Source organism: Mesorhizobium sp. ESP6-5 (assembly GCF_020164695.1).
Classification (GTDB): Bacteria; Pseudomonadota; Alphaproteobacteria; order Rhizobiales; family Rhizobiaceae; genus Mesorhizobium; species Mesorhizobium australicum.
Genome location: NZ_JAIUGR010000006.1, coordinates 1 through 112,128 on the forward strand (window position 1 = coordinate 1; position 112,128 = coordinate 112,128).

A 112,128-nucleotide genomic window follows, 5' to 3' on the forward strand; every position below is an offset into this window, starting at 1 on the left:
AAGTTTTGAAACTTTGATTGGCTTTATCTGGTCACGCTTCGAATTGACGAGAACATTCACACCTAGACACTCGCGTGTCTTGGTCGACTTATTCTCTCAAAACGTGTCCGCCAAAGTCTCGTTCGAACATCCTATCCCTGGCGGGATAAGGCGTTCAGCAGGACTCTGCCGCCCACGTTTCTCTTTCTTCATTATTCAATTGTCAAAGAACAGACACCGCATACGCAGTGTCGTGGCCCGCTTCGCTTTTGGCTCCGGGGCCGTCCGAGTGTCGCTTACGCGGCTCTCTTGAATTTCGCTGAGGGCAGACCTAGAAGCAAACTTCTTCGTCGCCAGCGGCGCACCGCCCTCGTTCGTGAGGCGTATATAGTCGCCACCAACCAAAACTGTCAACACCGTTCCCAAATGTTTTTGAACTTTTTGCGACAGAAATTTCGGGCGCGCTTTGTCGATAGCCGGCTGCCCCAGGGGAACACGGGACAACAGGAGGAGGAGGCCACGAAGGAGCCCTATTGCCGCCGCATTGCCGTTCGACACCAGGGCCAGCAAAAGAGGGCGCGAGCACAGCCGTGCAATGCCCTCTTCCAAGAGCACCGTAAGGGCGTGCGCGAGAGCCTTGTGGATGAAGGCACGCCGCCCGCTTTTAGAAGTGCTCTATAAGATGAAGTGCACGAGGGGAATTCGACCGGGGCCTGAGGCTTCGTTGACTTAACCTGCCGTGACAGGCAAATGTCATGGCCACAACAAAAGCGACAAGCCGTTCCGCCCGGGGAAGAAGCAGCCTTTCTGGATGCCAGATACGGAAGATGTCATAGCCGAACTCGGCAATGAGCCGCCGCTTATTGCGGACGGCCGCAGCGGCCCGCCCGATCGGCGTGAGGTTTCTGCGCGCTGGCTGTCGGGAACATTCCTCACCGGTGTAACCTCGAGCGTGCTGATGGGCGTCGCGCTGTTCGCCGCTCTCGACGGTCGCCAGCAACTGGCGACCCCACCCGAGATCGCCGAACTGATCGGCCTTGCCAGCAACGGCGATTCCGGCGAAGTGGCAAAGACCACCAGGCTGGTGGCGCCGCGCCAGATCGCCAAGGCAAAGGATCGCCGCCGCATGGAAGTGTCGATGGTCACCAAGGTCGGCGACCGCGATGTCATCCACACCATGCCTTTCGTGCAGATCAAGATGGCACTCGCAGCAGGCCACACCACCAGCCGGGCCTACCCCCCTTTCGACCCGATGCAGGTGTTCGGCGACGACGGCGACGATACATCGGCACAGCCTGCGACGGCGTCGGCCGCCTCCGGCCAGATCTACGGCGCCAAGGTCGAAAGCGAAATGAGCCTGAAGACTGTCGATTTCCCCATCGCGACGGCTTCCTTCGACGAGAAGAGCGACCTGTCGGCCGACGAAGTCGAAAAAGTGGTACGCGAAGCCGGCACCGACCTCAGCGATGGCGCCGTGCAGGTGGCTTCGCTTCATTATGTCGATCCGCAGCGATTCGGCGAAGCCTTTGCCGAGAGCATGGCCGGCTCTTACGATGTGAAGATCGTGCCGGAAAATGTCTCCGTATCGCCACGCGCCAACGCGGACGACCAGGCACCGGCTTTCGCCGAGGAAATCATCCCCTTCACCAAGGACACCGACCTCACGGAGGCTTTCGCCGATTCGGGCTACACGGGCGATGATGCCACCGGCATGGCCGAAGCGATCGCCAAGTTGCTCAACGCGCCGGCGCTCAAGGCAGGTACCGTGCTGCGTGTTGGCCTTGAGGTCCACGGCGATGCCGCCAAGGTCGTGCGCACAAGCGTCTATGACAAGACCACGCATATCGTCACCATCGCGCTCGACGACCGCGGCCAGTACGTGCCGGCCCAGGAGCCCGAGCCCAATCCCGAATTGCTGACCGCATTCGACGATTCGTCGGCGCCGGTAGTGGTGCGCGGCAATCTGCCCAACGTCTATGACGGCATCTACCGCGCCGCCTATTCCTACGGCATGTCCAAGGCGATGACCCAGCGGCTGATCAAGCTCCTGGCATCCGATGTCGATTTCCAGTCCCGCCTCAATCCCTCCGACCGCCTTGAAGTGCTGTTCTCGCAGCCTGATGGCGACGACCAGACCTCGGACAATTCCGAGCTTCTCTATGTCTCGGCGACCTTCGGCGGCACGACGCGCAATTTCTACCGCTTCCAGATGCAGGACGGCAGCACGGACTATTTCGACGAAGACGGCTCGAGCGCCCAGCAGTTCTTGCTGCGCAATCCGCTGCCCGCCGGAAAGTTCCGCTCCGGCTTCGGCGCCCGCAAGCATCCGATCCTCGGCTATGTCCGCATGCACACAGGCGTCGACTGGGCAGCCCCGATCGGCACGCCGATCATTGCCGCCGGCAATGGCGTCATCGAGAAGGTCGGCTGGGCCGGCGGCTATGGCAAGCAGATCATCATTCGCCATGCCAATGGCTACGAGACCTCGTACAATCACCAGAGTGCCTTTGCCAAAGGTATGGAGCCGGGCATGCATGTGCGCCAGGGACAGACTATCGGCTATCTCGGCCAGACCGGCCTCGCCACAGGCCCGCACCTGCACTACGAGTTGATCGTCAATGGCACCAAAGTCGATCCGATGCGCGTCCGTCTACCGGTCGGCAAGGTGCTGAAAGGCGACGATCTCGTCGCCTTCAAGCGCGAGCGCGAGCGCATCGACGATCTGCTGAAACAGGAAGATGGCAATTCGCTGAAGGTCGCCAGCGCCAAGATCGAAGGCTGAGACTCAGCCTTTGTCCTGCCGAGGTTCGGCGCGCCGCGACCACGGCAGCGCTTCGCCCGAAATCGTCGTCCAGGCAATGACAGCGGAAAGCAGGCATAGCAGCGCCGTCACCAAGGAGATGGCGGAAAAGGCTGCGTCGCTGGCGGCGATCCTCGCCGCATCGAGTGCCGGCGAAAGTCCTGCCGGTGGCGGTTCGCCGAAGCCAGGCACGCCGGGCGCGGCATTTACCTCCAGGGCATTGGCGTAGATCCAGGCAGCGAGCGACCCCATCGCCGCCACCGCGATCAAACCGCCGATGCGTGAGACGGCGTTGTTGATGCCGGAAGCCGCGCCGGTGTCCTTGTCTTCCACCGCCGTCATGATCGCGGTGGACAATGGCGATACGACCAACGCCATGCCGAGCCCCATCAGCGCCATCAAGGGGAAGATGCCGGTCCAGAAATGGTGAAAGCCGGCATAGGCGAGCAAGGCCAGCCCGGCGAAGGCAACCGCCACGATCAGGCTGCCGCAGGCAATGGGAAAACGGGGCCCGATCCGGTCCGACAGCTTGCCGACGGGTCCCGACAGAAGCGCGATCGCCGCCGACAGCGGCAGGAAGATGAAGCCGACCTCGGCGGTGCTCAGCCCCCAGCCTGCGATCAGCAGCATCGGCAGATAAAAAAGATTGGCTGACAGTGCGAAATAGAGAAAGAACGTCGCGACGTTGGCGCCGGCGAAAGCACCGATGCGAAACAGGCTGAGATCTATCATCGGCTCGCGCTGCCGCCGCTCGAACAGGATGAAGACGACAAGCAGCACGGCGCCGGCGGCAATGCTTGGACCGGCCATATGGCTCTCGCCGCTGGCGCTCATTGAAGTCAGTCCATAGGCGAGCGCGCCGAAGGCCAGCGTCGCAAGCGCCCCGCCGGCAAGGTCAAGGCTGCGTTTCTCCGTCGGCGCATCGGCCGGAATCTTGGCGAGCAGCAGATAGATCGAGATCAGGCCGAGCGGCAGATTGACGGCAAAGATCGCCCGCCAGATGCCGCCGCCGAAAGCCGAGAGCACCAGGCCGCCGAGCACGGGGCCGAGAGCGGTGGTCAGCGCCGAGGCCGCCGCCCAGATGCCGATCGCCCTGCCGCGTTCCTTCTTCGGATAGGCCTTGGCGATAATGGCGAGACTGCCCGGCACCATGATCGCGGCGCCGATGCCCTGGAGCGCGCGAAATGCGATCAGCACGACAGCGTTCGGCGCCAGCGCACAGGCAAGCGAGGTCACGACGAACAGCGCAATGCCGGCCACGAAAGCATGGCGCAGCCCGAACCGATCGCCTGCGGCACCGCCGGCAAGGATCAGCGCCGAGAGTGTCAGCGCATAGGCATTGGAAATCCACTGCGCCTCGGCAAGGCTGGCGCCGAGGTCGACGCGGATCGCCGGCATGGCGATCGCCAGGATCGATCCGTCGATGAAGCCGAGCGCCGAGGCCAGGATCGCCGCGATCAACACATAACGCCGCTGCGATTGCGGGCAGAACGTGCCATTCGCGACCGGAGCGGTCAGCGGAACGGCGGCGGCTTGATTGGGCGCATGCATGTCACCCTCATTAGACCGTCGGCGCGGCGGCAACAACCGGCCAGCGGCTTGTTGTCCTTGAAACCAGCCATATTGCCAGGGATCGCATCTGCCCCGATGCAAACCGCGGCAGTCATGCTAATGCATGTCGCGCAAAAGTGACCTCGGCTTTTGCGACAACGACATGCATCAGGCAAGATTTAAAGCGCGTCGCAGGAATCCGTTTCGACGAGACGCGCTTTAGGTTTTCCAGGACCCGCAGGCAGGAGAAATCGATGAAGCGTCCGCTCGAAGCATCGGTTGAGGGGCGCGGCCGTATTGTCGGTATCACCGATGGCGTGTTCGCCATCGCGCTCACCCTGATCGTGCTCGAGATCAGGGTGCCGGCGCATGAGGCGATCCACTCCGAACATGATCTGCTCGCCGCCATCGCGGCACTCGCGCCACGCTTCCTCACCTATGCCTTGAGCTTTCTGACCCTGACCATCTTCTGGTTCGGCCAGCAGGCCCAGCATGGCCTGGTTGCCAAATCCGACAGACGGCTGGCCACGCTGAACCTCTGCTTTCTCGCCTTCATCGCGCTCCTGCCGTTCTCGACCGACCTTCTGGCCGATTTTCTGGAATTCAGGACCGCGGTGCTGGTTTACTGGCTCAACCTCTTGATGCTCGGCATCACGCTGTTCGTCAGCTGGTGGTATGCGGAGAAGAGCGGCCTTGTCGCGGAGGACGTCGACGCGGAAACGAAACGCACGGTCTACCTGCGCATCGTCAAGGCGCAGGTCCTGTGGGCCATCGGCGCCGCACTTTGCCTGATCACCCCGTTGGCGAGCGTCGGCTTCATTCTGGTGGTGCAGTTGGTCTACGCGGCAACGCCGAATGTGAAGTGGGTGCGCAGGATCATTGGTTGAGATTTATGTTGAGATAGAGGTCAGGCCGGCATCGCCTGAATATCGACATACCCTACTCGACGAACTCCACCGGCACGCCCGGCGAGACCAGCTTGGCCAGTTCACGCGCGTCCCAATTGGTCAGGCGCACGCAGCCATGGCTCTCGGTCTTGCCTATCTTCGAGGGCTCCGGCGTGCCGTGGATGCCGTAAGTCGGCTTGTCCAGGGCGATCCACACCGATCCGACCGGGCCATTCGGCCCAGGCGGAATGGTCAGGATCTTGTTGTTCTCGCCCTGCTTGAAGTTGATGTTGGGGTTGTAGGTGTAGTTCGGATCGAGCGCGACACGCGAGACGGCATGGATGCCGGTCGGGGACGGCGTGTCCGATGAGCCGATGGTGGCGGGGTAGGCCGCGACCAGCTTGCCCGACCCGTCATAGGCAAAGACTTCCTTCTTGCCCTTGTCGGCGACGATGCGGGCGACAGGGGTAGAAACCAGTTTGCCGAAATTCGCGACCTTGATGATCGTGCCCGGACGATTGAAGTTGGCGTCCGGATTGAGCGCCTTGAGATAGTTCTCGTCCATGTGGAAGCGCTCGGCCAGCGCCTCGGTGACGGAGGTGAAGCCCATGCGGTCGAGTTGCGCCTTCTGGCTGTAGTCTTCCGGGATCGACGCGACGTAGGGGCCGGCCGCATCCTCCGCGGTGATGGTGTAGTTGGCGAACGCGTCGCCACCGGACTGCGACAATGCGGCCTGGATGCCGACCGAATCGGTCGATTTGAGGCTGCTACCGTTGATCTGATTGTAGGCCGCCAGCGCCTTGTCGACATTCGAACCGAAGCGCCCGTCGATGACGCCAGGCGAAGCCCCGCCCCGGTCGAGCAGCACCTGCAGCGCCGCGACATCCTGGCGTGCGCCCAGCGAAAGCGACGGATCGACCGACGTCTTGCCGCCGGCCTTTGGCGGCAATGCCGCCTGGTCCGGGGGCGCTGCCTGGTCCGTCGGGTCTGCCGGCCGGACGGGGTCTATCGACGCCTCGTTCAGCGGTTGGCGCTTGATTGTACCCGGCTGCGGCGCGTCGGGATAATTGCTGTCGTAACTGCCGTCCTCCCGCGGTGCCGGCGGATAAGCATCGACTGAACCACTTCCGTCAGGATCGTATTCGTCGGCGGGCGGTGGAATGACCCGGCCTTCCTCTTCCAGCTGTCTGCGGCGGAAGCGGGCCATGTCCTGGGGATCGTCGAGATAGTAGCGGTCATCGTCGGCGGGTGCGCGGCCAAGTTCACGCATCCGGCTCTCGCGGCGCAACGCCCGCCGGTCGAGCCGTGTCTGCGGCGGCTGGATGGCGATCACCTTGCCGGTATCCGAATCGACGATGACGCGATTGCCCCTGGCATCGTAATAAATGTCGAGATTGCCGTCCTGCGCGAGCAGAATGCCGCCGCTCCCGGACGCACGGACAGGCTGGGCGGCACCGTCATGCGTCGGCGCGGCGAACGCATTGGAAAACACCAGTCCCGCGGCAAGTGCCGAAAGGGTGAAGATAGTGCGCAGCATCGTGCGAAACTCTCCGGTCCGTATGTGCCGCCGCCGGCATTGTTCAGTTCGGCGAACCCTTCGCCAGCAAACCAGTTACCCACCATATGGTTCCAACATGAACCGGGCATGAAGATGGCGGTTTTCCGGCGCCTCAGGGAATATTGGCTAGCTTGCGCCAAGCCCCAATTCCTTGCGCGCCTGCTTCGTCAGCTTAAGGGCAACAAGGCGGTGGCTCTCGCGCAGATAGTCCTCCAGCGCACCATCATCCATGCTCTGGCTTGTCTGACGCTGGATCCACTTCATGCCGCGGGAGGCAAGATAGGGCGCGGGGCGCAGGCCCGGCTGCTCCTTGAGCACGTCATAGGCGATGTCGGAGCATTTGAAGGTGACGAAGAGCTGCCGACCCTGATCCCAGCCACCGATCGCAAACACCTTGGTCCCGACCTTCCAGACATGGGCGCCGCCCCATTGCACCACGTGGTTCGTTGCAGGCAGCGAAGCGCAGAAGCCGTTGTAATCGTCCAGCGTCATCAATCCCCCGCCAATCGCATGAAAAACGCCGCGCGCACGGTGGACGCGCGGCGTCTGAAATCAGGCCGCAACCTCGGCCGCGACGATCGCCGGCTTGGAGCGGAAATTCAGCCGGTCGGAACCGGCCGTGACCTTGACCGTCGAGCCGTCCAGTATCTCGCCGAGAAGGATCTTTTCCGCCAGCGGATCCTGCAGTTCCTTCTGCATCACCCGCTTCAGCGGCCGGGCACCATAAGCGGGGTCGTAACCCTTGGCCGCCAGCCACTCGATCGCCTCGGGATCCAGCGACAGCGTGATCTTGCGATCGGTCAGCAGGCTCTCGAGCCGCTTGAGCTGGATCTCGACGATACGGTCCATGTCCTTGCGGCGCAGCCGGTGGAACAGGATCACCTCGTCGACGCGATTGAGGAACTCAGGCCGGAACGATGCCCTGACCACGCCCATCACTTCGTCTCGTACGGCATCGACATCCTGGTCTTCGCCGAGATTGACGAGATATTCGGCGCCCAAATTAGACGTCATGATGATCAGTGTGTTGCGGAAGTCGACGGTGCGGCCCTGCCCGTCGGTGAGCCGGCCGTCATCGAGCACCTGCAACAGCACGTTGAAGACATCCGGATGCGCCTTTTCGATCTCGTCGAACAGCACGACCTGATAGGGCCGGCGCCGCACCGCTTCGGTCAGCGCACCGCCTTCCTCATAGCCGACATAGCCGGGAGGCGCGCCGATCAGCCGGGCGACGGAGTGCTTCTCCATGTATTCGGACATGTCGATGCGCACCAGCGCCGTCTCATCGTCGAACAGGAAATTGGCCAAAGCCTTGGTCAGTTCCGTCTTGCCGACGCCGGTAGGCCCGAGGAACATGAACGAGCCGATCGGCCGGTTCGGATCCTGAAGGCCCGCACGGGCACGCCGCACCGCCTTGGAAACGGCCTGCACCGCTTCGCCCTGGCCGACGACACGCTTGCCGATCTCGTCTTCCATGCGCAGCAGCTTGTCACGCTCGCCCTGCAGCATCTTGTCGACCGGAATGCCGGTCCAGCGCGACACGATATGGGCGACGTGGTCGGGCGTCACCACTTCCTCGACCATGCCGGCCTTGCCGTCCTGGGCTTCGGCCTCCTTCAGCTTCTTTTCCAGTTCCGGGATCTTGCCATAGGCAAGCTCGCCGGCGCGCTGGAACTCACCCTTGCGCTGGGCAATGGCAAGGTCGTTGCGCGCTTCGTCGAGCTGCTTCTTCAAGTCGGCCGCTAGCCCGAGCTTCTGCTTCTCGGCCTGCCACTTTGCGGTGATCTCTGTCGATTCCTCTTCCAGGCCGACAAGTTCCTTTTCCAGGCGGGCGAGCCGGTCCTTCGAGGCATCGTCCGTCTCGACCTTCAACGCTTCGCGTTCAATCTTGAGCTGCATGATGCGGCGGTCGATCTCGTCCAGCGCTTCGGGCTTGGAATCGACCTGCATCCTGAGCCGCGAGGCGGCTTCGTCGACGAGGTCGATTGCCTTGTCCGGCAGGAAGCGGTCGGCGATGTAGCGGTTGGACAATGTCGCCGCCGCCACCAGTGCCGAATCGGAGATACGCACCTTGTGGTGCTGCTCGTACTTCTCCTTCAGGCCGCGCAGGATCGAGACCGTGTCCTCCACTGTCGGCTCGTCGACGAAGACGGGCTGGAAACGGCGGGCAAGGGCGGGATCCTTCTCGACATGCTTCCTGTATTCATCGAGCGTGGTGGCGCCGACGCAGTGCAGTTCGCCGCGCGCCAGCGCGGGCTTCAGGAGATTCGACGCATCCATGGCGCCATCGGCCTTGCCGGCGCCGACCAGCGTGTGCATCTCATCGATGAACAGGATGATGTTGCCACTGGCCGAAGTGACCTCCGAAAGCACGGCCTTCAGCCGCTCCTCGAATTCGCCGCGATATTTGGCACCGGCAATCAGCGCGCCCATGTCGAGCGCCATCAACTGCTTGTCCTTCAGCGATTCCGGCACGTCGCCATTGACGATGCGCAGCGCCAGCCCTTCGGCGATCGCCGTCTTGCCGACGCCCGGCTCGCCGATCAGCACCGGGTTGTTCTTGGTGCGGCGCGACAGCACCTGGATGGTGCGTCGAATCTCGTCGTCGCGGCCAATCACGGGGTCGAGCTTGCCCGCGCGTGCGTCCGCGGTGAGGTCGCGTGCGTATTTCTTCAGCGCGTCATAACCCTGTTCGGCACTCGCCGAATCGGCGGTACGGCCCTTGCGGACGTCGTTGATGACCTGGTTCAGAGCCTGCGCGGTGACGCCGGCCTTGGCCAGGATTTCGGCGGTCTTGGCCGATTTCTCCATGGCAAGCGCCTGCAGCAGCCGCTCGACGGTGACAAAGCTGTCGCCGGCCTTCTTGGCCAGGTCTTCGGCGGTCGAGAACACCTTGGCCAGCGGCTGTGCCAGATAGAGCTGGCCATTGCCGCCCTCCACCTTGGGCATCGCCTCGAGCGCCGTCTCGACGCCGAGCTTGACATCGCGGACATTGCCGCCGGCGCGCTCGATCAACGACGCGGCCAAGCCTTCGTCATCGTCGACGAGGACTTTCAGAATGTGTTCGGGGGTGAATTGCTGGTGGTTGCGCGAGAGCGCCATGGTCTGCGCGGACTGGATAAAGCCGCGCACGCGCTCTGAGTATTTCTCAAGGTTCATATTTGTCTCCTTCCATCACCGGCCCGCTTTGCGGCACCGGATCAGATTGCGGTGACGGACCCGCCCATTCGAGCCGGATCCTGTTCAGGCCAGATATGGTGCATGGACCCTTGCCCCTCAAGATGTCGCAATATGGCAGGTGCATAATATTCCACGTCAGCCCAAACGAAAACGGCGGAGATTTCTCTCCGCCGCTCAAGGCCTTGAATGCCGTTCGCTCAGTTGTCGATGTCGGAAACCACGGGTTCGGCACCGCCGCTGTCGACCGGAGCCGCCGCTGTCTCGGCCGCATCCCCATTTTCGCTGCCGCTCTCGACCTGATCGGCATTGGTGCGCGGACGGCGCGGACGCCGTGGACGGCGGGCAGCACCGCTTTCGGCGGCCGCCTCATTGAGTTCGGCCTGAGCGGCCAGACCTGCCGGTGAAAAATTCTCGAACCGTGGAGCCGGCTCGGCCGCCGCGACCGTCTCGGGCGGCGAAGCGGCCTCTGCCTGGACTTCCGTCTGCCCCGGGGCCTCGTTGCGCTGTTGCTGTCCGCCCTGTTCGGGTGAAGCGTAGTCGCGCTGGCCGTAGCCGCCATTGGGGCGGCGATCGCGATGGCGCCCGCCACCGTTGTCGCGGCCGCCATTGTTGCGACCGTTATTGTCGCGCCCGCTATTGTCGCGATTGTCGCGACCGTTTTCCCGGTTCAGCGCAACCTCCGCAGGCATGCCCTCGATCACCGGCTGCGGACCTGCGCCATGATTGATTACGGGAAGCTGTGGATCGGAACCGGCATTGCCGCTGCTATTGCCCGCCCCACTGTTGCCGGCTCCACTGCCGGCCCCACTGCCGGCATTGTCGAACTCGTCGCGATCGTCATCGCCGTCCTCGTCGAACTCGTCGCGTGCCTGCTGGACGTTCTGGATCGGCATCTGCGCCTGCGCGGCGGCAATGATGCGATTGTAGTGTTCAGCGTGCTGGAGGTAGTTCTCCGCCATCACCCGGTCGCCGGAGCTGTGCGAGTCACGGGCAAGCGTGGCGTATTTTTCGGCGATCTGCTGAGCCGATCCACGGATTTTCACGTCCGGGCCGTTGCTCTCGTAGTTGCGCGTAAGCGGATTCGGCCCCTTGCGACTGTTGTTATTGTTGTTGTTATTGTTATTGCCACCGCCGCCGCCATTATTGTTGCGACCGCGCATGCGCCTGTTCTGCTGTTGTGGCCTCATTCGACTCTCTTCATCTTGAAATTTTGAAAAACTCTTCACGAACGGAGGCGCTCATGCAGCCAGCCGTTTCGTTTCTTCACCGGCGTTCGCCCGCATCGATTGCGTTGGCGCCACGTGTCATCCTGTTTCCGGTTACATCACTTGCCGGACGATTCCCGCACGAAGCTTGGGCGTCGTTTGCGCAAGAAGGCAGCTATTTCCAAGGAAAACCGAATCGCTAAGAGCACTGCCTGCTTCGTCTCATCCGGTTAGGCGACCCTAGCCGCATTCCCCGGTATTGCCAAGCGCTTTTTTTGCACTGCGTCAAGACGTTGCCCGTTGAAAAACAAGAACCCTGTCGTTTCCGCCGAGATCGCTAAACACCTCGCCAGCCGCGTAACCGGCCGCGCGAAATATATCGTTGACGTCGTTGCTTTGTGTGTGGCCGATCTCGACCGCAATCCTGCCTTCGGCTTCCAGAAACCTTGCCGCCTCGGCGGCGATGACCCTGTAGGGGCTCAGCCCATCCACACCGCCATCAAGGGCAAGGCGCGGGTCGAAATCGCGGACTTCGTCCTGCAGATTTCCAATCTCTTGTGTTGGTATATAGGGAGGGTTTGCGGCAATTACATGGTACCGGCCGGAAACTTTTTCGAACCAGTCCGACTGAACCCCCGTGAACCGGCCGCCGAGCCCGAATTGCCCGGCATTGCGGGCCGCCGTGGCCAGAGCGCCGGCGGAGATGTCGACACCGGTGGCGGTCGCGGCCGGCACGACGCTCAGCAGTGCCAGGGCGATCGCGCCCGTGCCGGTGCCGAGATCGAGGATGCGGCATGTGCCCTCCCGCGCGGCCATTGCCTTGACGAAGGGCAGCACCGCCTCGACCAGCGTTTCGGTGTCAGGTCGCGGCTCCAGCGTCTCCGGCGACAGCGACAAGCGCAAACCGTAGAACTCGCGATAGCCGAGGATGCGATGCACCGGCTCGCCACGGGCTCGCCGTCTCAGGGCGCCGTCGATCGCGGCGATGGCGTCCCCGTCGATCTTGCACGCGGGGTCGGCGATCGCCTGGGTGCGCGTCGTGCCGGAATAGTGTTCGACGATCAGCCGCGCATCGAGCGCGGGATCGTCGATACCGGCTGCGGCAAGCCGGGTCCGCGCTTCCCGCAGCAGCGGCCCCAGCGCCGCAGGCAAAGGATCAGCCATCGATGCGGATATCGGCCAGCAGCTTCGACTGATGATCGGCGATCAGAGCGTCGACGATTTCGTCGAGTTCACCCATCATCACCCGGTCGAGTTTGTAGAGCGTCAGGTTGATGCGATGGTCGGTGACCCGGCCCTGCGGAAAATTGTAGGTGCGGATGCGCTCGGAGCGGTCGCCGGAACCGACCTGCGACTTGCGCGACTCGGAACGCTCCTCATCCGCCTTGCTGCGCTCCATGTCATAGAGCCGGGCGCGCAGGATCTGCATGGCCTTGGCCCGGTTCTGGTGCTGCGACTTCTCCGCCTGCACCACCATGATGCCGGTCGGCAGATGGGTGATGCGGACCGCGGAATCGGTGGTGTTGACGTGCTGGCCGCCGGAGCCGGAGGCACGCATCGTGTCGATGCGGATGTCCTCGGCCCTGATGTCGATGTCGACCTCTTCGGCTTCCGGCAGCACGGCGACTGTGGCGGCTGAAGTGTGGATGCGCCCGCTGGCCTCGGTGGCCGGCACGCGCTGGACGCGATGCACCCCGGATTCGAATTTCAGATGGGCGAACACACCTTTACCGGAGATCGTGGCGATGATTTCCTTGAAGCCGCCGGCATCGCCGTCGCTGGCCGATACCGTTTCGAACCGCCAGCCGCGTTCGGCGGCATAGCGCTCATACATGCGAAACAGGTCGCCGGCGAAGAGTGCCGCCTCATCGCCGCCGGTGCCTGCGCGGATTTCGAGAATGGCGTTCTTGTCGTCGGCGGCATCCCTGGGCAGGAGCAGGATCTGGATGTCTTTCTGCAGCGTCTCGATGCGCTCCTCGACACCGGGCAGATCTGCCTCGGCAAGCGCCCGCATCTCGGCGTCGGTGCCCTTGTCGGCGAGCATCGCTTCGAGGTCGGCCTGCTCGTGCTCGGCAGAGCGCAATTCCCTGACCTTGGCCACCATCTCCTGCAACTCGGCATATTCCGATGCCATCCTCACATAGGCATCCGGTGCCGGCCCGGCCGACATCTGCGCTTCGAGCATCTCGAAACGCTTGACGACTTGATCCATACGATCGCGGGGCAAATTGACCATGATGAGGGTGCTACAACGGGATCGAGCGGTCGTCGGCGAAGGCCTGCAGCAACGCCCGCATCGGCAGCCCTTGCGCCGGCGCCATCAGATTGTCGTCGAAGAAAGCTTTCAGCTCCTCCAGCGGCAGCTCCGTCAGCATGGCCTTGACCGGACCGATCGAGGCCGGCGACATCGAGATCGAGCGGAAACCGAGGCCGATCAGCGCCATCGCCGAGATCGGCTTGCCGGCGAGTTCACCGCACAGGGTGACGGGCGTATGATTGCGGGTCCCGGCGTCGGCGATCTGCTTGAGCACGCGCAGGAACGGCGCCGACAACGTATCGAAGCGGTTGGCCAGTTGCGTGTTGCCGCGGTCGACCGCCATGACGAACTGGAACAGGTCGTTCGATCCGACCGAGACGAAGTCGACCGCCTTCATCAGTTCGTCGAGCTGGAACAGAAGCGACGGCACTTCCAGCATGGCGCCCAGCTTGAGACTGGTCGGCAGATGATGGGCGAAGCGTGAGAGATGCCGCACCTCGCGGTCGATGATTTCGCGCGCCTGGGCGATTTCGCCGAGCTCGGTTACCATCGGCAGCATCAGCTTGAGCTCGCGCCCGCCGCTGGCCTTGAGCAAGGCGCGGATCTGGGTGCGCAGCAAGCCCGGCCGGTCTAGCGTCAGGCGGATTGCCCGCCAGCCGAGCGCCGGATTCTCTTCCTGGATCGCGCCCTTGAAATAGGGCAGCACCTTGTCGCCACCAATGTCGATGGTGCGGAAGGTGACCGGCTTGCCGCGCGCTGCCTCGAGCACGTCGCGGTAGAGTTTTTCCTGGGCTTCGGCGCGTGGAAAGGTCGACGCGACCATGAATTGCAGTTCCGTGCGGAACAGGCCGATGCCGGCGGCGCCCGCCTCCGCCAACTGCGGCAGGTCGACGGCAAGCCCGGCATTCATCAGCAGGTCGACCTGTACCCCGTCCCGGGTCGTCGACGGCTTCTTGCGCAGTTCGCGGTAGACCTCCTGCCGGCGCGCCCGGAACCGCACCTTCTCGGCATAGGCGGCTTCAAGATCGGATTGCGGCCGCAGATGGATCGCGCCTTCCTCGCCGTCGACGATGATGGCATCGCCGTTTTCCGCCATGGAAACGGCGCCTTTCATCTGGCCGGCGACGGGAATGCCCATGGCGCGCGCGACGATGACGACATGGCTGGTCGCCGCGCCATCCTCCAGCACCAGCCCGCGCAGCTTGTCGCGAGGATAGTCGAGCAGTTCGGCAGCGCCCATCGAGCGGGCGACGATGATGGCGTCCTTGGGCAGCGAGGCCGCGACATCCTCGGGTCCACGTCCCATCAGCTGGCGCAACAGCCGGTTGGCGAGATCGTCGAAATCGCTCATCCGCTCGCGCAGATAGGGATCGGTCATGTGCAGCATGCGGGCGCGCATGTCGCTCTGAACTTTTTCGACCGCCGCCTCGGCAGTCAGGCCGTTACGGATCGCCTCTTCCAGGCGCCGTACCCAGCCCCGGTCGTTGGCGAACATGCGGTAGGCTTCCAGCACCTGGCGGTGCTCGCCCTCGAAGGCGACATCGCGGCGCTCCAGCATGTCGTCGATGGAAAGCCGCAGAGAACCAAGCGAGGCTTCGAGCCGCCGGACCTCCTCCTCGCTGTCCTCGTTGAACAAATTGGTGACGACGATACGCGGCTCGTGCAGCACGACATGACCGAGCCCGACGCCATCGTTGAAGGACAGGCCGGTGAAGCTGACCGGCCGGCGCAGGTCGAGTTCGAGGCCAGGCCGGGTCAGCCGCGCCAGATCGCCGGTGGCGATCATCTCGGCGATGACCATGGCCGTGGTTTCCAGCGCCTCGACCTCATCGTCGCGGTAGTGGCGCATGGTCTTGTTCTGGACGACCAGGACGCCCAGCGTGCGCCCTGCCCTGAGCACCGGCACGCCGAGGAAGGAATTGTAGATCTCCTCCCCGGTCTCCGGCAGGTAGGCGAAGGCCGGGTGTTCTTGCGCGTTGGACAGGTTGAGCGGCCTGGCACTCGCGGCAATGGTGCCGACCAGGCCTTGCCCTAGCCGCAGCTGCGCCAGATGGACGGCGTTCGGGTTCAGACCTTCGGTGGCGTAGAGCTCCAGCACCGAATCGGCGCGCAGCACGTAGAGCGAGCAGACTTCCGCGACCATGTTGGAGGCGATGTCGCGCACAATCCGGTCGAGCCGCTCCTGCGGCTCCAGCGGCTCCTGCATGAGCTCGCGGAGCCGTTTCAGCAAAACGCGCGGGCCAACGGCCGTGTCACGCATCGCGGCTTCTTCTCCAATAGACTTCTTGCCGGGGCAGTTTCCGCCGCGCCCGGCAAGTGCGCAACAGCTGATTCAGTCCTGCTACTGCTTATCCAGACCGTAGACGGAATGCAAAGTGCGAACCGCAAGTTCCGTATAGGGACCGTCGATCAGTATCGAAATCTTGATCTCGGAGGTGGTGATGGCGCGGATGTTGATCGCCTTGTCGGCCAGCGCCTTGAAGGCGGTGGCGGCGACGCCGGCATGGCTCCGCATGCCGATGCCGATGACCGAGACCTTCGACATGCCGGCTTCCGACTGTACGACATCGTAGCCAATCTCGGCTTTCAGCCGGTCGAGCACGGCCAGCGCCTTGTCCACATCGCCCGACGGCACGGTGAAGGTCATGTCGGTCAGCTTGCCGTCCTCGGAAATGTTCTGGACGATCATGTCGACATTGATGTTGGCCTCGGCCAGCGGTCCGAAAATGCCGGCGGCGACGCCCGGCCGGTCGCCGACGCGGCGCAGCGAAATCTGGGCCTCGTCCTTGGCATAGGCAATTCCGGTGACGACCTGCTGTTCCACGATCTCTTCCTCGTCGCAAATGAGCGTTCCCGGAGGATTGAGCAAATCCCCCATTCCGGGCGCATCGGGATCGTCGAAGGACGACCGCACGAAGGTACGCACCCTGTGCACCATGGCAAGCTCGACCGAACGCACCTGCAGAACCTTGGCGCCGAGCGAGGCCATTTCAAGCATTTCCTCGAACGATATCTTGGCCAGCCGCCGCGCTTTGGGCTCGATGCGCGGGTCGGTGGTGTAGACCCCATCGACGTCGGTGTAGATGTCGCAGCGGTCGGCCTTGACCGCGGCGGCGATCGCCACGGCGCTGGTATCGGAGCCGCCACGTCCGAGTGTCGCGATGCGGTTGTCCGGCCCGATGCCTTGGAAACCGGCGATTACAGCCACCTGGCCTTCGCCGAAGCGCTTGACCAGGAAGGCGCCGTCGATGTCGAGGATGCGCGCCGCGCCATGCGCGTTGTCGGTCTTGATCGGAATCTGCCAGCCCTGCCAGGAGCGCGCATGCACGCCCATGTTCTGCAAGGTGATGGCGAGAAGGCCAGCCGTGACCTGTTCGCCGGAAGCGACGACCGCGTCATATTCGCGGGCATCGTGCATCGGTGAGGCCTCGCGGGTCCAGCCGACCAGCTCGTTGGTCTTGCCGGCCATCGCCGAAACCACCACAGCCACCTCGTGACCGGCGTCGACCTCGCGTTTGACGTGACGTGCCACGTTGCGGATGCGAGCGATGTCGGCGACGGAGGTCCCGCCGAATTTCATCACGATACGCGCCATGGAAGCGAAATGCCTTTGACTGGAGCCGGCCCGCGGCCGAAAATGGAAGAAAAGCGTCCGGCTGCCGCCGGCCACTGAATGCGCGGCCTCCATAGCCAAATGAGGAAGGTTTCGCAAGGCTGACGGCGGATTGCATAACAGCACGACATATTGCCTTCCGGCCCGGCGCCGCTTACCAAATGCTGCCCGCGGGAAATTGCTTTTGGTTCGGCATAACAGATGATTGCTCGGCTTCGGCGCGCCATGCGATTGCAATCGCTCCCGCTTGTCGCGGGCTTTGCGGTGCTGGCACTGATCGTCGGCACCCGTGCGGTGCTCGTCGAGAGCCAAAGGGCCAATCGTGCCGCCGCACGTGAGACAATCGAGTACCAGGAGCAGCTTTCCGGGCTGCTTTCATTGGCGCAGGAGGCCCAGAGTGGTCAGCGCGGCTACCTGCTGACCGGTGAAAAATCGTATCTGGAGCCTTACCGGAAGGCCGTCGAGGCAATTCCGGGACAATTGGCGCGGGTCGACAGCGCGACCGCTCCCGACGATCAGATCGCCCAGCAGATCGGCCACATCAAGGACGCGCTTTCGCAACAGCAGGCCGACCTGGCCGAAACCATAGCTCTTTACGAGCGAGGCGATGCGGCAAAGGCCCTGCAACTGGTCCGCAGTGGCCAGGGCAAGGCCGCCATGGACGAGATGCGGGCCAGCATGGACACAATCCGACGCATCGGCGCCGCCGCGGTGGCCGCGCGCGACGAGCGTACCGACCGGGTCGAGGCCTGGCTGCGGATCGGCTCATTGGCCGCGTTGCTGGCGATTTTCCTGCTTGCCGCCTACACCATACGTCAATCCCGTCGCCGCTTCCACGAGGTGGTCGTCGCCCAGCAAGAGCTGATGCGCAAGAACATCGAACTCGGCAACGAGATCCAGACGCGTGAAAACGCCGAATCCCAGATACGCCAGATGCAGAAGATGGAGGCTGTCGGACAGCTGACAGGCGGCATCGCCCACGACTTCAACAACATGCTGGCGGTGATCCTCAGCGCCATGAACCTTGCCCAGCGCAAGCTGAAGCGGGGCGAGCATGACATCGAAAAACTCGTCGAGGCCGCGACCGACGCGGCCAGCCGTGCCGCCAACCTGACCTCCCGCCTGCTTGCCTTCTCCCGCCTGCAGCCTCTGGCGCCGCAGGTTGTCGACATCAACGGGCTGTTGACCGGCATGTCCGATCTTCTGCGCCGCACCTTGGGTGAAGGCATCCGCATCGAGACAGTATTAGCGGGCGGCCTGTGGAAAACCCACGCCGATCCCAGCCAGATCGAGAACGCGATCCTCAATCTGGCCGTCAATTCCCGCGACGCCATGGACAATGAGGGCAAGCTGACCATTGAGACTGTCAACAGCCACCTCGACGACGGCTATGCATCGACGCACGCCGAAGTCACGCCTGGCCAATATGTGATGATCGCGGTAACCGACACCGGCGCGGGCATGTCGCCCGAGACCATCGCCAGGGCCTTCGAACCCTTCTTCACGACCAAGCCGGTCAACAAGGGCACTGGACTTGGGCTGAGCCAGGTGTTCGGCTTCGTCAAGCAATCGGGCGGCCACGTCAAGATCTACTCCGAGCCCGGCGAAGGCACGACGATCAAGATCTACCTGCCCCGGTTTTTCGGAGCCGAGGAGCCGGCAGCGCCCGTCGGGCGCGACAAGAGCGCCGCCAAGGTCACCGAGACGATCCTCGTCGTCGAGGATGACCCCCGCGTGCGGGCCTCCACGACGGATGTCATGCGCGAACTCGGCTACATCGTCATCCATGCGGGAAGCGGACCGGAGGCCCTTCAGAAGCTCGCCGCGACACCAGGCATCGCCCTGCTTTTCACCGACATCGTCATGCCGGTGATGAATGGCCGCAAGCTCGCCGAGGAAGCGCTCGCGCGCCAGCCCGGGCTGAAAGTGGTCTTCACCACCGGCTTCACCAGGAATGCCGTGGTCCACAACGGCATGCTCGATCATGACGTGCACTTCCTGGCCAAGCCGTTCACTATCGAGCAGCTGGCGGCCAAGCTGCGTGATGTTCTGGACACGAAATAAGCCGGGCCTTTGATCGCCCAGCCACTTTGTCAGCAGAGGAAAATGTTGCCTTGACATTCGATGCCTCACGCCCGACTTCCTAGCGCATGACCCCGAAATCGACTTCGATTTCGGAAAGGGATCATGCGCAGAATCAAAGTGCTACAGCGTCCTTTGCGCGTCCGAAGGACGCGCGGCGCTGTAGCGTCCGAGGAGACCAACCGATGCCTGAGCCCCGACGATCGACGATTGATGCCGGAGAGGTGGAACGCTTTTCCGCCCTTGCCGCCGAATGGTGGAACCCGAACGGCAAGTTTCGTCCGCTGCACAAATTCAATCCGGTCCGGCTTTCCTATATCCGCGACCAGATCGCGGCGCGCTTCGGCCGCGACCCACGGGCGGCGCGGCCGTTCGAGGGCCTGCGCATCCTCGACATCGGCTGCGGCGGTGGCCTTTTGTGCGAGCCGATGGCGCGGCTCGGTGCCGAGGTGGTCGGAGCGGACGCGTCCGAAACAAACATCGAAGTGGCGAAACTGCATGCCGCCGAGGGCAATGTCAGCGTCGACTATCGTGCCAGGACGGCGGAAGATCTCGCCGAGGCCGGTGAAAAATTCGATGTCATCCTCAACATGGAAGTGGTCGAACATGTCGCCGATATCGACCTGTTCGTCGCCAAATGCGGCGAGATGGTCAAACCCGGCGGCATCATGTTCGTGGCCACTATCAACCGCACGCTCAAGGCGCTCGGCCTCGCCATCATCGGCGCCGAATATGTGTTGCGCTGGCTGCCGCGCGGCACCCACCAATTCGGCAAGCTGGTGCGCCCCGAAGAGCTGGAAAAGGCGCTGCGCGGCGCCGGCCTGACCATCATCGACCGCACCGGCGTCACCTACAATCCGCTTGCCGATCGCTGGGCGCGGTCGAAGGACATGGACGTCAACTACATGGTGCTGGCGGAAAAGGGATCGGTCTGAACAGCCAATCCTCGGCCAGCCGGGGCCGGAGCCCGGCGTTGATGCTGACGGCAGTGCGACGTGAGCCTCGAAGCCTTCAGGCTTTCTGGCTCTGCGCCTTGGTGGTGATGAACACGCCCACGGTGATGATGACGGCGCCGACCCAGGTCAGCAGTTGATAGTGTTCACCAAGGACGATCGTGCCGGCAAACAGTCCGACCGCTGCCGCGACATAGCCGATCTGGCTGAGATAGACCGGACCGCCAACCGCCTGCAGCCGGAAGAAGAAAGCAAACATCGCCGATGCCGAGGCCATCTGCGCCACGACGATGAGCGGCACGGCGCCAAGCTGGACGAAGGCCTTGCCTCCGAGCAAGGTCAGGATACCGACGAGCAGCATCGCCGCGGACGCCAGATGGCTGCCGACCGCGAGTTCGATCGGACCGGTTCCTTCCGGCCAGTCGATGGTGCGGTAGATGTTGCCGGCGGCAAGGCTGACCGGGATCAGCAGCCCCGTCACCACCCAGAACAGATCGGCCGGCTGGCCAGCCTCGCCGCGCGTCACCGCCACCATGACGGCGCCGACAAAGCCGACGGCGATGCCTGATATGCCCAGCATGTTGGGGCGCCGGACGCCGAGCAGGATCGAAAACACCAGTGTGATCACCGGCGACAGCGTGAACATGATGCCGGTGTAGCCGGCGCCCAGATGCGGAATGGCCGAAAACATCAGGAGATTGGGGACGGCATAGGACACTGCCGCGGTGACGAAGAAATAGCGCAGTTTGTGCGGGGTGAGCCGGATGCGCTGACCACGCGCCAGTAGCACGCCCAAAAGCACGCCGCCGGCGCCGAGCGAGATGACAAAGGCCCAGACCATGGCCGGCACGCCGGCCGCCGTGGCGAGCTTGCCGAAGGGCAGCGTCAGGCCCAGCAGGCCGCCGGTGACAACCAGCAGGCCGAGCGCCGAATCCCAGAGATATTTCATGATGGAACCCTATGGGTGCAAGCCTCTTGGCCGGCGTTGAATATTGAGATAAGATAATGGAAAGATTCTTAACGTCAAGATACATTATGGTGAGATAGATGGACCGCGCTGGGAAAGCCATCGAGCAATGGCGGCGGGAACGGCCGGACCTGGATGTGTCGCCGATGGCCGTGATCGGGCGCTTGAATGAGGTCTCCTCGCTGATAGCACGTGATCGCCTCGCTCCGCTGTTTGCCCGTTTTGGACTGCAGGCGGGAGAGTTCGATGTACTGGCGACGCTGCGCCGCTCCGGCTCGCCTTACGCGCTGACGCCGACCGCTCTCTATGAAGCGACGATGGTGACATCAGGCGCCATGACCAACCGGCTCGACCGGTTGGAAAAGGCCGGATTGATCCTGCGTGCACCGCACCCCAACGATCGGCGCGGCATCGTCGTGCGGCTGACCGAAAAGGGGCTCGCCTTGATCGACGAGGCCGTTGCAGCCCATGTGGCGAACGAGCATCAGATCCTGTCCGGTCTGACACAGACCGAACGGGAAACGCTTTCGCACCTGCTGGAAAAATTGATCGGCAGCGTGAGCTGATCGCTCAGTTCCGGTCATCCGGAAACACCGGGATCGGCATGAACTCGACGCCATCCTCGGCCAGGCCCTTGGCCTCCTCCAGCGTCGCCTCGCCATAGATGCCGCGCGCATCGGTTTCGCCGAAATGGATCTTGCGCGCTTCCTCGGCGAACTTGTCGCCGACATAGTCGGCGTTTTCGCGCACCTTCTCGGCCATCGCCTTCAGCTGCGCCAGCGCCTGCTTCTGCGCCTCGCCCATGGCAAGCGCTATGGTTTCCTGCTTGCGGGCCGTGGAAACGGCCGGGGCCATCAGCGCCTTCTCGACCTTGTGCGAGCCGCAGCTGGGGCAATCGACAAAACCGCGCTTCTTCTGCGTGTCGAAATCGTCATTGCTGCGAAACCAACCCTCGAACTCATGCTCGTTTTCGCAGATCAGGGAAAAGCGGATCAAGATGCGGCGCCCCTGAGACGCGGCCCCTCGCCGGCATTGATGGTGAAATCCCGCGCATTCCTGAGATTGGGGATCTTCTTGCGCGCGGCAAGCGACTGCGCCGGGTCGATCTCGGCGACAATCACCGCTGGCTCGTCATGCGCGGCTTCGGCGATGATGCGGCCCCACGGATCGACGATCAGCGAATGCCCATAGGTCTCGCGGCCGTCCTCGTGCAGGCCGCCTTGCGCGGCGGCGACGACATAGGCGCCGTTCTCAATGGCGCGTGCCCTGAGCAGCACATGCCAATGCGCTTCGCCGGTCTGGCGGGTGAAGGCCGCGGGCACGGTCAGCACCTCGGCGCCGGCCATCGCTTCGGCACGGAACAATTGCGGAAAACGCAGGTCGTAGCAGACGGCAAAGCCTAGTTTCGCATCGTTGATCGGTATAACGACGGCTTCGGTCCCCGGCTCATAGGCGGCGGATTCGCGCCAGCTTTCGCCGTTATCGAGGTCGACGTCGAACATGTGGATCTTGTCGTAGGTGGCGAGCGTCGCGCCATCGGGTCCGAACAGGAGCGCGCGGTTGGCGAGCTTGCCGTCGGCGCGCAGTATGGCGGTCGAGCCAACGTGCAGGAAGATGCCAAGCTCACTGGCGAGCTTCCGCGCGGTTGCGACAACGATGTCCTTGTCCTGCGAGGTGAATGAGGCGGCACGCGCTTCCTTGTCGCGGATCAGTGCACCGGTCATCTCCGGCGTCTGGATATAGGTCGCGCCCTGGGCCGCGGCCTCGCGCACCAGCCGCTCCATATCGGCCGCATTGCGCTCGGGGCTCTCGCCTGAACGCATCTGCACTGCCGCCGCCTTGAAAACACCCGCCGTCTTGAAAACACCCATTGTCATACCCCTCAAATCGACGAGCCGTTGGCGAGCAGTTTGTCCAGTCGGCCTTCTGCCTCCAGATCATGGAGGTCGTCGCAGCCACCTACATGTGTGTCACCTATGAAAATCTGCGGAAAGGTCGTGCGCCCGTGAGCCCGCGACATCATCTCCTGGCGCAGTTCCGGGGAGAAGGAAGCGTCGTGCTCGGTATAGGCGACGCCTTTGCGCTCCAGCAACCGCTTGGCCGCCGTGCAGTAGCCGCACATCATGCGCGTATAGATCGTGACATCGACCATGACGAATTCCGCTTCCGTTGCCGACTTATATAGTCACGGACTCGTCCGCCCGGAAGTCCCCCGGCAACACACGGGCAAAGGTGAGCACGTCGACGGCGGCCGCACCTCCCCTTTTCAGCGCCTTGGTGGCGGCACGCACGGTGGCGCCGGTGGTGTAGACATCGTCGATCAGAAGCACCCTGCGGCCGGCAATCTCGATCTCGGCCTCTGCCGGCACGCGAAAGGCGGCGCGTACGTTTTCCTCGCGCTCCTGCCGCTCCAGTCCGACCTGCTGGCGGGTGAGTTTCACGCGCCGCATGGCGGAGGGCGAGAAAGGCAGCCCGCTGAGCTCGCAAACCGCGCGCGCCAGTTCCGCCGACTGGTTGAACCGCCGCCTGAAGAAACGGCGCCAATGCAGCGGCACCGGCACCACCACATCCGCGTCGGCGATGAGCTCGGCGCCCACACGGACCATCCAGCGCGCCATCCAGGGTGCGAGATCCGTGCGGTCCTGGTATTTCAGCCCTTGCACCATCTGGCGGGCAACGCCGGAGTAGACGACCGCGGCCCGTGCCCGTTCGAAGGGAGGCGGATCCGCGATCGCCTCCGCCGACAGAAAACCATCGCCCATGTGATGGGTGAACGGCGTGCCCATCACCGGACACCAGGGCCGCTCCAGCAGCCGCAGCTTCGGCCAGCAGCCGCCGCACAACACACCGGGCTGCGAGACCTGCCGGCGGCAACCGGCGCAGACCGGCGGAAACAGGATGCGCGCCGGCCAGCCCAGAGCCGACCGTGCAGCAGACCCGGCCAGCTTCCTGATCTCGACGGACTTGATCTTGGGCATCGGATCGGCCACGTGATTGGTTCCTCGGCGCCACCAATACCAATCACATCAAGGCGCCGATATACAAGGATCAATCCCTTGCAGCCTATAATGGACACCTCTCTGTGGCTGGCGCACAAGCGGCGCGCGCTCATCCGTCCGGTTGACGGCGCCGACTTCCTCATGCGCCGTGCCGCCGAGGATCTCGCCGACCGGCTGGGCGCCGTCGAGCGAAAGTTCGCCAAGGCGGCGGTGCTGTTTTGCCAGACATTGGCCGCGGCCGATGTCCTTGCGCGGAGCGGCAAGGTGGCGGATCTCGCCCGTGTCGAGACGGCCGCGGCTTTCCTGAACGGTGCCGCCGGCCTGATTGCACCGCCGGAGACCGTCCCGTTCGAGCCGCAAAGTCTTGATCTGGTGGTATCGCTTTTGTCGCTGCAGGCGATGAACGACATCCCGGGCATGTTGATCCAGATCCGTCGCGCGCTGCGGCCGGACGGACTTTTCCTCGGCGCCTTCGCAGGCGCCGGCACGCTTGCGGAACTGCGCGAAAGCCTGCTTGCCGCCGAGACAGAGCTCTACGGCGGCGTCAGCCCTCGCGTCATCCCGTTCACCGACGTACGCGATGCCGGTGCGTTGCTGCAGCGCGCCGGTTTCGCGCTGCCGGTCGCCGACGTCGAGACGGTGACGGTGCGCTATGCCAACCTGTTTGCCCTGATGGCGGATCTGCGTGCCATGGGCGAAACCAGCGCGCTGGCCGATCGCAGCCGGCGGCCGGGCACGCGCCAGCTGTTTGCCCGCGCCGCGGAAATCTACGCCGAACGCTTTTCGGACCCCGACGGTCGTATCAGGGCAAGCTTCTCGACGGTCTGGATGTCCGGCTGGGCGCCCGATGCATCGCAGCAAAAGCCGCTGAAACCCGGTTCAGCCAAGGTTTCGCTGAAGACTATACTGGAGGGACCTGATGGGCATTGACCTGTTCGCAGGCACCAGCCTCATTGCGCAAAGGCGTTGGCAAGCCTGCTGGAGTTGTCGCTGAACAGCCAGGTCAGCGAGTTGAAGACCTGGCCGATACCGCCGATGATCGTCAGCGACAGCACGGCGATAATCAGACCATATTCGACGACCGTGGCGCCGTTTTCGTCCTCCAGAAAACGCAGCAGCACTGTTTTCATGACCTCGATCCCCGTTGCGGAAACTTTACCGCGGACCTGTTAAGAAAGGTTAACGGCAAAGGCTTAACAGGCGGTGAAGTCGCCGACCGTCGGAAATGTCCTGGCCTTGTCAGCAGTCGCCACTGCTTTTGCCATCGGAACGGATAATGCAGACGCCTCCCGGATCGGCCTGCAGCACGCTGCGGCGTACCGTATAGGTGCTGCGATGGCTGATCGAACCGGTAGCCGTCATGTCCAGGCCGGGGAAACCGTCGCGGGCCGTTTGCGAACGCGCCTGGCTGTCGAGGAAAGGGGTCGCGATCAACGCCAGCGCCACGGCGGCCGATCCGAACAGCAGCGTGAGGCGCAGGGCGCCCATGCCCGCATCAGCGACACGAAAGCCGCGCTCGGGCCGGATCGAATCCCAATCCCTGTCCAGGCTCATTCTATCGCTCCCCAGCGAAATGGCGGCGGCCGCACGAAAAACGGCCATGCATCAATTTTTCATGATGAGATAAATCTTCCATTAACGCTGGCTGATATGGACGGTGGTCCAATCAAATCCTCAAAGGAGATCGATCAGGAAGGGGATCAATGGCGCATCGGCCGGCGGCATCGGATAGTCGCGCATCTGTTTGGGCCGCACCCATTTCAGCGTCTGCCCTTCCCTCGGTTGGGCGATGCCGCGGAAGCGGCGGCAGACAAAAAGCGGCATCAGCAAGTGGAAGTCGTCATAGGAATGGCTGGCGAAGGTCAGCGGCGCCAGGCATGGGATCTCGGTCTCGATACCGATCTCCTCCTGCAGTTCACGGATAAGGCATTGTTCCGGCGTCTCGCCGGCCTCGACCTTGCCGCCGGGAAACTCCCACAGGCCGGCGAGTTGCTTGCCTTGCGGCCGCTGCGCCAGCAGCACGCGACCATCGGCATCGACCAGCGCGCAAGCGGCGACCAGGAGCAGGCGCTTGCCGCTGGATTTCACATCATTCATGCCCGACTTCACCCATGAACAGCGGGCCGGCGGTAGTGATAGCGATAGACTTCCTCGAAGCCGAGCGCGCTGTAGAGCGCCAGCGCCGGCGCGTTGCCGGCCTCGACCTGCAGCCAGGCTTCCCGCGCGCCGCGCAGCCTCGCCCATTTCAGCGCCGACAGGATCAGGTTGCGGCCGTGGCCCTTGTTGCGCGCCGCCTTGTCGGTAGCGACCTCGAACAGGCCGGCTAGATCGCCGTCATGCACGCAGATCAGCGTCGCCAGCGGCTCCGTCCCATCCTCGAGTGCGAACAGCCCGGCTTCAGGCTGGATAGCGCCGATGATCTCCGACAGGCCCGGCCGCAGCGACACGTCTGAGCCGCTGACCTTGAGCAATGCGCCGATGAAGCGGCTGATGTCCTTGAGCGGGATCTGGTCCATGGCGGCGTCGAGCTGCGCGTCGGCCAGCGGCAGCCGCATGACCAGCGATTCGTCGAACCGACTCCAGCCCTCCTTGTCGAGATGACTGGCAAGATCGGGACCCGACAATGGCGACATGCGGAACGTCAGCGGCCGGCCGTACGCGTCGAAACGGCGGCTCGCGCGGCCGATGCGGTCGGCGATGTGCTGGATGTCGCCGGGATCGAGCGGATTGACCGAGTTCAGCCGCTTGGCCGGATGACCGGCGGTCAGGCGCACCACCCAGGTGCCGTCATAGTGGACGGCGGCCGCGGGCCAGGCGCGAAAGCCGGCCGCCTCATAGCGGCGCACGGTCGCGAGCATGCTTGCGGGATGACGCGAAACCAAGGCGATCAGCTCCGGTAGTCGCCATTGATGGCGACATATTCCTTGGTGAGATCGCAGGTCCACACTGTCGCCTTGCCGCGGCCGATGCCGATATCGGCGCGGATGCGGATATCGTCGCGCTTCATATAGGCCGAGGTCTTTTCTTCCGAATAGCTGGGGTCGCGCTCACCCTCATGCGCCAGCCTGTTGTCGCCGAACCAGATCGACAGCCGGTCGCGATCCGCGGGCTCGCCGGCCTTGCCGACGGCCATGACGACGCGGCCCCAATTGGCGTCCTCGCCGGCGACCGCCGTCTTGACCAGCGGCGAATTGGCGATCGACAGCGCGATGCGTTTGGCCGAGCGGGCCGACTTGGCCCCGGTGACGGTGACCTCGACCTGCTTGCGGGCGCCCTCGCCGTCGCGCACCACCTGCAACGCCAGCGACTTCAGCACCTTGCCGAGCGCCCGGCGGAACTGGCCAAGGCGGGCGTCCCTGGGATCGGTGATCTCGGGCGCGCCGCGCTTTGCCGCCTTGCCGGTGGCAAACAACAGCAGCGTGTCGCTGGTCGAGGTATCGCTGTCGACGGTGACAGCATTGAACGTCTTGGCCGTGCCGCGCGACAACAGGTCCTGCAGGGCAGGAGCCGCGATCGGCGCGTCGGTGGCGATGAAGGACAGCATCGTCGCCATGTCGGGCGCGATCATGCCGGCGCCCTTGGAAATGCCATTGATGGTCACATCGGCGTCGCCGAGCTTGACCGTCGCCGTCGCCACTTTCGGATACGTATCCGTGGTCATGATGGCCTTTGCCGCCTCTGTCCACAGGTCCGGCTTGCCGTCGCTGACCAGCCCGGCGAGCAGATGGCTGAACTTGGCCGTGTCGAGCGGTTCGCCGATGACGCCGGTCGAGGCCAGGAAAACCTCGCCTGCCGTGCAGCCCGCGGCCTTCGCCGCCGCTTCGCCCGTCAGCGCGGTGGATTCGCGACCCTTCTGCCCGGTGAAGGCGTTGGCGTTGCCGGAATTGACGACCAGCACCCGCGCCTTGCCCGAGCCAAGGTTCTGGCGGCAGAAATCAACCGGCGCCGAGGGACATTTCGACCTGGTGAACACGCCGGCGACCGCGGTGCCTGCATCGAACACCATGGCCAGCAGGTCGGTGCGGCCCTTGTACTTTATCCCTGCTTCGGCGGTGGCGATGCGCACCCCTTCGATTTCTGGCATTTTGGGGTATTTCTTCGGCGCAAGCGGGGAAATCGTCGTGGACATTCAGACCTCGGGCGGGAAAATCGCAAGGGAAGGCCGGTTTGCCCGATACGGCGAGCCGGTGCAAGCGCGTTTTCGTCGCTCCCGCGGAGGGCAAACCCGTTCAGGATCAAGCTTGCATTTCAAATCTGTTGGCGTCGCCGGGGTCCGTGGCGCTATGATCTTCCACATTGGCAGGCGGGATCACTTATCGTTGCCAGCGAATTGAAACGAGGACGAAAGGCATGGCCGAGGAGGCGGATACGGCGCGCAGATCGATCGGTGCGCGGCGCAATCCCGACAGCGCGGACGCCATTCTGGAGGCGGCCGAGGCAGTGCTGGTCGAAGGCGGCTATGCCGGCTTCTCGATCGAGGCCGTGGCGCGCCGCGCGCGCGCCGGCAAGCCGACCATCTATCGCTGGTGGCCAAGCAAGGCGGCATTGCTGCTCGAAGTCTATCAGCGCCAGAAACGCGTCGACATCCCAGACAGCGGAAGCTTGGAAGAAGACCTCGTCGGCTTCCTGAAAAACCTGTTCGCGCATTGGCGCGACACGCCTTCGGGCAGCGTGTACAGGTCGCTGATTGCCGAGGCGCAATCGGACGAGACCGCCGGCGCGGCGCTCGCCGGCTATGCCACGGGGCGCCGGACTCACAACAGCCAGATCGTGGACCGCGCCAAGGCAAGGGGTGAAATTGCCGACGATATCGATTCAGAGGTGGTCGCCGATCTGATCGGGTCCTTCGCCTGGAAGCATCTTTTGACCAACCGCCTCGACGTGGATGAAGCCACGATACGAACCGCTGTTGGCTATGTCACGCGAGGCATCGTCACGCCCAGGCGCTAAAAAACGGCAAAAAAATAGGCGCGGCGAGCAATCACTCGCCGCGCCTTCGCGATTGCGTCCTACTTGGCGCTTTCCAGCGTGTCGACGGCCTTCTTCAGATTGGCGTCGGGGATCTCGACCTTGGCGCCGCCGCGCAACGACTTGACCAGCGCGAAATACTTGTCGCGGATGACCGCCTGCTTGGCCTGGTCCTTGACGTCGTCGAAGGCCGGCGGCTGCTTGGCGCGCTTGTCCTCGAGCTTGATGACATGCCAGCCGAACTGCGTCTGCACCGGCTCCTTGGTGTATTTGCCGACCTCGAGCGCGAAGGCCGCCTTGTCGAACTCCGGCACCATCTGGCCAGGTCCGAACCAGCCAAGATCGCCGCCATTGGACTTGCCCGAGGGATCGCTGGTGTGCTCGTTGGCGAGCTTCTGGAAATCGCCGCCGCCGTCGAGCTGCTTGATGATCGCCTCGGCCTCTTCCTTCGTCTTCACGAGGATGTGACGGGCATGCACCTCGTTGACCGGCGGCGTGTTGGCGATTTCCTGGTCGTAGCGGGCGCGAACCTCGGCGTCGGTGACCTTGTCGACCACACCCTTTTCGACCATCTCGCCATGCAGGGCGCGCTGCTGCAGGAAAGCCATGCGGCGCTGGAAGTCAGGATCCTTGTCGAGACCGTCGGTGACCGCCTTGGCTGCCATGACGCGGATTTCGATGGCCGCCGAAAGTGCCGCGGCGCGGCGCTGCTCGGGCGGCAACTGCGCGAACTGCTGCGACAGCTCGCCTTCGGCAAGCACCAGATCGGCTTCGGTCAAGGGCTGGCCGTTGACGGTGGCGATCACCGTATTCGGGTCGACCGGCGCCGCGGCCGGGGCGGCCGGAGCGGGAGCGGTCTCCTGCGCCGTGACAGGCGACAGGCAAAGAGCCGACAGGCCGAGGGCCAGGCCAAGACTGGCAAGCGACGCACGGCTGAACAACAAGGACATAAGGATGACTCCGGTCAGGGATTGTAGGGAGGGTGGCTTCCAGATCAGCCAGATTGTGGCGGAATTTGGCGCGACCGGCAGGGCCAGCGCGGCGTTGACATCAGTTGAGCCCCCTCTTATCTGTCCATCGACTTGGCGTCCAGAACCGTTTTCCGGGCGCTTTTTGTGTTTGCCCGTATTCAGGCGGTGCGTTCACGTGGATGTGATGGGGCCGGCCGGCGCCTGTCTCAAGATTGAGAATTCTATCGAAAGGACCATTGGATGGTCAGTCTCGGCGGTCTCGCCCGTAAGGTTTTCGGTTCCTCCAACGACCGTCGGGTCAAATCGACCCGCCCCCGTGTCGAGGCGATCAACGCCATGGAAAACGAGATGCGGGCGCTCTCCGATGCCGAGCTTGCCGGCCGCACGGAAAAATTTCGCCAGGATATCGCCAACGGCGCCAGCCTCGACGATCTGCTGATCCCAGCCTTCGCAACCGCCCGCGAGGCCGCGCGCCGCGTGCTTGGCATGCGCCCCTTCGACGTCCAGCTGATCGGCGGCATGGTGCTGCACAATGGCGGCATCGCCGAGATGCGCACCGGCGAGGGCAAGACCCTGGTCGCGACGCTGCCGGTCTATCTCAACGCGCTCGCCGGCAACGGCGTCCATGTCGTTACCGTCAACGACTACCTCGCCACCCGCGACTCCGAATGGATGGGCCGCGTCTACAAATTCCTCGGCCTCTCGGTCGGCGTCATCGTCCATGGCCTGTCGGACGAGGAGCGTCGCGTCGCCTACGCCTCCGATGTCACCTACGCCACCAACAACGAGCTCGGCTTCGACTATCTGCGCGACAACATGAAGTACGAGCGCGCCCAGATGGTGCAGCGCGGTCACAATTACGCGATCGTCGACGAGGTCGATTCCATTCTGGTCGACGAAGCGCGCACGCCGCTGATCATTTCCGGTCCGCTCGAGGACCGTTCGGAAATGTACAACACCATCGACACCTTCATCATCCAGCTGCAGCCGCAGGATTATGAGATCGACGAGAAGCAGAAGACCTCGATCTTCACCGAGGAAGGCACCGAGAAGCTGGAGAACATGCTGCGCGATGCCGACCTGCTCAAGGGCGAGTCGCTCTACGACGTCGAGAACGTCGCCATCGTCCACCACGTCAACAATGCGCTGAAGGCGCACCGGCTGTTCCAGCGCGACAAGGACTACATCGTGCGCAACGGCGAGATCGTCATCATCGACGAGTTCACCGGCCGCATGATGCCCGGCCGCCGCTATTCGGAAGGCCTGCACCAGGCGCTGGAAGCCAAGGAGCACGTGGCGATCCAGCCGGAGAACCAGACGCTCGCTTCCGTCACCTTCCAGAACTACTTCCGCCTCTACAAGAAGCTTTCCGGCATGACCGGCACGGCGCTGACCGAAGCCGAGGAATTCGGCAACATCTACGGTCTCGAAGTCACCGAGATCCCGACCAACCTGCCGGTCATCCGCAAGGACGAGGACGACGAGGTCTACCGGACGGTCGAGGAGAAGTACAAGGCGATCGTCAGGGAGATCCGCGAAGCCAGCGCCAAGGGCCAGCCGACACTGGTCGGCACGACCTCAATCGAAAAGTCCGAGCAGTTGGCCGAGCGCCTGCGCAAGGAAGGCTTCACGGATTTCGAGGTTCTGAACGCCCGCCATCACGAGCGGGAAGCGGCAATCGTCGCCCAGGCAGGCAAGCCCGGCGCCATCACCATCGCCACCAACATGGCCGGCCGCGGTACCGACATCAAGCTTGGCGGCAATGCCGAGATGCGCATTGCCGAGGAGCTGGGCAACATGCCGGAAGGCCCCGAACGCGAAGCGCGCGAAAAGGAAATCAATGCCGACGTCGAGCGCCTGAAGGAAAAGGCGCTGGCCGCCGGCGGCCTCTACGTGCTCGCCACCGAGCGCCACGAGTCACGCCGTATCGACAATCAGCTCAGAGGCCGCTCTGGCCGCCAGGGCGACCCCGGCCGATCGAAATTCTTCCTGTCGCTGCAGGACGATCTGATGCGCATCTTCGGCTCCGAGCGCATGGACGGCATGCTGCAGAAGCTCGGCCTCAAGGAAGACGAGGCCATCATCCATCCCTGGATCAACAAGGCGCTGGAAAAGGCGCAGAAGAAGGTCGAGGCGCGCAACTTCGACATCCGCAAGAACCTGTTGAAATATGACGACGTCTCCAACGACCAGCGCAAGGTGGTGTTCGAGCAGCGCATCGAGCTGATGGACGGCGAGGGCCTTTCGGAGACCATCGGCGAGATGCGCGCGGGCGTCATCGACGAGATCGTCGCCAAGGCCATTCCCGAAAACGCCTATGCCGAACAGTGGGACGTCGCCGGCCTGAAGGCCGAGGTCGCCGAATTCCTCAATCTCGACCTGCCGATCGAGGATTGGGTGAAGGAAGAAGGCATCGCCGAGGACGACATTCGCGAGCGCATCTCTCAAGCCGCCGACGCCGCGGCAAAAGAACGCGCCGACCGTTTCGGTCCCGAGGTGATGAACTATGTCGAGCGCTCCGTGGTGCTGCAGACGCTCGACCATCTGTGGCGCGAGCACATCGTCAATCTCGACCATCTGCGTTCGGTCGTCGGCTTCCGCGGCTACGCCCAGCGCGATCCGCTGCAGGAATACAAGAGCGAGGCGTTCGAGCTGTTCCAGGCGATGCTCGGCAATCTGCGCCAGGCCGTCACCGCGCAGCTGATGCGCGTCGAACTGGTCCGCCAGGCCGCCGAAGCGCCGCCGCCTGAAGCGCCCGACATGTTCGGCACGCATATTGACGGCACCACCGGCGAGAATGATTTCGAAGGCGGCGAAACGGCCCTTCTGGTACGCCAGGAAAGCACCGCCATCGTCGCTCCCGAGGACCGCGACCCGAACAACCCCGCAACCTGGGGCAAGGTGGGCCGCAACGAAGCCTGCCCCTGCGGCTCCGGCAAGAAATACAAGCACTGCCACGGGACTTTCGCGTAAAGACCTGCAGGATCGGTGTTCCCCGGACTTCTGATCCGGGGGCGGCTCCCATATTGTCAGATCAGCCCGGAATCGCGCGCCGCGGCGGTTGCCTCGCCGCGCGAAACGGCGTCCAGCTTGCCCAGCACCGCTGAGACATGATGATCGACGGTCTTCGGTGAGATGGTTAGGTGCTCGGCGATTCTCTTGTTGGAGAAACCGCGCTCGATCAGGTGCAGAACCTCCATTTGGCGAAGCGTCAGGCCAGCGTGATTGGCGCGTGTGCTCTGCCGCGGTCCCCTGGCGATGTTATGGACGCCATTCTGCCGCATGACGGCGCGGACGTGCTGGGCCACCGGCCGGGCACCGAGCCCTTCGAATATGTCCAGGGCCAGGCGCAGCGCCGGCTCGTCGCCGTACAACAGGGCGAGCGCCCGTTCGAACGGAGCGCCCAGCCGGGCCCACAGCATCGCGGCACCACGCCAGTCGCCGGTGAGCAGCAGGCGATAGGGCTCCGCCATGCCGGTCGTGTCGCCAGGATCGCTTTCAGGTGACAAGAGCAGCCGCCAGACGGCCAACTCGGCGAACATCGCCCTCGTCGGCGACAGGCTTTCGGCCAGATCGATCAGACGAAGTGCCTCTTCGGTGTCGCCTTGCCCGAGCCATGCCAGTTCGGCCATCGACGCCGTGTAGGGGACCAGCCGCTGCAGCTCCATTCCCTTGTCTAGGAACCGCTTCATTTCGTCCAGCAAGGGCGCGGCCGGATCGCCTCGTCTTATGCGCAATTTCGCCAGCGCGACCAAGGATGGGTAGCGCACCAGGGCCGTGGTCGCACTATCGTCGATGACGTCGTGAGCCATCGCGGCCGCATCGTCCCAAAGGCCGCGTCGCAAAAGCAATTGCGCCTGCACGCCCCGCATATAGTCGCGCCAGGTCGCGAGATCATTCTCGACGCAATAGGCAATGCCCCGGTCGAGAAAGGATTGCGCCCGGAGAAGGTCGAGCTGGTTCATTTCGGCGCAGGCGCAATTGGTGAAGCCGCGTGCGGCGTGCTCCTGGAAATTCTGCCCGAGCGCGATGTCAAGGCTGCGGGCGAGGTGCAGACGGCCCTTGGCCAGGTCAAGCCACTGCTCGGCGGAGCCAAGATTGTTGAGCGCATGACAGACTATCTCCGGCTTGTTCAACCGTTCGGCCAAACCGACTGCCTTGCAGCCGAGCAGCAGCGTCTCGTCGAGCTTCTCGGCCAGCATCGCCAGCTGCGAGAGATTGGAATAGGCCATGGCAAGCTCCGGACTGGCCGGCGCCTGTTCCAGCAATTCCACCGCCTGTGCCCCGAACAGGTCCGCCTGTTCTCGGTCACCCACCAGATAGGCGAAGCGCGACAGGCATCTGAGGCTGTCGCCCTCCCTGAGCGTGTCGCCCAACGCCTGCTGCAACCGCCGCGCCTGGCCCTGCGCCTCGATGGCCATATCGATGCGGCCGATCAGATGGCATTCAAAGGCATAGCCTTCGTAAAGCCTCGCCCGGTCGCCCATGGGCAGGCCGTCGGCGTGCCGCAGGGCGACCTCGTAATAGCCGGCCGCATCCCGATGCGCGCCGACGCGGGAAGCCTCGCGCGCCGCAAGCGGGGCAAGCTCGCGCACCGCTTCCAAATTCTGGGCCTCCACCGCATGGTGGACAAGTCTTGCCGTAGCCACCTCGGCGTTTTCCTGCAGTGCGGAAAGCGCGCGCTGGTTGAATTCGCGCCGATGGCTTGGCGTCAGCGCCATCTCGACGGCGCGACGGGCGATCTCGTGGCGGAAGGCATAGCCATCGCCGAGATCGTCGAGCAGGCCGTTCGAGACACATTCCGCCAGTTGGCCTGCGCTGGTGACACCACAGAGGCCGCGCAGCGCCCAGACATCGGCGCGGCGTGGAAACACCGACACCGCGTCGAGCATAGAGCGCCCGCCCGGCGACAGGCGCTCGGCACGCGCCAGCACAGCGTCGCGGACGCTGGCCGGCGGGATCATCTCGCTTTCGGCAGCCAGCAACTCGGTGACGAAGAAGGCGTTGCCCGCGGTGGCGCGATAGATTGCGCTGCCGTCGCGGTTGGCGGCTTCTGCAAGCGACAACACCGCCGCTTCGCTAAGCAGCGGCACTTCGATACGCTGGACGTTGGCGGCCGGAATTTCACCGAGCACCCGACGCGCGCGCATCTGCCCTTCGCTGCGGTCGGTGCGTGCCGTGAACAGCACCAGCATATGCGTGTTGGCGATGCGTCGGCCCAGGAAACGGACGAAATCCAGGGTCGCGTCGTCGGCCCAGTGCATATCCTCGATGACCAGCAGGCCCGGCCGAGACCTCGCCTCGAAAACCTCGAGAGCGTCTGAAAACAGGGGCAGCCGCTGGCCTTGCCGGTCATCGATCGCCCGGGGCAGTGCCCACTGCGCATCCCGGGCCAGATCGTAGAGCGGTCCCAGCGGATCGGGGATCGACAGATCCTCGCAGGCGCTGCGGAATATGGAAACGTGCTGCCCAACACCGCTTACGAACGCCTCGACGAGTGCCGTCTTGCCGGTGCCGGCCTCACCCAGCAATGCCGCCACGCGGCCGCGACCGCGCGCCGCCGCCGCGAGCAGTTCCTCCAACTGATCAAGTTGCGCCTGCCGCTCCAGAAGCATCGTTACTGGCCCATGAGTATCGTCGTCTGCCCCATCCCCCAGGATACCCACGCTTCGGTATCCGCAGTGTGGCTCCAAGATCGAACGTCGAAAACATAGGGAATCATCCCGCGAAATATGGGGAAAGGCTCCGATGCGCGCTTTCGAAGGCCATGGTTTTTCTCCGACCGCGCTCATTTCGAGCGTGAAATCAATCGTAAAAGGAAGCCATTCCATGCCTCGCTATCTGATCGAACGGACATTCCCCGACGGACTCAACCTGCCGATGAACGACATCGGCGCAACGGCGCTTGGCGGCATCATCATGCGCAATGCCGAGAAGGGGGTCACCTGGGTGCAGTCCTTCGTCTCGCCCGACAAGAGCAAGAGTTTCTGCATCTACGACGCCCCCTCGCCGGAGGCCATCCGCAGCACGGCGCAGAAGAATTCCCTGCCGGTGGACAAGATCACGGAGGTGAGGGTCCTGGACCCCTACTTTTATCGCTGATCCAATGGAGCAAGGATGGAGCCATGAGCGTGAAATTGTCCTGGGCAATGATAGTGGGCGGTTTTCCCTGTTGTTCCCTCCCGAAACGGCCGCCGGCATGGCGTTCGACCCTGCACCCCACCGGCGCGGTCTCGCATCGCGGATTGTCTCCGCGCTGCTATCGCCATTGCGAGGCCGGCGCGGGCGCCTGCCTCCGCAAGACGATTATTTGAGACGGGACGTCGGTCTGCCGGAGCACGAGATGCGGCGGGACTACTGGGAATACTGGTGGTGGCACCAATGAGACCGCGGTCCGGTTAGACGGGATGGACGAGGATCGAACCCGTCCCGTACTGCCAATCCCATGCCGCGGGCGTCTGCAGCCAGGCCTGGCCTTGCTGGCCGGCCTGGGCGCCTGCGGATCATCAACAATCAATGGAGAACAAAATGAACGTCAATTTCTGGCGCCTTGCCGCGCTGTTCATCACGTCGATCGCTTCCACCGCCGCATCGGCGGGGAAGGGCAATCCGCTTGCCGACGAGGTGCGGGCGGCCAACAGCCGCTTCGCGAACGTCGCGGCGGCCACCGCCGAGGGCTATGCGCCGATTCCTTGCGCCAGTGGCATCACTGGCGGCGCCATGGGCATTCATTACGTCAATGGCGCCTATCTGAAGGACGATGCGATCGACCTCGCCAAGCCGGAGGCCGTGATGTACGAGCCGATGTCCGATGGCACGCTGAAGCTGGTGGCCGTCGAATACATCACCGCGAAGGGTCCGGCCTCGCTCGGAGGCCAGTTGTTCAACTTCAACAGCGCTCCCAACCGCTATGGCCTCGGCCCTTTCTACGAACTTCATGTCTGGGCCTGGAAGCAGAACCCGACCGGCGCCTTCGCCGACATGAACCCGAACGTCTCGTGCGACGCCATGAAAAAGGCCGACTGACGGCCCCGCCTGCCGGCCCGTGCCGGCAGGCTTTTCGCGCGCATCGCGAGGAGAAATCATGCCCGAAATCGACATCGTCCTGGCGAGGCCGCGCACCCGGCCTTCGCGCCTGATGGCCGTTATCGCTTGGCTTGCATACGGATGGCACCTGCGGCATGGCCGGCGTCGCTTGGAGGCCATGCCCGGTTTCATGCTGAAGGACATCGGTATCAGCCGTTGCGCGATCGACCATGTTGCAAGGCACGGCGAGACGTGACGCCGGTAGACCTGACTGATTGACAAACGGCGCTGCGCCTGTGTCGCCTTTGCGGCACCCTCACCCGTTCGTCGTCGCTCGACCCTCGGCTACTACGCACGCCCTCCCCACCCACGCTTTCTTAAGGTGTCTTCGCTACACCAAAGCCTGAAAAGAGGCGGAAAACGGAGAGAAATCGGGGTGCGCTTTTCCGCGGCCACGACTGCCGGGCGGTTCTTGCCGCAGCGTTTGGCGCTGCGCGTGGAGCCTTTGCTTGGCCGCCTCGACGCCGTGCTGTTCACCGCCGACGAACGCGGCGAGGCCGGGCGCATGTCGGTCATCGCCTTCTCCATCCGCATCGTCAGTGCCGTCATCGCCTTCATCAGCCAGGTGCTGATGGCGCGTTGGATGGGTTCCTTCGAATACGGCATCTTCGTGCTGGTCTGGGTGACGATGGTCATCGTCGGCAACCTCGCCTGCCTCGGCTTCCACACATCGGTCATCCGCTTCATCCCCGAATACCGCGAGCGCGGCCTGATGGATGAATTGCGCGGCATCGTCGTTGCAAGCCGCCTGTTCGTGCTGATCGCCTCGACGGTCATCGCCGGGCTCGGCGCCCTCGGCGTCTGGCTGGCCGCGCCCTGGATCGAAAACTACTACGTGATACCGTTCATCCTCGGCGTCATCTGCCTGCCGATGATCGCGCTGTCGGATTTGCTGCAAGGGCTGGCGCGCGCCAATTCATGGGCGTTGTTCGCGCTGTCGCCGACCTACCTGATCCGGCCGGTGCTGATCCTGCTGTTCATGGCGCTGATGCTTTGGGCGGGCTACGCCGCCGACGCGCGGACGGCGATCTTCGCCTCGATCGCCGCTACCTACGCCACCACGCTGACCCAGCTCATCGGGGTCACCCAGCGCATGGAAAGGCAAATTCCGGCCGGCCCGATGAAAGTGCATTTCGCGCAATGGTTCGTCGTCTCGCTGCCGATCTTCCTGGTCGAGAGCTTCTTCTTCCTGCTCACCAACGCCGATGTGCTGATGGTCGGCACCTATATGGATCCCAATGACGTCGCCGTCTATTTCGCCACGGTCAAGACGCTGGCGCTGGTGCATTTCGTCTATTTCGCGGTCAAGGCCGGCGTCGCCCAGCGCTACGCGCAGTTCACCCATGGCGAGCCGCAAAAGCTTGCCGCCTTCGCCCGCGAGACGGTATCATGGACCTTCTGGCCCTCGCTGCTGATGGCGTTTCTGGTGCTGGCGCTGGGCGAACCGATGCTGGTGCTGTTCGGCCCCGAATTCACATCGGGCTATCCGCTTCTGTTCCTACTCGTCTTCGGCGTCGTGGCGCGCGCCGCCGTTGGCCCCTGCGAAAGCCTGCTCACCATGAGCGGCAACCAGAATGTCTGCGCCGCCGTCTATGCCATGACACTGGCCTTCAACATCGGGCTCAACGTGGTGCTGATCCCGCTTTTCGGCCTTTGGGGCGCGGCCATGGCCACCGCCTTTGCCATGATCTTCGAGGCCGGCGCGCTATCCTTCACGGTCTGGCGCAAGCTCGGCATCGTCATGGCGATCTTCGTGCCAGCCAAAGGAGCCGCCTGATGGCCGCCATCCCTCTGCTCGAGGAAACCAGCGGCGGTCCCGCCGGCGCCATGGTGTCCGGCCTTGCCGGGCTGGCGCGCGACGCCGATCCCGCCCATATCGAGATCCTCGCCAACAACCGGCCCGAGCGCAAACTCGCCATCTACCCGGCGTCGGCCGGCTTCGACCTGGTCGAGGAACTGGACTATCTCTGCGCCCGCACGATCGAGCCGAACGTCTTCTTCAACCCGCGTTTCCTGGCGCCGGCCATGCCCCGGCTGGAAGATCGCGAGGTGCGCCTTGCCGTGATCCGCGACGGCGATGAATACCGCAACCGGCTGCGCCTGCTGGTGCCGATCTCGGTGGAACGGCCGGTGGTGCCGCTCGGCGTGCCGGTCATGCGCACATGGTCGAGCCCATTCGGCCCGCTCGGCACGCCACTGATCGACCGTGACGATCCGGTCGGCGTGGTCGAGGACTTCTTCTCGATGCTGTCGCGCCCGCATCTCAAGCTGCCGAAAGTTCTGGTCCTGCCCGACATCAGGCTCGACGGTCCGGTGTCGAGCCTGGTCGCCACCGTGGCCGAGACGCGTGGCCTGGCGCTGGTCACCACGGGCCAGACTTCACGCCCGGTGCTGGAGAGCGAACTCGACGGCGACGATTATCTCAAGGCTTCGCTGCGCGCGCACCACTATCGCGAATTCCGCCGCCTGAAGCGGCGCCTCGGCGATCTCGGCAAGCTCGAACATGTCGTGGCACGCGGCCCCGAGGAAATCCGCCACGCCATCGAGCACTTCCTGACGCTGGAGGCGTCCGGCTGGAAAGGCCGCGAGCGCACCGCCATGGCGATCGACCGCTTCCGCGCCGCCTTCGCCCGCGAGGCGGTGCACCGGCTCGCCGAACAGGACATGTGCCGCATCCATTCGCTGACGCTCGACGGCCGCACCATCGCTTGCCTGATCGTCTTCGTCGAGGCTGGCGTCGCCTACACCTGGAAGACGGCCTATGACGAGACGCTGGCCGCCTATTCGCCGGGCACGCTGCTGATGATCGAGGTCACGAGGCAGCATCTCGACGATCCCAACATCATGATGACCGATTCCTGCGCCGTGCCCGACCACCCGGTGATGAGCCGGCTGTGGAGCGAGCGCAAGCCGGTCGGCACACTGGTGATCGGGTTGACTCGCGACGCCGACCGCCTCGCCCGCCAGGCCGCCTCGCAGCTGCATCTCTACCGCGAAACCCGCAACATGGCGCGCCTGCTGCGCAACCGGATGAAGAGTTTGCTCAGACGGCGCTAGACCTGCGCGGGGTGGGTGATGCAAAACCGTAGATTGGCGACAACCTGCCCGGTGGGTCGCGCTACTGGTAGGCCTTGCAATCCCATTCAGAAATGTCCTCTGGCATGGCGGGCCTAGGACAGTCGAACGGCCGACATGCGTTCCAGCGGCTGTCGTGTCCGGGGACGGCCTCCGCAGGCCGTCCTGATCTCGCAAGTCCGTCATGTTGGTGCAACGTCGACCCTCCCGTTTGACTGAGAGCAGGCGTTCTCGGAAGGAAGTACCTTCGCCAGATAGTCACCGACCAGGGTGGAACTCGCGGCATCGAAAGTGGCGCCAACATAGCCGTCCGGCCGGATGAGCAGGCAGCCGCCCTCGGCCAAGCTGAGCTGATTGGAGGGGTCGCGCAGTTCCGCGCCTTCGCCCACCGTGACCACTCGCAGGCCCGCGCGCGCAGCCACGATCGGCCAGTAGTCAGGGCTCGATAGAAGCAGAGTCCAGTGCGTGCCGGTCATCACGTCGAACAGACGGCGGGGCTGTCCAGCGGCGCCAGTTAGGGTCGCGTCCGGCATGCGCTCACCGGCCCGCGGGCCAATCGTCCGACCACCTCCGTCGTGAGAAAGTGATGAGTGGGGATAGCCGATGTCGAGCTGATGTGTGTCGCGGCCGCGCCGCATGCCGCCTTGTTCGCGCTGACGGTCGAGCAACTGGGTCGAAAGCCCCAGGACATCCGCCGCAACGGCGCGTCGCTCCTCCTCATAGGTGTCTAGCAGCGTTGCGGGGGCGCCGGCCAAGACTGCGGCCAATTTCCAACCGAGATTGTAGGCGTCCTGAACGCTGGTGTTGAGGCCCTGTCCGCCCGTTGGCGGATGGATATGCGCGGCGTCGCCGGCTAGCAAAACCCGTCCGACCCGGTAGCGGTCAGCCAGACGCGCGTTCATCGCGTAGGCGGATGCCCAGGCCACCGACTGAACATCGATGTCGCTACGGCCAGTCCGCTCGGCGATCATCCGCGTCAATCCATCCGCGGAAAGGTCAGGCTCGCCGTCCAGCGGGATCGGCGCCTGCAGCTGGAACAGGTCCGTGCCGGCGAGCGGGCAGATCATGACGAGCCGCTCCATGTCGCCGTCATTGAACTGGTGCCAGGCAGCGCGGTCGAGTCCGCTCAGATGGGCATCCGCCACGATAGCACGGACACCCAGCGTCTTACCGGGAAAGTCGATGCCGAGCGCACTGCGGATCGAGCTGCGGCCACCGTCAGCACCAACCAGATAGCGCGTATGGACCCGCTTCTCGCCGCCAGACGACTTGAGGCGGGCGCCGACGCCATCATCGTCCTGCTCGAAGTCGATCAATGCGGTGCCGAACTCGACACGATGGCCCAGCTCCGCGAGGCGCTCGCGCATCACGCCCTCTGTAAGGAACTGCGGGATCATGAGCGCGATGAAATAGGGGACGTCGGGCGAGGGTTCGGGCGCTTCGAAAACTGCCTTTTCGTCATAGCCGCCGTCGTTGCGATACTCCCTCATCGGCGGATAGACACCGCCGGCTGCCATGATGCGGTCGATTATGCCCAGATCCTCGAACACCTCCTGCGTGCGTGGCTGCAAGCCCTTGCCGCGCGAGCCGGCGAAGGGACGTTCCATCTGCTCAACGATGCGGAACAACACGCCTCGCCTCGCCAAGTCGATTGCAAGCGTCAGCCCGGCTGCTCCCGCGCCGCAGATCAGGACGTCAATTTCAGCTCGCTCTTCCATTTTCGGCTCCAATGTGCATAATGCACATATTAAAGGGAGCCAAGCCGGTGTCAATAAAGAAAGTGCATAACGCACATATTAAAGTGTTGTTGCCCGAGCTGCATCGCTCGCTGATTGACATCGTCACCATCATGAACCGACCCGAGCGGGATGTGGAATTGCTCACCAAGGCGGGCCTCACGCTCGAGCGTGCCCTCTTCCCGCTGCTCGTTCTTGTCGAGAGACTTGGCCCGATCGGCGTTGTCGATCTGGCTGGCCGCGTCGGTCGCGATTACACGACCGTCAGTCGACAGGTGTCACGACTGGAGGAGCTGGGACTGGTCACGCGGCGCTTGAGCGCTGCTGACAAAAGAGTTCGCGAGGCCGTTGTCACACCGCAGGGAAAAGCGGCGACGGACGCGCTGGATGCGGCGCGGGAGCAAATAGCCGTTGCGAAATTCGCCGACTGGGACCGCAAGGACTTCGACGATCTAGTCCGCTTGATGCGAATGCTCGTCGATACGATGAAGGATTAGACCATAACCAACAGCAAGTGTCGCACTTTGCAAGGATCGACCTGCGCTCTCACTCAGCAATATGTGTCTTATACACACGTCTGATGAAAAGTGCAGCAGGCGCGACATGTCTGCTTACGCTGCACTTTCTCGACAGAAGCGAGCGGCTGAAACCGGCGCGCGCCTTGTTGTCGCCCATCACAGCGTGCCGAACGGAACGGCGAAGCGCTGGTTGGCGCGTTCGTCCGCCTTCGCCGACCGCGCCGGCGTCGATCGGGGAAAGGCCGCGGCCTGGGCAGAAATGGCCGGCCGTTTGCCGCTGCTTTCCGGCGCCGAAGAGGATCTGCTTTGCGAGGCCGGGTTCTCGGATGTCGAGCTTCTTCTATGCCGCCTTCTCGTTCCGTGGCTAAGTGGCGACGGCAAGCATGGCCTGAGCGCCTCCCGCGATAGCTGCCCCAACATGGCTAAGCTTTGCTCTGATTTTGAAGGATGGTGCCCCTAGCCGGGATCGAACCAGCACTCCTTGCGGAACTCGATTTTGAGTCGAGCGCGTCTACCAATTCCGCCATAGGGGCTCAGGCCGCGCGGCCTGGATGGGCGCGGACTATACGGTCGGAGGCCTGTTCGTCAACAGGCCAATTTCCAAACCAGCCTCTGCCGCGACCAGACGGCACCTTTCCAATTTGTAAGACCGCAGCCATTGTGCAGCGCGAAAAACCTTTCTAGACAGACGGGCCGTTCCATAGGAGAGCCGATGCTTCGCGGACTGTATGACTGGACCCTGTCGCTGGCGGCGCGCAAATCCGCCGAATGGTGGCTGGCCTTCATCGCTTTCGTCGAGAGCTCGGTGTTCTTCATACCGGCAGACGTTCTGTTCCTGCCCATGGCGCTGGCGCGCCCCGAACGCGCCTATCGCTACGCGCTGACCGCCACCGTTGCGTCCGTGCTGGGCGGCATCGCCGGCTGGCTGATCGGCTACTATGCCTACGACACAATAGCACGGCCGATCCTGGAGCACTTCGGCGGCCTTGCCACGTTCGAGAAGTGGCAGTCTTCCGGCACCGGGCTAATGCTGGTGCTGCTCGTCACATCCGGCGTTGCGCACCTGCCGCCGATCAAGGTGGTCACTATTCTGGCCGGCGCGCTCCACATCAACCTTGTTGTCTTCATCGTCTCGGCCATCATCGCGCGCGGCGCCCGCTTCCTGCTGCTGGCGTGGCTTTTGCGCCGCTATGGCGAGCCAATCCGCGAATTCATCGAAAAGCGCCTGGGCCTGATCGTCGGCGCCGCCGCGGTCGCCCTGATTTTGCTCTATATCCTGATCAAATACGCCCTCTGAGGTTTGATGCTTAAAACCGCGCAACGGTTTTGGCAGCGCGGCGAGCAGACTTTGCGGACGGCGAACACAACGGACGAAAGACGCCATGACAGCGACCATGAATGCCGATACCGGCCACCAGCGGACACGCGCGGCCCTGTTTCTCGCCGTCGCGATGGCCGCGACCGTTGGCTCGGCGCTCGGCTTCCAGCACATTGGCGGCTACATCCCCTGCCACCTCTGCCTGGAACAGCGCACGCCGTATTACATCGGCGTGCCGTTGATGGTGCTGGCGGCGATAGCGTCGATGCTGCGCGCACCCGCATGGCTGACGCGCGGCCTGTTGGCCATTGGCGGCCTCCTGATGCTGTACGGGCTCTATCTCGGCGTCTATCACTCCGGCGTCGAATGGGCCTGGTGGCAGGGTCCTGCCGATTGCACGGCGGGCGCCGGACCGGTCGACACCGGTGGCAAGGGCGTCCTCGACGCGCTCGACAAATTCGTGCCGCCCTCCTGCGACAAGGCCGCCTTGCGCATTCTCGGCCTGTCGCTGGCCGGTTGGAACGCCATCGCCAGCCTGATCCTCGCCGCCGTCGCCTTCCGTGGCGCGCTGGCCCGCGATTGACGCGTCAGTCGGCACGAAGCAAAACTCGCGCTGCCCTGCATGGCTGGTTTGAGAAGTCGGCGCCGCCCCTCATTGTCCTGCCGGACATTTCTCCCCGTATAGTGACGGGGAGAAAGATGCCGTGATCAATGGTTTCGCCAATCATCGACGCTGCAGAACGGGCGCCGGCGTCGCGGACATCTCCCTTCTCCCCGTCACTATACGGGGAGAAGGTGGCGGCAGCCGGATGAGGGGCAGCGCCGGGATCGACAATTTGCGTGGCTGACCGATCGCGTCGAACTCAAGGCTCCAGTTCGACATCCCAGTAGAGATAATCCATCCAGCTTTCATGCAGATGGTTGGGCGGGAACAGGCGGCCGTTATTGTGCAGGTCATGCACCGTCGGCTGAAACGGCTTCTGCAGCGGCCACATCTTGGCGTGAGCCGGCATCATGCCGCCCTTCCTCAGATTGCAGGGCGAACAGGCGGCGACGACATTCTCCCATGTCGTGGCGCCGCCACGGTGACGCGGGATGACATGGTCGAAGGTCAGGTCCTCGGGGGTACCGCAATACTGGCACTGGAAACGGTCGCGCAGGAAGACGTTGAAACGGGTGAAGGCCGGATGCCTGGACGGCTTCACATAGGCCTTCAGGCTGACCACGCTCGGCAGCTTCATCGAGAAGGTCGGCGAGGATACGGCGTGCTCGTATTCGGCGACAATGTTCACCCGGTCGAGGAACACCGCCTTGATGGCGTCCTGCCAGGACCAGAGCGACAAGGGGTAATAGCTGAGCGGACGGTAATCCGCATTCAGCACCAGCGCTGGAAGCCCATCCGGAGATACGGCAACCGTCACCTTGTTGACCTCCTAGTTCTAGAACCGTTCGGCGTGGATACTGTAAGCCCGACATGACAGGGATGTGAAGCGGATTGTCGCTGGCACGAAGCGCCAAAAACACATGATTTCTAGGCTTTCTTGCGGATTCAGGCCGGCGGTGCGGCGTCCCGGCCCCTGGTTTCGCGATAATAGGACCAGAAAAGCCGCGATGCGACACCTCGCCACGGGCTCCATGATTCGGCCAGCGCGATCAGTGTTTTCTCCGCTGGACGCGGGTCGATGCCGAGGGCATGGCCGACAGCGCTCTGCAGGGCGACGTCGCGCGCCGGGAAAATGTCGGGATGCCCGGCGGCAAACAATAGATACACTTCCGCCGTCCAGGGACCGATTCCGGACACCGCCGTCATCCTGGCGATCGCCTCCACGGCATCGAGCGAACAGAGGTGATGCAGGTCGAGCCCATCGGCCACGGCCTGCGCAACCGCGATCAGGCCGCGCTGCTTGGGCCGCGACAGGCCGGCCTCGCGAAACATGTCCTCGCCGGCGGCAAGGATCGCCTGCGGCGTCAGCGGATCGACGAGTTTCGTCAGCCGGCCGAAGATCGCATCGGCGCTCGCCCGTGACACCTGCTGCGAGACGATGATCGAGGCCAGGCTCCTGAAGCCCGGCTCCGAAAGCCTGAGCGGCACCTCGCCGGCCATGCCGCGCACTTTTTCCAGGCGCGGGTCGATGAGGCAAAGCGCGTCCAGCCCCCGCTCAACGTCGTCCAGTGTCGCGATGCGCTGCATGGTATCCTTGTCCGAAGATGTGCAGCAAGGTAGCAACCGCCAAAACCACAGCACAACCCGATTGCCGCCTGAGACATGACGCTCCTGACATTCCGCTTCGCGCCCAGCCCCAACGGCGAACTGCATCTGGGCCACGCCTATTCGGCGCTGCTCAACCAGAAGCTCGCAAATATCAGCGGCGGCCGCTTGCTGCTGCGCATCGAGGACATCGACACCACGCGCTGCACGCCGGAGTTCGAGGCGGGCATGATCGCCGATCTGAAATGGCTGGGCCTCGACTGGGAAAAGCCCGTGCGCCGCCAGTCCGAGCATTTTGCAGAATATGGAACGGTGCTCGAGCGCCTGATCCGCGAGGAACTCGTCTATCCCGCCTTCATGAGCCGCGGCGAGATACGCGCCTTCATCGCCGACGGCGAAAAGCGCGGGCGCGACTGGCCGCGCGATCCCGACGGTGTGCCGCTCTATCCCCCGGCCGACAAGGCGCTTTCGATGAAGGAACGCAAGCGGCGGATTGCCGAGAATGCGCCCTTCGCCTGGCGGCTGGACGTCGGCGCCGCCATGGCGCGTGCCGGCAGGGACCTGGCATGGGCCGAATTCAGCGACGGGACGCTGTCCACGACGCGCTCCGTCGAGGCGCGTCCCCAGGATTGGGGCGACGTTATCGTGGCGCGCCGCGACATCCCGACCAGCTACCACCTCGCCGTAGTCATCGACGATGCCCTGCAAGGCGTCAGCCATGTCGTGCGCGGACAGGACCTGTTTTCCGCGACCGGGGTGCAACGCCTGCTGCAGGAGATTCTGGGATTGCAGCCACCCGCCTATTTCCATCATCGGCTGATCCTCGGGCCGGATGGGCGAAAACTGTCGAAGAGCTTCAGGGATACGGGCCTTGCCGCCTTGCGCGACGCAGGCGCCTCGCCGGAGGAAGTCAGAAGGATGATTGGGCTCTGACAGGAGAAACGCTCTCCGGACACGCCACCCGTTCAACCTCCTTGACGCATGGATCAATCGTTTCGTTTTGCGCGCGGGGTTGAACAGGACTAGAGCATCCTCACGGTCAATTCTCACCAGCGCGGCGATCCCGGAAAATGTCCAGCATCAAGCGGTTCATCCCCGCCACCTTCGTTGTCCTGTGGGCGACCGGCTTCATCGGCGCGCGTTACGCCATGCCATGGGCGGAGCCGTTCACCTTCCTCGCCGCGCGTTTCGTGCTCGCCGCCATCCTGCTGGCCGTGCTGATGCTGGTGCTGGGCTCGAAACGAGCCACCCGCGAGGAGGCTCTGCATGCCACCGGCGCCGGCGTGCTGATGCATGGCATCTATCTCGGCGCCGTCTTCTGGGCCATCCATCGAGGCATGCCGGCCGGTTTTTCGGCCCTGATCGTCGGCCTGCAGCCGCTGATCACCGCGGTGCTTGCCGGCAAGTTTCTGGGCGAGGCCATCCTGCCGCGCCACTGGCTTGGCCTCGCTATCGGGCTGGTCGGCATCGTCATCGTGCTGTGGCCGAAACTCGGGGCGCTCGGTGGCGGCGTGACGGCGGCGACACTGGCCGCCTCGCTGGTCTCGGTGCTCGGCATGAGCGCCGGCACGATCTGGCAAAAGCGTTTTGCGTCCGGAGGCGACCTCGTGGCGGCCACCATGTGGCAATATGTCGGCGGCGCTTCGCTGATGATCCTGGCTTCGCTTGCCTTCGAAACCCAAACCGTCGTCATCAATGGCGAATTGGTCTTCGCCATGGGCTGGCTGCTGCTGGTGCTGTCGCTCGGCGCCATCTTTCTCCTGATGGTGATGATCCGTGACGGCGAGATGTCGAAAGTGGCCTCGTTGTTCTACCTGGTGCCGGCGGTGACGGCCGTCATCGCCTGGGCCTTGTTCAACGAGCAGCTCAATGCGCTGCAGATCGTCGGCATGGCCATCACCACTTTCGGCGTGGGCCTGGCAACCGCCCGAACAGGCAAACTTCAGCCGACCCGGGCACGCGCCTCTAGATAACGGCTGATCGCGGCGTTGAGCTCGCCGCCGAGGATGAAGATCGCCGAGACGATGTAGAGGAAGACCACCGCGATCATGATCGAGGCGAGACCGGCATAGGTCGTCACATAGGACGAGAAATGGTCGAGATAGGTGGCGAACATGGTCGAGCCGATAAGCCATGCGGCCAGTGTGAAGATGATGCCGGGTATCAGCGAGACGAAACGGCGCTTGCCGGCCGGCAGCCAGTAATGGACGGCAAACAGTCCGCCGATGATGACGGTTGAGGCGATGACGTACCGCCACAGCGTGATCGTGCCCGTATAGGGTTTGATCCATTCGAAATGGGCTTCCGCCAGCCGCGCCAGCAGGGGCGCGAACACCAGCAGCACGCTTATCGCCAGGAACCCGGCGGTAGCGATCAGCACGAAGAAGATGCTTTGCACCCGGCGATAGATGATGCCGCGCGTTTCCGTGACCCGATAGGCGCGGTTGAGCGAGGTGCGCAGCGCCTCGATGCCGTTGGAGGCAAAGTAGGCGGCAAGCAGCACGCCGTAAGTCAACAGATCGCTGCGCCTGACGGTCAGCACGTTCAGCACCTCGTGCGCGATCGGCTTGGCGATCTGGTCCGGCCAGGTGTCGAAGACCAGGTGCACGGCTGTGTCGGCAAAGGCCTGGGCACCAAGGAAGCTGCCCAGCGTCGTGGCGAAGATCAGGAATGGAAACAGCGCCATCAGCGAAGTGATCGCCAGATGGCTGGCCATCGCCCAGCCGTCATCGGTATTGAAGTGGCCGAGCGCGTCGTAGAGCACGCGGCGCAGGGCGACAATGTTCCGCAGCAAGGACGCGCGCTCCCCTCGATTGTCTCGACGCCGCGAATATGGGAAATGAATGCGGCAAATGGCAACCCTTCGTCAAACCCCGAATTCTCCAGCGGCAGAGTTGCGCACCATCATCGTCACCGGTGCATCTTCCGGCATAGGCGCCTATTGCACCCGTGCATTGAAGGCTGAGGGCTGGCGGGTGTTCGCGACGGCGCGCAAGCCGGAGGACATCGCCGCCCTCGAAGTCGACGGCGTCGAGGCTTTTTACCTCGACTATAGCGAACCGGACTCAATAGCCGCCTTGGTGACGGCGGTGCTCGACCGCACCGGCGGCAGGCTCGACGCGCTGTTCAACAACGGCGCCTACGCGCAGGCAGGCGCCGTCGAGGATCTGCCCGTTGCGGCGCTCAGGGAGCAGTTCGAGGCCAATTTCTTCGGCTGGCACGACCTGACCCGCCGCCTGGTTCCGGTGATGCGCCGCCAGGGCCACGGCCGCCTCGTCCACTGCTCGTCGATCCTCGGTCTCGTGCCGGTGCGCTTCCGCGGCGCCTATTCGGCCTCCAAGCATGCCTTGGAGGCGCTGATGCTGTGCCAGCGCCAGGAACTGGCCGGCAGCGGCATCCATGTCTCGCTGATCGAGCCGGGGCCGGTGAAATCGAAGATCGCCAGCAATGGCCTGCCCTGGTTCCTAAGGAATATCGACCATGAGAATTCCGCGCATCGCGCCGACTATGCCGCGCAACTGGAGCGCATGCGCGCCGGCGGCAGCCAATCGGCGCGGAAGCCCGGGCCTGAAGTGGTCCACAAGGTGCTCCGCCATGCACTTCTGTCGCGGCGCCCGCGCCCGCACTATGTGGTAACAATGTCGGCCAGGATCGGTGCCATGCTCAAACGCGTCCTGCCGGCCTCGATGCTCCACCGCCTGCTCGCCAAGCGCGCCTGAACAAGCAAAGAACTGGAAACGCAAAAATGGCCACTGCCTTCAACATCCTTGCCATTCTGGTCATGGCCGCCGTCGTGGTCGTGCTGATCAGGGGGCTCATCAACATGATGCGCGGCGGCTCCGGAGTGACCTCCAACAAGCTGATGCAGGCCCGCGTTCTGCTGCAGGCCGTGGCGCTGGCGCTGATCCTGCTGGCCGTGTATTTCACCCGCAAGTGAGGCTTTTCGGGAGGCGATGTGGTCAAGCTCAACAAGATCTACACCCGCACCGGCGATGATGGCACTACGGGCCTTGGCACTGGTGAGCGGCGGCTGAAATCCGATCTCAGGGTGGACGCCTACGGCACGGTCGACGAAGCCAATGCCTGCATCGGCATGGCTCGCGTGCATACCGAACAGAGCTACCAGGCGATCGACGCCATGCTCTCGCGCATCCAGAACGATCTCTTCGACCTCGGCGCCGACCTCGCCGTGCCTGATGACGGCAAGCCGCTTGGCTACGAGCCGTTGCGCATCGTTGCCACGCAGACCGACCGTGTCGAGCACGACATCGACGTCCTCAACAAGAAGCTCCAGCCGCTGAAATCCTTCGTGCTGAACGGCGGCACGCCGGCAGCGGCGGCGCTTCATCTCGCCCGCACGGTGGCACGGCGCGCCGAGCGGCTGATGGTCGCCCTGGCTCAGGACCCGGCCGAACACGTCAACCGCGACGGGCTGAAATACATCAACCGCGTCTCGGATTTCCTGTTTGTCGCCGCCCGGGCGGTCAATGACAACGGAAATGCCGACGTGCTATGGGTTCCCGGCAAGAACCGCTGAACGGACCAGAGGCGGGAGGGGCCGGCGACCGATGTTCATCCCGCTTTACGACACCAACAGGCTGCGCCACATCAGGCTGCAATATGTGACCATCGGTCTGATTGTCGCCAACGCCGTGATCTATTGCGCCACGGCGCTCGGCGGCGAGAACTTCACCAATGCCGCCGTGCTTGGTCTCGGCTTCATCCCGTCCGTCGTTCACGACACGGCCGAACTCGACCCCCGCTTTGTCATCATCCCCGAGAGCCTGAGCTATCTCACCTATTCCTTCCTGCATGCCGATATTTTCCATCTCGGCGGCAACATGCTGTTCCTTTGGGTTTTCGGCGACAATGTCGAGGACGCGCTCGGCCACATCCGCTACCTGATCTTCTATCTGCTGTGCGCCATCGCCGGAGCCGCCTTCCAGGGGCTGGTCGCCTGGGATTCGCAGGCGCCGTTGATCGGCGCGTCGGGTGCCATCGCCGGCGTGGTCGTCGCCTACCTGATCCTCTATCCCAGGGTGAAGGTGTGGGTGCTTGCCTTCGCCCGCATCCCTTTGCGCATTCCAGCCTTTATCCCGCTCATCCTGTGGGTGCTGTTCCAGATCGTCATGTTCGCGGCCGGCGGCGAGGATCAGATATCCTGGGCCTGCCACATCGGCGGCATCATTGCCGGCGCGGTTCTGGTGCTGGTCCTGCGCAGCCGCGGCGTGCCGCTGTTCGCACCCGCCGACGAGGATGCCGTGGTACCTACTCCTGAACAGCCGCCGGTGGTCGGCGAACCAGCGGCGCCCCAAACGGCCGCCACCACGACGCGCTGGGGACGTGGAAACCCTTCTGGCCCAAACTGAACCGATTTGAGCGGCTGTCAGCGTATTGACGGCACGGGTTGCCACAATTACGGAAACGTCTCCGCCGCGGCCCAAGGCGTTTAAGGAGCAGCCAGGGCGGGCAAAGACCAGAATTTCCATCCGGCCAGAATTCCGTCTGGCCGGAATTCAGTCAGGAATGTCGGCTTTCGACAACTCAGAAGGGGCGCAGGCTGCTATAGCGCGCCCAACTAGCGTGAAGAGGTGACAGGCAAATGAAGATCCTTGTGCCCGTGAAGCGGGTTGTGGACGCGAACGTCAAGGTGCGCGTGAAGGCTGATGGTTCGGCGGTGGAGCTGGCCAACGTCAAGATGGCGATGAACCCGTTCGACGAGATCGCGGTGGAAGAGGCGATCCGGATCAAGGAAGCCGGCAAGGCCGAAGAGATCATCGTCGTGTCGATCGGTCCGCAGCAGGCGCAGGAAACCTTGCGCACCGCACTCGCCATGGGCGCCGACCGCGCCATCCTGGTCAAGACCGACGAACAGACCGAGCCGCTGGGCGTCGCCAAGGTGCTGAAGGGCGTCGTCGATGCGGAACAGCCAGGCCTTGTCATTCTCGGCAAGCAGGCGATCGACGACGATTCCAACCAGACCGGCCAGATGCTGGCGGCCCTGCTCGGCTGGGCGCAGGGCACCTTCGCCTCCAAAGTCGTGATCGAGGGCGATCATGCCAAGGTGACGCGCGAAGTCGACGGCGGCCTGCAGACGGTGGAGCTGAAGATGCCGGTGATCGTCACCGCCGACCTTCGCCTCAACCAGCCGCGCTATGCCTCCCTGCCCAACATCATGAAGGCCAAGAAGAAGCCGCTCGACGAGAAGAGCCCGGCCGATTACGGCGCCGACGTCAAGCCACGCCTCAAGGTCATCAAGACCGAGGAGCCGAGCGGCCGCAAGGCGGGTGTCAAGGTCAAGAGCGTCGCCGAACTGGTCGACAAGCTCAAGAACGAAGCCGGCGTGCTCTGAGATCGGAAGGAACAGACAACATGGCAATTCTCCTCATCGCTGAACACGACAACGCCACCCTTTCCGACCAGACCGCCAAAGCGCTTTCGGCCGCCCTGCAGATCGGCTCGGACGTTCATGTGCTGGTGGCCGGCAAAGGCGCCAAGGCTGCCGCCGACGCAGCAGCGAAACTGAAGGGCGTGAGCAAGGTGCTGCTCGCCGAAGCCGACGAACTCGCCGAGCGCCTGGCCGAGCCGACGGCGGCACTGGTCGTCTCGCTGGCTGGCGCCTACGACACGGTCATCGCGCCGGCGACGTCGGCCGGCAAGAACATCGCGCCGCGCGTGGCGGCCCTGCTCGATGTCGCGCAGGTCTCCGAGATCATCGAAGTGGTGTCGCCCGATACCTTCAAGCGGCCGATCTATGCCGGCAATGCCATCCAGACGGTGCAGTCGAGCGACGCCAAGAAGGTCATCACCGTGCGCACCGCCTCCTTCCAGGCCGCGCCCGACGGTGGCTCGGCTTCGGTCGAGACGGTCAATGCGGCAGCCAATCCCGGCCTGTCCACCTTCGTCGAGAACAAGCTGTCGGAGACCGACCGTCCGGAGTTGACCTCGGCCAAGATCATCATCTCGGGCGGCCGCGCGCTCGGTTCCTCGGAGAAATTCCAGGAGGTCATCCTGCCGGTCGCCGACAAGCTCGGTGCCGCCGTCGGCGCCTCCCGCGCCGCCGTCGATGCCGGGTACGCGCCGAACGACTGGCAGGTCGGCCAGACCGGCAAGGTCGTCGCCCCCGATCTCTACATCGCGGTCGGCATCTCCGGCGCCATCCAGCACCTTGCCGGCATGAAGGATTCCAAGGTCATCGTCGCCATCAACAAGGACGAGGAAGCGCCGATCTTCCAGGTCGCCGATTACGGCCTCGTCGGCGACCTCTTCGTCATCCTGCCGGAGTTGCAGAAGGCGCTTTGACGCTTCCGCGCAACCGTATTAAATTGTGAGGGGTGGGGTAGACGAAGTCGCCCCACCCTTTTAGTTTGCACCGCACAATAAGCAGGCCACAAAGGCTGAGAGCAATTCCAGCAGCAGTGCGCAGGGGTTTTTGCGCCGGGAATTGCGGGAAAACAAAGAGATGGGGCGGTTCGCGATCCAGCGAAAAACGCTCCGGACGGGATCGGGTAATGAGCAAGATCGAGACGATCGGCATCATTGGTGCGGGCCAGATGGGCGGCGGCATCGCCCACGTCTCCGCGCTTTCGGGCTATAAGGTGCTGATCTACGATATATCGCCCGACCGCATCGAGAAGGGCATTGCCACAATCAGCGGCAACATGGCCCGTCAGGTGGGGTCCGGCAAGCTCGACGAGAAGCTGCGCAATCAGGCCATGGCACGCATCGCATCGGCACCGACGATGGCCGATCTCGCCGGCGCCGATCTGGTGATCGAAGCGGCAACCGAGGACGAAACCGTCAAGCGCAAGATCTATGCGCAGCTCTGTCCGCAGCTCAATCCCGAAGCGATCCTGGCGACCAACACCTCGTCGATTTCGATCACACGGCTAGCTGCCCAGACCGACCGGCCGGAGCGGTTCATCGGCATACATTTCATGAACCCGGTACCGCTGATGAAGCTGGTCGAACTGGTGCGCGGCATCGCCACCGAGGACCAGACCTTCGAGGCGGCCAAGACCTATGTGAAGCAGCTCGACAAGACGATCACCGTCTCGGAAGATTTCCCGGCCTTCATCGTCAATCGCATCCTTTTGCCGATGATCAACGAAGCGATCTACACGCTCTATGAGGGCGTCGGCTCGGTCGATGCCATCGACACCGCCATGCGGCTCGGCGCCAACCATCCGATGGGACCGCTGCAGCTTGCCGATTTCATCGGCCTGGATACCTGCCTGTCGATCATGCAGGTGCTGCATGACGGCCTGTCGGATTCGAAGTACCGGCCTTGTCCGCTGCTGGTCAAATATGTCGAGGCCGGCTGGCTCGGCCGCAAGACCGGGCGCGGCTTCTACGACTATCGCGGCGAGCATCCCGTTCCGACGCGCTGACGTGATTGCCGCTCACGAGGCCGCGGCGAGTGGCTTGGGCGGTTCTGACCTGTCGTCGTCGCTGATCTTGCCGTCCGGCGCCACCGAAACGCATCCCCGGCCGGCGGCCTTGGCCGCGTAGCAAGCGGCGTCGGCCCTTGCGATGATCTCGTCGACTTCGCCGCAATTGGCGCAGATCGCCGTCAACCCGATGCTGGCGCCGATCCCGTGCGGCCGGCCATCCCAGATGAAGTTCAGGCCCGCTATCGCATCGATGATGGAACGCGCCGCGATCCTCGCGCCGGTGATGGAAGCCGATTTCAGGATCACGGCGAATTCGTCGCCACCCAGGCGCGCGACGATGTCTTCAGGACCAAGCACGCCGCGCACGGCGTCAGCGACCCGCTTCAGCAGGGCGTCTCCGGCAGCGTGACCTCCCGTGTCGTTGACCAGCTTGAAATGGTCGAGGTCGATGAACATAAACTGATGGCGACCCCCTGTCGTCGTGCCGTCCTTGCGCGCCTGATCGACCATCCCCTCCATGGCGCGGATGAAGCTCGAGCGGTTGGCAAGGCCCGTCAGTGCGTCGTGCGCGGCGGCATGGGCAAGCTGTCGCTGCAGGGCACGCGCATCGGTGAAGTCCTGGAAGACGATCACCAGACCGCAGAATTCGTTGCGTTCGTTGAGGATCGGCGACACGACCTGGCGGATGCTGCAGCGTGTGTCGTCGCGGCGGATGAGGACCGCGCGGCTGTTCTGGTCGGAGCGCGCCTCTTCGCCTGTCACCGGCCGCGTCATCCCGATCCTGTGGCCCGTCTCCTCGTCGACTGCCCAGTAGACATGGCTCAGCGTCTTGCCCAGCGCATCGTCACTGGAAACGCCGGTCAACTTTTCGGCCACCGGGTTCATGAAAGTGACGCGGTTCGCGGCATCGGTGCAGATGACGGCATCACCGATCGATTGCAGCGTCACCCTCAGCCGCTCCTTCTCGTCGGCCAGCATCGCCGCCGAGACGATGAGCCGTTCTTCGGCCTGCTTTCGCCGGGTAATGTCCATCAAGCTGCCGATCGCTCTGACCAGGTGTCCGTCCGCATCGCGCTCGATGGCCTTGCCGCGGTCGAGGATCCAGATCCAGCGGCCGTCCTTGTGGCGCATGCGGAATTCGGCTTCGAAAAATTCCGTCTCGCCGGCGAGATGGGCGCGATCGGCCTCCGCGACCGTGGCGCGATCGTCTGGATGGATCATCGTCAGCCAGCGATCGGGGTCGCCATCGAGCTCGCCATCCCCGTAGCCCAGCATCTTGACCCAGGTGGAGGAATAGGTGGTGCCCCCCTTGCGCATGTCGAAATCCCAGACACCTTGACCGGCGCCGGCCAGCGCGAAGTTCCAGCGCGTTTCGGCCTCTGTGATGCGCGCCTCGGCCTGTTTGCGCGCGTCGATGTCCTCGATCTGGGAGACGAGATAGAGCGGCCGGCCGCTTTTCTCGTCGCGAATAACCGAGCCGGCAAGATGAGCCCAGACGGGTGTGCCGTCCTTCTTGAGATAACGCTTCTCGAAGTGGAAGGCATCGACGGTGCCCGCCTTCAGGCCGGCCATCGTTTCGCTGCCGATCTGCACATCGTCGGGATGCGTGAGCTGGAAGAAGGTCAGCGCCTCGATCTCGTCGCGGCTGTAGCCAAGCATGGCGGCAAAGGCCGGATTGGTCTGGAGAATACGCCCGTCGAGACCGACGATAGCGATGCCGATCGCCGAGTCCTCCATGGCCCGGCGGAACCGCTGCTCGCTGTCCGTGATCTGCCGTCGATCCTCCGAGATTCGACCGATGAACAGATAGGCCGCGAAAAGCGCGCAGACCGTCACCGCGACCGATATTTGGAGGCAAAGTCTGAGGGCTTGCGCGCCAAGGTCCAGCCTTGACAGTACAAGCGAGGCGGCCACTACGGCCAGACCGGCCACAAGCAGCGTGAGAGCTGCATGCTTGTGCCGTCCCGGCCCGATGATACCTCGCAATGTCACGATTCGTGCCACCCCCGTGGGCAATCGCTTTTTCCCGTTAAAACCCTGAAGGATCGATTTTAAGGAAAGGTTGCGCCAAGGGCATAGGCGACATGGAAAACCGGCAAACAATTGCCGGCATGATTAAGGATCGGTATTCACGGGGTGTAGGCGTGAGTATCCTGCTACCAGCGCACGAAAAACCGCCCGCCGAGCGCACCAAGCAAAGCGAGAGCTGCGATGGCGATCGTGTACCAGGTGGCAACGAAAAGCGGCGAATCGTCGAAGCAGTGCGCCGCATAGAAAGTCGCCGCCAGCCCGCCGGCAAGCAGCCCCGCGACCGCGCCGGCAAGCACCGGCCGTGTCGGCGCGCCATAGCGCAGCATCCACAGGAAGATGGCCAGCGGGCCGATGCCGATCAGCGAGATGAAGCCCATGCAGATCATCATGTTCGAGCCGATCATGCGCGTGCTCCACAGGGCCTGCGGCACCACGAAGAGCTCCAGCACCACGGCCACCGCGACCAGCAGCGGCGCCGCGATCATCGCCGCCATAGCCCGGCCTGTCGCCGCGCCCGGCGTCGATAGGGCACGGATCAGGGCAAAGGCGCTGATGGCGAGCACGATGGTGAAAACGAATTTGGACAGGAAACGCACCGTGTGCGCGGCCACCATGAAATCGGGGCGCGGCCCGATCGTCATCATGAAGACAGCGGCCGCGACCAAGGCGGCCGCGCCAGCCGCCAGCCACCAGGCCGAGCGCAATGGCATCGCCTTGCTGCGGGCATCGGCGTCGAGCGCCTTGATGAGATCGTCGGTCTTCATGTCATTCCCGCCCGAACCGCCCCTGCCCGAATCGCCTGGCTATGGCGGTAAGTCCCCGGTGCAGCGACACCCGCACCGCCGTCTCGCTGATGCCGAACTTAGCCGCCGTCTCCCCGATCGAGCGGCCCTCCACGGATACTGCTGAAACCACGGAACGCTGTGCCGGCGGCAGCCCGTCGAGCGCCCGGTTGATGTCCCGCTCGCTGACGGTTTCCGTTTCGGGCTCGGCGAACGTCTCGGCGATGTCGTCGACATCGATCTCGATGCGCCGTCCGCGCCGCCGGAACGCATCGATCAGCTTGAAACGGGCAATCGCATAGACCCAGGGCAGCACCGGCGCGTCCTGGCGCCAGGTGTGCCGTTTCACATGAATGGCCAGCAAGGTTTCCTGCACGACATCCTCGGGATCGACCCCGCCCTGCACGATCTTGCGCCTGACGAAACCGCGCACCAGCGCGGCAATCCGGTGCAGAAAGTCGGCATAGGCCTTTTCATCCCCCGCGATCGCGGCCCGCATCAGCCGGGAAAGCTCGGCCTCGTCCTTGCCGCTCACAAGAGTTCACTCCCCGATCTTCGCGCCTCGGCACTGATTTGTTACGTGGCCGGCGAAATAATGTCCAAGCCAAACTACGGGCAAATCACGAAAGTTTGCGGGATGGCTCGCTAAATTCCCGGACGGGTTCTCTGGTTCCCAGCTCATGCGTGAGGAGCGGCGCGGGACCAACCTTTGATTGACGTAAGGTAAACCCTTCTGTAGCGTCAAGGGATCGGAGGGCGGCCGAAATGGATTTCATTGAACGCATTTTTGGATTTTCTCCCGACAATGGCTCGGGAACTTTCGAGAGCAGCCTTGTCATTGCGGCCATAGTCCTTGTCGCCGCCGTCTACTTCTACAGAAGACAGGGATCACTGAAGAAATAGCCTCTGGACAACCGGCGGAGACAGGTCCGCCAGGAAAACATTACCGTTGCGTCCTCTCAGCGTGGGAAACACGACATGGCAGGATCTCTGGTCAACCACATCAGAACCGCGGCCTTGCTGTTGTTCGCCGCCGAATTCTGGAAGCGTCTGGCCGCCGGGCTGAAGGTGCTGTTTGCCACGATATGCAGGCTGCTGTGCCGGCTGGCCAAGGACCAGCGGCTGCCCAGCCCGGCGCAGAACGACTGCTGCATCCAGCTACCGCCCGACATCTACAAGCGCGCCGATCCTCTTCTATACGCCCAGTACTATCTGATGGCGCAGGGGCTCGCGGTCACCTGGGACAATCCCGACATCGACATTTTCGACGGCACCTTGCCGGTCAGCGGCGCGCTTCAGCCAGCACATGCATATCGCGTTCGCGTGCGCGTCTGGAACGGGTCCTATGACGCCCCGGCGGTGGGCGTCGGGGTGGCACTGTCCTACCTGTCATTCGGCGCCCAGACCATTTCCCGTCCGATCGCCAACGTCGCCATAAATCTCGGAGCCAAGGGCACGATCGATTGCCCTGCCTATGCCGAGTTCAGTTGGACCACGCCCGCCACCGGCGGCCACTACTGCCTTCAAGCACAGCTTTCCTGGGGCGATGACGCCAACCCCAGCAACAACCTTGGCCAGAAGAACGTCAACATTGCCGAGATGCGCTCACCGGCGAAGTTCGTCTTCAGCGTGCGCAACGAGGCCTCGGTCGTCCGGCGTTTCCAGATCGAGGCGGACTGCTACGCTCTGCCGAAGCTGCGGCCATGTATCCCGCCACGCGGCCAAGGTCGAGACGAGCGCACGGACACCCCACAGCCGCGGCTCGCCGAGAGCAAGGCGCGCTGGGCCGAGGCCCTCGAGGAACAGGCGTATGGCCGGTTTCCCGTGCCGGACGACTGGTCGGTCAGGATCGTCCCAAGAACGCTTTTGCTGCAGCCGCGCCAGCTGACCGAGATCGCTGTCGAGATTGAACCGAAGGACTCCGCCTTTCGCGGCTCAAAGACCTTCAACGTCCACGTCTTCACGATCGGCGAGAGCGGATCGCGCACCATGACCGGCGGCGTGACGCTCACCGCCACGAAAGGCTGAGGCGCCCCGATGGCTTACAAGCACTATACGAGCTGCTTTCTCTATCCGGTCGGTGGCAAGCCCTACAACGAGGACGATCGGCTGGCTTTCCTCGCCGGCCAGGCGCTGCAGATCATCGTGATCACCGGGCTGGCGGCCGCCTTCGGCCTGCTGCTGGGGCCGGTCGGTGCGGCACTTGCCGCGGCAATCGCATTTCTGGCGTCCGCTACCGCGACGATCGACAAGGCCGCCGGGGAATGGCTCAACCATCGCCTGGTCTGCCTCGACAAGGACAATCCGAAATGCGCCGTCGGCATCGTCTCCTACAATCCGTTCCGCAGCGATCTCGGCGCCTTCGACAACGACCAGTATTTCGACGTCATACTGATGCCGCATCCGACGACCGAAATCTTCAACGCCGAGACAAACGAGGCGGCGTTGGCGGCGGCCAATCGCTACAATGCCGACGGCACCGTCGTGGCGGAATTCGCCGCCAGCGTCGCGGCCCATCCGGCCAACGATATTCTCAATGACGGCTTTCAGGGTCATGAGCTGCTGTTGCCACGCGACGACCTGAAGACGGATCTGGGCTACGCACCGGCCGACGATCATGCCCGCTGGAGCCTGCACTGCGAGGCCGAGGGCGACTTCTGGATCAAGATGCGCCAATGGGCGCCGGCCATCGTCATCCTGCTGACGGCGGCCCTGGTCGTCACGGTGGCCGCGGCGGCCGCCGGCGCCAGTGCCGGAGCGGCTGTCGGCTGCGCCATAGGATCGTTCTTCCTGGGTGCGCTGGGCTGCGCCATCGGCTCGTTCCTGGGAGGATTGCTCGGAGCGGCCATTGGCGGCGCCATCGGCGGAGCGGCATCCTATTTCGGCGGGGTCAAGCCGGTCCTGCAGGGATTGTTCAACTGGAACCCCGGCAATGTCGAGGACGCCAATGTCGGCGACAAGGCGCTCGGCCCCATCAGGATGGGCGATCATGTCGCCGTCCTCGGCGAACATGTCTATGACGGCTACCACAAGGGCTGGCACGAGTTTCATCCGCTGATGGCGGTGGTCAAATTCGATGCGGCCGCCAGTGTCGACGCGAAACACTATCTGCAGTGGGATCCGGACTTTGCCGACACGGGCACGGTTCCGCCCAAACCGCCGGGCGAGACCACCGACCTGACCGCGCAGGATATCCGTGACGGGCTTGGCAGCGCGGCGTTCCGGACGCGCTGCGACAATCTGCGCAGGACCTGGTGCGCCATGCTGAACGAAGCGTTCGATCCCGAGACCAAACGAACACAGCAGGGGCTGGACCAGCGGTGGACCATTCATCCCATGGTCGATGGCTGCATCCCGCAGGAGCAGCCACCAGCCCCGCATATCGGGTGATGCCATCGGCGTCCGACACGCGAAACCGTGATGATGCCCGTCGTCTTTCAATCTTGACTAGTGCATTCATGAATTGGTACTCGGACGCACCCCAGTGCGGGACAACCCGAGGAGTACCCTATGAAATCCCCCCTTCTTGCCCTGGCCAGCGTAGCCGCGTTTGCAATCAGCCTCGCCGCTGGTCCGGCGACGGCCGAAGATGCCGGCATCGTCGTCTATAACGCCCAGCATGAAAGCCTGGCGAAGGAATGGGCGGAAGGGTTCACCAAGGAAACGGGGATAAAGGTCACCTTGCGCAACGGCGGTGACAGCGACTTCTCCAACCAGATCGTCGCCGAAGGTGCTGCCTCGCCCGCCGACGTGTTCCTGACGGAAAATTCGCCGGCCATGGTGCTGGTCGAAAATGCCGGCCTGTTCGCGCCAGTCGACGCCGATACGCTGGCTCAAGTCCCGCAGGACTATCAGGCCACCAGCGGCAAATGGGTGGGCGTGGCCGCGCGCAGCACCGTGTTTGCCTATAACACCACCAAGCTCAAGGCAGACCAGCTGCCCAAGTCGATGCTCGATCTCGCCGACCCGAGCTGGAAGGGCCGCTGGGCGGCTTCGCCTTCCGGCGCCGATTTCCAGGCCATCGTGAGCGCTTTGCTGCAGCTCAAGGGCGAGCCCGCCACGGCCGACTGGCTGAAGGCGATGAAGGAGAACTTCACCGCCTACAAGGGCAACAGCACCGTGATGAAGGCGGTCAATGCCGGTGAGATCGAAGGCGGCGTGATCTACCACTACTACTACTTTGGCGATCAGGCCAAAACCGGCGAAAACTCCAAGAACGTCGCGCTGCACTATTTCAAGAACCAGGACCCGGGCGCTTTCGTATCGGTTTCCGGCGGCGGCGTGCTGGCCTCGAGCAAGCATCCCAAGGAAGCCCAGGCCTTCCTGAAATGGGTGACCGGCAAGAACGGCCAGGACGTGCTGAAGAACGGAACCTCCTTCGAATACGCGGTCGGCAAGGGCGCGCAGTCCAATCCGAAGCTGGTGCCACTGGCCGACCTGCAGGCGCCGAAGGTCGATGCCACGACGCTGAACTCCAGGAAGGTCACCGACCTGATGACGGCAGCCGGCTTGCTTTAGTTGTCGTTCTTCCTAATAAGGACGTCAGATCGTGCTCCCGCGGGAATTCACCTTTCGCGGGAGCGTTTTGTTTCGAGATGCATTCGTCCATGACGACACGCTTCGTTCCTGACCGCGACCGTGGTCCCATGATTGCCGCTGCCGCGTCGCAACGGTATGGCGCCTGAACTGATGCAGTCCGCGGTCGATCTCGCGCGTCCCGGCCTGCCGCCCAAGATGCGTCGACGGGCGCAGCGGCGGGCTGCGCCTTGGCTTGTCGCCGCCGCCATATTTGTCTCCCTGCTGGCGCTACTGCCGCTCGCTTTCATCATCTGGATCGCGGTGCAGACCGGCTGGGAGACGGTCTCGGCACTGGTCTTTCGGCCGCGTGTCGGCGAACTGCTGGTCAACACCGGCCTGCTCGTCCTGCTGGCGGTGCCGATCGCCATCACCTTGTCGGTGACGCTGGCCTGGCTGACGGAACGCAGCGACCTGCCCGGTGCCCGGCTCTGGTCCTGGCTCTGCGTGGCGCCGCTCGCCATCCCCGCTTTCGTGCACTCCTATGCCTGGATCACCCTCGTGCCCGGGCTGCACGGCCTGTGGGCTGGCGTGCTGGTGTCCGTCATCGCCTATTTCCCTTTCCTCTATCTGCCGGTGTCGGCGGCCCTGCGCCGTCTCGATCCCGCTCTCGAGGACGCGGCCGCGGCACTTGGCCATGGACCCTGGCGCGTGTTCTGGCGCGTCGTGCTGCCGCAGCTCAGGCTCGCAATATGCGGCGGCTCGCTGTTGGTCGGCCTGCATCTGCTGGCCGAATATGGCCTCTATGTCTTCATTCGCTTCGACACCTTCACGACCGCGATCGTCGATCAGTTCCAGTCGACCTTCAACGGTCCGGCCGCCAACATGCTGGCCGGCGTGCTGGTGACCTGCTGCTTCGTGCTGCTCGGCCTCGAAGTGCTGGTCCGCGGCGAGGAACGTTATGCCCGTGTCGGCTCGGGTGCCGCGCGATACCAGCAACGAATGAACCTCGGCCGCGCCACCCTGCCCAGCTTGCTGCTGCTCGCCGCCACCACATTGCTGGCGCTTGGCGTTCCGTTCGTGACCATCGGGCGCTGGCTCGCCGCCGGCGGCGCAGATGTCTGGCGCTTCGACGAGATCGGCCTGGCACTCGGCCAGACGCTGTTCCTGTCGCTCGCTGGCGCCCTGCTTGCCACTGTCGCGGCCATGCCGATGGCCTGGATCTCTATCCGCGCGCCGGGTCCGTTGCAGCGCTTGCTCGAGGGATGCAATTACATCGTCGGCTCGCTGCCCGGGGTCGTGATCGCGCTGGCGCTGGTCACCATCACGGTGCGCATCGCACTGCCGCTCTACCAGACCTTGTTCACTATCCTGGTCGCCTATGCACTGATGTTCCTGCCGCGCGCGCTGGTCAGCCTGCGTGCATCGATCGCGCAAGCGCCGGTCGAGCTCGAACGCGCCGCGTCCAGCCTCGGCCGGCGGCCGCTCAATGCGCTGTGGTCGACGACGATCCGCCTGTCGGCGCCCGGTGCGGCGGCCGGCATGGCCCTGGTGGCGCTCGGCATCATGAACGAACTGACCGCGACCCAGATGCTGGCGCCGAACGGCACCCGCACACTGGCCATGGCGTTCTGGTCCTACAGCAGCGAGATCGATTACGCCTCGGCGGCTCCTTACGCCTTCATCATGGTGGCGATGTCGCTGCCCCTGACCTGGCTGCTCTACGTCCAGTCGAAGCGGATGGCAGGACGATGAGCTTTCTCGAACTCGGCAATCTGCACAAGCACTACGGCCCGGTAGCCGCACTGGCCGGCGTCAACCTGAACGTCGCCAGCGGCAGCCGCACGGCGATCGTGGGACCTTCCGGCTGCGGCAAGACGACCTTGCTGCGGCTGATCGCCGGCTTCGAGGCGCCTGACCAAGGCCGCATCGTACTCGACGGGCAGGTGCTGGCCAATGGCGGCGCCGCTGTCCCGGCGCATCGCCGCGGTATCGGCGTGGTGGCGCAGGACGGCGCTCTGTTCCCGCACTTGACCATCTCGGACAATATCGGCTTCGGCATGGCACGGGACGACGACAAGCGCGCCGAGCGCATCGTCGAACTTGCCTACATCGTGGGACTCGACAAGGCGATCCTTAAACGCCGCCCGCACGAGCTCTCCGGCGGCCAGCAGCAGCGCGTGGCGCTGGCCCGGGCCATGGCGATGAAGCCGCGGCTGATGCTGCTCGACGAGCCGTTCTCGGCACTCGACACCGGCCTGCGCGCCTCGATGCGCAAGGCGGTGGCCGAACTTCTGGAGGCGGCCGGCATCACCACCATCCTGGTGACGCACGATCAGGCCGAGGCACTCTCCTTCGCCAGCCAGGTGGCGGTAATGCGCGATGGGAAATTTTCCCAGGTCGGCACGCCGCGCGAGCTCTATCTCAAGCCAAAGGACAGGATGATCGCCGAGTTCCTCGGCGACGCCATCATCCTGCCGGCGAGCATTTCGGGCGGCTTCGCCAGTTCGCCGCTGGGCCGCATCGCCGTCGACGCGCCGGACAGCCGCGATGTCGCCCGTATCATGCTGCGGCCGGAACAGATCGGCCTGAAACGCACCTCGCGCGAGGGCATGTCGGGCACATCGGACATGCCGTTCGGCGAGGTGACGGAATCGGAATTCGCCGGCTCGACATGCACGATCGCGGTGCGGCTCCTGAACAATTCCGATCCGCCCGACGCCGCGGCCATCGGCGGCACGCCGCTGATCCTGCGCAAATCCGGCATGGACGCGCCGGCGGTCGGCGAGATCGTGCGGCTGACCGTATCGGGCAAGGCGCACGTCTTCGCCTGAGCCCGACGATTTTAAGCCCTTGAACCAAAGCGAAGTGGCAAGCTCACGCCATGATGCGTTCGCCGGTTTCGGCTGAATAGATCGGCCATTGCTCGATAAAATCGCAACCGTGCACCACCACGCACGCGTTGGCGCTGTCGATGAGGATGACGGCGTAGGACGGCGGCGCTTGTTCGACGATCTCGCTCGATCGCTCGAGGGCGAGCTCGAAGCGGGCATGCAGGCCGCGCTGCGCCGAGAACGGGATGCCGGCAACGGTGCCGGCAATGTCTCGATGGACATGGCCGAAGAAGATATGGCGGACGTTGCCATGGCCCCGCAACAAGTCGAGCAACCGCTCGGGCTGTTGAAGCGCCAGCGGATCGAGTTGAGGCAGGCCGAGCGCGACCGGCGGATGATGCAGGAACACGTAAGCGGGCCGGCCGCCCGACCGTTCCAGCCGGGCTTCGAGCCAGGCAAGCCGCCTCTCGCACAGTTCGCCCTCGATGCGCCCTTCCGCCAGGCAGTCAAGAAACAACAGCACTTCGTTGCCGGTATCGTGGACCGACTGCACGAAGCCGTTTTCGTCGACCGGAACGTCGGGAAACGCGGCGATGAGATTTGCCCGCCGGTCATGGTTGCCCGGCAGCAGCCTGTACGGCACCGACAGCGTGGTCAGGGCAGCGCGCAGATCGGCATAGCTCCGCGGCGCACCGGTCTCCGTCAGGTCGCCGGTGAAGACGCAAAGCGCGGCGTCGGCGTGATGCGCATTGATGTGCGCGATGCACTGATCCAGCCGCTGGTGCAGGTCGGCCCCAAAGCGGCGCTCACCTTGCTGACCAAGATGCACGTCGGTGACCTGGATGATTTTCATGTACGTCTCTTTGGCGGCGCGCGTGCTGGAAATCAAAGCGCTGGCTCTGGCACCGAAGCCTTGAAGACATCGAGACGGGTCCCTGTCTCCGACGAGAAGAAGTGCATGTCGTCAGGCGAGATCTTCAGGCCGACGGTGCTGCCGGGCTCGGGGTGAACGGGCTCCGAGGTCATCACCGAGAACGGCGCGCCGTCGAGGTCGACATAGATCACCCGCCCCGCGCCCAATTCCTCGACCAAGTCGACAGTGGCATCGAGCGCGCCGGCCGTGCCTGGTCCCACCAGCCGGACCGCTTCCGGCCGGATGCCCATCGCCACTTTCGTGCCGACCGGCAGGCCGGCGCGAGCCATCGCCAGGCGCCGGCTGCCGCCGAGCAGCGACAATCCGTCGAGTTCGGCGGTGCCTTCGAGGATGTTCATGGCAGGCGCGCCGACGAAGGTGGCGACGAAGCGGCTGGCTGGGCGGGTGTAGATTTCACCTGGCGTGCCGACCTGTTCGACCCGTCCCCCATTCATCACCACCAGCCGGTCGGCCAATGTCATGGCCTCGACCTGGTCGTGGGTGACGAAGACGGAGGTGGCATTCAGCCGGCGATGCAGCTTGCGGATCTCCGAACGCATCTGCACGCGCAGCTTGGCGTCGAGATTGGACAGAGGCTCGTCGAACAGGAACACCTTCGGCTCGCGGATCATGGCGCGGCCCATGGCGACGCGTTGCCTCTGGCCACCCGAAAGCGCCATCGGCTTGCGGTCGAGCAGTTGCTCGAGTTCCAGTGTGCGGGCCACCGCCTGGATGCGCTGGTTGCGCTCGGCCGAGGGAACACCGGCGACTTTCAGCGAATAGCCGATGTTCTGGGCCACGCTCATATGCGGATAAAGCGCGTAATTCTGGAACACCATGGCGCAGCCGCGCTCGCGTGGCTCGAGTTTGTTGACCACCGTGCCGTCTATGGCGATCGTGCCGTCGGAAATTTCTTCCAGCCCCGCGATCATCCTGAGCAGCGTGGACTTGCCGCAGCCGGACGGCCCGAGGATGACGACGAATTCGCCCGAGGCAAAGTCGAGATCCACGCCGTGCACGACCTGCGTCTTGGCATAGTTCTTCTTGACGCCGCGTATTGCGATGGAGGCCATTTTTTGTCTCCTTGTTACTTCTCGGTGGCGATCAGGCCGCGCACGAACCAGCGCTGCATCAGCACCACGACGATCATCGGCGGCAGCATGATGATGAGAGTGCCGGCCATGGCGATATGCCACTCCGGAGTGCCGCCGACATTGGGGATGAGCTGCTTGAGCTCGGTCACCGCCATCGCATGCGACTGGTCGGTGGTGATGAGCAGCGGCCATAGATACTGGTTCCATGCCCATAGGAACATGATGGTTCCGAGCGCCGCCATGTTGTTGCGCGACAGCGGCAACAGGATATCGATGAAGAAGCGCAGTGGCCCGGCGCCATCCATGCGTGCGGCTTCCGTCAATTCGTCCGGCACGGTCAGGAAGAATTGGCGATAAAGGAACGTCCCGGTCGCCGTGGCGACCAGCGGCAGAATCAGGCCGGGATAGGAGTTGAGCAGCCCAACGCTGAGCTGGACCTGCACGCCCGAAACCGTTTCGATCAGCCAGCTCAGGCCGGTCGCGTCCAGGATAGCCTGATACGGCTCGAGCACGTTGGCGACCACCGCGTAGGTCGGCACGATGCGCACTTCAAGCGGCAGCATCAGAGTGATGAAGATCAGCCAGAAGATCAGCGTGCGGCCGGGAAATCGGAAATAGACGATCGCGAAGGCGGTCAGCGCCGAGACGATCACTTTGCCTGCGGCAACGCCGGTCGCAACGATGAAGCTGTTCAGCAGCTTGGGACCAAGGTCGGCCGTCACCCAGGCGGTCTTGATGTTGATCCAGAAATCGCTGCCCGGCAGCAGCGACATCGGCACGTCGTTGACATCCCTGAGATTATGCGAAGCCGCGATCGCCACGATGGCGAACGGCGCCACGCAGAAAACGAAGCCGACGAACAAGATCAGGTGCGTGAAAAAATTGAGGAACGGGGTACGCTCGACCATATCAGTCTCACCTGTAGTGGACGCGCCGCTCGATGAAGCGGAACTGGAAAATGGTCAGCACGATGATGAGCAGCATCAGGATGATGCTCTGCGCGGCGGCACCGGAGTAATCGAGGCCTTTGAAGCCGTCGGAGTAGATCTTGTAGACCATCAGATTGGTGGCATTCGCCGGCCCACCGGACGTCATGATGTCGACGATGCCGAAGGAATCCTGGAAGCTTTCCGTGATGTTGATGACAAGCAGGAAGAAGATGGTCGGGGTGATCAGCGGAAACTGGATGTCCCAGAAGCGCCTCATGACACCAGAGCCGTCCATCGCGGCGGCTTCGATCAGGGAACGCGGGATCGCCTGGAACGCGGCGAGGAAGAAGATGAAGTTGTAGCCGACATACTTCCAGGAAAAGGCGATGATGATCGAAGCCATGGCGTCGGCGCCGTCCAGGCCGGGATCCCAGAAGCCGGGCCAGACCTGGTTGACGACGGCCATGAAGCCGGCTTCCGGCGCCAGGATGAAGCGGAATGCCAGCGCCAGGGCGGGCGCGGCGATGCCATAGGGCCAGATCAGCACCACGCGATACAGCCATGAGCCGGCTAGCTGGCGGTCGGTGAGCGCGGCGAGCACGAGCGCGACGAACATCGCAAGCCCGGTGCTGATGCCGGCAAAGACAAGGCTGGCGGTGATCGAGTTCCAGTAATCGGCGTTGGCCAGGATCGAGCGGAAATTGTCGAGCCCGACCCAGATGTTGCCGCCGCCCCAGGGCTGCTGCAGCGTCAGCGACCAGTATACGGCCTGGCCGGCAGGCCAGTAGAAGAAGGTGAAGATCAGCAGGAGCTGCGGCACCGCGAAAAGAATGCCGATTGTCCAACTGCCGAAAGTGACGCGTTTTTCCATCGGTCCGCCGTTGCCGCAGGGTGGTCAGCTTAAAGCAAGCGAGAGATTAATAACGAAATGTCCGCCCGTCGACCCAGGCATGATCCCGAAAACTGGAAACCGGTCTTCGGGATCATGCTCAAATAGGTCGGCGGGCGGTCTGGGAAATCCCTGGATCAGGGCAGGGTCTTGCCTGGATATGTCTGCTGGAAGCGGTCGAGGATGGCGTCGCCGTTCTTGACCAGCGTGTCGAGACCTTCCTGCACGGTGAGCTTGTTGGCGAAGATCGCCTGCATCTGGGTGCCGAACTCGGCGCGGATCTGGGTGAAATTGCCCAGGCGGATGCCGCGGGTGATTTCGGTCGGCTCGGAGGCGGTCAGGCTGGCGATCGCGACTTCGCGGCCCTTGTAAGGCGCCTTGTCGTAAAAGCCCTGGCCCTTCATGTAGTCGAAGCCCGACTTGGTCACCGGGATGTAACCGGTGTTGGTCGACCAGAACAGGGCGGTCTTCGGATCGTGGATGAAGTTGAGGAACGCGGCCGCGCCCTTGTATTCAGCATCCGACTTGCCCGAGAGAACCCACAGCGATGCGCCGCCGACGAGCGAGTTCTTGCGCTCCGTGCCGGCATAGACGGGCAGTTCGGCGACGTCCCAGTTCATGCCTTCCTTCTGCGTACGGCCAACCGTGCCGTGATCGCCGACCGAGGTCAGGATGACCTGGCAGGTGCCGGTGGCAAAGGCCTGGACCATATCCTGGCCGAGATCCTTCGACTTGATCTTGATCAGGCCGGCATCATACCACTTCTTGAGGTCGGTGACGTACTGCACGAACTTGGTCTTGTTGACTTCGAGGCGGGCGTCGAGGCCGTCATAGCCATTGTTCTTGGTAGCGATCGGCTGGTTGTGAATGGCGGAGAACTGCTCCATCAGCTGCCAGCTTTCATTGGCCGAGATGTTGATCGCCATCGGGCATTCATAGCCGGCGTCCTTCATTGCCTTGAGGTCGGCGCCGACGTCTTCCCAGGTCTTCGGCGCTTCGGTCTTGCCGATCTTGGCGAAGGCGTCCTTGTTCCAGTACATCAACGCCGTAGACGAGTTGAACGGGAAGGACAGCATCTCGCCTTTCGAGGTGGCGTAATAGCGGGCGATGCCGGGGAAATAATCGGCGTAGTCGATCTTGTAGCCGTTTTCTTCCATGAGCTTGTCGGCCGGCTTGTAGGCACCCGACAGCATCATGGTGGCGGTGCCGACGTCATAGACCTGAACGACGGTGGGCTGCTTGCCGGCGCGGAAGGCGGCAATGGTGTTCTGCAAGGTGGCGTCGTAATTGCCCTGGCTGGTGCAGACGACTTCATAGTCCTTCTGCGAGGCGTTGAAATTCTTGCACAGCGTGTCCACGACCCGGGCGAGATCGCCCGAAAGACCAAACCAGAAATCGAATTTTGTCGGTTCCGCGAAGGCAGGCATCGCCAGCGCGGAGCCGAGCACGCCAGCGGCAAGGGCAGCAAAGCCCCGCTTGATGATCGTCATGATTTCTTCCCTCTTGAATGACTGTTGACAAGGGTCTTGCGCAAGTCCTTGCCCGCTCTCTTAGAGAAGGTATGTGACAGTTCTGTTGTGGCCTCCCGGGCCTGTGCACAGCTGGTCTTTTCTCCCCTCCGGCGGCTACAGCGGCATGAAAACGTCACACCGGCGCCTTAGGTAGCTAGGGCGACTTCCAAGGACGTAAAGGCCGTCATTGTTACCCGGCTAAAAGGGATGATGAAATGCTGGTGAAGCAGCTGGCGCACGTGCCCATCACCGACAGGCAGGCGATGCGCGAAGGCCCGCGCGATAGCGCCACCCATTTGCGGCATGCAGCCGCCATTCCGGCTCTTGGCCAGATCGAAATCGGCGGCAAGGCGTCGCGCGCGAACGTCGGCGAGGCCTTGAAGGTGGTGGCCTGGAACGTCGAGCGGCTCCGTCATGTCGATGCCATTGCACGAACGCTTGCCGGGCAGGCCCCCGAAATCGTGCTGTTGTCCGAGGTGGACAAGGGCATGGCACGCTCCGGCAACGGCCATCCGCTCAGCGTGCTTGCCGACCGGCTCGGCCATGCCTTCGCCTATGGTGTCGAGTTCGTCGAACTCGCTGGCGGCAACGAGGCCGAGCGCATGGCAACCGGTGAAGCCGCCAACGCGGAAGGCTTTCACGGCAATGCCGTGACCAGTGGCATGCCGCTGCTGCGACCCTTCCTGGTGCGCCTGGACGCCGCCGGCGGCTGGTTTCGGCCGGAGCGCGGCCAACCGCGCATCGGCGGACGCATGGCGATCGGCGGCCAGGTGCGCATCGGCGACCGCAGGATGACGGTCGTCTCGGTGCACCTTGAAAACCGAACCGATCCGGCTGGCAGGGCAGCTCAGACACGCAAACTCCTCGACGCGATCGACAACTATGATGCGCAAGCGCCGGTACTGCTCGGCGGCGATTTCAACACGCTGACGGCAAGCCACGAGGAGCGCCATGACGACCCACGGGCGTGGATGGCTCGGGTCATGCGCGAACCGGACCGGCTGATCCATGCCGAGCGTCACGAGCCGCTGTTCGCGGCCCTTGCCGAGCGCGGCTATGATTGGCAGGCCGCCAACAATTTGGACCTGCCCACCCAGCGTCGGCCCGCCGGCACCCCGGTTGGCCGAATCGACTGGTTCTTCACGCGCGGCCTCGCGGCCAGCGCGCCGGCGGTTCTTCCGGCGGTGTTGCCGGATGGCAGCCCAAGCTCGGATCATGACGCCCTGACAGTGACCGTCCGCCTGAAATAACCGTCGTCTTCAATCGATGCGGCTGACCTGGCCTGTGCTCTTGCGGTCAGCTTGCGCCGCAAAAGCACGCTATGGTTGCAGGCGGCTTTATCGATCCTTCAACAGCCAAGCATTAATCAGTCATATTTCTTTCTTTATTTCCTGCGGGCCAGGGGGAATAAGATGCTGACGGTCTATAACTGCATCGTGAACCAGCACGATCTGAGGCTGGTTGCACTGGCAGCGCTGATTTGTGGAATTTCCTGTTTTTCAGCCGTCAATCTTCTTCATCACATAGGCCGCTCGACGGATCGAAATCGGCTTGCCTGGCTGACGATCGCCTCCACCTCGACCGGTTTCGGCATCTGGGCAACGCACTTCATCGCCATGCTTGCCTTCACGCCGGGAATCCCCAACGCCTATGATCCCGGACTTTCAGTACTCTCGCTCGCTGGCGCGGTGGCGGTTACGGCGGCCGGCATGTGGGTCGCCACCTTGCGCGACGAGCTTGATTACCATCTGGTCGGCGGCGCCGTTCTGGGCGGCGGTATTGCCGCCATGCACTACATCGGCATGGCGGCATTCGAGGTCGAGGGCCGGATCGAATGGAACCTGCTCCTCGTCGCCGTCTCCTTGCTGGCCGGCGTGACGCTCGCGGCGCTGGCTTTGCGCGTCGTCCTGCGCGGCTCGTCGCTGCCTGCGACGCTTGCCGGTGCGGTCTTGCTGACGCTGGCAATCTGCGGCCTGCACTTCATCGCCATGGCTGCCGTCTCGATCTTCCCGGATTCCTCGATCGCCATATCCCAACACACCGTCGCACCGACCTCGCAGGCCTTCGCCGCCGCTGCGGCCACTCTGGTGATCCTGGTGCTTTCGGCCACCGCGCTGTGGATCGACCTTCGCTTCCGCCGCCAAAAGCTTGAGGTCGACCGCATGCACGGCTTAGCCAACGCCGCGGTGGAAGGCCTGATCGTCTGCGATGGCAATCGCATCGTCAGTGTCAACGACAGCATGGCCAGGCTGACCGGCATGGTCGCCACGACACTGAACGGAAGGGAACTTGGCGACCTCTTCGATGAGCGCACCGCATCCGACCTGATCAACTTCCAGGGACAGCCGTGGGAGGCGGAACTAAGCAATCGCGACGGGATGAGAATTCCCGTCGAACTGATCGCCAGAAGCATCGACTATTGCGGCAAGCCTCACAATGTCGTCGCCGTCCGCGACATTCGCGAACGCAAGAAGGCGGAACAGGAAATCCTTCGCCTCGCTCATTTCGATCCGCTGACGGGGCTCGCCAACCGCCGTAGCTTTTCCAGCCGGCTTGATACCGAAATCGCCGCCACGAGCCGAGACGCAAAAGCCGGCAAGGGCGCGAGGGGCGGGCATCTTGCGCTTCTGCTGCTCGACCTCGACCGGTTCAAGGAGGTGAACGATCTTTATGGGCATGGCGCCGGCGACGCGATGCTTCAGAAGGTGGCGAACTGTGTCTCCGGCGTTCTTCGCCACGGACAGATGCTGGCGCGCCTGGGCGGCGACGAATTCGCCATCATCGCCCCCAACCTGCCCGACCCGCAGGCGGCGAGCCGGATCGCCGACGCGGTGCTCGCCGCGATGCGCGAGGAGAACCGGCTCTCGGCGGGTGGCGGGCTGGTATCGGGGAGCATCGGCATCGCGCTCTATCCGCTGGACGCGGAAGACCAGGCCAGCCTCATCAGCCATGCGGATACCGCGCTCTATCGCGCCAAGACCGAAGGCAGGGACACCTATCGCTATTTCGAGGCGTCGATGGGCGCCGAGGCTCGCGACAAGCGCGTCATGGAGCACGAACTGCGCCAGGCAGTAGCGCGCGACGAATTCTATCTCGTCTACCAGCCGCAGAAAGAGATCAGCAGCGGCAAAATGGTCGGCTTCGAAGCCTTGATCCGTTGGCGGCATCCCGAACGCGGCGATGTTCCCCCGTCCATATTCATTCCGCTGGCGGAGGACAGCGGCGCCATAGGCCAGATCGGAGATTGGGTGCTGACCGCAGCGTGCCAGGAGGCCGCCAGTTGGGAAAATCCACTGACGGTGGCCGTCAACGTCTCCGCGGTGCAGTTGCACAATCCGAACTTCAGCCGAAAGGTGCACGAGACCTTGCTCAAGTCCGGTCTCGCGGCAGCCAGGCTGGAACTCGAAATCACCGAGACGGCGCTGGTGAAGGACATGCCGCGCGCGCTGGCGAGTTTGCGACAGGTCAAGGCGCTTGGCGTGCGCGTGGCCATGGATGATTTCGGAACCGGCTATTCCTCCCTCTCCAACCTTCGCGCCTTCCCTTTCGACAAGATCAAGATCGACGGTTCCTTCATCAAGTCCGTCGACACCAACGGCCAGGTTGCGGCGATCGTGCGCGCCGTGCTCGGGCTGGGGCGCGGCCTGGGTCTGCCGGTGCTGGCGGAGGGCGTCGAGACGCTCGGCGAGTTGAAGTTCCTCGACGCCGAGGCCTGCGAGATCGGCCAGGGCTATTATCTCGGCAAGCCGGCGCCGATCGAGGCGTTCGGAGACCTGACCGGCCAAGGCAAGCGTGTTCGGGCGCGAGGCGCCGACCGCCAGGATGGCAGCCTCGTATTGCTCAAGCCGAGCGTACGCTCGGCCTAGAGCTTTTTGTTTTTACGCAATTCCGGACGGAGAACCGTTACACACTATCCTGGAGGTGCTCTGGCTCACGACCCGAGCGCCGTCTCGACCAGCCGCTTTGCATCGGGGCCCGCCCATTCGGCTGGACCGTTCATGTGGGCGATCAGGCAGCCTTCGCCGTCGATCAGCATGGTGACGGGCAGGCCGAGCGCCAGACCGCGCGTCTTGAGGTCGTTGAACAGTGTCATCGTCGAATCGCGGTAGTAGCCGAGCGTGTGCACACCGGTATCGGCGAGAAACTTCTTCGGTTTCACGTCGTCGCCGGCATCGACGTTGACGGCGACGACCTGAAAGGCGTCGCTGCCTTTCTCCTTTTGCAGCGCATCGAGCGCCGGCATTTCGGCACGGCAGGGCGCGCACCATGTGGCCCAGAGATTGAGCAGCACGGTCTTGCCGGCATGATCGGCGATCGTCATCGGCTTGCCGTCCGGACCGTGGAAGGCGAGGCTCCTCATCGACTGCGGCGGATCGGCCGGCAAAAGTGCCGCGACCTCGCCGGTGGCCGCGGCCGCGACCTTCTTGGCGCGATCGCTCTTGGCGGCGCAGGCGACATCGTCCTTGCTGTCGCCGGCGGCTGCTTGGGGCGCGGCGTTGTTGCCAGACCGGCTCTCGCTGACATATACCGCGACCGCGCCGGCCAGCGCTCCCGCCACCAGGGCGGCGAGGATCAGGCGCCGGGCCGGGAAAAATCTGTTTCCGTCTGCCATATTCTCAAACTGCTCCGAAGCACGGGTTATAGCCATGAGCGACAAGAAGACCAGCAACCAGATGTGGGGCGGACGATTTGCCTCGGGTCCGGCCGCGATCATGGAAGCGATCAACGCGTCGATCTCGTTCGACCGCAAACTCTACGCGCAGGACATAAGAGGTTCGATCGCCCATAGCGAGATGCTGGCGCAAACGGGCATTATTTCGGCGGCCGATCAAGAAAAAATCGCTCACGGTCTGAACACGATCCTGAAAGAGATCGATGGCGGCAGCTTCGAGTTTTCGACGCGGCTGGAAGACATCCACATGAACATAGAGGCCCGCCTTGCCGACCTGATCGGTCCGGCGGCCGGCCGGCTGCACACCGCCCGTTCGCGCAACGACCAGGTGGCCGTCGATCTGAGGCTCTGGGTCAAGGACGAATGCTTTCGTGTCGCCGAGGCGTTGAAAGGCTTGATCATGGCCCTCCTGGCGCGAGCCGAGGAACATGCGGCGACCATCATGCCGGGCTTCACCCATATGCAGGCGGCGCAGCCGGTGACCTTCGGCCATCACTGCATGGCCTATGTCGAGATGTTCGCTCGCGACCTGTCGCGCGTGCGCGACGCCATTGAGCGCATGGACGAGAGCCCCCTCGGCGCCGCCGCCCTTGCCGGCACCAGCTTCCCGATCGACCGCCACCAGACCGCGAGCGCGCTCGGTTTCCGCGAGCCGATGCGCAATTCGCTGGACAGCGTCTCCGACCGCGATTTCGCGCTGGAATTCCTTGCCATGGCGGCGATCAGCGCCACCCACCTGTCGCGGCTGGCGGAGGAGATCATCATCTGGTCGACGCCGCAATTCGGCTTCATCAGGCTGTCGGATAGCTTCTCCACCGGCTCCTCGATCATGCCGCAGAAGAAGAACCCCGACGCGGCCGAACTGGTTCGCGGCAAGACAGGCCGCGTCAACGGCCATCTGGTCGGCCTGCTGACGGTGATGAAGGGCATGCCTTTGACTTACGGCAAGGACATGCAGGAAGACAAGGAATCGGTGTTCGACGCGGCCGAGACGCTCGACCTGATGCTGGCCGCGATGACCGGCATGGTTGCGGACATGACGGTCAATGCCGCCGCAATGAAGAAGGCCGCCGGCTCCGGCCACGCCACCGCCACCGACCTCGCCGACTGGCTGGTGCGTACTTTGGGCCTGCCGTTCCGCGAGGCCCATCATGTCACCGGCCGCGCGGTGGCGCTGGCCGAAGACAAGAAGGTCAGCCTGGAAAAGCTTTCGCTGGAGGATCTGCAATCGATCAACCCAGGCATCACGGCGGACATATTCTCGGTGCTGGCGGTGCAGAACTCGGTCAAGAGCCGCACCAGTTTCGGCGGCACCGCACCGTCGGAAGTGAGAAAGCAGATACGCTATTGGAAAAAGCGTCTCGCCAAGGCGTAATGCCGGATATTGCGATCAGCAATATCCGGGGTGCAATGCACCGAGAACTCGGCTAAAAGCAGCGGCGGACAGAGAGTTTCGGACGGATGGATCGATGACCGGAAGCAGGATTTTGGTGACGCTGACGCTGCTTGCGGCGCTTGCCTTCGTGACCGCCTGCGGCCGCAAGGCGGGCCTCGACACGCCCTATGAGGCGGCTGTCCAGGCACGCAAGGATGCCGAGAAGGCCCACCAGCCCGTGCCGCCGGAACCGGAAAAACCGGTCGTGGACAAGAAGTTCATTCTCGACCCGCTGATCTAGCGCCGATGAAGGCGGGATTGGTCTTGTCCAAACCCGATCGCATCGTGCCTCAACTTCCGGAACCACACTCGTGAACCATTTCGACTACCGCGATGGCGTGCTGCATGCCGAGGACGTGGCGATCCCTGATATCGCCGCACAGGTCGGCACGCCGTTCTACTGCTATTCGACGGCGACCCTGACTAGGCACTACCGTGTCTTCGTCCAGGCCTTTGCCGGGCTCGATACGCTGGTCTGCTACGCCATGAAGGCCAATTCCAACCAGGCGGTGCTGCGGACCTTGGCCAAGCTCGGCGCCGGCGCCGACGTCGTCTCGGAAGGCGAATTGCGCCGGGCTCTCGCCGCAGGAGTCCCGGCCGGCAAGATCCTGTTCTCGGGCGTCGGCAAGACCGCCCGCGAAATGGACTTTGCGCTCCAAGCCGGCATTCTCTGCTTCAACGTCGAATCCGAGCCGGAACTCGAGCTGTTGTCGGCACGTGCCGTGGCGCTCGGCAAGGTGGCGCCGATCTCGCTGCGCATCAATCCCGATGTCGACGCCAAGACCCACAAGAAAATCTCAACCGGCAAGGCTGAAAACAAGTTCGGCATTCCCTGGCAGCGGGCGCGCCAGGTCTATGCCCGCGCGGCAACGCTTCCGGGCATTAAGGTCACCGGCATCGATACCCATATCGGCAGCCAGATCACCGAGTTGCAGCCCTTCGACGACGCCTTCGCCCTGCTGGTCGACCTGGTCGGAGCGCTGCGCGGCGACGGCCACGCCATCGAGCATGTCGATCTCGGCGGCGGTCTCGGCATTCCCTACCGCGTCGACAACAACCCGCCCCCCTTGCCCGACGCCTATGCCCAGATCGTCCGCAAGCATGTCACCAAATTGGGTCTCAAGGTGATGTTCGAGCCGGGCCGGCTGATCGTTGGCAATGCCGGCATCCTGGTCTCGGAAGTGATTTTCGTGAAGGAAGGCGACGCCAAGAATTTCCTCGTCGTCGACGCCGCCATGAATGACCTGATCCGGCCGACGCTCTATGATGCCTTCCACGAGATCAGGCCGGTCGTGCAGCCGCCGGCCGACGCGCCGCGCATGATGGTCGACGTGGTCGGCCAGGTCTGCGAGACCGGCGATTATCTCGGCCTCGACCGCGACCTGCCCCGGCTGATGGCGGGCGATCTCGTCGCCGTTTCCACCGCCGGAGCCTATGGCGCGGTCCAGGCCGGCACCTACAATACCCGCCTGCTGGTGCCGGAGGTGCTGGTCGACGGCGACCGTTTCCATGTCGTGCGTCCGCGCCTGACCTATGACGAGCTGATCGGGCTGGATTCGGTGCCGGACTGGCTTGCGTAAGCCGCCCTGCCGCGACGCTATAACCGGTTCTGCGCTATAACCGGTTCTGGATGAGTGCCCTTGCGTCGGCGATCCTGTCCTCGTCGCGGCGGTAGAAGGTCCATTGCCTGATGCGCTTGGTTCTGAGCAGGCCGGCCTGGACGAGCACGCGCATATGCTCGGAAAGCGTCGCCTGAGTGATGCCGAGCTTCTCGGCGATCAGCAGCGCGCAGACGCCGTCCTCGACCAGATCGCCATCCGCCTGTGCCCGGAAATGCGCACGTGGATTCTTGAGCCAGTCGAGAATCTGCAGTCTGCGCTCGTTGGCGATCGCCTTGAAGACATCAACCTCTTGCATTTAGCCATTTTGCCAAGTTACTAATTGCTGTCAATCCCAAGGAGATTTTGATGTCGCAGGGCAACGTCGTCACAGGCGGACGCATCGCCGCGATGGAACCGCGCATCCGCCCCTATATCAGGCACACACCGGTTCTGCGCGTCGACATGGCCGACTTCGATCGGGGGCCATTGGCGATCGACCTCAAGCTCGAATGCCTGCAGCATTCCGGCTCGTTCAAAGCCCGCGGCGCCTTCACCAACCTCCTGGAGCGGCCGGTTCCCGAGGCCGGCGTCGTCGCCGCATCGGGCGGCAATCATGGCGCTGCCGTCGCCTACGCCGCCATGCGGCTTGGCCACAGAGCAACCATCTTCGTTCCCGAAGTGAGCCCGCAGGCCAAGCTGGACCGCATCCGGGCCTATGGCGCCGACCTCGTTGTCGGCGGCGCCCGCTATGCCGAAGCGCTGGCCGCCAGCGAACGGTTCGCCGAGGAAACCGGCGCCTTGCAGATCCACGCCTTCAACCAAGAGGAGACGCTGGTCGGCCAGGGTACGCTCGGGCTCGAAATCGAAAGCGATCTGCCTGAGATCGACACGCTGCTGGTCGCCGTCGGCGGTGGCGGCCTGATCGGCGGCATCGCCGCCTGGTATGCCGGCCGCATCCGCATCGTCGCCGTAGAGCCCGAGGGCGCGCCGACGCTTCATCGCGCCTTCGCGGCCGGCCATCCGGTGGACGCGCCGGCGGAAGGCATCGCCGCCGATTCGCTGGCGCCGAAGCGGGTCGGCGAGATGATGTTCCCGATCGCAGAAGCCTTCGTCGAACGCTCCATCCTGGTCAGCGACGACGACATCATCGCCGCCCAGAAGGCGCTCTGGGACCGCGTGCGCATCATCTCGGAGCCGGGTGGTGCCGCCGCCTTCGCCGCGATCCTGTCCGGCCGCTACGCGCCGACGCCGGGCGAACGGGTCGCCGTGCTGGTCTGTGGCGCCAACGCAAACCCCGCCAATTTCTGATTGCAACCATTTCGGCAGGGTACACGTTTTCTCAAACTGCCTCGCCTTTGCCGTGTTTGCTGGTATTCTTCGAGTCGTGAGGCTTGGGCTATCCCGTCCGCCTCGCCGCATGATCCCGAAAAGTGGACTCCAAGTTTCGGAACAGATCATGCCCAAAGAGATAGAAGCCCATTACGGTCCTTCAGGACGGAACAGGGCTCCAGGAAGGGCCGATGACCGAACGACCCACCTTCAGCAGCGATCGCGGCCTGGCCGGACGCCTGGCCTTGAGCCGGCTGGCGACGCGGGTCTCGATGGCGATCGAGCGTGGCTGGCCGCTGCTGCTTCCGCTCATTGTCGTCGTCGGCCTGTTCCTCAGCGTCTCCTGGTTCGGTATTTTCCCCCGGCTGCCGGACGTGGTGCGCATCGGCCTTATCGCCATGTTCTGCCTGGCAGGTCTGGCGGCGCTTTATCCGCTGCGCTTTTTTCGCATACCTGGCGCGGCCGAGATCGATCGCCGCATCGAAGCCGCCAACAGACTGCTGCACAGCCCCGTACAGGTGCAGAGCGACCGGCCCAGCGGCCAGGAAAGCAGTTTCTCGCAAGCGCTCTGGCGCGAGCACCAGAAGCGAATGGCTGGAAAGCTCGACAATCTCGGCGCCGATCTGCCGCGCACGCGCGTGCCGGAGCGCGACCCGTGGGGATTGCGCGCCGTGGCGGCGCTCCTGCTGGTCACTGCCTTTGCCTTCTCCTTCGGGCCGACCGGCGGCCGGCTGACAGATGGGTTCAGCGCACATGGCACGCTCGACGCCGTACCGCCGCGCATCGACGCATGGGTGACGCCGCCGGCCTATACCGGCAAGCCGCCGATCTTCCTGACTGCCGACGCCAACCAGGCGACGCCGACTTTTCATGTCCCCGAGGGTAGCGACGTCTCCCTGCGCGTTACCGGAGGCTCGGGCGAGGAAACGCTTGCCTATGCCGACAAGGACGGCAATGCGCGCGCCATCGACCCCGCAAGCCCGCAAGCCGCCGCCAAGCCGGCAGCAAGCCCGGCGGTGTCGTCCGCCTCGCCTTCGAAGGTGCGCCAGTTCGCCAGCAAGCTGACCGGCGACGGGACGCTGACGCTGAAATCGGGGGAGGATCAGCTTGGCCGCTGGGCTTTCGCCGTCATCCCGGACAAGCCGCCGCAGATCCGCTTCGTCGGCGAGCCCAAGCGCGCCGCAAACGGCGCCTTCGAGCTCAACTATCAGATCGATGACGATTACGGCGCCGCCACCGCCAAGGCGGTCTTCGCGCTGGCTGACCCGCAGCCGCCGGGTGCGCATCCGCTCTATGGTCCGCCCGAAATGCCGCTGACACTGCCGCGCCGCGGCGGCAAGTTGAATGCCGCCAAGACCACGAAAGACCTGACCGAGCATGTCTGGGCCGGCAGCAGCATCAAGCTGACGCTGGTCGCCACCGACGACGCCGGCCACACCGCCTCAAGCGAAACCAAGACGCTCGCGATGCCCGAGCGGCCGTTCACCAACCCGCTGGCACGCGCGGTGATCGAACAGCGCCGCCTGCTTGCGCTCGACGCCAATGCCAAGCCGCGCGTGCTCGACCTGATGGAGGCCATCACGCTGCGGCCTGAAGACACGTTCGATACCATGTCCCACTACCTCGCCATCATGAGCGCAATGAGCCGGCTGAAGCTGGCGGTGAACGACGATCAATTGCGCAGCGAGGTTGCCTACCTCTGGGAGATCGCGCTTGGTATCGAGGAGGGCAACCTCTCGGCGGCCGAAAAGCGGCTGCGCCAGGCCCAGCAGGCACTGCAGGACGCCATCAAGAATGGCGCCAGCGATGCCGAGATCGAGAAGGCGATGAAGGAACTGCGCGAGGCGATGAACCAGTTCCTGCAGGAGTTCGCCGAACGCGCCAAGCAGAACCCGAACGCGCCGCAGATGCAGCAGAACGGCCAGGAGCTGCGCCAGAGCGACATCGACCGCATGATGGACCAGATCGAAAATCTGGCGAAGTCCGGCGATCGCGACAAGGCCCAGCAATTGCTGTCTCAGTTGCAGGACATGATGAACAACCTCCAGGCCGGCCGCCAGCAGCAGGGGGGCGAGCAGGACAGCCAGATGCGTCAGCAGATGGACAAGCTTGGCGAGATCCTGCGGCGGCAGCAGGAGATGATGAACGACACCTTCCGCATGGATCAGATGCAGCGCGGCGAGCGCCAGCGCGGCCGCAACCGCGACGAGCAGCTTGGCCAGAACGATGAGCAAGGTCAATCTGGCGAAAACGGCAAGCCCGGCGAGAATGGCGAGCCAAAGCCTATGACGCCGCAGGAATTCGCCGATGCGCTGAAGCAGCTGCAGGAGGGCCAGGGCCAGCTGAAGAGCGATCTGGAGCAGCTGAAGAAAGGCCTCGAGGGCATGGGCATGGAGCCCAATGAAGGATTTGGCGAGGCCGGCAAGTCCATGGGCAGCGCCGAGCAGGCGCTTGGCGAGGGCCAGGGCGACGAGGCCGTCGGCCACCAGGGCCGGGCGCTTGAGGCGCTGCGCAAGGGCGCCAAGGACATGATGAAACAGATGCAGGCCATGCAGGGCGATCAGGGCGGCAGCCAGGAAGGCGGCCGCCAGCAGGATGCCGACCGTGACCCGCTCGGCCGGCCGCGCGCCAGCCAGGGTCCTGATTTCGGGGATTCGGTGAAAGTGCCCGACGAGATCGACGTTCAGCGCGCGCGCCAGATCCTGGAAGCGATCCGCAAGCGGCTCGGCAATGCGCTCAGCCCCGACATCGAGCGCAGCTATCTGGAACGGCTGCTGGAGCTGAAATAGGAAGCGGCGAGAGCGACCAGCTTCATTTCCATGGAGCCGTCTACCTGTTGACGAACGCCTCGCGGATTGCCTCCTGCATGCCGTCGATTGCTTCGCCTGACGCATTCGGGTTGCGATGCATCACCACATTGGAGGAATCGATGTCGCCGAACCCGTCCGCGGACGTCAGCTCTCGGCAGTCCGCCGGAATGTTGCTGCGTGAGATCGGCGCGATCGCCAACCCCGAGGTGACGGCAAGCTTCAGGCCGCCATTGGTATCGCTTGTATAGGCGACGCGGTAGGCAAGGCCGCGCTGCTCCAGCGATTTGATGGCGAAGTCCTTACACCAGCCGGCGCGGTTATAGAGCGCGATCGGCACCGGGCGCTCCTCATGCATGTGATGCAGGTTCGACGTCACCCAGACCGTCGGATCATGCATCAGCACTTCGCCGCCGGAAGGATCCTGCCATTCGAACACCACGCATAAATCCAGCTCGCCGGCGGCGAGCGCCGCGATCTGCGCCTCCGAATGCGCGTAGCGTACGGTGACCTCGACCTTGGTGTGACGCTTCGAAAATGCGCCGAGCGCGCGCGACAGGATGGCGTGGCCATATTCCTCCGGAATGCCGATGCGAACCGGCCCACCGAGCGGCGCCGCCGCCATCGACGCCGCCGTTTCATCGAGCAGCGAAACGATACGGCGGGCATTGACGATGAGTTCGCCGCCACGCCGCGTCAGCGCGACGCCGCGTGAACCTCGCTCGAACAGGCTGTCGCCGACCAGCTCTTCGAGCTTCTTCATCTGCATCGACACGGCCGATTGCGTGCGGCCGGCCTGCTCGGCGGCCCTCGTGAAATTGCCGGCCTCGGCTATGGCGACAAAGGTACGCAGGAGATCACTGTCGAGGGTTGGCCGCATGGCATCCATCATAAGTAGATTTGATCGCTGGCATCATTCCAATTCGTTTGCAACATGTCAAACGCCGAACGATAATCGCCTCACCCATTGGATATGCAGTCGCGAAATCGGCTGCGGACCAATCAAGAGTCCTCACTCGTGCCCGCTACCCGAAAACGGTGGCGGGTTCTTTTTGATCTGGTGAGCGTCGCCGGATCGGATGCGCGGGAGCCTGAACGGATGCAGAATAGGATGGTGCGTGGCATCCTGAGCCTGTGCCTGGGCGTGCTGGTCTTCTCGCTGCAGGATCCGCTCGTCAAAGCCGTGTCGAGCGGCTACCCGGTGACCGAGGTGATGGCGATCCGCTCGATCGTAGCCTTGCCGATCCTGATCGTTCTGGTTCACGCCGATGTCGGGCTGCGGGCAATCCTGTCGAAACGGTTCGGCCTGCTGACGATACGCGCCTTCATCCAGTTCACCTCCTACACGGTCTATTACCTGGCCATCGCCGCCCTCCCGCTGGCCGACGCCGTGGCGCTCTATTTCATGGCGCCGCTCTGCATCATGGCGATGGCCGGCCCCTATCTCGGCGAGCGCGTTTCCTGGCAGACGCTGTCGACCGTGCTGATCGGCATGCTTGGCGTGCTGGTGATGCTGCGCCCCGGCGCCGGGCTGTTCGACTGGGCGGCCTTGCTGTCGCTGGGCTCGGCCGTGCTCTACGCCTTCTCGCAGCTGATGGCTCGCAAGATCGGCGATACCGAATCGTCCACTGTCATGGCCTTCTACCAGAACGGCGCCTATCTTACCGGCGCGGCCGTCGTCGCCGGCACGTTCCACATTGCGGGCATAACCCACGCCGTCCACCCGAGCCTCGAATTCCTGGTGCGACCATGGATCGCGCCGACGCTGCCGGATTTTCTCAAGATGGCCGCCTGCGGTTTCGTCGCCTCGGCCGGCATGATCCTGCTCTCGCAAGGCTACCGGCTGGCGCCGGCCAACCGCGTCGCCACCTTCGAATATACCGGCATCCTGTGGTCGCCGCTGTGGGGTTTCCTGTTCTTCGCCGAGGTGCCCAGGTCAGCGACGGTGATCGGCGCGGCGCTCATCATCGGCGCCGGCCTGCTGGCACTCAACACCGAGCGCCGCGCCAGCCCGGCACCGGCGCTTGTCGCCAGGGATCCAGCCTGATCAGGCGAAGCAGATCAGCGCCCGTTCGACGCGAGAGCGAATCTCGGCGAGCGTGAAGGGCTTTTGCACAACATCGAGGATGATGCCGTTCAATTCATCGGCGCGCTCGCGCTGGTCGGCATAGCCGGTCATCAGCATGATCTTCATCGCGGGAAAAAGCGCGGCTGCCGCAACCGCCATCTCGATGCCGTCCATCTCCGGCATGCGTATGTCGGAGACGACGAGATCGTACCCGCCTTTTGCGGCGCGGATCAGCGAAAGCCCCTGCGCGCCATCGGCGGCGATATCGATTGCGTGGCCGGCGCGTTCGAGCGCGCGGGCTGCGAGGGTGCGGACGGACTCATCGTCCTCGACGATCAAAAGCTTTGCCATGGCCGGCATATTTGGTGGCGAAACGTTGACTTTTCCTGAAAACCCAGGCGCTCGCCCAGACTAATTTTCCTGACACCGTTAAGGCCTTTTTCAGGATTCACCGGTGCGAGGCACTCGCCTTACACATCGCCTTTCACCACACCCACGAACGGCAATTCACGGAAAGCATGCGCCACATCCATGCCATAGCCGACGACGAAATAATCGGGGCAGTCGAAGCCGACATAATCGGCATTCAGCGCGGTCTGGCGGCGCATGCGCTTGTCGAGCAGCACGGCGATGGAACAGCTTTTCGCGCCACGCGACAGCATCAGGTCGCGCGTGAAGCTCAGCGTCTTGCCCGATTCCAGAATGTCGTCGATCAACAGCACGTCACGGCCGGCGACCTCGTTGTCGATGTCGCGCAGCACCCTAACCTCGCCGCTGGTTGTGCCGGCGCCATAACTGGAGATGAAGATGAACTCGACTTCCGGCGACAGGCCGACATCATGCATGGCGCGGATCAGGTCGGCGGCGAAGATGAACGAGCCTTTCAGCACCGAAATCACCAGGAGATCGTGATAATCGTGCCCGGCGATCTCCTTGGCGAGTTCGAGATTGCGCCGCGCGATCGCCGATGCCGAAAACAGGACTTCGATGTCCTTGCCGCGCACGTTTGGCATTTCTCGCCCCTCCAGTTTTTTCCCAACGCCTTCACATAGAGCGTATGTTGAGAGTCAGGTCAGGCCGAGCCGAAAGCGGTGGTTTCCGAGAACCGGAGCGGAGCGTACGTGAGCACCGGAAGCGCAGGGAACCACCGTTTGCAGGCCGGCTTCACCTGAATATCGACACACGCTATTCGGCGAAGGTGACCAAAACGGTCCTTACGCCGTTCTTAGGCACGTCGAGCCGGCTGGCAAAGCCGAATCTTTCGCCGGATGCCAGCGAATGGCCAGATGTCCCCAGCGTATAGCGGGTTGTGCGCCCGTCATTGCCCGTCACCCGGATTTCGAGTGGCGGCATTGTCGCCGGCATCGCCCCGTCATTGGCGGCCTCGCCGTCGACGAACAGCACCGGATTGGCGCCGGAGGCATCGACGCGTGACGTCACGCCTGAAATGGTCAGCGCCGACGCTTGCGCGCCGGGCAGGAATGGTGCCTGGCGCACCAGCGCATGGCCGCCCGAGACCCAGAAGGCGGCAAGGGCGGCGCCGATGCCGGCGATCCAGAAGATCGGACCGCCGCGCGAGGCCGGCGGCCGTTCCGCCGGCATTTCCGGCTTGCGCAGCATGTCCATGCCTTCGATGGCCGGGGTGACAATCGCACGCGGCAGGGACGAAACATTTCCGACTGGAGGTGCCGGCCGCGGCAACACCATATAATCTGCATCGATGATATCAGCCGCCGGAGCGCGCAAGATCCGGTCCGCTGCGGCAATTGCCGCGGGATCGGTCATGATTTCGCCGGAAACCGGGCGCGCGGTTCGTTCGTCAGCCATCATGGCCCCAGTATTGCGCGTGTTCGCTCTTCGTTTCTTTTGCGTAAACACAAATGGTTAACGCTTCCCCACCGGAGCCCTCTTGAAGAGCCTAAACGAGCCAGGAATTAACCGCCGGTTAACCATGCCGGCCGATGGTCTTTTCACAAAACAGGCCGGTTCGCCGCGGCCAGGAAATTCAGGTCGTCGAAATTGATTCGCTTCGAAAATGTCGGCCTCCGCTATGGCATGGGTCCGGAAATCCTCCGCGACATCTCCCTGCACATACCGGAGCGCTCCTTCCAGTTCCTGAGCGGGCCTTCGGGTGCCGGCAAGACGACATTGCTGCGCCTTTTGTTCATGTCGCTGAAACCGACGCGTGGACTGATCACCATCTTCGGCAAGGACCGCTCGCGCATCTCGCGCACCGAACTGCCGCATCTGCGCCGCCGCATCGGCGTGGTGTTTCAGGACTTTCGCCTGCTCGACCACATGACCACCTATGAGAATGTGGCGCTGCCGCTGCGCGTGCGCGGGCGCGAGGAAGCGAGCTACCGCACCGACGTCACCGAGTTGTTGAAATGGGTGGGGCTGGGCGAGCGCATGCATGTGCTGCCGCCGGTCCTGTCCGGAGGCGAGAAGCAGCGCGCCGCGATCGCGCGCGCCCTGATCGAGCAGCCGGAGATCCTGCTCGCCGACGAGCCGACCGGCAATGTCGATCCGCCGCTGGCGCGGCGGCTGCTGCGGCTGTTCATCGAGCTCAACCGGCTTGGCACCGCCGTTGTGATCGCCACGCATGACCTTGGCCTGATGGAGCAGGTCGACGCGCGCCGCATGATCCTGGCCGGCGGAAGGCTTGATATCTATGACTGAGACCGAGCTATCGGCCGACCATTTCGAGGAGCAGGATGCCGAGGCGGTGGAGGCGAGGCCGCGCGCACAACGCAAGATGGCGCCGATCGTGCCGGCGCAGAACATTGCCGGCCGCGCTCTGGTGCTGGTCATCGCCATCATGACTTTCCTGTCCTGCCTGACTTTCGGCGCGGTGACCCTGGTGCGCGACACAGCCTCGGTTTGGGAAAACCAGATCTCGCGCGAGGCGACGATCCAGATCAAGCCGGCCGACGGCCTCGACATGGAGGCGGCGCTTACCCAGGCGTCACGGATCGCCGGCGAATTCCCTGGCGTGAAGTCGACCCGGATCATCGACCGCGAAGCGACCGCAAGGCTGCTGGAGCCCTGGCTGGGTTCGGGTCTCAACATCGACGACCTGCCCGTGCCGCGCCTGATCATCGTCACCATCGACGAGAGCAGCCCGCCTGACTTCGCGGCCATGCGCGCCGCGATCACGCCGAAACTGCCGAGTGCATCGCTCGACGACCACCGCACCTGGGTCGACCGGCTGGTGGCCATGGCCCGTACCACGGTGACCATAGGCGTTGCCGTTCTGGCCTTGATGCTGTCGGCGACGGTACTGACCGTGGTGTTCGCGACCCGTGGGGCCATGGACGGCAACGGCCACATCATCGAGGTGCTGCATTTCGTCGGCGCCGAGGCGCGCTTCATCGCACGCGAATTCCGCCGGCATTTTCTGGTCACCGGCATGAAGGGCGCGGCCGCCGGCGGAGCGGCGGCGGTGCTCGTCTTCATCGTGTTCTCCTGGTGGTCGTCACGCAACATGGCAACGCCGCAGGCCGATCAGGCGACCGCTTTGTTCGGTAACTTCGCCATCGGCTCGGCGGGTTACGCAGGTGTCGTCCTGATGGTGCTGGTGATTGGCGCGCTGACGGCGGCAACCTCGCACGTCACCGTCGTTGCCTATCTCAGCGACATCGACGTTCGCCAACCCGATGCATGAAAGGACCTCGTCTTGGCTTGGACGGAAACAGGGCGATCACGGAGAAAGAATTCGCGTAACGCAAAGTGCGTCTTTTACCTATCAAAGGCCGCATTTGAGGATTAACTATATGACCATGGACGTGCGGGATTCGACCGGGACGGCTGGACAGTTGCCAGTGGTGGTTGACCGTTGGCGCGGCCGTGGCAGGGTTAGCCATCTAAGGACCGCCCTGCGCTTCTCCGCTCTCTCCCTGCTTGTGCTTGCAACAGTGTTCGCTGGCGGCTTTGGCTGGTTCGCCAGCAAGGTCAGTCATCTGACCACGCCCGCCAACCCGGCCAAGGCCGACGCCATCATTGTGCTGACCGGCGGCCAGTCGCGCCTCGACGCCGCGATGGAGCTGCTCGCATCCGGCAAGGGCGAGCGGCTCTTGATCAGCGGCGTGCACCCCTCGGCCAGCCGGCGCCAGCTTCAGGCGGCCACCGGCGGCGACAAGAAACTGTTTTCCTGCTGTGTTGACATCGATCGCGCCGCGCTCGACACGATCGGCAATGCCGAGGAAAGCGCCAAATGGGTGGAAAACCATGCCTATGGCACGGTGATCCTGGTGACCAACAATTATCACATGCCGCGCAGCCTTTTGGAGATGGGCCGGCTGCTGCATGGCGCCAAGCTCGAACCCTACCCGGTGGTCAATTCCAACCTGGATAATGGCAGTTGGCTGACCAAGCCGCGCGCGGTGCGCGTGCTGTTCACCGAATACACCAAGTACCTGCTGGCGCTGGCTCGCGGGTTTATCCCGGTGAAGCCGACGCCCGAGGGAATCGCCCTGGCCGAGACCGCCGCCGGCGGCTGAGCCGCGTCATTGCTTGGCGACAGCCCCTGAAACGCCCTTGAGGCGCGCGATCTCTTGTTCAAGGTCTTGGATGCGCCGGTCGCGCTCGCCAAGCGCGGCTGCCACATCAGCCGCCTCGAAGCGCTGCGGTATATGTAGCGGGCAATTGGCATCCCATGCCGAGACAGTGAACAGGATGATCTGCTCGGTGCGCGCCTTGTAGTCCGGCGGCATCAGCCTCGCCGTCAACTCGGCATCGTCCTCGACAACGCGCGCCGTACCCCAGATCTTGATGCGCTGGCGCATCATGTAGTCGATCAGGAACAGGAAGGCCCTCGGATTGTCGGCCAGATTGCCCTGCGTGATGAATTGCCTGTTGCCGGAAAAATCCGCGAAGCCGATCGTCTTCTCGTCGAGCACCTTGAGAAAGCCGGCAGGGCCGCCGCGGTGCTGGATGTAGGGCTGGCCATCGCCATTGGCCGTCGACAGGAAGATGCTGGTCTGCATTTCGATGAATGCGGCGAGGTCCGGTGTGATCGCCGACTGCCAGCCGCCGCGCTCCTCGACGCGGGCGTAGGACTGGCGCGAGCCCTTGCGCGCCTGGATCGCCTTGACCGTCGGCGTGAAGGCGACATCGCTGGTAAAAGCATGTGCGTTCATCGAAACCTCCTTGCCTGAATGCTTCTAAAGACCGAGCTCCGACAGCGTCGGATGGTCGTCCGGCCGCCGGCCGAGCGGCCAGTGATATTTGCGCTCGGCCTCGGCGATCGGCAGGTCGTTGATGCTGGCGATGCGCAGCCGCATCAGCCCGTGGTCGTCGAATTCCCAGTTCTCGTTACCGTAGCTGCGGAACCACGAGCCGCTGTCGTCGCGCCATTCATAGGCGAAGCGCACGGCGATGCGGTTGCCGTGGAAGGCCCAGACCTCCTTGATCAGCCGGTAGTCGAGTTCGCGGCTCCATTTGCGCGTCAGGAACGCCTGGATGGCATCGCGGCCTTGCAGGAACTCGGCGCGGTTGCGCCAACGGCTGTCCACCGTATAGGCGAGCGCCACCCGCGCCGGATCGCGCGAGTTCCAGGCATCCTCGGCCATGCGCGCTTTCTGGGCTGACGTCTCGGCGGTGAAGGGCGGAAGCGGCGGGCGGCTCTCAGACATGGGATTTCCTCTGCGGCATGAAGGGTGGGGACCGGCGGGCACCGCCGCTCCTATCCGGATTCAGGCAGCATTGCGGGCGGAAACAACCGGAAAATCGATCTCGGTCTCGGCAACCTCATTGATATAGTTGGTCCAGACGTTCAGGGCGACATGCTGGACAATCTCGATGATCTCTCCGTCGTCATAGCCCGCGAGCCTAGCAGCAGCGATATCCTCACGGGCGACATGTCCGCGGCTTTGCGCAACCCGGGCGGCAAAACGCACCGCCGCGGCTGCCTTGGGGTCCATGGAGCCGCCATGGCGATTGGCCATCATCTCGGCATCGTCGAGGCTTGCGAGCGTCTTGCCGAGATAGGTGTGCGCGCACAGGCAGTAGTTGCAGCCATTGATCTCGGCGATCGCCAGCGCGATGCGCTCGCGCGTCGGCGCCGGAAGCCGGCCCTTGGCCAGCGCGCCCATCATGCCGAGATAGCCTTCCAGCGCCGCCGGACTGTTGGCGACCATCCGAAACAGGTTCGGCACGACACCAAGCTGTTTTTCCACCACTTGCAGCATGGGCTGCGCGGCGGCGGGAGCGGCAGCGATGGACGAAGGCGTAGCGATGCGGGGCATAGAGATTTCCTGGTTGAGGTGTGCCCCCGTTATATGCAGCCTTCCATGTTGCGGATGTAGATGCCATATTTGCAACCAACCCTTCCATTTTCTGGAAGAAATGATGGATCGTCTCGAAGCCATGTCCCTTTTCGTCGCGGCGGCGGAGGGCGGCAGCCTTTCCGCCGCCGCGCGCCATTCGGACGTTCCGTTGGCAACAGTCAGCCGCAAGGTTTCCGAACTGGAACGGTACCTGAAGACACGCCTGTTGAACCGCTCTACGCGGCGGCTGACACTGACCGACGCCGGCCATGCCTATCTCGCTGCCTGCCGCCGCATCCTCGACGAGGTCGGCGACGCCGAACGCACCGCCGGCGGCGAATACAGCGCCCCGACAGGGGAATTGATCGTCACCGCGCCGATCGTCTTCGGCCGCCTTCACGTGCTACCGGTCGTCACCGACTTCCTCGCCGCCTATCCCCTGGTGGATATCCGCCTGACGCTCGGCGACAGGATAAGCCAGTTGGCCGAGGATCATATCGACCTCGCCGTCCGTATCGGCAGGCTGCCGGATTCGCGCATGGTCGCCATCAGGGTCGGTTCGATCGGTCATGTTGTCTGCGCGAGCCCTGCCTATCTGGCCGGACGCGGCATTCCAGAAACTCCGGGAGATCTCGAGGCGCACAGCTGCATTACCTTCGAGGGCCTTGGCTCGCTCGCCACCTGGACCTTCACCGTGGACAAGGCTGATTTTGTCGTGCCGGTCCGATCAAGGCTCCGGGTCAACACCGCCGAGGCGGCGATTGATGCGGCGATCGCCGGTGTCGGAGTGACACGGGTGCTTTCCTACCAGATTGTCGCCGCCGCACGCTCGGGAACACTGCGCCCCGTGCTCAGGGATTTCGAACCCGAGCCTTGGCCGGTAAACCTGGTGCATGCGGGCCAGGGCCGGCTGCCGGTGAAACTGCGCGCCTTCCTCGACTTCGCCGCCCCCCGCCTGAGGGAACGCCTGGCGCAGGCGACCTGGTAGGAAGGGCAGTATCGCACCGTTTCCTTTTTCTCCGCGCTTGGTGTAACCAACGCACACTTCCTCACCGGACCTCCCCCATGCTCTATGTCAGATCGCTGGCGTTCAATTTCGTCTTCTACGTCAATCTGATCGTCCAGATGATCCTCTGGACCCCGTACTATTTCCTGTCGCCCCGCCACCGCGCCTGGTTCGTGCCGAAATTCTGGTCGCGCACCTCGATGTGGCTCTATGACAAGATCGCCGGCACCAAAAACGACATCACCGGGCAGGAAAACCTGCCCGAGGGTTCCTTCATCCTGGCACCCAAGCACCAGTCGTTCTGGGACGCCATCGCCTTCTTCCCGTTCCTCCAGGACCCGCTCTACATCCTCAAGCGCGAGCTGACCTGGATCCCCTTCTTCGGCTGGTACATCTTGAAGATGCGGATGATCCCGGTGCATCGCGGCAGCCGTTCCAAGGCCTTGAAGGCGGTGGTTGCGGCGACCAAGGAAGAAATGGCGCGCAACCCGCGCCAGCTGATCATCTATCCCGAGGGCACGCGCCGGGCGCCGGGCGACGAGCCGGCCTACAAATACGGCATCGTCGAAATCTATTCGCAGCTTGGCGTTCCGGTCGTGCCGGTCGCCCATGTCGCTGGCCTCTATTGGCCGCGCCGCAAGTTCCTGCGCTATCCCGGCACCGTCAAGGCGCGCTTCCTGCCGCCCATACCGCCTGGCCTGGGCAAGGACGAGTTCATGGCGCGGCTGATCGGTGAGACCGAGACTGCCTGCGACCAGCTTCTCCTCGAGGCATCCCGCGCATCAAACCCGCCGGCCCTGCCGCCAACGGCGGTGAAGCGGGTTCGGGAGCTCGGCGCGAAGGCCTGAAGCCTCCTGACCACCGGCCGTCAGCCGTACACCGCCAGCGTGGTCAGCACCAGCGTCGCAACCTCAGGCGCTGGCCTTGTCGAGTTCGGCCATGTCGTCCGCGGACAGCTTCAGCGACGCCGCGCGGATCAGGCTGTCCATCTGCTCAGGCTTGGTCGCACTGGCGATCGGCGCGGTGACGCCGGGCCGCGCGATAACCCAAGCAAGCGCCACTTCCGCCTGTTTGGCCGAATGCCTGGCCGACACCGCGTCCAGCGCCGCCAGGATGCGCATGCCACGCGCATTGAGGTAGTCTTTCACCCCGCCGCCGCGCTCGCTTTGGCCGAGATCGGCCTCGCTGCGGTACTTGCCGCTGAGAAAGCCCTTGGCCAGGCTGAAATAGGTGATGACGCCGATATCCTCCGCCACGCAGAGATCGCGCAGCGGGCCATCGAAGGAGGAGCGGTCATAGAGATTGTATTCCGGCTGCAGCACCTCATAGCGCGGCAGGCCGCGCAGGCTTGCCACGTCAAGCGCCGCGCGCAACTGGCCGGCGTCGAGGTTGGAACAGCCGGCATAGCGGATCTTGCCCTTGGCGAGCAGTTTCTCATAGGCGCCGAGGGTTTCCTCATAGGGCGTGGTCGGATCCGGCCAGTGCGAGAGGTAAAGGTCGATGAACTCGGTCTGCAGCCGCTTCAGCGATGCATCGACGGCCTTTTCGATATAGGCGGCCGACAGGTCCTTGTGGCCCTGTCCCATGTCCGAGCCGACCTTGGTGACCACCACGACCTTGTCGCGATTGCCACGATCCTTCATCCATTTGCCGATGATGGTTTCCGATTCACCGCCCTTGTTGCCGGGAACCCAGCGCGAATAGGCGTCGGCCGTGTCGATGGCATTGAGGCCGGCCCCGACAAAGCGATCAAGCAGATCGAAAGAAGTCTTCTCGTCGGCGGTCCAGCCGAAGACATTGCCACCCAGAACCAGCGGCGCGATGAAAAGGTCGGTGCGACCGAGACGGCGTTTCTGCAAGACGGATCTCCGTGGTGATTGGGACCGGGCGGATGCCGCCCGCTGGCTGGGTTCGGAGCCTAACCTAGGTCTTGCCGCATCGAGATCAAAGGCCTGGCCGCCTTTTCCGCGGAGCCAGCGCTTCACAAAGTCGCTATCCGGCGCGCCACATCCTCCAGCCAGTGGTCGCGAATCTCGAGCGCTTCCAGATGCTTCAGCGTGCTCAGCACATAATCCTCGTTGTCGCCGGACCGGCCGACCGCGCCGCGCACCACGGCCGCCGCATCCGCCGCGTCCAGCGCGCCCGCATATTGCTCATGCTTGCGGTCGACAATGTATGCCACGGCATCCACCGCGCCACCGCCGTCGAGGCGAACCTTGAGCGTCCGCTCGACATAGACGCTGGTGACGAGTTCGCGCTCGCGCAGATAGGCAATGACCTCGTCGCGCAATTCGCCAGGGACACGGTACGCAAGGCCGACGCAGGAGCCGCCATGGTCGAGGCCAAGCACCAGTCCGGGCCGCTGGCGCGTCCCGCGATGCACGAAGGAATAGACGCAGAGCGAGCGGCGATAGCCATGCAGGCGGGCGCGTCGTGTCTCGACATGAGCGAAACCCGGCCGCCAGATCAGCGAACCGTAGCCGAACACCCAAAAATCGCCCATATCACCGCGCCTGATTGCAAAAAGAATGGCAGCACCGCACCGGTAACCGGTGTTTTTTCCATCCGTCTCTGTCTACCTAGTGTTCGGAACCTGAGAATCCGTCCACACCATCCATGCGTTAATGAGAGCCAAAGCATGACGTCAAGTGACGAACGCCAACCGGGTAACCGTCGCCGCCTGTGGTGGCTTGCCGCGTTCATCCTCGTGCTGTTCGCCATTTACAGCGCCGGCTGGTTCTATCTGGCCAACAGGGTCAGGTCCGAGGCCGACAAGGCGGTTGCCACGCTCAACAAGAGCGGCGTCGAGGCCGGCTGCGCCAATCTCCAGGTCGGTGGCTATCCACTGAGCTTCACGGTCTCCTGCGACAACCTCGCCTACGAGGACGACGCCAAGAGCATTGCTGCCTCGGCCGGCTCCTTCAACGCCGTCGCCCAGATCGTCCAGCCCTTGTCGCCTGTTGCCAATCTACGCGGTCCGCTCCGGACCTCCGTCCCCGGCATGATGCCGCTCTGGATCGACTGGGACAATCTGCAGGCCAACGTCAAATTGTGGTACCCGCTGCCGCGGCGTGTAGCGCTGCAGGCAGAGGGCCTGTCGGGCCAGACCGACCCGGCCGACGATACCGATCCGGTGGAACTGTTCAGTGCCGGCAAGGCGTCAGGCCAATTGCAGCCCAACAACGGCGATCTCGACTATGTCGGCAGCTTTGGCGATCTTGAGATCGATGCCGACGCGATCGGCGGGCGGGTGTTGCCGGCGCTCGATGCCAGCGGCGACGTGACACTGAAGAACGGCGTGGCGCTGATCGGCACGCAGGTGAAAAGCCTGCGCGGCCAGCGGATCGAAATCCGCAACCTCGATCTGTCGTCCGGCACGGCGCGCGTCACCGTTTCCGGGCCGCTGTCAGTCGATGCCGAGGGTCTCGTCGACGCCGACCTGATGATCAGGATCAAGGATCCCAAGGCGGTGGCATCTATTCTTGCCGGCGCCATACCCGAGCAGAAGAATGCGATCGAGCAGGGTTTTGGCGCCCTGGCGCTGCTTGGCAGCGAACCGTCCATGCCGCTGAAAGTGGTCAAGGGCAAGGCTTCCCTCGGCTTCATTCCGCTGGGCAAGATCAAGCCGGTCAACTAACGGATGGCGGGGCCGGCAAAGCTGCTGAGCGTCGGCGCACTGACGCTTGACACCATTCTTCGTGTCGAATCACTGCCCACGCATCAGGGAAAATTCATCGCCTCGGACGGCATCCAGATCGCCTCGGGCATGGCGACGAGCGCGGCCTGCGCCGCGCATCGCCTGGGTGCCGAGGTGTCGCTATGGGCGAGCGCCGGCGACGATCCGGTCGGCGATCTGCTGATTGCCGGGATAGAGGCCGAGGGCGTCGATTGCAGCCATGTACGCCGCGTCAGCGGCGCCCGCTCGGCACTGGCCTCGATCCTGGTCGATGCGCATGGCGAGCGGATCATCGTGCCTTTCTACGACGCGCGCGCGCAGGCCGATCCCGAGGTTTTGCCGTTCACCGACATAACGGCATTCGACGCCGTACTGGCCGACGTGCGCTGGCCGGGCGCCGCGGCGCTTGCCCTTAAGGCGGCGCGCGCCGCCGGCCGCCCAGCCATACTCGATGCCGATACCGCGCCCCTGGCGGTACTGGAGCGATTATTGCCGCTCGCCTCGCACATCGTCGCCTCGGAGCCGGCGGTCCGCATCATATGCGGCCACGCGCTGGATCTGGAGACCGCCTGCACCGATTTGGCGTCCCGCACCGATGCGTTCGTCGCGGTCACCGGCGGCGCGGCGGGTACCTGGTGGTTCGACCGAAGCGCCGGATCATCCCGCCATGTCGAGGCACCGAGGGTCAAGGCGGTCGACACGCTGGCCGCCGGCGATGTCTTTCATGGCGCCTTTGCCGTCGGGCTGGCGGAAGCCATGGCGGTCGAGCACGCACTGCGCTTTGCCAGCGCGGCCGCCGCGCTCAAGTGCCTGCGCTTCGGCGGCCGGCTGGGCGCGCCGGATCGGGCGGAGACGCTCGCCATGATGGCAACCGCCTGGCCGGTTGAAATCACCTAGCTCTTTGCCGGATGCTCGACCGCCTGGCGGCCAAAATCGGGCGCGTCGATATCCTGGCCCGCCTCGATGATCGAGCGGCGCACGGCGCGGGTGCGGGTGAACAGGTCGAAGAGCTTGTCGCCGTCGCCCCAGCGGATGGCGCGCTGCAGGAACGCCAGGTCTTCCGAGAACCGCGCCAACATTTCCAGGATGGCATCCTTGTTGTGCAGGCACACGTCCCGCCACATGGTCGGATCGGAGGCAGCCAGACGCGTGAAATCGCGAAAACCGGAGGCGGAATATTTGATCACTTCCGTCTTGGTCACCGATTCCAGATCGTCGGCGGTGCCGACGATGTTGTAGGCGATGATGTGCGGCAGATGCGAGACGATGGCCAGCGTCATGTCGTGATGCTGCGGGTCCATCGTGTCGATGTTGGCGCCGCAGCGGCGCCAGAATTCCGACAGCCGTTCCAGCGCTTCCGGATCGGTGCCCGGCACCGGCGTGAAGATGCACCAGCGGTTGTCGAACAGGTCGGCAAACCCGGCATCCGGGCCGGATTTTTCGGTGCCCGCCAGCGGATGGCCAGGAATGAAATGGACGCCTTCAGGCACATGCGGCTGCATCTGCGCGATGACCGAGGCCTTGGTCGAGCCGACATCGGTGAGGATCGCCCCCTTTTTCAGCGCCGGCGCGATTTCCTCCGCTACAGCGCCGGATGAGCCGACCGGCACCGAGACAACGACCAGATCGGCATCACGCACCGCGTCCCCGGCATCGATGGTGTAGGAATCGCCAAGGCCCAGTTCCTCGGCTCGCTTGAGCGTTGCCGCACTGCGCGTCGAGATGGCGACATGGCGAGCCAAGCCCTCGCGTCGGATGACGCGGGCCAGAGACGAGCCGATCAGGCCGATACCGACCAGCGCGATCTTTTCGAACATCGGTGATGCCATGGTGTTCCAGCTCTTTAGACGTTCTAGCTTTTCAGGAATGTCGTGAGCGCGGCGACAACGCCGCGATTGGCCTCTTCAGTGCCGACGGTCATGCGAAGCGCGTTGGGAAAGCCGTAACCTGAAACGCGCCGCAGAATATAGCCGCGCGCGCTCAGATAATCGTCAGCCGCCGCCGCGGAATGCTTCTGATCGTCGGGAAAATGAATGAGCAGGAAATTGCCGACGCTCGGCGTCACGCGCAGCCCGAGCCCGGTCATTTCGCCGCTCAGCCAGGTGAGCCAGGTCTCGTTATGCGCCACGCTGCGCTCGACATGGGCACGGTCGCGGATCGCGGCGATGCCAGCCTCGATCGCAGTCGCATTGACGTTGAAGGGGCCGCGTACACGATTGATGGCGTCGACGATATGCAGGGGACCATACATCCAGCCGATGCGCGCGCCGCCGAGCCCGATCTTGGAGAAGGTGCGGGTCATCACCACGTTCTCGGCGCTGCCGGCCAGCTCGATGCCGGCTTCGTAGTCGTTGCGGCGGACATATTCGGCGTAGGCCGCGTCGAGCACCAGGAGCACGTTTCCCGGCAGTCCGGCATGAAGGCGGCGCACCTCCTGGAACGGCACATAGGTGCCGGTCGGGTTGTTGGGATTGGCCAGGAACACGATTTTCGTGCGCGGCGTGACGGCCGCCAGCATCGCGTCGATGTCGGCGCGCTCGTCGGTCTCCTTGACCACGACCGGGGTGGCACCTGCCGACTGGATGTAGATCTTGTAGACCATGAAGGCGTGTTCGGTGAACATAGCCTCGTCGCCGGGCGCGAGATAGGTCTGCGCCAACAGGCCGAGGATCTCGTCCGACCCGTTGGAGCAGATGATGTTTTGCGCGTTGAGGCCATGCACCTCGGCGATAGCCTCGCGCAACCGCTTGGCGCTGCCGTCGGGATAGATGTCGAGTTTGCCGGCGACCTCGCGCGCGGCCTCGATCGCCTTCGGCGAAGGCCCAAGCGGATTCTCGTTCGACGACAGCTTGTAGACCTTGGCCACACCGGCGGCCGCCGAGCTTTTGCCGGGCACATAGGCCTCTATGTCCATGATGCCCGCGCGCGGAGTTGGACGTGCCTGATCCGGTGTCTGGTTCATATCTTGCAAAATCCGTCGAAAACGCCTCCATCCGGAGGCCGCTGCGGAAATACAAGCCATGGCACGCAATGTCGAGAGGTGGCAGTGGTGCCAGCCGCCGCCATTGACGGCGAGGCAGGCGGGTTCTAGAAAGACGATGACAGTTCCGTGGTGATTTGGCCGGTCGGCTTGCAGCCACGTTAAACAATTCGCTAAAGGGCCGTTTGCGTGACGTAACCGGCTTTGCGAAGGCAATGCCGGTTTTTTGTTGTCCGCGACCGGCCGGACGCACGCATCGGCGGCGGAGATCGGCAACGATTTCCACGAGCGCACGGTGCAGCAAGAGAGACGTGATGGCCGCTCTGCGTGCAGGAAAGACCAACAACGAGGCCGACCAACCGTCGAGCCCGGTGTTGCGTTTCGGACCCGACAAGCCGCTCAAGCTCGACGCCGGCACGCTGCTGTCGCCGTTCCAGATCGCCTACCAGACCTATGGCACGCTGAACGATGCCCGCTCCAATGCCATCCTCGTCTGCCACGCGCTGACCGGCGACCAGCATGTCGCCAGCACCAATCCGGTAACCGGCAAGCCCGGTTGGTGGGAAGTGCTGATCGGACCGGGCAGGATCATCGATACCAGCCGTTTCTTCGTCATCTGCTCCAATGTCATCGGCGGCTGCTTGGGTTCCACCGGTCCGGCCTCTACCAACCCGGCCACGGGTAAACCCTATGGCCTCGACCTGCCGGTCATCACCATCCGCGACATGGTGCGCGCGCAGCAGATGCTAATCGACCATTTCGGCATCGAGAAACTGTTCTGCGTGCTCGGCGGCTCGATGGGCGGCATGCAGGTTCTGGAATGGGCGTCGAGCTATCCCGAGCGCGTGTTCTCGGCGCTGCCGATCGCCACCGGGGCGCGCCATTCGTCACAGAACATCGCCTTCCACGAAGTCGGGCGGCAGGCTGTGATGGCCGATCCGGACTGGCATGGCGGCAAATATTTCGAACACGGCAAGCGCCCGGAGAAAGGGCTGGCGGTGGCGCGCATGGCCGCCCACATCACCTATCTGTCGGAAGCCGCCCTGCACCGCAAATTCGGCCGCAATTTGCAGGACCGCGAAGCGCTGACCTTCGGCTTCGATGCCGACTTCCAGATCGAGAGCTATCTGCGCCACCAGGGCATGACCTTCGTCGACCGCTTCGATGCCAACTCCTATCTCTACATGACGCGGTCGATGGATTATTTCGACCTCGCCGCCGACCATGGCGGCCGGCTGGCCGACGCCTTCGCCGGCACGAAAACCCGCTTTTGCCTGGTGTCCTTCACATCGGACTGGCTGTTCCCGACCGAAGAGAGCCGCTCCATCGTCCACGCACTCAACGCCGCCGGCGCCTCGGTATCCTTCGTCGAAATCGAGACCGATCGCGGCCACGACGCCTTCCTGCTCGACGAGCCGGAACTGTTTGCCGCCATCAACGGCTTCATCGGCTCGGCCGCGCGCGCCAGGGGGCTCAGCGCATGACCCCGAAAAGTTGCAGACGTTTCGGACCAAGGCCATGCGCCGTCCACGAGGCGAAGCCATGAGCGTCAACGGCAGCCAACGCGTCGACCTCGAGGTCGTCGCCAACCTCATCCCGCCGCAATCGCGTGTGCTCGACGTCGGCTCGGGCGACGGCTCATTGCTCGAATTGCTGCAGGACACCAAGCAGGTCGACGGTCGCGGACTCGAGCTGTCGCAGCGTGGCGTCAACGAATGCGTGGCGCGCGGTCTCAGTGTCATCCAGGGCGACGCCGACACCGATCTCGAATTCTATCCCGACAAGGGCTTTGACTTCGTTGTCCTGTCGCAGACCCTGCAGGCCACCCGCAACCCGAAGCTGGTGCTCGACGAGCTGCTCAGGATCGGCAACCGGGCGATCGTGTCTTTCCCCAATTTCGGTCACTGGCGGGTGCGCCTGTCGCTGTTCGTCAAGGGCCGCATGCCTGTGACCAGCGACCTGCCCTATTCCTGGTACGACACGCCCAACATCCACTTCTGCACGATCCGAGACTTCGTCAATTTGTGCGAAGAGCTTGGCGCGACAGTGGAGAAGGCGACCGCGCTCGACGCCAACGGCCAGAAGATCGGCCTGTCGATGCCATGGTGGTTCTGGAATTTCTTTGGCCAACAAGCAGTGTTCCTGCTGAAGCGATAATGAAATGGGCGCCGCCCGCAGGCGCAACTGCCAATCCTTGAGGGTGGCCGCGCGTCTTTCAGCGGGTGCGAAAGTGTTGCAGTTGAAGCGCCATGAGCTGGAATTCATCATGCCTGGTCGGTCGAACGACGGCACGACGGGGTGACATGGCAGGTTGTTTTTTGTAGCGTCGCACCGAATCCGATGAGGCCCATCCAGGGGGAAGTCCGATCCATTTAGCCATCCCGATGATCAAAGGACCTGGCGCGAAGGGTGTTTACGCGCTGGAGGCGACCGACGTGATATGATCGGGAAGACCGAACAGGCGCCCCTCGTCACGGTGATCACGCCCACTCACAACCGGCGCGAAACAGTGCTCCGCGCCGTCGAAAGCGTGCTTTCCCAGAGCATGCCGCGATTTGAACATATCGTCGTCGACGATGGTTCGACGGACGGGACCGAGGCGGCGCTCGCCCGCATCCATGACCCCCGGCTGATCTATGTCGGCGCGAAGTGGCGCGGCGCCAATGCCGCCAGGAATGCCGGCATCGAGCTAGCCCGGGCGCCCGTGGTGACTTTTCTTGATTCGGACGATCTCTTCCTGCCGCACCGGCTCGAACGGACGCTGGCATGGTTCGACGACAATCCAGCGCTCGAAGTCCTGCTCTCCTCATATGTCTCGGTGAAGGGTGGCCGCGGCACCGCCTGCGTCAACCGCGGCGCTTTCCTGAACCCGCCAATGCTGGAGCGGGCGGTGGTCGCGCAGACGGCCTTCATAGCCGGATCGGCGATAACAGCCAGGCGCGAGGCTTTGCTGGCCATCGGCGGCTATGACAGCGACATTCCCCGGATGCAGGACCGCGAGCTTCTGCTGCGCTTCGCACAGCGCTTCGGCGCGCAATTATCGGAAGATATCGACTGGACGAAGCACAATTCGCAGAATTCGATTTCAGGCCGCAGGGACGGCTATGTCGAAGCCTACGCGATCCTGATGAGTAAGCATCCGCACATCGCTCGCTCCTACCCCCATGTCCCTCCCTTTATGATCACGCGGCAGATCATCGCCGATATTCTCCGGGGGCGAATACCACAGGCATTTGCGGGATACATGGCCAACCGCTCGTCTGATGCGCTTGGTTATTCATTGCCGGAACTGATCAACGGTTATCTCCACGGCCGCCGCTGGCGGCGCGACCTCTACGACGAAGTTCGTGGCAAGTTTGGAATTCCACCGGCCTGACCGGCGACAGCTCAGCGATCGAGCACGGCGCGTTGCAGGGCGCATTCCTTCTCGTCCGGCAGCGAGATGCCGACCGCCAGGGCCTTGGCGGCCAGGCAACGGGCCGCAACGGGGGAAAAACTGCTACTTCCTGTGGTGGAGGCTTGCCGCGGCTGGCGGCGGCTCGATGGCACCCGCCCTGACGTGGGCAGGTTTCAGCGCGGGCGCGTCGGAATCCTTAACGATCGTCAGGGAACGCGGGAAGAACTGATTGTTGTGCTGGCCGCGCCCGATGTTGATGATCGCGGCGCCGGGCAGGCGCTTCTCCAGCAGCGACAGCACGCGCCGCAGCGAGGGTCCGTCGAACGCATCCATGGCTTCGTCGATGATCACCCATTTTGGCTGTCGCAAGGCGAGCCTGGCCACGCCAAGCAATCGCTGTTCGTCATCGCCCAACTCATGGTCCCAGCGTCCGACGCGGTCGAGCGACGACGACAGCCGTCCAAGACCGACCTCGGCAAGCACCGCTGAAATGTCGGCGTCGTTCGCCGGCGCATGCCCGTTCGGGTGATTGAGGACCTCGCGCAGCGTGCCGGCTGGCAAATAGGGCACACGCGGCACGAAGATGATGGTTTCCCCCGCCGGCAGGCCGATCCGCCCGCTGCCCCACGGCCACAGCCCGGCAATGGCGCGGAAGAACAGCGTCTTGCCGGCGCCCGGTTCACCGGTGATCATGACGCGCTCGCCGGCATGGATTTCGACATGCTGGTCGGCGAGCTTGGTGCATCCGTCCGGCGATGCCACCTGAAGCTTCTCGAACGTCAGGTTGCCATTGGCGTTGTCGGCGAATTCGATGCGCTTCTCCTTGTCGTGCAGCACATCGGTTTCATCGAGCGCGATGCGGAAGTCGGCGACACGCATCAGCGTGGCGCGCCAGTCGGCAATGCTGCCGATGTTGTTGATGAACCAACGCAGGGAGGAGTGGACCTGGTTGAAGGCCCCGACCGCCATCATCAGCCCGCCAAAGCTGATATCCCCCGAGAAATAGACCGGCGAGGCGACCAGGATCGGCGCCACGACCGTGATCCAGCCATAAGTATCGGTTACCCAGGACAGATTGATCTGGGCGGTGTAGATGCGCCGCATGGCGCCCAGCACCGTGCCGAGGTCGAGTTGCAGCCGTCGCTTGGCGTCATCCTCCCCACGGTACAGCGCGATGGCATCGACATTCTCGTTGACGCGCACCATCGAGGAGCGCAGCTCCGCTTCGCGCGTATAGCGGTCGCTGTTGAGGCTGATGAGCGGCCGCCCGACCAGCCAGCTCAGCCACGAGGCGGTACCGGCATAGAGGAACGCGGCCCAAACCATGTAGCCCGGTATCGCCAGCGACCAGCCGTTGACGTGGAAGACGAAGCCCGAAGACAGTTCCCACAGCACACCGACAAAGGACACGAGCAGGATGAACGACTGCAGCAGGCCGACACCAAGATCGGTCGACAGGTCCGAGAGATGCGCGGCATCCTGTTGCATGCGCTGGTCGGGATTGACGCCGATGGCGCCGGCATTGGCCAGCCGGAAGGCGCGCGCCGGCCGCATCCATTGGTCGATCAGGTCCAGCGTCAGCGCCTCGCGCAACTTCAGCCGGATCATCTGGTTGAGCCAGGTCTGGCCGATATTGAGCACCAGCAGTCCGCCGGCGATCATGGCAAAGACCATCAGCTGATGCAGGAAGGCCGCCATGTCGCGGCGCGCGAGGGCATCGTAGAAGGGCTGGTTCCAGCGGTTGAGCAAGACCTGGCCGATCGACGTCGCGATAATGACGCCCATGATGCCGAGCGACGTCCACAGCAACCACTTGCGAACCGGCGATCCGATCAGCGCCCGCTTGATCGTCGCCACCTGATCGCGCAGGCTGCTGGCGACGGCGACCGGCTGAATGGTGGCCTGATTGTCCAATTGATCAGCCATGGCCGAGGTCCTTGCGTTCAGTAGCGAAGCTGAAACCGGATGAAGGGAGCCGACGGCGGCAGCCCCTCAACCACTCCGCGAGCCCAGCACGACAGATAGGTCGGAAAGACGCGGCGCGATGCAAGTTTCCATCGCGATCACGAAGGTGTCACTTGCCGGGGCGATGCCACACCCCTTGCCTCGGCCCGCCGGCCGAGCCGTGTCGCGCCATGCGGCGACAGCACCGGCACGAAGACGCGGCGGGACGCACGCTGGGCCACCGGCACGCCTTGATAGAGCCGTTTCTGCGCTTCGACGACAATGACGCCGGAAAAGATCGGCCACAGCCTCCGGCCGGCGCGCTCCAGCACATTGTGGAAGCGCATCATGAAACGCCGCCGCGATGGCGGGAAGAACAGCGCATCCGACCAGGCGGCGGGCGTGAAATTCGCCTCACGCAGCAATTCGGTGAGCTGCCCGCGTGAGAAGGGCCGCCCATTGCCGAACGGCGTATGTTCGAAGCGCGCCCAGACACCGCGCCGGTTTGGCACGACGATGACCACGCGCCCGGCCGGCGACAGCACCCGCCAGATCTCGTTCAGCGTTTCACGCGGGTTTTCGACGTGTTCGAGCGAATGGACGAGCAGCATGCGGTCGATGCAGGAATCGACCAGTGGCAGTTCCTCGTCGAACACCAGGGCCGTCGCCGTTGGCCCGGCCGCCGGCCAGACCACGGCGCCCTGGGTCGCCGGCATGAAGGCGAAGACCCGCTCGGCGTCGGTGCCGAAGCGTTCCAGCCAGGGCAAGGTATAGCCCAGGCCGACCAGCCGCTCATTGGGCACCGCGGCCCATATCGACGACAGCGCCATGGTGATCGAGCGCTCGGCGAACCGGCCGAGCGTTGTCGAATAGAAGGAACGAAGGTCGACGATGTCGGAATGCATGTCAGGGATGTAGCCGTGATGTCAGCCGGATTCAACAAAAGGCCAAAGCGGCCGGCACGGCGGATGTCAATTTGACATCCCACGATAACATTCGCTTTGCTCGCCATCCGGGATGACATTCGCTTTCTCATCCGGGATGACATTCACGCAGCGGCGCCCTATGTCTGCGGCGGCAAATGGAGAAATGCGATGCCGGTCGAAATCGAACAGTTCATGTGCCGCACCGACAATTTCGGCGTGCTGGTGCATGACCCCGAAAGCGGCCAGACCGCGATTATCGACGCGCCCGAGGAAGCGCCGATCCTGGCCGCGATCAAGCGCACCGGCTGGACGCCCACGATGATCCTGACCACGCACCATCATATGGATCACGTCGAGGCCAATCTGGCGCTCAAGGAGCGCTTCAAGCTGCGCATCGTGGGCCCGGAGGCGGAAAAGGCCAAGATCCCCGGCATCGATGAAACCGTCGAAGAAGGCTCCGTCCTGCATCTCGGCCATGAGCGCATCGAAGTGATCGCCACGCCCGGGCATACCGCTGGCCATGTCTCCTACCATCTGCCGTTGTCGAAAGTGGCGTTCACCGCGGATACGCTGTTTGCGCTGGGTTGTGGACGGCTGTTCGAATGCAAGCCGCCGGTGATGTACGAATCGCTGCGGAAGCTCGCGGCCCTTCCCGCCGAGACGACAATCTGTTGCGGCCACGAATACACGCTCGCCAATGCCCGTTTCGCGCTGAGCGTCGACCCCACCAATTCGGCGTTGAAGGAGCGCGCCGCGCGGATCGAGGCGCTGCGGGTCGACAACAAGCCGACGCTGCCGACGACGATCGGCGAGGAACTGTCGACCAATCCCTTCCTGCGCTGGCACGATCCGGCAATCCGCAAGCATCTTGGCATGGAAAAGGCTGGGGATGCCGAGGTCTTCGCCGAGATCCGCAAGCGCAAGGACAATTTTTGATGCCAGCTTTCTGCCGATGACCAGTTCCGCGGAAGTCATCGCAACACTCGCCCTGAAGCCGCATCCGGAAGGCGGCTGGTACGCGGAAACCTTTCGCGACGAAGCCGGCGGTGCGCTCGGCCATTCGACCGCCATCTATTTCCTGCTGGAACAGCATCAGGTTTCGGCCTGGCATCGGGTCAGGGATGCCGCCGAGCTTTGGCACTTTTATGCCGGCGCGCCTCTGGCGCTGTCGATGTGGGAAGAAGGCGGCGCCATTATCGAGCAGGTGCTCGGCATCGAGCTCGCGGCGGGTGAACGGCCGCAGATCGCCGTGCCGGCGGGCTGGTGGCAATCGGCGCGCACACTGGGCGAATGGACACTGGTCGGCTGCACGGTGGCGCCGGGTTTTGATTTCGCCGCCTTCGAACTGGCCGAGCCGGGCTGGCAGCCGAAGCCGATTTAACCCAGCAGGAATCCCAGCGTGACCGCCAGTTGGGCGGCATAGTACAAAACCCACACGGTGAAACGCATCCAGGCGCGATGCTGCGAGACGGCCGCCACTAAAAATTTCTCCATGGCGAGCAGCCCGTCCGATGCCATGAACAGCACGGCGCCACCGATCATCCAGACATTGCTTGTCGTTAGCGCCGACATGCCCATCGCCAGGATCGCCACGACATAGACGGCAATCGGTATACGCAAGCCGGGACCAACGCGGCGCCAAAGCGCCGCCAGCATGACGATCGCGAACACCGCCATGGCCAGCGCGATCGCGCTGCGCCAGGGCTCGGCGCCAAGCAACTCCAATCCGGCACCGCTGCGCAGCAACAACGCGACATAGACGATATGGGCGACGAGAAAACTGGCCAGTCCACCCAGAAAGGCTTTTTCGCCGTCGCGCGATAAGAAGGCATCGCCAATGGCACTCAGCGCAAGGGCGGCGACCAGCAGCAGCGGCCCGCCTTGTATTGCGGCGAGTACGGCGAGCATCGCGACGGCAAGTGTCTTTGCCGCCGAGCGGGCCAGCGTCGGCGGCATGCCAAGCGTGAAGCCATAGATCACCGCCGCCACCAGCGAAAAGATCAGCGTCGCATTGGCGTTGCCGTCGATGCCCCCGGCAAACGGCATCGTCATGCCCTGGCTCCGTCTTCGGATGCCCTGGCTCCGCTCTCCGTAGCCGGCTTGCGCAGGAACAGCGATTTTGCCGCTAGCGCCGCGCCGCCGGTGATGAGCACACAGGCGGCCAGAATGCGCAGCGACGGTTCGGCGACGCCGGCCGCGATCAGCACCAGCGTCGACAGCAGCGGCGCCGCGTAGCTCGCGGCACCCAGCACCTGGATGTTGCCGCGCTTGACACCGATGTCCCAGGCATAGAAGGCCGCGCCCACCGGCATCAGGCCGAGCCCGAGCACGGCCAGCCACTGGCCGGCGCCGTCAGGCAGAACCGTTTGTTCCAGCGCCAGGTGGCAGACGAGCGACAGCACGGCGGTTGCCGCGCAGAACCAGGTGACGATGCTGGTCGGCACCGACGGGAAACGTCGAGACAGCAAGGAATAGGACGACCATAGCAGGGCACAGACGGCGGCCATGGCGTAACCGAAGGCGTAGCGCGCATCGAAAGCCAGGCCGCCGCCCTTGGTGACGATCAGAACGGTGCCGGCAAGGCCGAGCAGCGCGCCGACGACATGGTTCCAGGCCAGCTTCTCGCCCGGCATCAGCGCCGAGCCCAGCACGATCAGCAGCGGCCAGAGATACGCAATCAGGCTCGCCTCGACCGCCGGCGCGTTGCGCAGCGCGGTGAAGTAGAAGAAGTGGTAGCCGAACAGGCCGGCAATGCCGATCACCCAGACCTGAGGAGGGGTCTTTTGACTCCTGTCGGTGGTCGGCATGAACAGTCGTGCGACAAGCCCTACGCCTGTGCCGATCGAGAAAGTGATCGCCGACAACAGGAATGGCGGCACCTTGCCGGACGCATCCGTCAGCAACGCCAGCAATGCCCACATGGCGACCGCCGAAAAGCCGATCAGTGTTGCGCGCCCCATTTTGTCTCCAGTGGCGCGCCCGTTCTGTCCCCGGTGGCGTGCCTTATTGTACCGCTTCGAACCGTCTGGCGCTGATGGTCAAGGTGCCGATCTGCGTTCCGACCGTGGCGTGGATCGGCGCATATACGCCGGTTTGGCCGAGCGGTGCAAACGTCACCATCATGCGGCTTTTGTTCTTGAGATAATTGAGCGCCTTGCGGCCCTTGCGATAACCCGCCACCGGCTCGAAACCCATCTGGCAGGTGACGGTGTCGCCCTTGTAGCCCGGCACCGAGATCGTTCCTTTCGAGGCGTAGGTCAGCGTCAGGTCGGCGCGCATCTCACCATCGTAGAACTTGACCTTGCGGCCACAGACCTGGTCGAGGCTGTCGGCATGGATGACGGTCGCCGCCATCGGATCGAGCACCGATGCCAGGTCGCCGGCGCCGAGCGGCACCCAGGCCTTGGGATCGCGCTTGCCCGGAGCGGGGATCACCCGCGTCGAGGTCACGTTGCCATTGCTAAAGCGAATGTCGATCGAAGACGCCTTCTTGCCGGAAGTGTAGTCGGCCCGAAACGCCTGCGGCACCATTTTCTGGCCCGAAATCGTGCCTTTTGACGAGATCGTGCCCCGCGTGTCGTCGAACAGCTTGGCCAGACCCGCCGCCGAGACACTGCCTTCGATCGCGTAGGCACCGTTCTCATAATGGCTGGAAAAGGTCGATCTGGCGATCGAGAGACCAAGGAACGACACCGTGTATTCGCCCTTGAACGACTGCGGCGAGGCAGCGGACGCAGCGGTCGGCAAGGCGATGACAAGCGCGGCAACAAGCGCGTGAGACGAACGAAGCATGGCGGGATCGGATCCTTGGTTTCGGCCGGAGGCGGGCGACTCCGGTCTGGCGTGTCCCTATGAGACCGCTTATACGGTGAAATCCGGCCTTAATATGAAAAGCCGGGCGCTTCCGTGCGGAAGCCGGAGCTTGACGCCCGGGTGAAATGCAACTATGGAACGCCAACTTTTCCATAAGGCCGCCAGACCAGAACCGCGCGCCACCCGGCGCGGGTACAAAGGTTTGGCAGGCCCCGAGAGAACTGAAGGTTAGAACCATGTCCCGCACCTGCGAACTCACTGCCAAGGCAGTCCAGACCGGCAACAATGTGAGCCACGCCAACAACAAGACCAAGCGTCGCTTCCTGCCGAACCTCGTCAATGTGACGCTCATTTCGGAAGCACTGAACCAGAATGTACGCCTGCGCATCTCGGCCAACGCGCTGCGTTCGGTCGAACATCGCGGCGGCCTCGATGCCTTCCTGGCCAAGGCCGACGTCAAGGAACTGTCGCAGCGCGCGCGTCTCTTGAAGAAGCAGATCGCCAAGAAGCTTGCCGAGCAGGTCGCTGCGTAACATCCAGATAAAGGCGGGGGACGACCGCCTGGCCAGCCTCCTTGCTGGCCGCTGAGCATCGGATAGTTCCGCAAGGCCGACACTCCGATGCTCAATTACGAAGCGAGCGCTGCCTCGGCATGATGCTCCGCTGGTTCCATTACCCAGGATAAAAAAATGTCTTCTTTCTCGCGGTACCTGCCTTTCGTGGCTGCCATGGCGCTTGTCGTCGTGGCATCGAACATCCTCGTGCAGTTTCCCATGCAGGGAAACATCGGCGGCCTGTCGCTCGCCGACGTTTTGACCTGGGGCGCTTTCACCTATCCCTTCTCTTTCCTGGTCACGGACCTCGCCAACCGCCGTTACGGGCCTGCCGTGGCGCGCCGGATCGTCTTTGTCGGCTTCATGACGGCGGTGGTCTGCTCGATCCTCGTCCCGCCCTTCCTGTTCCGCCATGGCCTGATCGAATTCGAGACATCAGCCGACCGGCTGGTGCGCATCGCGGCGGCTTCCGGAGCGGCGTTCCTGTCCGCGCAATTGCTCGATGTGACCGTGTTCAACCGTTTGCGCCGACAGAGCTGGTGGCGGGCGCCGATCGTCGGCACGCTGGTCGGATCGGTGTTCGACACCCTCGTGTTCTTCGGCGTCGCCTTTTCAGCCGCCTTTGCCTTCGTCGGCCCAAGCGACGGGTTTGCGCTGGAGAGCGCCCCATTGATGGGCGTGTTTCATGTCGACGCCATGCGCTGGGTGTCCTGGGCGCTCGGCGACCTCAGCGTGAAACTGATCATCGCTGTCGTGGCTCTGATCCCTTACCGGCTGCTCGCCGCCCGCTGGAGCCAGCCGGCCGCCGCCGCGGCCTAGCCGTGATTCCCTGGATCCAGCTGGACTCCGCGAAAACGCCTGATGGCCAGCAGGAACTGCGGCTGAAACAGCGCGGTTCTGAATTCTCGATCATGCTCGGTACCAACGAGCTGATGAACAGCCGGCTGAGCGGCTCCGAGGACGCGCTGGCAAAACTGTCCTGCCAGCGGATTGCGGGTCATCGTCGGCCGAGAATCCTGATCGGCGGGCTCGGCATGGGTTTTACGCTGCGCGCTGCCCTCGCCGAATTGGGCGACAATGCCGAGATCGTCGTCGCGGAGCTGGTGCCGGCCGTCGTCGCCTGGGCGCGCGGCCCGATGGCCGAGATTTTTGCCGGCTCGCTCGATGATCCCCGCGTCACCATCCACGAAACCGATGTCGGTCAGTTCGTACGGTCCGCACCCATTGCCTGGGACGCGATCCTGCTCGACGTCGACAATGGCCCCGAAGGCATCGTCCACAAGGGCAATGACGCGCTCTACAGCGTGGCTGGCCTCGCCGCCGCACGCACCGCCCTAAGACCGGGCGGAGTCCTGGCCGTATGGTCGCAAGGGCCGGATGCCAGCTTCACGCGGCGGTTGAAACAGGCAGGTTTCGCTGTCGAGGAAGTCAACACGCGCGCCAACGGCAAGCGCGGCGCGCGCCATGTCATCTGGATCGCCACCAACAGCTAGCGGTCCAGACCAGAGCCGTCAGCAGCAGTGTTTGGACCTGTCTGGACTTGTCGAGCTCCGCGCAACCCCTGGCTTGTCAGGGCAGGATTCTCGGAAATGGCCGACGCATAAAAAAATCGCCAATGAGCGTCGCGAAGGGGCTGCCCCTCAATCCTGGTGCAGAATGAATTCCAGATAGAGATTGCGCTGCAGGATCGAGTGGTTGTCGTCGGAGATCAGCGACACCATCAACGCGCCGTCATCCCGGCTCCAGACATCGAGCCCTTCCATATTGTCGATCTGGTAGCCCATGTCGGCTTGCAGCAGCACCGGCCCGTCGGCGACGGCGCCCTTCTCGACGCTCTCTCCATAAATGCGCCGCAGCCGCATCTTGAGGCCGCCCGCCATGGTGAAACTGCGCTCCAGCAGCAAGAGGTCGCCATCCGGTAGGAAGGCGCCGTCGGTGATGTCGAAATCGTCGTTGCGCTTGACGGTGAAGACGCCCCTATGCGGGCCTTCGATAATGGCGGCGTAGATGTTGCCTGATTTGTCGAGGCTCTTCTCCGAGACCACGACCAGGCCGCCTTCATGCTGACCATTGGCATTTGAATGGGTGACTGTCTCGAAGCCGCGGTTCTGCCGCAACTCCCACGCCGGCACCAGGAAATCCAGCTGCCTGAATGGCGCCTTCATGTTGTCCGGGTCGATCCTGAACTGGGAGACGCGGTGGTTGCGCTCGAAACCGACGGTGGCAATGCCGTCCTTGACCGCGAGGCCTTCGGCGTCGACTTCCCATTTTTCGTCGATCGGCTGCCCGCCCTGGTCGGCCATCTGCTGCATGCGAAAATTCTGGATGCCCACGGGGCGCCTGTTGGCATCGCGGGCCACAGTGCCGAAGAACCAGTAACCGGTATCGGCAACACCGATGAAATCGCTGCCGGCTTTCAGAAACCGAAAGGCCGACAACGCGCCGAAATCGCGCGATGGCGAGGTCATTTCCAGCCCACCGACGAATTCGAGCGGACCGAATTGCTTGTCGGCGCGGCCAATGTGGAATTCGGTGATCGGGCGTGCCGAGACGGCGACAGGTTCAACTGGAGCCGAGCCGGCCGAACCTGCCGGAGCCACACCGGCGAGCAGGACGATGGCGGCGAAAAGCGTTTGCCTAAACCCGCCTCGCGAAAAGATCATCCGGCGCGCCGCATGCCGCCGCGACGCGTATCCTTCGCGCTTTCCTCGGCAAACAGCGAAGCCAGTTGCTCGGTCATGGCGCCGGCCAGTTCCTCGGCATCGACGATGGTGACGGCGCGCCTGTAGTAGCGCGTGACGTCATGGCCTATGCCGATGGCCAGCAGCTCGACCGGTGAGCGCGTCTCGATCAATTCGATGACGGCGCGCAGATGCCGCTCGAGATAATTGCCCGGATTGACCGACAGCGTGGAATCGTCGACCGGCGCGCCGTCCGAGATCATCATCAGGATCTTGCGCTGTTCGGGCCGGGCAATCAGCCGGTTGTGGGCCCACAGCAGCGCCTCGCCGTCGATATTCTCCTTGAGCAGGCCCTCGCGCATCATCAGGCCAAGGTTGCGGCGTGCCCGCCGCCATGGATGATCGGCGGATTTGTAGATGATATGACGCAGATCGTTGAGGCGGCCGGGGTTCGGCGGCTTGCCGTCCTTCAGCCACTTCTCGCGCGCCTGTCCGCCCTTCCAGGCCCGCGTGGTGAAGCCTAGGATCTCGACCGAGACGCCGCAGCGCTCCAGCGTGCGCGCCAGAATGTCGGCACAGGTGGCGGCGACCGTGATCGGCCGGCCACGCATCGAGCCGGAATTGTCGAGCACCAGCGTCACCACCGTGTCGCGGAACTTGGTGTCGCGCTCCTGCTTGAACGACAACGGCTGCATCGGATCGATGACGACGCGCACCAGCCGCGCCGGGTCGAGATAGCCCTCTTCCAGGTCGAAATCCCAGGACCGGTTCTGCTGCGCCATCAGCCGGCGCTGCAGCCGGTTGGCGAGCCGTCCGACCACGCCTGACAGATTGGCAAGTTGCTTGTCGAGGAAAGCGCGCAGCCGGTCGAGTTCTTCCTCTTCGCAGAGCTCCTCCGCGCCGACCGTCTCGTCGAAAGCTGCCGTGTAAACCTTGTAGTCGATTTCCTTCGGCAGATTGGTGAAGGGATTGTCGTTGCGCCTAGCCTCGCCGGGCGTCTCGGCATCGGCATCGTCATCGTCGGACAGGTCGTCGGCCGTTGCATCGGAGGCTTCCGTCTCCGCCGATTGCTCGTCGTCGGCCGATGCCTCGGCGTCCTCGGACTGGGACTGCTCGGAGCCGGAATCGTCCTCGCCGCCTTCCTCGCTCTGTTCCTCGCCTTGCGGCTGG

General features: G+C 63.8%; 106 protein-coding genes, 1 tRNA gene and 1 riboswitch (1 of these 108 only partly in view). Of the genes, 53 read left to right on the top strand and 54 right to left on the bottom strand.

Features of this window, described 5'->3' with window-relative positions; genetic code table 11:
• The first annotated feature begins 790 nt into the window (after window positions 1–790).
• Window positions 791–2,761 carry a M23 family metallopeptidase gene (locus LB524_RS11080; RefSeq protein ID WP_181166413.1) on the top strand — a complete coding sequence of 657 codons (1,971 nt, stop codon included), beginning with the start codon at window positions 791–793 and terminating at the stop codon, window positions 2,759–2,761.
• A 3-nt stretch (window positions 2,762–2,764) separates the two neighbouring features.
• On the opposite strand, the gene LB524_RS11085 is transcribed toward LB524_RS11080, so the two are convergent.
• Window positions 2,765–4,330 carry an MFS transporter gene (locus LB524_RS11085; protein WP_224526119.1) on the bottom strand — a complete coding sequence of 522 codons (1,566 nt, stop codon included), beginning with the start codon at window positions 4,328–4,330 and terminating at the stop codon, window positions 2,765–2,767.
• Between the two features lie 254 nt (window positions 4,331–4,584).
• Here LB524_RS11085 and LB524_RS11090 point away from each other — a divergent pair, with 254 nt between their 5' ends.
• Complete coding sequence (locus LB524_RS11090; protein WP_224526122.1) at window positions 4,585–5,217, top strand: TMEM175 family protein; 633 nt, start codon at window positions 4,585–4,587, stop codon at window positions 5,215–5,217.
• A gap of 52 nt (window positions 5,218–5,269) precedes the next feature.
• Here LB524_RS11090 and LB524_RS11095 read toward each other — a convergent pair whose 3' ends face one another.
• The 8 genes from LB524_RS11095 to LB524_RS11130 form a co-directional block, all read right to left on the bottom strand.
• The gene (locus LB524_RS11095; protein ID WP_224526124.1) at window positions 5,270–6,754 is read right to left on the bottom strand and encodes a L,D-transpeptidase family protein; all 1,485 of its coding nucleotides are present in this window, start codon (window positions 6,752–6,754) and stop codon (window positions 5,270–5,272) included.
• A 147-nt stretch (window positions 6,755–6,901) separates the two neighbouring features.
• Entirely contained in the window at window positions 6,902–7,267 is a 366-nt protein-coding gene (locus tag LB524_RS11100; protein ID WP_015315606.1) for an MmcQ/YjbR family DNA-binding protein, read from the bottom strand.
• Between the two features lie 60 nt (window positions 7,268–7,327).
• The gene (gene clpB / locus LB524_RS11105; RefSeq protein ID WP_224526130.1) at window positions 7,328–9,934 is read right to left on the bottom strand and encodes an ATP-dependent chaperone ClpB; all 2,607 of its coding nucleotides are present in this window, start codon (window positions 9,932–9,934) and stop codon (window positions 7,328–7,330) included.
• 218 nt (window positions 9,935–10,152) lie between these two features.
• A complete protein-coding gene (locus LB524_RS11110) occupies window positions 10,153–11,142 on the bottom strand; it encodes a DUF4167 domain-containing protein (protein WP_224526132.1) in 990 nt (329 codons plus the stop codon).
• Window positions 11,143–11,445: 303 nt separating this feature from the next.
• Entirely contained in the window at window positions 11,446–12,324 is an 879-nt protein-coding gene (prmC, locus tag LB524_RS11115) for a peptide chain release factor N(5)-glutamine methyltransferase (RefSeq protein ID WP_224526135.1), read from the bottom strand.
• Complete coding sequence (gene prfA, locus LB524_RS11120; protein ID WP_224526139.1) at window positions 12,317–13,396, bottom strand: peptide chain release factor 1; 1,080 nt, start codon at window positions 13,394–13,396, stop codon at window positions 12,317–12,319. Before prfA ends, prmC begins: the two co-directional genes overlap by 8 nt.
• A gap of 10 nt (window positions 13,397–13,406) precedes the next feature.
• Entirely contained in the window at window positions 13,407–15,677 is a 2,271-nt protein-coding gene (gene ptsP / locus LB524_RS11125; protein WP_224526142.1) for a phosphoenolpyruvate--protein phosphotransferase, read from the bottom strand.
• A gap of 81 nt (window positions 15,678–15,758) precedes the next feature.
• A complete protein-coding gene (locus tag LB524_RS11130) occupies window positions 15,759–17,012 on the bottom strand; it encodes an aspartate kinase (RefSeq protein ID WP_015315600.1) in 1,254 nt (417 codons plus the stop codon).
• A gap of 243 nt (window positions 17,013–17,255) precedes the next feature.
• Here LB524_RS11130 and LB524_RS11135 point away from each other — a divergent pair, with 243 nt between their 5' ends.
• The gene (locus tag LB524_RS11135; RefSeq protein ID WP_224526144.1) at window positions 17,256–19,094 is read left to right on the top strand and encodes a CHASE3 domain-containing protein; all 1,839 of its coding nucleotides are present in this window, start codon (window positions 17,256–17,258) and stop codon (window positions 19,092–19,094) included.
• A gap of 203 nt (window positions 19,095–19,297) precedes the next feature.
• Window positions 19,298–20,047, top strand: a complete 750-nt coding sequence (ubiG, locus tag LB524_RS11140) for a bifunctional 2-polyprenyl-6-hydroxyphenol methylase/3-demethylubiquinol 3-O-methyltransferase UbiG (protein ID WP_224526148.1) — start codon at window positions 19,298–19,300, stop codon at window positions 20,045–20,047.
• A gap of 76 nt (window positions 20,048–20,123) precedes the next feature.
• Here the strand turns inward: ubiG and LB524_RS11145 are convergent, their stop codons facing one another.
• Window positions 20,124–21,014: a DMT family transporter gene (locus tag LB524_RS11145; protein WP_224526151.1), complete on the bottom strand. Its 891-nt coding sequence runs from the start codon at window positions 21,012–21,014 to the stop codon at window positions 20,124–20,126.
• A 98-nt stretch (window positions 21,015–21,112) separates the two neighbouring features.
• Between LB524_RS11145 and LB524_RS11150 the strand changes: the two genes are divergently transcribed.
• Window positions 21,113–21,598, top strand: a complete 486-nt coding sequence (locus tag LB524_RS11150) for a MarR family winged helix-turn-helix transcriptional regulator (RefSeq protein ID WP_140616867.1) — start codon at window positions 21,113–21,115, stop codon at window positions 21,596–21,598.
• 4 nt (window positions 21,599–21,602) lie between these two features.
• Here the strand turns inward: LB524_RS11150 and LB524_RS11155 are convergent, their stop codons facing one another.
• From LB524_RS11155 to LB524_RS11170, 4 genes are read right to left on the bottom strand one after another with little or no spacing between them, the layout of a single operon-like run.
• Window positions 21,603–22,028 carry a DUF1178 family protein gene (locus LB524_RS11155; protein ID WP_023770735.1) on the bottom strand — a complete coding sequence of 142 codons (426 nt, stop codon included), beginning with the start codon at window positions 22,026–22,028 and terminating at the stop codon, window positions 21,603–21,605.
• The gene (locus LB524_RS11160; RefSeq protein WP_224526154.1) at window positions 22,025–22,903 is read right to left on the bottom strand and encodes a carbon-nitrogen hydrolase family protein; all 879 of its coding nucleotides are present in this window, start codon (window positions 22,901–22,903) and stop codon (window positions 22,025–22,027) included. The genes LB524_RS11155 and LB524_RS11160 overlap by 4 nt, the downstream gene beginning before the upstream one ends.
• Window positions 22,904–22,914: 11 nt before the next feature.
• Window positions 22,915–23,184, bottom strand: a complete 270-nt coding sequence (gene grxC / locus LB524_RS11165) for a glutaredoxin 3 (RefSeq protein WP_127280365.1) — start codon at window positions 23,182–23,184, stop codon at window positions 22,915–22,917.
• Between the two features lie 25 nt (window positions 23,185–23,209).
• Entirely contained in the window at window positions 23,210–24,022 is an 813-nt protein-coding gene (locus LB524_RS11170; RefSeq protein ID WP_015315592.1) for a ComF family protein, read from the bottom strand.
• A gap of 66 nt (window positions 24,023–24,088) precedes the next feature.
• On the opposite strand from LB524_RS11170, the gene LB524_RS11175 reads away from it, so the two are divergent.
• The gene (locus LB524_RS11175) at window positions 24,089–24,961 is read left to right on the top strand and encodes a methyltransferase domain-containing protein (RefSeq protein WP_224526157.1); all 873 of its coding nucleotides are present in this window, start codon (window positions 24,089–24,091) and stop codon (window positions 24,959–24,961) included.
• Window positions 24,962–24,981: 20 nt separating this feature from the next.
• Here the strand turns inward: LB524_RS11175 and LB524_RS11180 are convergent, their stop codons facing one another.
• The 5 genes from LB524_RS11180 to argJ form a co-directional block, all read right to left on the bottom strand.
• Entirely contained in the window at window positions 24,982–25,161 is a 180-nt protein-coding gene (locus LB524_RS11180; protein ID WP_140616863.1) for a Flp family type IVb pilin, read from the bottom strand.
• A 109-nt stretch (window positions 25,162–25,270) separates the two neighbouring features.
• Window positions 25,271–25,585, bottom strand: a complete 315-nt coding sequence (locus LB524_RS11185) for a hypothetical protein (RefSeq protein ID WP_224526175.1) — start codon at window positions 25,583–25,585, stop codon at window positions 25,271–25,273.
• Between the two features lie 120 nt (window positions 25,586–25,705).
• Window positions 25,706–26,128, bottom strand: coding sequence for an 8-oxo-dGTP diphosphatase MutT (gene mutT / locus LB524_RS11190; RefSeq protein ID WP_224526178.1), 423 nt, complete (start codon window positions 26,126–26,128; stop codon window positions 25,706–25,708).
• A gap of 8 nt (window positions 26,129–26,136) precedes the next feature.
• Entirely contained in the window at window positions 26,137–26,889 is a 753-nt protein-coding gene (locus tag LB524_RS11195; RefSeq protein WP_140787931.1) for a GNAT family N-acetyltransferase, read from the bottom strand.
• Window positions 26,890–26,918: 29 nt separating this feature from the next.
• Window positions 26,919–28,160: a bifunctional glutamate N-acetyltransferase/amino-acid acetyltransferase ArgJ gene (argJ, locus tag LB524_RS11200; protein WP_140823952.1), complete on the bottom strand. Its 1,242-nt coding sequence runs from the start codon at window positions 28,158–28,160 to the stop codon at window positions 26,919–26,921.
• Window positions 28,161–28,381: 221 nt separating this feature from the next.
• On the opposite strand from argJ, the gene LB524_RS11205 reads away from it, so the two are divergent.
• A complete protein-coding gene (locus LB524_RS11205) occupies window positions 28,382–28,981 on the top strand; it encodes a TetR/AcrR family transcriptional regulator (RefSeq protein WP_140662787.1) in 600 nt (199 codons plus the stop codon).
• 59 nt (window positions 28,982–29,040) lie between these two features.
• Here the strand turns inward: LB524_RS11205 and LB524_RS11210 are convergent, their stop codons facing one another.
• A complete protein-coding gene (locus LB524_RS11210; protein WP_224526180.1) occupies window positions 29,041–29,949 on the bottom strand; it encodes a peptidylprolyl isomerase in 909 nt (302 codons plus the stop codon).
• A gap of 261 nt (window positions 29,950–30,210) precedes the next feature.
• On the opposite strand from LB524_RS11210, the gene secA reads away from it, so the two are divergent.
• Window positions 30,211–32,943 carry a preprotein translocase subunit SecA gene (secA, locus tag LB524_RS11215; RefSeq protein ID WP_224526202.1) on the top strand — a complete coding sequence of 911 codons (2,733 nt, stop codon included), beginning with the start codon at window positions 30,211–30,213 and terminating at the stop codon, window positions 32,941–32,943.
• A gap of 56 nt (window positions 32,944–32,999) precedes the next feature.
• On the opposite strand, the gene LB524_RS11220 is transcribed toward secA, so the two are convergent.
• Window positions 33,000–35,585 carry a helix-turn-helix transcriptional regulator gene (locus LB524_RS11220; RefSeq protein ID WP_224526205.1) on the bottom strand — a complete coding sequence of 862 codons (2,586 nt, stop codon included), beginning with the start codon at window positions 35,583–35,585 and terminating at the stop codon, window positions 33,000–33,002.
• Between the two features lie 214 nt (window positions 35,586–35,799).
• Here LB524_RS11220 and LB524_RS11225 point away from each other — a divergent pair, with 214 nt between their 5' ends.
• From LB524_RS11225 to LB524_RS11245, 5 genes are all read left to right on the top strand, one after another.
• Window positions 35,800–36,072 (top strand): DUF4242 domain-containing protein, encoded by a 273-nt coding sequence (locus tag LB524_RS11225; protein WP_023770749.1) that lies wholly within the window; start codon window positions 35,800–35,802, stop codon window positions 36,070–36,072.
• 426 nt (window positions 36,073–36,498) lie between these two features.
• Window positions 36,499–36,996 (top strand): hypothetical protein, encoded by a 498-nt coding sequence (locus LB524_RS11230; RefSeq protein ID WP_140616855.1) that lies wholly within the window; start codon window positions 36,499–36,501, stop codon window positions 36,994–36,996.
• Between the two features lie 58 nt (window positions 36,997–37,054).
• Window positions 37,055–37,252: a DUF1127 domain-containing protein gene (locus LB524_RS11235; RefSeq protein ID WP_140662794.1), complete on the top strand. Its 198-nt coding sequence runs from the start codon at window positions 37,055–37,057 to the stop codon at window positions 37,250–37,252.
• Between the two features lie 180 nt (window positions 37,253–37,432).
• Complete coding sequence (locus LB524_RS11240; RefSeq protein WP_224526207.1) at window positions 37,433–38,833, top strand: oligosaccharide flippase family protein; 1,401 nt, start codon at window positions 37,433–37,435, stop codon at window positions 38,831–38,833.
• Entirely contained in the window at window positions 38,833–40,113 is a 1,281-nt protein-coding gene (locus LB524_RS11245; RefSeq protein WP_140616852.1) for a GNAT family N-acetyltransferase, read from the top strand. The genes LB524_RS11240 and LB524_RS11245 overlap by 1 nt, the downstream gene beginning before the upstream one ends.
• Before the next feature lie 200 nt (window positions 40,114–40,313).
• Here the strand turns inward: LB524_RS11245 and LB524_RS11250 are convergent, their stop codons facing one another.
• Window positions 40,314–41,849, bottom strand: coding sequence for an FAD-dependent oxidoreductase (locus LB524_RS11250; protein ID WP_224526210.1), 1,536 nt, complete (start codon window positions 41,847–41,849; stop codon window positions 40,314–40,316).
• 20 nt (window positions 41,850–41,869) lie between these two features.
• On the opposite strand from LB524_RS11250, the gene LB524_RS11255 reads away from it, so the two are divergent.
• Window positions 41,870–42,364, top strand: coding sequence for a MarR family transcriptional regulator (locus LB524_RS11255; protein WP_210161499.1), 495 nt, complete (start codon window positions 41,870–41,872; stop codon window positions 42,362–42,364).
• 469 nt (window positions 42,365–42,833) lie between these two features.
• Here the strand turns inward: LB524_RS11255 and LB524_RS11260 are convergent.
• A tRNA-Leu gene (locus LB524_RS11260) sits at window positions 42,834–42,918 on the bottom strand.
• 179 nt (window positions 42,919–43,097) lie between these two features.
• On the opposite strand from LB524_RS11260, the gene LB524_RS11265 reads away from it, so the two are divergent.
• Together LB524_RS11265 and LB524_RS11270 are read left to right on the top strand one after the other, a co-directional pair.
• Window positions 43,098–43,682 (top strand): YqaA family protein, encoded by a 585-nt coding sequence (locus tag LB524_RS11265; protein ID WP_015315574.1) that lies wholly within the window; start codon window positions 43,098–43,100, stop codon window positions 43,680–43,682.
• An 85-nt stretch (window positions 43,683–43,767) separates the two neighbouring features.
• On the top strand, window positions 43,768–44,286 hold the full coding sequence (locus LB524_RS11270) for a disulfide bond formation protein B (protein ID WP_140616849.1): 519 nt from the start codon (window positions 43,768–43,770) through the stop codon (window positions 44,284–44,286).
• Between the two features lie 280 nt (window positions 44,287–44,566).
• Here the strand turns inward: LB524_RS11270 and LB524_RS11275 are convergent, their stop codons facing one another.
• The gene (locus tag LB524_RS11275; protein WP_006328497.1) at window positions 44,567–45,124 is read right to left on the bottom strand and encodes an HNH endonuclease; all 558 of its coding nucleotides are present in this window, start codon (window positions 45,122–45,124) and stop codon (window positions 44,567–44,569) included.
• A 128-nt stretch (window positions 45,125–45,252) separates the two neighbouring features.
• Entirely contained in the window at window positions 45,253–45,894 is a 642-nt protein-coding gene (locus LB524_RS11280; protein WP_015315572.1) for a DNA-3-methyladenine glycosylase family protein, read from the bottom strand.
• Between the two features lie 75 nt (window positions 45,895–45,969).
• Between LB524_RS11280 and gluQRS the strand changes: the two genes are divergently transcribed.
• Window positions 45,970–46,845, top strand: coding sequence for a tRNA glutamyl-Q(34) synthetase GluQRS (gene gluQRS / locus LB524_RS11285; RefSeq protein ID WP_015315571.1), 876 nt, complete (start codon window positions 45,970–45,972; stop codon window positions 46,843–46,845).
• 137 nt (window positions 46,846–46,982) lie between these two features.
• A complete protein-coding gene (locus LB524_RS11290) occupies window positions 46,983–47,885 on the top strand; it encodes a DMT family transporter (RefSeq protein ID WP_140662803.1) in 903 nt (300 codons plus the stop codon).
• Here LB524_RS11290 and LB524_RS11295 read toward each other — a convergent pair.
• Window positions 47,855–48,706, bottom strand: coding sequence for a YihY/virulence factor BrkB family protein (locus tag LB524_RS11295; protein ID WP_015315569.1), 852 nt, complete (start codon window positions 48,704–48,706; stop codon window positions 47,855–47,857). The genes LB524_RS11290 and LB524_RS11295 overlap by 31 nt on opposite strands.
• Before the next feature lie 58 nt (window positions 48,707–48,764).
• Here LB524_RS11295 and LB524_RS11300 point away from each other — a divergent pair, with 58 nt between their 5' ends.
• From LB524_RS11300 to LB524_RS11330, 7 genes are all read left to right on the top strand, one after another.
• Window positions 48,765–49,631, top strand: coding sequence for an SDR family oxidoreductase (locus LB524_RS11300; RefSeq protein ID WP_224526213.1), 867 nt, complete (start codon window positions 48,765–48,767; stop codon window positions 49,629–49,631).
• A gap of 26 nt (window positions 49,632–49,657) precedes the next feature.
• On the top strand, window positions 49,658–49,849 hold the full coding sequence (locus tag LB524_RS11305) for a twin transmembrane helix small protein (protein WP_015315567.1): 192 nt from the start codon (window positions 49,658–49,660) through the stop codon (window positions 49,847–49,849).
• Between the two features lie 18 nt (window positions 49,850–49,867).
• Window positions 49,868–50,449: a cob(I)yrinic acid a,c-diamide adenosyltransferase gene (locus LB524_RS11310; protein ID WP_015315566.1), complete on the top strand. Its 582-nt coding sequence runs from the start codon at window positions 49,868–49,870 to the stop codon at window positions 50,447–50,449.
• Window positions 50,450–50,480: 31 nt separating this feature from the next.
• Entirely contained in the window at window positions 50,481–51,281 is an 801-nt protein-coding gene (locus LB524_RS11315) for a rhomboid family intramembrane serine protease (protein ID WP_140712902.1), read from the top strand.
• A gap of 233 nt (window positions 51,282–51,514) precedes the next feature.
• Entirely contained in the window at window positions 51,515–52,264 is a 750-nt protein-coding gene (locus LB524_RS11320) for an electron transfer flavoprotein subunit beta/FixA family protein (RefSeq protein ID WP_140662808.1), read from the top strand.
• 20 nt (window positions 52,265–52,284) lie between these two features.
• On the top strand, window positions 52,285–53,214 hold the full coding sequence (locus LB524_RS11325; RefSeq protein ID WP_140662810.1) for an electron transfer flavoprotein subunit alpha/FixB family protein: 930 nt from the start codon (window positions 52,285–52,287) through the stop codon (window positions 53,212–53,214).
• A 209-nt stretch (window positions 53,215–53,423) separates the two neighbouring features.
• Window positions 53,424–54,302 carry a 3-hydroxybutyryl-CoA dehydrogenase gene (locus LB524_RS11330; protein WP_015315562.1) on the top strand — a complete coding sequence of 293 codons (879 nt, stop codon included), beginning with the start codon at window positions 53,424–53,426 and terminating at the stop codon, window positions 54,300–54,302.
• Window positions 54,303–54,314: 12 nt separating this feature from the next.
• Here LB524_RS11330 and LB524_RS11335 read toward each other — a convergent pair whose 3' ends face one another.
• From LB524_RS11335 to LB524_RS11345, 3 genes are all read right to left on the bottom strand, one after another.
• On the bottom strand, window positions 54,315–56,297 hold the full coding sequence (locus LB524_RS11335) for a PAS domain S-box protein (RefSeq protein ID WP_224526216.1): 1,983 nt from the start codon (window positions 56,295–56,297) through the stop codon (window positions 54,315–54,317).
• 164 nt (window positions 56,298–56,461) lie between these two features.
• Window positions 56,462–57,100: an NrsF family protein gene (locus LB524_RS11340; protein WP_224526220.1), complete on the bottom strand. Its 639-nt coding sequence runs from the start codon at window positions 57,098–57,100 to the stop codon at window positions 56,462–56,464.
• 1 nt (window position 57,101) lies between these two features.
• The gene (locus tag LB524_RS11345) at window positions 57,102–57,653 is read right to left on the bottom strand and encodes a sigma-70 family RNA polymerase sigma factor (protein ID WP_015315559.1); all 552 of its coding nucleotides are present in this window, start codon (window positions 57,651–57,653) and stop codon (window positions 57,102–57,104) included.
• 443 nt (window positions 57,654–58,096) lie between these two features.
• On the opposite strand from LB524_RS11345, the gene LB524_RS11350 reads away from it, so the two are divergent.
• From LB524_RS11350 to LB524_RS11370, 5 genes are all read left to right on the top strand, one after another.
• Window positions 58,097–59,146 (top strand): hypothetical protein, encoded by a 1,050-nt coding sequence (locus tag LB524_RS11350; RefSeq protein WP_140712898.1) that lies wholly within the window; start codon window positions 58,097–58,099, stop codon window positions 59,144–59,146.
• Window positions 59,147–59,155: 9 nt separating this feature from the next.
• On the top strand, window positions 59,156–60,508 hold the full coding sequence (locus LB524_RS11355) for a hypothetical protein (protein WP_224526224.1): 1,353 nt from the start codon (window positions 59,156–59,158) through the stop codon (window positions 60,506–60,508).
• A gap of 120 nt (window positions 60,509–60,628) precedes the next feature.
• A complete protein-coding gene (locus LB524_RS11360) occupies window positions 60,629–61,636 on the top strand; it encodes an iron ABC transporter substrate-binding protein (RefSeq protein ID WP_224526226.1) in 1,008 nt (335 codons plus the stop codon).
• Window positions 61,637–61,807: 171 nt separating this feature from the next.
• Entirely contained in the window at window positions 61,808–63,388 is a 1,581-nt protein-coding gene (locus LB524_RS11365) for an ABC transporter permease (RefSeq protein WP_224526229.1), read from the top strand.
• Window positions 63,385–64,467, top strand: coding sequence for an ABC transporter ATP-binding protein (locus tag LB524_RS11370; protein ID WP_224526232.1), 1,083 nt, complete (start codon window positions 63,385–63,387; stop codon window positions 64,465–64,467). Before LB524_RS11365 ends, LB524_RS11370 begins: the two co-directional genes overlap by 4 nt.
• A gap of 43 nt (window positions 64,468–64,510) precedes the next feature.
• On the opposite strand, the gene LB524_RS11375 is transcribed toward LB524_RS11370, so the two are convergent.
• The 5 genes from LB524_RS11375 to LB524_RS11395 form a co-directional block, all read right to left on the bottom strand.
• Complete coding sequence (locus LB524_RS11375; RefSeq protein WP_140720248.1) at window positions 64,511–65,320, bottom strand: phosphodiesterase; 810 nt, start codon at window positions 65,318–65,320, stop codon at window positions 64,511–64,513.
• 32 nt (window positions 65,321–65,352) lie between these two features.
• Window positions 65,353–66,453: a sn-glycerol-3-phosphate import ATP-binding protein UgpC gene (locus tag LB524_RS11380; protein WP_140720246.1), complete on the bottom strand. Its 1,101-nt coding sequence runs from the start codon at window positions 66,451–66,453 to the stop codon at window positions 65,353–65,355.
• A 14-nt stretch (window positions 66,454–66,467) separates the two neighbouring features.
• Window positions 66,468–67,382: an ABC transporter permease subunit gene (locus tag LB524_RS11385; RefSeq protein ID WP_140662826.1), complete on the bottom strand. Its 915-nt coding sequence runs from the start codon at window positions 67,380–67,382 to the stop codon at window positions 66,468–66,470.
• Window positions 67,383–67,389: 7 nt separating this feature from the next.
• On the bottom strand, window positions 67,390–68,274 hold the full coding sequence (locus tag LB524_RS11390; protein ID WP_015315549.1) for a carbohydrate ABC transporter permease: 885 nt from the start codon (window positions 68,272–68,274) through the stop codon (window positions 67,390–67,392).
• Window positions 68,275–68,429: 155 nt separating this feature from the next.
• Complete coding sequence (locus tag LB524_RS11395) at window positions 68,430–69,782, bottom strand: extracellular solute-binding protein (RefSeq protein WP_224526234.1); 1,353 nt, start codon at window positions 69,780–69,782, stop codon at window positions 68,430–68,432.
• A 236-nt stretch (window positions 69,783–70,018) separates the two neighbouring features.
• Between LB524_RS11395 and LB524_RS11400 the strand changes: the two genes are divergently transcribed.
• Together LB524_RS11400 and LB524_RS11405 are read left to right on the top strand one after the other, a co-directional pair.
• Window positions 70,019–71,053 carry an endonuclease/exonuclease/phosphatase family protein gene (locus tag LB524_RS11400; protein WP_224526237.1) on the top strand — a complete coding sequence of 345 codons (1,035 nt, stop codon included), beginning with the start codon at window positions 70,019–70,021 and terminating at the stop codon, window positions 71,051–71,053.
• Window positions 71,054–71,215: 162 nt separating this feature from the next.
• Window positions 71,216–73,669, top strand: coding sequence for an EAL domain-containing protein (locus LB524_RS11405; protein ID WP_224526240.1), 2,454 nt, complete (start codon window positions 71,216–71,218; stop codon window positions 73,667–73,669).
• Window positions 73,670–73,734: 65 nt separating this feature from the next.
• Here the strand turns inward: LB524_RS11405 and tlpA are convergent, their stop codons facing one another.
• Window positions 73,735–74,415, bottom strand: coding sequence for a thiol:disulfide interchange protein TlpA (tlpA, locus tag LB524_RS11410; protein ID WP_140616834.1), 681 nt, complete (start codon window positions 74,413–74,415; stop codon window positions 73,735–73,737).
• A gap of 34 nt (window positions 74,416–74,449) precedes the next feature.
• Here tlpA and argH point away from each other — a divergent pair, with 34 nt between their 5' ends.
• From argH to lysA, 3 genes are all read left to right on the top strand, one after another.
• Window positions 74,450–75,850: an argininosuccinate lyase gene (gene argH / locus LB524_RS11415; RefSeq protein WP_224526242.1), complete on the top strand. Its 1,401-nt coding sequence runs from the start codon at window positions 74,450–74,452 to the stop codon at window positions 75,848–75,850.
• Between the two features lie 94 nt (window positions 75,851–75,944).
• Entirely contained in the window at window positions 75,945–76,151 is a 207-nt protein-coding gene (locus LB524_RS11420; protein WP_023770782.1) for a lipoprotein, read from the top strand.
• Between the two features lie 70 nt (window positions 76,152–76,221).
• Complete coding sequence (lysA, locus tag LB524_RS11425) at window positions 76,222–77,490, top strand: diaminopimelate decarboxylase (protein ID WP_224526244.1); 1,269 nt, start codon at window positions 76,222–76,224, stop codon at window positions 77,488–77,490.
• 34 nt (window positions 77,491–77,524) lie between these two features.
• Here the strand turns inward: lysA and LB524_RS11430 are convergent, their stop codons facing one another.
• Window positions 77,525–77,827 carry an ArsR/SmtB family transcription factor gene (locus LB524_RS11430; protein ID WP_015315541.1) on the bottom strand — a complete coding sequence of 101 codons (303 nt, stop codon included), beginning with the start codon at window positions 77,825–77,827 and terminating at the stop codon, window positions 77,525–77,527.
• A 50-nt stretch (window positions 77,828–77,877) separates the two neighbouring features.
• Between LB524_RS11430 and LB524_RS11435 the strand changes: the two genes are divergently transcribed.
• Entirely contained in the window at window positions 77,878–78,819 is a 942-nt protein-coding gene (locus LB524_RS11435) for a threonine/serine dehydratase (protein WP_224526245.1), read from the top strand.
• A gap of 212 nt (window positions 78,820–79,031) precedes the next feature.
• On the top strand, window positions 79,032–81,629 hold the full coding sequence (locus LB524_RS11440) for a TIGR02302 family protein (protein ID WP_224526249.1): 2,598 nt from the start codon (window positions 79,032–79,034) through the stop codon (window positions 81,627–81,629).
• A 40-nt stretch (window positions 81,630–81,669) separates the two neighbouring features.
• Here the strand turns inward: LB524_RS11440 and LB524_RS11445 are convergent, their stop codons facing one another.
• Window positions 81,670–82,527: a LysR family transcriptional regulator gene (locus tag LB524_RS11445; protein ID WP_015315538.1), complete on the bottom strand. Its 858-nt coding sequence runs from the start codon at window positions 82,525–82,527 to the stop codon at window positions 81,670–81,672.
• Between the two features lie 219 nt (window positions 82,528–82,746).
• Here LB524_RS11445 and LB524_RS11450 point away from each other — a divergent pair, with 219 nt between their 5' ends.
• Window positions 82,747–83,694, top strand: coding sequence for a DMT family transporter (locus LB524_RS11450; RefSeq protein WP_224526253.1), 948 nt, complete (start codon window positions 82,747–82,749; stop codon window positions 83,692–83,694).
• Here the strand turns inward: LB524_RS11450 and LB524_RS11455 are convergent, their stop codons facing one another.
• From LB524_RS11455 to LB524_RS11465, 3 genes are all read right to left on the bottom strand, one after another.
• Window positions 83,695–84,066: a response regulator gene (locus LB524_RS11455; protein ID WP_015315536.1), complete on the bottom strand. Its 372-nt coding sequence runs from the start codon at window positions 84,064–84,066 to the stop codon at window positions 83,695–83,697.
• A 119-nt stretch (window positions 84,067–84,185) separates the two neighbouring features.
• Window positions 84,186–84,728, bottom strand: a complete 543-nt coding sequence (gene hpt, locus LB524_RS11460; RefSeq protein WP_015315535.1) for a hypoxanthine phosphoribosyltransferase — start codon at window positions 84,726–84,728, stop codon at window positions 84,186–84,188.
• A 172-nt stretch (window positions 84,729–84,900) separates the two neighbouring features.
• Complete coding sequence (locus LB524_RS11465) at window positions 84,901–85,545, bottom strand: hypothetical protein (protein WP_224526270.1); 645 nt, start codon at window positions 85,543–85,545, stop codon at window positions 84,901–84,903.
• A 189-nt stretch (window positions 85,546–85,734) separates the two neighbouring features.
• On the opposite strand from LB524_RS11465, the gene ftsE reads away from it, so the two are divergent.
• The 3 genes from ftsE (at window position 85,735) to LB524_RS11480 (ending at window position 88,214) form a co-directional block, all read left to right on the top strand.
• Window positions 85,735–86,394, top strand: coding sequence for a cell division ATP-binding protein FtsE (gene ftsE, locus LB524_RS11470; protein WP_010911739.1), 660 nt, complete (start codon window positions 85,735–85,737; stop codon window positions 86,392–86,394).
• Window positions 86,387–87,379, top strand: coding sequence for a cell division protein FtsX (locus LB524_RS11475; RefSeq protein WP_140662845.1), 993 nt, complete (start codon window positions 86,387–86,389; stop codon window positions 87,377–87,379). The genes ftsE and LB524_RS11475 overlap by 8 nt, the downstream gene beginning before the upstream one ends.
• A gap of 109 nt (window positions 87,380–87,488) precedes the next feature.
• Complete coding sequence (locus tag LB524_RS11480) at window positions 87,489–88,214, top strand: YdcF family protein (protein WP_140616823.1); 726 nt, start codon at window positions 87,489–87,491, stop codon at window positions 88,212–88,214.
• Window positions 88,215–88,220: 6 nt separating this feature from the next.
• Here the strand turns inward: LB524_RS11480 and LB524_RS11485 are convergent, their stop codons facing one another.
• From LB524_RS11485 to LB524_RS11495, 3 genes are read right to left on the bottom strand one after another with little or no spacing between them, the layout of a single operon-like run.
• On the bottom strand, window positions 88,221–88,853 hold the full coding sequence (locus LB524_RS11485) for a pyridoxamine 5'-phosphate oxidase family protein (RefSeq protein WP_224526273.1): 633 nt from the start codon (window positions 88,851–88,853) through the stop codon (window positions 88,221–88,223).
• Between the two features lie 24 nt (window positions 88,854–88,877).
• Window positions 88,878–89,348 (bottom strand): DUF1348 family protein, encoded by a 471-nt coding sequence (locus tag LB524_RS11490; protein WP_224526276.1) that lies wholly within the window; start codon window positions 89,346–89,348, stop codon window positions 88,878–88,880.
• A 60-nt stretch (window positions 89,349–89,408) separates the two neighbouring features.
• Window positions 89,409–89,960 (bottom strand): carboxymuconolactone decarboxylase family protein, encoded by a 552-nt coding sequence (locus LB524_RS11495; protein ID WP_224526278.1) that lies wholly within the window; start codon window positions 89,958–89,960, stop codon window positions 89,409–89,411.
• 103 nt (window positions 89,961–90,063) lie between these two features.
• Between LB524_RS11495 and LB524_RS11500 the strand changes: the two genes are divergently transcribed.
• Window positions 90,064–90,969 carry a LysR family transcriptional regulator gene (locus tag LB524_RS11500; protein ID WP_224526281.1) on the top strand — a complete coding sequence of 302 codons (906 nt, stop codon included), beginning with the start codon at window positions 90,064–90,066 and terminating at the stop codon, window positions 90,967–90,969.
• Window positions 90,970–91,046: 77 nt separating this feature from the next.
• Window positions 91,047–91,835 (top strand): lysophospholipid acyltransferase family protein, encoded by a 789-nt coding sequence (locus LB524_RS11505; RefSeq protein ID WP_224526283.1) that lies wholly within the window; start codon window positions 91,047–91,049, stop codon window positions 91,833–91,835.
• Window positions 91,836–91,898: 63 nt separating this feature from the next.
• Here LB524_RS11505 and LB524_RS11510 read toward each other — a convergent pair whose 3' ends face one another.
• Together LB524_RS11510 and LB524_RS11515 are read right to left on the bottom strand one after the other, a co-directional pair.
• The gene (locus LB524_RS11510) at window positions 91,899–92,846 is read right to left on the bottom strand and encodes an aldo/keto reductase (RefSeq protein WP_224526286.1); all 948 of its coding nucleotides are present in this window, start codon (window positions 92,844–92,846) and stop codon (window positions 91,899–91,901) included.
• 122 nt (window positions 92,847–92,968) lie between these two features.
• The gene (locus LB524_RS11515) at window positions 92,969–93,490 is read right to left on the bottom strand and encodes a gamma-glutamylcyclotransferase (RefSeq protein ID WP_224526288.1); all 522 of its coding nucleotides are present in this window, start codon (window positions 93,488–93,490) and stop codon (window positions 92,969–92,971) included.
• 135 nt (window positions 93,491–93,625) lie between these two features.
• On the opposite strand from LB524_RS11515, the gene LB524_RS11520 reads away from it, so the two are divergent.
• Both LB524_RS11520 and LB524_RS11525 read left to right on the top strand, forming a co-directional pair.
• Entirely contained in the window at window positions 93,626–94,624 is a 999-nt protein-coding gene (locus tag LB524_RS11520) for a DUF2125 domain-containing protein (RefSeq protein ID WP_224526291.1), read from the top strand.
• Window positions 94,625–94,627: 3 nt separating this feature from the next.
• Complete coding sequence (locus LB524_RS11525; RefSeq protein WP_015315523.1) at window positions 94,628–95,560, top strand: sugar kinase; 933 nt, start codon at window positions 94,628–94,630, stop codon at window positions 95,558–95,560.
• Here LB524_RS11525 and LB524_RS11530 read toward each other — a convergent pair.
• On the bottom strand, window positions 95,557–96,492 hold the full coding sequence (locus LB524_RS11530) for a prephenate/arogenate dehydrogenase family protein (RefSeq protein WP_015315522.1): 936 nt from the start codon (window positions 96,490–96,492) through the stop codon (window positions 95,557–95,559). The two genes, LB524_RS11525 and LB524_RS11530, sit on opposite strands and share 4 nt — an antisense overlap.
• Window positions 96,493–96,515: 23 nt before the next feature.
• Window positions 96,516–97,625, bottom strand: a complete 1,110-nt coding sequence (hisC, locus tag LB524_RS11535; protein WP_015315521.1) for a histidinol-phosphate transaminase — start codon at window positions 97,623–97,625, stop codon at window positions 96,516–96,518.
• Between the two features lie 137 nt (window positions 97,626–97,762).
• Window positions 97,763–97,840: riboswitch (SAM riboswitch) on the top strand.
• Window positions 97,841–97,957: 117 nt separating this feature from the next.
• Between hisC and metX the strand changes: the two genes are divergently transcribed.
• From metX to LB524_RS11550, 3 genes are all read left to right on the top strand, one after another.
• On the top strand, window positions 97,958–99,127 hold the full coding sequence (gene metX / locus LB524_RS11540) for a homoserine O-acetyltransferase MetX (RefSeq protein WP_015315520.1): 1,170 nt from the start codon (window positions 97,958–97,960) through the stop codon (window positions 99,125–99,127).
• A gap of 58 nt (window positions 99,128–99,185) precedes the next feature.
• Window positions 99,186–99,800 (top strand): methionine biosynthesis protein MetW, encoded by a 615-nt coding sequence (gene metW / locus LB524_RS11545; RefSeq protein ID WP_015315519.1) that lies wholly within the window; start codon window positions 99,186–99,188, stop codon window positions 99,798–99,800.
• Window positions 99,801–100,083: 283 nt separating this feature from the next.
• The gene (locus tag LB524_RS11550; protein ID WP_140616813.1) at window positions 100,084–101,019 is read left to right on the top strand and encodes a glycosyltransferase family 2 protein; all 936 of its coding nucleotides are present in this window, start codon (window positions 100,084–100,086) and stop codon (window positions 101,017–101,019) included.
• A gap of 123 nt (window positions 101,020–101,142) precedes the next feature.
• Here the strand turns inward: LB524_RS11550 and LB524_RS11555 are convergent, their stop codons facing one another.
• Window positions 101,143–102,966: an ABC transporter ATP-binding protein/permease gene (locus LB524_RS11555; protein ID WP_015315517.1), complete on the bottom strand. Its 1,824-nt coding sequence runs from the start codon at window positions 102,964–102,966 to the stop codon at window positions 101,143–101,145.
• A 137-nt stretch (window positions 102,967–103,103) separates the two neighbouring features.
• The gene (locus LB524_RS11560; RefSeq protein ID WP_015315516.1) at window positions 103,104–103,889 is read right to left on the bottom strand and encodes a class I SAM-dependent methyltransferase; all 786 of its coding nucleotides are present in this window, start codon (window positions 103,887–103,889) and stop codon (window positions 103,104–103,106) included.
• A gap of 189 nt (window positions 103,890–104,078) precedes the next feature.
• Here LB524_RS11560 and gloB point away from each other — a divergent pair, with 189 nt between their 5' ends.
• The gene (gloB, locus tag LB524_RS11565; RefSeq protein WP_224526309.1) at window positions 104,079–104,846 is read left to right on the top strand and encodes a hydroxyacylglutathione hydrolase; all 768 of its coding nucleotides are present in this window, start codon (window positions 104,079–104,081) and stop codon (window positions 104,844–104,846) included.
• A 16-nt stretch (window positions 104,847–104,862) separates the two neighbouring features.
• Complete coding sequence (locus LB524_RS11570) at window positions 104,863–105,291, top strand: cupin domain-containing protein (protein ID WP_224526312.1); 429 nt, start codon at window positions 104,863–104,865, stop codon at window positions 105,289–105,291.
• Here LB524_RS11570 and LB524_RS11575 read toward each other — a convergent pair.
• The 3 genes from LB524_RS11575 to LB524_RS11585 are packed head-to-tail and all read right to left on the bottom strand — an operon-like array spanning window position 105,288 to window position 107,702.
• Window positions 105,288–105,962 carry a lysoplasmalogenase family protein gene (locus LB524_RS11575; RefSeq protein WP_224526352.1) on the bottom strand — a complete coding sequence of 225 codons (675 nt, stop codon included), beginning with the start codon at window positions 105,960–105,962 and terminating at the stop codon, window positions 105,288–105,290. The two genes, LB524_RS11570 and LB524_RS11575, sit on opposite strands and share 4 nt — an antisense overlap.
• Entirely contained in the window at window positions 105,959–106,870 is a 912-nt protein-coding gene (locus tag LB524_RS11580; protein ID WP_224526357.1) for a DMT family transporter, read from the bottom strand. The genes LB524_RS11575 and LB524_RS11580 overlap by 4 nt, the downstream gene beginning before the upstream one ends.
• 43 nt (window positions 106,871–106,913) lie before the next feature.
• Complete coding sequence (locus LB524_RS11585) at window positions 106,914–107,702, bottom strand: DUF3108 domain-containing protein (protein WP_140720208.1); 789 nt, start codon at window positions 107,700–107,702, stop codon at window positions 106,914–106,916.
• 257 nt (window positions 107,703–107,959) lie between these two features.
• Between LB524_RS11585 and rpmB the strand changes: the two genes are divergently transcribed.
• From rpmB to LB524_RS11600, 3 genes are all read left to right on the top strand, one after another.
• Complete coding sequence (gene rpmB, locus LB524_RS11590; protein ID WP_010911765.1) at window positions 107,960–108,256, top strand: 50S ribosomal protein L28; 297 nt, start codon at window positions 107,960–107,962, stop codon at window positions 108,254–108,256.
• Between the two features lie 156 nt (window positions 108,257–108,412).
• Entirely contained in the window at window positions 108,413–109,096 is a 684-nt protein-coding gene (locus LB524_RS11595) for a queuosine precursor transporter (RefSeq protein WP_140616807.1), read from the top strand.
• A gap of 2 nt (window positions 109,097–109,098) precedes the next feature.
• Window positions 109,099–109,770 (top strand): spermidine synthase, encoded by a 672-nt coding sequence (locus LB524_RS11600; RefSeq protein WP_140720206.1) that lies wholly within the window; start codon window positions 109,099–109,101, stop codon window positions 109,768–109,770.
• A 147-nt stretch (window positions 109,771–109,917) separates the two neighbouring features.
• Here LB524_RS11600 and LB524_RS11605 read toward each other — a convergent pair whose 3' ends face one another.
• Window positions 109,918–110,940, bottom strand: a complete 1,023-nt coding sequence (locus LB524_RS11605) for an esterase-like activity of phytase family protein (RefSeq protein ID WP_224526375.1) — start codon at window positions 110,938–110,940, stop codon at window positions 109,918–109,920.
• Window positions 110,937–112,128, bottom strand: the 3' portion of a protein-coding gene (gene cobT / locus LB524_RS11610; protein WP_224526394.1) for a cobaltochelatase subunit CobT. 707 nt of this gene lie beyond the right edge of the window; 1,192 of the gene's 1,899 nt are visible here — the last part of the coding sequence; the start codon falls outside the window, past its right edge; its stop codon occupies window positions 110,937–110,939. Before cobT ends, LB524_RS11605 begins: the two co-directional genes overlap by 4 nt.

Excerpts from the sequence above, each read along its gene's own strand:
- LB524_RS11080 (WP_181166413.1), top strand. The coding sequence starts at position 791 with ATGCCAGATACGGAAGATGTCATAGCCGAACTCGGCAATGAGCCGCCG.
- LB524_RS11085 (WP_224526119.1), bottom strand. The coding sequence starts at position 4,330 with ATGCATGCGCCCAATCAAGCCGCCGCCGTTCCGCTGACCGCTCCGGTC.
- LB524_RS11090 (WP_224526122.1), top strand. The coding sequence starts at position 4,585 with ATGAAGCGTCCGCTCGAAGCATCGGTTGAGGGGCGCGGCCGTATTGTC.
- LB524_RS11095 (WP_224526124.1), bottom strand. The coding sequence starts at position 6,754 with ATGCTGCGCACTATCTTCACCCTTTCGGCACTTGCCGCGGGACTGGTG.
- LB524_RS11100 (WP_015315606.1), bottom strand. The coding sequence starts at position 7,267 with ATGACGCTGGACGATTACAACGGCTTCTGCGCTTCGCTGCCTGCAACG.
- clpB (WP_224526130.1), bottom strand. The coding sequence starts at position 9,934 with ATGAACCTTGAGAAATACTCAGAGCGCGTGCGCGGCTTTATCCAGTCC.
- LB524_RS11110 (WP_224526132.1), bottom strand. The coding sequence starts at position 11,142 with ATGAGGCCACAACAGCAGAACAGGCGCATGCGCGGTCGCAACAATAAT.
- prmC (WP_224526135.1), bottom strand. The coding sequence starts at position 12,324 with ATGGCTGATCCTTTGCCTGCGGCGCTGGGGCCGCTGCTGCGGGAAGCG.
- prfA (WP_224526139.1), bottom strand. The coding sequence starts at position 13,396 with ATGGTCAATTTGCCCCGCGATCGTATGGATCAAGTCGTCAAGCGTTTC.
- ptsP (WP_224526142.1), bottom strand. The coding sequence starts at position 15,677 with ATGCGTGACACGGCCGTTGGCCCGCGCGTTTTGCTGAAACGGCTCCGC.
- LB524_RS11130 (WP_015315600.1), bottom strand. The coding sequence starts at position 17,012 with ATGGCGCGTATCGTGATGAAATTCGGCGGGACCTCCGTCGCCGACATC.
- LB524_RS11135 (WP_224526144.1), top strand. The coding sequence starts at position 17,256 with ATGCGATTGCAATCGCTCCCGCTTGTCGCGGGCTTTGCGGTGCTGGCA.
- ubiG (WP_224526148.1), top strand. The coding sequence starts at position 19,298 with ATGCCTGAGCCCCGACGATCGACGATTGATGCCGGAGAGGTGGAACGC.
- LB524_RS11145 (WP_224526151.1), bottom strand. The coding sequence starts at position 21,014 with ATGAAATATCTCTGGGATTCGGCGCTCGGCCTGCTGGTTGTCACCGGC.
- LB524_RS11150 (WP_140616867.1), top strand. The coding sequence starts at position 21,113 with ATGGACCGCGCTGGGAAAGCCATCGAGCAATGGCGGCGGGAACGGCCG.
- LB524_RS11160 (WP_224526154.1), bottom strand. The coding sequence starts at position 22,903 with ATGGGTGTTTTCAAGACGGCGGGTGTTTTCAAGGCGGCGGCAGTGCAG.
- grxC (WP_127280365.1), bottom strand. The coding sequence starts at position 23,184 with ATGGTCGATGTCACGATCTATACGCGCATGATGTGCGGCTACTGCACG.
- LB524_RS11180 (WP_140616863.1), bottom strand. The coding sequence starts at position 25,161 with ATGAAAACAGTGCTGCTGCGTTTTCTGGAGGACGAAAACGGCGCCACG.
- LB524_RS11185 (WP_224526175.1), bottom strand. The coding sequence starts at position 25,585 with ATGAGCCTGGACAGGGATTGGGATTCGATCCGGCCCGAGCGCGGCTTT.
- mutT (WP_224526178.1), bottom strand. The coding sequence starts at position 26,128 with ATGAATGATGTGAAATCCAGCGGCAAGCGCCTGCTCCTGGTCGCCGCT.
- LB524_RS11195 (WP_140787931.1), bottom strand. The coding sequence starts at position 26,889 with ATGCTCGCGACCGTGCGCCGCTATGAGGCGGCCGGCTTTCGCGCCTGG.
- argJ (WP_140823952.1), bottom strand. The coding sequence starts at position 28,160 with ATGTCCACGACGATTTCCCCGCTTGCGCCGAAGAAATACCCCAAAATG.
- LB524_RS11205 (WP_140662787.1), top strand. The coding sequence starts at position 28,382 with ATGGCCGAGGAGGCGGATACGGCGCGCAGATCGATCGGTGCGCGGCGC.
- LB524_RS11210 (WP_224526180.1), bottom strand. The coding sequence starts at position 29,949 with ATGTCCTTGTTGTTCAGCCGTGCGTCGCTTGCCAGTCTTGGCCTGGCC.
- secA (WP_224526202.1), top strand. The coding sequence starts at position 30,211 with ATGGTCAGTCTCGGCGGTCTCGCCCGTAAGGTTTTCGGTTCCTCCAAC.
- LB524_RS11220 (WP_224526205.1), bottom strand. The coding sequence starts at position 35,585 with ATGCTTCTGGAGCGGCAGGCGCAACTTGATCAGTTGGAGGAACTGCTC.
- LB524_RS11225 (WP_023770749.1), top strand. The coding sequence starts at position 35,800 with ATGCCTCGCTATCTGATCGAACGGACATTCCCCGACGGACTCAACCTG.
- LB524_RS11230 (WP_140616855.1), top strand. The coding sequence starts at position 36,499 with ATGAACGTCAATTTCTGGCGCCTTGCCGCGCTGTTCATCACGTCGATC.
- LB524_RS11235 (WP_140662794.1), top strand. The coding sequence starts at position 37,055 with ATGCCCGAAATCGACATCGTCCTGGCGAGGCCGCGCACCCGGCCTTCG.
- LB524_RS11245 (WP_140616852.1), top strand. The coding sequence starts at position 38,833 with ATGGCCGCCATCCCTCTGCTCGAGGAAACCAGCGGCGGTCCCGCCGGC.
- LB524_RS11250 (WP_224526210.1), bottom strand. The coding sequence starts at position 41,849 with ATGGAAGAGCGAGCTGAAATTGACGTCCTGATCTGCGGCGCGGGAGCA.
- LB524_RS11255 (WP_210161499.1), top strand. The coding sequence starts at position 41,870 with ATGCACATATTAAAGGGAGCCAAGCCGGTGTCAATAAAGAAAGTGCAT.
- LB524_RS11265 (WP_015315574.1), top strand. The coding sequence starts at position 43,098 with ATGCTTCGCGGACTGTATGACTGGACCCTGTCGCTGGCGGCGCGCAAA.
- LB524_RS11270 (WP_140616849.1), top strand. The coding sequence starts at position 43,768 with ATGACAGCGACCATGAATGCCGATACCGGCCACCAGCGGACACGCGCG.
- LB524_RS11280 (WP_015315572.1), bottom strand. The coding sequence starts at position 45,894 with ATGCAGCGCATCGCGACACTGGACGACGTTGAGCGGGGGCTGGACGCG.
- gluQRS (WP_015315571.1), top strand. The coding sequence starts at position 45,970 with ATGACGCTCCTGACATTCCGCTTCGCGCCCAGCCCCAACGGCGAACTG.
- LB524_RS11290 (WP_140662803.1), top strand. The coding sequence starts at position 46,983 with ATGTCCAGCATCAAGCGGTTCATCCCCGCCACCTTCGTTGTCCTGTGG.
- LB524_RS11300 (WP_224526213.1), top strand. The coding sequence starts at position 48,765 with ATGGCAACCCTTCGTCAAACCCCGAATTCTCCAGCGGCAGAGTTGCGC.
- LB524_RS11305 (WP_015315567.1), top strand. The coding sequence starts at position 49,658 with ATGGCCACTGCCTTCAACATCCTTGCCATTCTGGTCATGGCCGCCGTC.
- LB524_RS11315 (WP_140712902.1), top strand. The coding sequence starts at position 50,481 with ATGTTCATCCCGCTTTACGACACCAACAGGCTGCGCCACATCAGGCTG.
- LB524_RS11320 (WP_140662808.1), top strand. The coding sequence starts at position 51,515 with ATGAAGATCCTTGTGCCCGTGAAGCGGGTTGTGGACGCGAACGTCAAG.
- LB524_RS11325 (WP_140662810.1), top strand. The coding sequence starts at position 52,285 with ATGGCAATTCTCCTCATCGCTGAACACGACAACGCCACCCTTTCCGAC.
- LB524_RS11330 (WP_015315562.1), top strand. The coding sequence starts at position 53,424 with ATGAGCAAGATCGAGACGATCGGCATCATTGGTGCGGGCCAGATGGGC.
- LB524_RS11340 (WP_224526220.1), bottom strand. The coding sequence starts at position 57,100 with ATGAAGACCGACGATCTCATCAAGGCGCTCGACGCCGATGCCCGCAGC.
- LB524_RS11350 (WP_140712898.1), top strand. The coding sequence starts at position 58,097 with ATGGCAGGATCTCTGGTCAACCACATCAGAACCGCGGCCTTGCTGTTG.
- LB524_RS11355 (WP_224526224.1), top strand. The coding sequence starts at position 59,156 with ATGGCTTACAAGCACTATACGAGCTGCTTTCTCTATCCGGTCGGTGGC.
- LB524_RS11360 (WP_224526226.1), top strand. The coding sequence starts at position 60,629 with ATGAAATCCCCCCTTCTTGCCCTGGCCAGCGTAGCCGCGTTTGCAATC.
- LB524_RS11365 (WP_224526229.1), top strand. The coding sequence starts at position 61,808 with ATGCAGTCCGCGGTCGATCTCGCGCGTCCCGGCCTGCCGCCCAAGATG.
- LB524_RS11370 (WP_224526232.1), top strand. The coding sequence starts at position 63,385 with ATGAGCTTTCTCGAACTCGGCAATCTGCACAAGCACTACGGCCCGGTA.
- LB524_RS11375 (WP_140720248.1), bottom strand. The coding sequence starts at position 65,320 with ATGAAAATCATCCAGGTCACCGACGTGCATCTTGGTCAGCAAGGTGAG.
- LB524_RS11380 (WP_140720246.1), bottom strand. The coding sequence starts at position 66,453 with ATGGCCTCCATCGCAATACGCGGCGTCAAGAAGAACTATGCCAAGACG.
- LB524_RS11385 (WP_140662826.1), bottom strand. The coding sequence starts at position 67,382 with ATGGTCGAGCGTACCCCGTTCCTCAATTTTTTCACGCACCTGATCTTG.
- LB524_RS11390 (WP_015315549.1), bottom strand. The coding sequence starts at position 68,274 with ATGGAAAAACGCGTCACTTTCGGCAGTTGGACAATCGGCATTCTTTTC.
- LB524_RS11395 (WP_224526234.1), bottom strand. The coding sequence starts at position 69,782 with ATGACGATCATCAAGCGGGGCTTTGCTGCCCTTGCCGCTGGCGTGCTC.
- LB524_RS11400 (WP_224526237.1), top strand. The coding sequence starts at position 70,019 with ATGCTGGTGAAGCAGCTGGCGCACGTGCCCATCACCGACAGGCAGGCG.
- LB524_RS11405 (WP_224526240.1), top strand. The coding sequence starts at position 71,216 with ATGCTGACGGTCTATAACTGCATCGTGAACCAGCACGATCTGAGGCTG.
- tlpA (WP_140616834.1), bottom strand. The coding sequence starts at position 74,415 with ATGGCAGACGGAAACAGATTTTTCCCGGCCCGGCGCCTGATCCTCGCC.
- argH (WP_224526242.1), top strand. The coding sequence starts at position 74,450 with ATGAGCGACAAGAAGACCAGCAACCAGATGTGGGGCGGACGATTTGCC.
- LB524_RS11420 (WP_023770782.1), top strand. The coding sequence starts at position 75,945 with ATGACCGGAAGCAGGATTTTGGTGACGCTGACGCTGCTTGCGGCGCTT.
- LB524_RS11430 (WP_015315541.1), bottom strand. The coding sequence starts at position 77,827 with ATGCAAGAGGTTGATGTCTTCAAGGCGATCGCCAACGAGCGCAGACTG.
- LB524_RS11435 (WP_224526245.1), top strand. The coding sequence starts at position 77,878 with ATGTCGCAGGGCAACGTCGTCACAGGCGGACGCATCGCCGCGATGGAA.
- LB524_RS11440 (WP_224526249.1), top strand. The coding sequence starts at position 79,032 with ATGACCGAACGACCCACCTTCAGCAGCGATCGCGGCCTGGCCGGACGC.
- LB524_RS11445 (WP_015315538.1), bottom strand. The coding sequence starts at position 82,527 with ATGCGGCCAACCCTCGACAGTGATCTCCTGCGTACCTTTGTCGCCATA.
- LB524_RS11450 (WP_224526253.1), top strand. The coding sequence starts at position 82,747 with ATGCAGAATAGGATGGTGCGTGGCATCCTGAGCCTGTGCCTGGGCGTG.
- LB524_RS11455 (WP_015315536.1), bottom strand. The coding sequence starts at position 84,066 with ATGGCAAAGCTTTTGATCGTCGAGGACGATGAGTCCGTCCGCACCCTC.
- hpt (WP_015315535.1), bottom strand. The coding sequence starts at position 84,728 with ATGCCAAACGTGCGCGGCAAGGACATCGAAGTCCTGTTTTCGGCATCG.
- LB524_RS11465 (WP_224526270.1), bottom strand. The coding sequence starts at position 85,545 with ATGATGGCTGACGAACGAACCGCGCGCCCGGTTTCCGGCGAAATCATG.
- LB524_RS11475 (WP_140662845.1), top strand. The coding sequence starts at position 86,387 with ATGACTGAGACCGAGCTATCGGCCGACCATTTCGAGGAGCAGGATGCC.
- LB524_RS11480 (WP_140616823.1), top strand. The coding sequence starts at position 87,489 with ATGACCATGGACGTGCGGGATTCGACCGGGACGGCTGGACAGTTGCCA.
- LB524_RS11485 (WP_224526273.1), bottom strand. The coding sequence starts at position 88,853 with ATGAACGCACATGCTTTTACCAGCGATGTCGCCTTCACGCCGACGGTC.
- LB524_RS11490 (WP_224526276.1), bottom strand. The coding sequence starts at position 89,348 with ATGTCTGAGAGCCGCCCGCCGCTTCCGCCCTTCACCGCCGAGACGTCA.
- LB524_RS11495 (WP_224526278.1), bottom strand. The coding sequence starts at position 89,960 with ATGCCCCGCATCGCTACGCCTTCGTCCATCGCTGCCGCTCCCGCCGCC.
- LB524_RS11500 (WP_224526281.1), top strand. The coding sequence starts at position 90,064 with ATGGATCGTCTCGAAGCCATGTCCCTTTTCGTCGCGGCGGCGGAGGGC.
- LB524_RS11505 (WP_224526283.1), top strand. The coding sequence starts at position 91,047 with ATGCTCTATGTCAGATCGCTGGCGTTCAATTTCGTCTTCTACGTCAAT.
- LB524_RS11515 (WP_224526288.1), bottom strand. The coding sequence starts at position 93,490 with ATGGGCGATTTTTGGGTGTTCGGCTACGGTTCGCTGATCTGGCGGCCG.
- LB524_RS11520 (WP_224526291.1), top strand. The coding sequence starts at position 93,626 with ATGACGTCAAGTGACGAACGCCAACCGGGTAACCGTCGCCGCCTGTGG.
- LB524_RS11525 (WP_015315523.1), top strand. The coding sequence starts at position 94,628 with ATGGCGGGGCCGGCAAAGCTGCTGAGCGTCGGCGCACTGACGCTTGAC.
- LB524_RS11530 (WP_015315522.1), bottom strand. The coding sequence starts at position 96,492 with ATGGCATCACCGATGTTCGAAAAGATCGCGCTGGTCGGTATCGGCCTG.
- hisC (WP_015315521.1), bottom strand. The coding sequence starts at position 97,625 with ATGAACCAGACACCGGATCAGGCACGTCCAACTCCGCGCGCGGGCATC.
- metX (WP_015315520.1), top strand. The coding sequence starts at position 97,958 with ATGGCCGCTCTGCGTGCAGGAAAGACCAACAACGAGGCCGACCAACCG.
- metW (WP_015315519.1), top strand. The coding sequence starts at position 99,186 with ATGAGCGTCAACGGCAGCCAACGCGTCGACCTCGAGGTCGTCGCCAAC.
- LB524_RS11550 (WP_140616813.1), top strand. The coding sequence starts at position 100,084 with ATGATCGGGAAGACCGAACAGGCGCCCCTCGTCACGGTGATCACGCCC.
- LB524_RS11555 (WP_015315517.1), bottom strand. The coding sequence starts at position 102,966 with ATGGCTGATCAATTGGACAATCAGGCCACCATTCAGCCGGTCGCCGTC.
- LB524_RS11560 (WP_015315516.1), bottom strand. The coding sequence starts at position 103,889 with ATGCATTCCGACATCGTCGACCTTCGTTCCTTCTATTCGACAACGCTC.
- gloB (WP_224526309.1), top strand. The coding sequence starts at position 104,079 with ATGCCGGTCGAAATCGAACAGTTCATGTGCCGCACCGACAATTTCGGC.
- LB524_RS11570 (WP_224526312.1), top strand. The coding sequence starts at position 104,863 with ATGACCAGTTCCGCGGAAGTCATCGCAACACTCGCCCTGAAGCCGCAT.
- LB524_RS11575 (WP_224526352.1), bottom strand. The coding sequence starts at position 105,962 with ATGACGATGCCGTTTGCCGGGGGCATCGACGGCAACGCCAATGCGACG.
- LB524_RS11580 (WP_224526357.1), bottom strand. The coding sequence starts at position 106,870 with ATGGGGCGCGCAACACTGATCGGCTTTTCGGCGGTCGCCATGTGGGCA.
- LB524_RS11585 (WP_140720208.1), bottom strand. The coding sequence starts at position 107,702 with ATGCTTCGTTCGTCTCACGCGCTTGTTGCCGCGCTTGTCATCGCCTTG.
- rpmB (WP_010911765.1), top strand. The coding sequence starts at position 107,960 with ATGTCCCGCACCTGCGAACTCACTGCCAAGGCAGTCCAGACCGGCAAC.
- LB524_RS11595 (WP_140616807.1), top strand. The coding sequence starts at position 108,413 with ATGTCTTCTTTCTCGCGGTACCTGCCTTTCGTGGCTGCCATGGCGCTT.
- LB524_RS11605 (WP_224526375.1), bottom strand. The coding sequence starts at position 110,940 with ATGATCTTTTCGCGAGGCGGGTTTAGGCAAACGCTTTTCGCCGCCATC.